At 62.6% G+C, this 112,333-nt stretch carries 107 protein-coding genes and 5 tRNA genes (2 of these 112 running past the window's edge); 50 read left to right on the plus strand and 62 right to left on the minus strand.

The window, feature by feature from the left end:
* A protein-coding gene (locus tag ACTG4K_RS06020) for a heavy metal translocating P-type ATPase (RefSeq protein WP_439113580.1) crosses the window boundary here: on the minus strand, positions 1-109 show its 5' end (the start). It extends 2,177 nt beyond the left edge of the window; only the first 109 of its 2,286 coding nucleotides appear in the window; the start codon lies at positions 107-109; the stop codon falls past the left edge of the window.
* An 84-nt stretch (positions 110-193) separates the two neighbouring features.
* Here ACTG4K_RS06020 and ACTG4K_RS06025 point away from each other — a divergent pair, with 84 nt between their 5' ends.
* The 3 genes from ACTG4K_RS06025 (at position 194) to ACTG4K_RS06035 (ending at position 1,408) form a co-directional block, all read left to right on the plus strand.
* Complete coding sequence (locus tag ACTG4K_RS06025; protein ID WP_439113291.1) at positions 194-631, plus strand: Cd(II)/Pb(II)-responsive transcriptional regulator; 438 nt, start codon at positions 194-196, stop codon at positions 629-631.
* Positions 632-637: 6 nt separating this feature from the next.
* A complete protein-coding gene (locus tag ACTG4K_RS06030; protein WP_439113292.1) occupies positions 638-955 on the plus strand; it encodes a YnfA family protein in 318 nt (105 codons plus the stop codon).
* A 168-nt stretch (positions 956-1,123) separates the two neighbouring features.
* A complete protein-coding gene (locus ACTG4K_RS06035) occupies positions 1,124-1,408 on the plus strand; it encodes a CopK family periplasmic copper-binding protein (RefSeq protein WP_439113293.1) in 285 nt (94 codons plus the stop codon).
* 47 nt (positions 1,409-1,455) lie between these two features.
* Here the strand turns inward: ACTG4K_RS06035 and ACTG4K_RS06040 are convergent, their stop codons facing one another.
* The 10 genes from ACTG4K_RS06040 to ACTG4K_RS06085 form a co-directional block, all read right to left on the minus strand.
* Positions 1,456-1,980 carry a hypothetical protein gene (locus ACTG4K_RS06040; RefSeq protein WP_439113294.1) on the minus strand — a complete coding sequence of 175 codons (525 nt, stop codon included), beginning with the start codon at positions 1,978-1,980 and terminating at the stop codon, positions 1,456-1,458.
* A 2-nt stretch (positions 1,981-1,982) separates the two neighbouring features.
* Entirely contained in the window at positions 1,983-4,151 is a 2,169-nt protein-coding gene (locus ACTG4K_RS06045; RefSeq protein ID WP_439113581.1) for a copper-transporting P-type ATPase, read from the minus strand.
* Between the two features lie 51 nt (positions 4,152-4,202).
* Complete coding sequence (locus tag ACTG4K_RS06050) at positions 4,203-4,442, minus strand: DUF2933 domain-containing protein (protein ID WP_439113295.1); 240 nt, start codon at positions 4,440-4,442, stop codon at positions 4,203-4,205.
* Positions 4,443-4,466: 24 nt separating this feature from the next.
* Complete coding sequence (locus ACTG4K_RS06055) at positions 4,467-4,703, minus strand: SHOCT domain-containing protein (RefSeq protein WP_439113296.1); 237 nt, start codon at positions 4,701-4,703, stop codon at positions 4,467-4,469.
* A gap of 16 nt (positions 4,704-4,719) precedes the next feature.
* Positions 4,720-5,208 carry a hypothetical protein gene (locus tag ACTG4K_RS06060; RefSeq protein WP_439113297.1) on the minus strand — a complete coding sequence of 163 codons (489 nt, stop codon included), beginning with the start codon at positions 5,206-5,208 and terminating at the stop codon, positions 4,720-4,722.
* Positions 5,209-5,312: 104 nt separating this feature from the next.
* The gene (locus ACTG4K_RS06065; protein ID WP_439113298.1) at positions 5,313-5,675 is read right to left on the minus strand and encodes a c-type cytochrome; all 363 of its coding nucleotides are present in this window, start codon (positions 5,673-5,675) and stop codon (positions 5,313-5,315) included.
* Between the two features lie 140 nt (positions 5,676-5,815).
* Complete coding sequence (locus tag ACTG4K_RS06070) at positions 5,816-6,154, minus strand: copper-binding protein (protein WP_439113299.1); 339 nt, start codon at positions 6,152-6,154, stop codon at positions 5,816-5,818.
* A 46-nt stretch (positions 6,155-6,200) separates the two neighbouring features.
* Positions 6,201-6,692 (minus strand): cupredoxin domain-containing protein, encoded by a 492-nt coding sequence (locus ACTG4K_RS06075; protein ID WP_439113300.1) that lies wholly within the window; start codon positions 6,690-6,692, stop codon positions 6,201-6,203.
* A 70-nt stretch (positions 6,693-6,762) separates the two neighbouring features.
* Positions 6,763-8,157, minus strand: coding sequence for a multicopper oxidase family protein (locus ACTG4K_RS06080; protein ID WP_439113301.1), 1,395 nt, complete (start codon positions 8,155-8,157; stop codon positions 6,763-6,765).
* A gap of 13 nt (positions 8,158-8,170) precedes the next feature.
* Positions 8,171-9,280, minus strand: a complete 1,110-nt coding sequence (locus ACTG4K_RS06085; protein ID WP_439113302.1) for a TolC family protein — start codon at positions 9,278-9,280, stop codon at positions 8,171-8,173.
* 146 nt (positions 9,281-9,426) lie between these two features.
* Here ACTG4K_RS06085 and ACTG4K_RS06090 point away from each other — a divergent pair, with 146 nt between their 5' ends.
* From ACTG4K_RS06090 to ACTG4K_RS06115, 6 genes are all read left to right on the plus strand, one after another.
* Entirely contained in the window at positions 9,427-10,113 is a 687-nt protein-coding gene (locus ACTG4K_RS06090; protein ID WP_439113303.1) for a heavy metal response regulator transcription factor, read from the plus strand.
* A complete protein-coding gene (locus tag ACTG4K_RS06095; protein ID WP_439113304.1) occupies positions 10,113-11,510 on the plus strand; it encodes a heavy metal sensor histidine kinase in 1,398 nt (465 codons plus the stop codon). The genes ACTG4K_RS06090 and ACTG4K_RS06095 overlap by 1 nt, the downstream gene beginning before the upstream one ends.
* A gap of 9 nt (positions 11,511-11,519) precedes the next feature.
* On the plus strand, positions 11,520-11,882 hold the full coding sequence (locus ACTG4K_RS06100; RefSeq protein ID WP_439113305.1) for a hypothetical protein: 363 nt from the start codon (positions 11,520-11,522) through the stop codon (positions 11,880-11,882).
* A gap of 108 nt (positions 11,883-11,990) precedes the next feature.
* The gene (locus ACTG4K_RS06105; protein WP_439113306.1) at positions 11,991-13,388 is read left to right on the plus strand and encodes a TolC family protein; all 1,398 of its coding nucleotides are present in this window, start codon (positions 11,991-11,993) and stop codon (positions 13,386-13,388) included.
* Between the two features lie 4 nt (positions 13,389-13,392).
* Positions 13,393-15,063 carry an efflux RND transporter periplasmic adaptor subunit gene (locus tag ACTG4K_RS06110; RefSeq protein WP_439113307.1) on the plus strand — a complete coding sequence of 557 codons (1,671 nt, stop codon included), beginning with the start codon at positions 13,393-13,395 and terminating at the stop codon, positions 15,061-15,063.
* Positions 15,060-18,179: an efflux RND transporter permease subunit gene (locus ACTG4K_RS06115; RefSeq protein WP_439113308.1), complete on the plus strand. Its 3,120-nt coding sequence runs from the start codon at positions 15,060-15,062 to the stop codon at positions 18,177-18,179. The genes ACTG4K_RS06110 and ACTG4K_RS06115 overlap by 4 nt, the downstream gene beginning before the upstream one ends.
* A gap of 275 nt (positions 18,180-18,454) precedes the next feature.
* Here ACTG4K_RS06115 and ACTG4K_RS06120 read toward each other — a convergent pair whose 3' ends face one another.
* Complete coding sequence (locus ACTG4K_RS06120; protein ID WP_439113309.1) at positions 18,455-19,360, minus strand: thermonuclease family protein; 906 nt, start codon at positions 19,358-19,360, stop codon at positions 18,455-18,457.
* A gap of 190 nt (positions 19,361-19,550) precedes the next feature.
* Positions 19,551-19,856: a hypothetical protein gene (locus ACTG4K_RS06125; RefSeq protein WP_439113310.1), complete on the minus strand. Its 306-nt coding sequence runs from the start codon at positions 19,854-19,856 to the stop codon at positions 19,551-19,553.
* A gap of 559 nt (positions 19,857-20,415) precedes the next feature.
* Here ACTG4K_RS06125 and ACTG4K_RS06130 point away from each other — a divergent pair.
* Positions 20,416-21,609 carry an HTH-type transcriptional regulator ArgP gene (locus ACTG4K_RS06130; protein ID WP_439113311.1) on the plus strand — a complete coding sequence of 398 codons (1,194 nt, stop codon included), beginning with the start codon at positions 20,416-20,418 and terminating at the stop codon, positions 21,607-21,609.
* Here ACTG4K_RS06130 and ACTG4K_RS06135 read toward each other — a convergent pair.
* Together ACTG4K_RS06135 and ACTG4K_RS06140 are read right to left on the minus strand one after the other, a co-directional pair.
* The gene (locus tag ACTG4K_RS06135; RefSeq protein WP_439113312.1) at positions 21,511-22,779 is read right to left on the minus strand and encodes a hypothetical protein; all 1,269 of its coding nucleotides are present in this window, start codon (positions 22,777-22,779) and stop codon (positions 21,511-21,513) included. The two genes, ACTG4K_RS06130 and ACTG4K_RS06135, sit on opposite strands and share 99 nt — an antisense overlap.
* Positions 22,776-23,723, minus strand: a complete 948-nt coding sequence (locus ACTG4K_RS06140; RefSeq protein ID WP_439113313.1) for a fatty acid desaturase family protein — start codon at positions 23,721-23,723, stop codon at positions 22,776-22,778. The genes ACTG4K_RS06135 and ACTG4K_RS06140 overlap by 4 nt, the downstream gene beginning before the upstream one ends.
* A 271-nt stretch (positions 23,724-23,994) precedes the next feature.
* On the opposite strand from ACTG4K_RS06140, the gene ACTG4K_RS06145 reads away from it, so the two are divergent.
* From ACTG4K_RS06145 to ACTG4K_RS06155, 3 genes are all read left to right on the plus strand, one after another.
* Positions 23,995-24,408 (plus strand): ACT domain-containing protein, encoded by a 414-nt coding sequence (locus ACTG4K_RS06145; protein ID WP_439113314.1) that lies wholly within the window; start codon positions 23,995-23,997, stop codon positions 24,406-24,408.
* Positions 24,409-24,608: 200 nt separating this feature from the next.
* On the plus strand, positions 24,609-25,046 hold the full coding sequence (locus tag ACTG4K_RS06150; protein WP_008904133.1) for a hypothetical protein: 438 nt from the start codon (positions 24,609-24,611) through the stop codon (positions 25,044-25,046).
* Complete coding sequence (locus ACTG4K_RS06155; RefSeq protein WP_439113315.1) at positions 25,021-25,803, plus strand: helix-turn-helix transcriptional regulator; 783 nt, start codon at positions 25,021-25,023, stop codon at positions 25,801-25,803. The genes ACTG4K_RS06150 and ACTG4K_RS06155 overlap by 26 nt, the downstream gene beginning before the upstream one ends.
* Positions 25,804-25,887: 84 nt before the next feature.
* On the opposite strand, the gene ACTG4K_RS06160 is transcribed toward ACTG4K_RS06155, so the two are convergent.
* The 3 genes from ACTG4K_RS06160 to ACTG4K_RS06170 form a co-directional block, all read right to left on the minus strand.
* The gene (locus ACTG4K_RS06160) at positions 25,888-26,745 is read right to left on the minus strand and encodes a macro domain-containing protein (protein WP_439113316.1); all 858 of its coding nucleotides are present in this window, start codon (positions 26,743-26,745) and stop codon (positions 25,888-25,890) included.
* 25 nt (positions 26,746-26,770) lie between these two features.
* Positions 26,771-27,340, minus strand: coding sequence for a TIR domain-containing protein (locus ACTG4K_RS06165; protein ID WP_439113317.1), 570 nt, complete (start codon positions 27,338-27,340; stop codon positions 26,771-26,773).
* 306 nt (positions 27,341-27,646) lie between these two features.
* Positions 27,647-28,300 carry an SOS response-associated peptidase gene (locus ACTG4K_RS06170; RefSeq protein WP_439113318.1) on the minus strand — a complete coding sequence of 218 codons (654 nt, stop codon included), beginning with the start codon at positions 28,298-28,300 and terminating at the stop codon, positions 27,647-27,649.
* An 80-nt stretch (positions 28,301-28,380) separates the two neighbouring features.
* On the opposite strand from ACTG4K_RS06170, the gene ACTG4K_RS06175 reads away from it, so the two are divergent.
* From ACTG4K_RS06175 to ACTG4K_RS06295, 25 genes are all read left to right on the plus strand, one after another.
* The gene (locus ACTG4K_RS06175; protein WP_439113319.1) at positions 28,381-28,866 is read left to right on the plus strand and encodes a LexA family protein; all 486 of its coding nucleotides are present in this window, start codon (positions 28,381-28,383) and stop codon (positions 28,864-28,866) included.
* 40 nt (positions 28,867-28,906) lie between these two features.
* Complete coding sequence (locus ACTG4K_RS06180; protein WP_439113582.1) at positions 28,907-30,211, plus strand: Y-family DNA polymerase; 1,305 nt, start codon at positions 28,907-28,909, stop codon at positions 30,209-30,211.
* A 611-nt stretch (positions 30,212-30,822) separates the two neighbouring features.
* Complete coding sequence (locus ACTG4K_RS06185; RefSeq protein WP_439113320.1) at positions 30,823-31,107, plus strand: hypothetical protein; 285 nt, start codon at positions 30,823-30,825, stop codon at positions 31,105-31,107.
* A 10-nt stretch (positions 31,108-31,117) separates the two neighbouring features.
* The gene (locus tag ACTG4K_RS06190) at positions 31,118-31,627 is read left to right on the plus strand and encodes a lytic transglycosylase domain-containing protein (RefSeq protein WP_439113321.1); all 510 of its coding nucleotides are present in this window, start codon (positions 31,118-31,120) and stop codon (positions 31,625-31,627) included.
* Positions 31,624-31,914, plus strand: a complete 291-nt coding sequence (locus tag ACTG4K_RS06195) for a TrbC/VirB2 family protein (protein ID WP_439113322.1) — start codon at positions 31,624-31,626, stop codon at positions 31,912-31,914. The genes ACTG4K_RS06190 and ACTG4K_RS06195 overlap by 4 nt, the downstream gene beginning before the upstream one ends.
* Positions 31,915-31,932: 18 nt before the next feature.
* A complete protein-coding gene (locus tag ACTG4K_RS06200; RefSeq protein ID WP_439113323.1) occupies positions 31,933-32,265 on the plus strand; it encodes a type IV secretion system protein VirB3 in 333 nt (110 codons plus the stop codon).
* Positions 32,249-34,759 (plus strand): VirB4 family type IV secretion/conjugal transfer ATPase, encoded by a 2,511-nt coding sequence (locus ACTG4K_RS06205; RefSeq protein WP_439113324.1) that lies wholly within the window; start codon positions 32,249-32,251, stop codon positions 34,757-34,759. The genes ACTG4K_RS06200 and ACTG4K_RS06205 overlap by 17 nt, the downstream gene beginning before the upstream one ends.
* Positions 34,756-35,163, plus strand: coding sequence for a hypothetical protein (locus ACTG4K_RS06210; protein ID WP_439113325.1), 408 nt, complete (start codon positions 34,756-34,758; stop codon positions 35,161-35,163). The genes ACTG4K_RS06205 and ACTG4K_RS06210 overlap by 4 nt, the downstream gene beginning before the upstream one ends.
* A gap of 15 nt (positions 35,164-35,178) precedes the next feature.
* Positions 35,179-36,213 carry a type IV secretion system protein gene (locus ACTG4K_RS06215; RefSeq protein WP_439113326.1) on the plus strand — a complete coding sequence of 345 codons (1,035 nt, stop codon included), beginning with the start codon at positions 35,179-35,181 and terminating at the stop codon, positions 36,211-36,213.
* 27 nt (positions 36,214-36,240) lie between these two features.
* Positions 36,241-36,936, plus strand: coding sequence for a type IV secretion system protein (locus ACTG4K_RS06220; RefSeq protein WP_439113327.1), 696 nt, complete (start codon positions 36,241-36,243; stop codon positions 36,934-36,936).
* A 44-nt stretch (positions 36,937-36,980) separates the two neighbouring features.
* Entirely contained in the window at positions 36,981-37,751 is a 771-nt protein-coding gene (locus tag ACTG4K_RS06225) for a virB8 family protein (protein ID WP_439113328.1), read from the plus strand.
* A 35-nt stretch (positions 37,752-37,786) separates the two neighbouring features.
* A complete protein-coding gene (locus ACTG4K_RS06230; protein ID WP_439113329.1) occupies positions 37,787-38,662 on the plus strand; it encodes a TrbG/VirB9 family P-type conjugative transfer protein in 876 nt (291 codons plus the stop codon).
* Positions 38,659-39,996, plus strand: a complete 1,338-nt coding sequence (virB10, locus tag ACTG4K_RS06235; RefSeq protein ID WP_439113330.1) for a type IV secretion system protein VirB10 — start codon at positions 38,659-38,661, stop codon at positions 39,994-39,996. Before ACTG4K_RS06230 ends, virB10 begins: the two co-directional genes overlap by 4 nt.
* A 5-nt stretch (positions 39,997-40,001) precedes the next feature.
* On the plus strand, positions 40,002-41,144 hold the full coding sequence (gene virB11, locus ACTG4K_RS06240) for a P-type DNA transfer ATPase VirB11 (RefSeq protein ID WP_439113331.1): 1,143 nt from the start codon (positions 40,002-40,004) through the stop codon (positions 41,142-41,144).
* Positions 41,141-43,180: a type IV secretory system conjugative DNA transfer family protein gene (locus ACTG4K_RS06245; RefSeq protein ID WP_439113332.1), complete on the plus strand. Its 2,040-nt coding sequence runs from the start codon at positions 41,141-41,143 to the stop codon at positions 43,178-43,180. Before virB11 ends, ACTG4K_RS06245 begins: the two co-directional genes overlap by 4 nt.
* Positions 43,177-43,818 carry an OmpA family protein gene (locus ACTG4K_RS06250; protein ID WP_439113333.1) on the plus strand — a complete coding sequence of 214 codons (642 nt, stop codon included), beginning with the start codon at positions 43,177-43,179 and terminating at the stop codon, positions 43,816-43,818. The genes ACTG4K_RS06245 and ACTG4K_RS06250 overlap by 4 nt, the downstream gene beginning before the upstream one ends.
* Before the next feature lie 37 nt (positions 43,819-43,855).
* On the plus strand, positions 43,856-45,025 hold the full coding sequence (locus ACTG4K_RS06255; RefSeq protein WP_439113334.1) for an LPD7 domain-containing protein: 1,170 nt from the start codon (positions 43,856-43,858) through the stop codon (positions 45,023-45,025).
* Between the two features lie 10 nt (positions 45,026-45,035).
* Positions 45,036-46,349: a DUF1173 domain-containing protein gene (locus tag ACTG4K_RS06260; protein ID WP_439113335.1), complete on the plus strand. Its 1,314-nt coding sequence runs from the start codon at positions 45,036-45,038 to the stop codon at positions 46,347-46,349.
* Positions 46,350-46,414: 65 nt separating this feature from the next.
* A complete protein-coding gene (locus tag ACTG4K_RS06265; RefSeq protein WP_439113336.1) occupies positions 46,415-49,498 on the plus strand; it encodes a BPTD_3080 family restriction endonuclease in 3,084 nt (1,027 codons plus the stop codon).
* A 41-nt stretch (positions 49,499-49,539) separates the two neighbouring features.
* Positions 49,540-50,109 carry an ORF6N domain-containing protein gene (locus tag ACTG4K_RS06270; protein WP_439113337.1) on the plus strand — a complete coding sequence of 190 codons (570 nt, stop codon included), beginning with the start codon at positions 49,540-49,542 and terminating at the stop codon, positions 50,107-50,109.
* A gap of 9 nt (positions 50,110-50,118) precedes the next feature.
* A complete protein-coding gene (locus ACTG4K_RS06275) occupies positions 50,119-53,169 on the plus strand; it encodes a site-specific DNA-methyltransferase (RefSeq protein WP_439113338.1) in 3,051 nt (1,016 codons plus the stop codon).
* A complete protein-coding gene (locus ACTG4K_RS06280; RefSeq protein ID WP_439113339.1) occupies positions 53,166-54,239 on the plus strand; it encodes an ABC-three component system protein in 1,074 nt (357 codons plus the stop codon). Before ACTG4K_RS06275 ends, ACTG4K_RS06280 begins: the two co-directional genes overlap by 4 nt.
* Positions 54,236-54,751: an ABC-three component system middle component 2 gene (locus tag ACTG4K_RS06285; protein ID WP_439113340.1), complete on the plus strand. Its 516-nt coding sequence runs from the start codon at positions 54,236-54,238 to the stop codon at positions 54,749-54,751. Before ACTG4K_RS06280 ends, ACTG4K_RS06285 begins: the two co-directional genes overlap by 4 nt.
* Positions 54,742-56,580, plus strand: coding sequence for a hypothetical protein (locus tag ACTG4K_RS06290; protein WP_439113341.1), 1,839 nt, complete (start codon positions 54,742-54,744; stop codon positions 56,578-56,580). Before ACTG4K_RS06285 ends, ACTG4K_RS06290 begins: the two co-directional genes overlap by 10 nt.
* A gap of 15 nt (positions 56,581-56,595) precedes the next feature.
* Positions 56,596-58,719 (plus strand): 3'-5' exonuclease, encoded by a 2,124-nt coding sequence (locus ACTG4K_RS06295; RefSeq protein ID WP_439113342.1) that lies wholly within the window; start codon positions 56,596-56,598, stop codon positions 58,717-58,719.
* A 13-nt stretch (positions 58,720-58,732) separates the two neighbouring features.
* On the opposite strand, the gene ACTG4K_RS06300 is transcribed toward ACTG4K_RS06295, so the two are convergent.
* A complete protein-coding gene (locus ACTG4K_RS06300; RefSeq protein WP_439113343.1) occupies positions 58,733-59,578 on the minus strand; it encodes a relaxase/mobilization nuclease domain-containing protein in 846 nt (281 codons plus the stop codon).
* Positions 59,579-59,829: 251 nt separating this feature from the next.
* Complete coding sequence (locus ACTG4K_RS06305; RefSeq protein ID WP_439113344.1) at positions 59,830-60,429, minus strand: hypothetical protein; 600 nt, start codon at positions 60,427-60,429, stop codon at positions 59,830-59,832.
* Positions 60,430-60,722: 293 nt separating this feature from the next.
* Between ACTG4K_RS06305 and ACTG4K_RS06310 the strand changes: the two genes are divergently transcribed.
* The 3 genes from ACTG4K_RS06310 to ACTG4K_RS06320 are packed head-to-tail and all read left to right on the plus strand — an operon-like array spanning position 60,723 to position 62,349.
* Entirely contained in the window at positions 60,723-61,142 is a 420-nt protein-coding gene (locus tag ACTG4K_RS06310) for a hypothetical protein (RefSeq protein ID WP_439113345.1), read from the plus strand.
* Positions 61,139-61,882, plus strand: a complete 744-nt coding sequence (stbB, locus tag ACTG4K_RS06315; protein WP_439113346.1) for a StbB family protein — start codon at positions 61,139-61,141, stop codon at positions 61,880-61,882. Before ACTG4K_RS06310 ends, stbB begins: the two co-directional genes overlap by 4 nt.
* The gene (locus tag ACTG4K_RS06320; protein WP_439113347.1) at positions 61,879-62,349 is read left to right on the plus strand and encodes a hypothetical protein; all 471 of its coding nucleotides are present in this window, start codon (positions 61,879-61,881) and stop codon (positions 62,347-62,349) included. Before stbB ends, ACTG4K_RS06320 begins: the two co-directional genes overlap by 4 nt.
* Before the next feature lie 122 nt (positions 62,350-62,471).
* On the opposite strand, the gene ACTG4K_RS06325 is transcribed toward ACTG4K_RS06320, so the two are convergent.
* The 5 genes from ACTG4K_RS06325 to ACTG4K_RS06345 form a co-directional block, all read right to left on the minus strand.
* Positions 62,472-63,332, minus strand: coding sequence for a DUF932 domain-containing protein (locus ACTG4K_RS06325; protein ID WP_439113348.1), 861 nt, complete (start codon positions 63,330-63,332; stop codon positions 62,472-62,474).
* A gap of 76 nt (positions 63,333-63,408) precedes the next feature.
* Entirely contained in the window at positions 63,409-63,861 is a 453-nt protein-coding gene (locus ACTG4K_RS06330; RefSeq protein WP_439113349.1) for a single-stranded DNA-binding protein, read from the minus strand.
* Between the two features lie 700 nt (positions 63,862-64,561).
* On the minus strand, positions 64,562-65,098 hold the full coding sequence (locus ACTG4K_RS06335; RefSeq protein ID WP_439113350.1) for a JAB domain-containing protein: 537 nt from the start codon (positions 65,096-65,098) through the stop codon (positions 64,562-64,564).
* Between the two features lie 382 nt (positions 65,099-65,480).
* Positions 65,481-67,502: a ParB/RepB/Spo0J family partition protein gene (locus tag ACTG4K_RS06340; protein WP_439113351.1), complete on the minus strand. Its 2,022-nt coding sequence runs from the start codon at positions 67,500-67,502 to the stop codon at positions 65,481-65,483.
* Positions 67,503-67,941: 439 nt separating this feature from the next.
* On the minus strand, positions 67,942-68,334 hold the full coding sequence (locus tag ACTG4K_RS06345) for an ATPase (RefSeq protein ID WP_439113352.1): 393 nt from the start codon (positions 68,332-68,334) through the stop codon (positions 67,942-67,944).
* A gap of 395 nt (positions 68,335-68,729) precedes the next feature.
* Between ACTG4K_RS06345 and ACTG4K_RS06350 the strand changes: the two genes are divergently transcribed.
* Positions 68,730-69,959 (plus strand): hypothetical protein, encoded by a 1,230-nt coding sequence (locus tag ACTG4K_RS06350; protein WP_439113353.1) that lies wholly within the window; start codon positions 68,730-68,732, stop codon positions 69,957-69,959.
* A gap of 208 nt (positions 69,960-70,167) precedes the next feature.
* Here ACTG4K_RS06350 and ACTG4K_RS06355 read toward each other — a convergent pair whose 3' ends face one another.
* The 18 genes from ACTG4K_RS06355 to ACTG4K_RS06440 form a co-directional block, all read right to left on the minus strand.
* A complete protein-coding gene (locus tag ACTG4K_RS06355; RefSeq protein ID WP_439113354.1) occupies positions 70,168-70,968 on the minus strand; it encodes a DUF3800 domain-containing protein in 801 nt (266 codons plus the stop codon).
* Positions 70,969-71,244: 276 nt separating this feature from the next.
* Positions 71,245-72,561 carry a tyrosine-type recombinase/integrase gene (locus ACTG4K_RS06360; protein WP_439113355.1) on the minus strand — a complete coding sequence of 439 codons (1,317 nt, stop codon included), beginning with the start codon at positions 72,559-72,561 and terminating at the stop codon, positions 71,245-71,247.
* A 914-nt stretch (positions 72,562-73,475) separates the two neighbouring features.
* Positions 73,476-73,552: transfer RNA gene (locus tag ACTG4K_RS06365), tRNA-Arg, on the minus strand.
* A gap of 59 nt (positions 73,553-73,611) precedes the next feature.
* Positions 73,612-73,688 (minus strand) — tRNA-Pro (locus tag ACTG4K_RS06370).
* A 1,311-nt stretch (positions 73,689-74,999) separates the two neighbouring features.
* A tRNA-Val gene (locus tag ACTG4K_RS06375) sits at positions 75,000-75,074 on the minus strand.
* A gap of 105 nt (positions 75,075-75,179) precedes the next feature.
* Positions 75,180-75,887 carry a DNA polymerase III subunit epsilon gene (gene dnaQ, locus ACTG4K_RS06380; protein ID WP_439113356.1) on the minus strand — a complete coding sequence of 236 codons (708 nt, stop codon included), beginning with the start codon at positions 75,885-75,887 and terminating at the stop codon, positions 75,180-75,182.
* A gap of 34 nt (positions 75,888-75,921) precedes the next feature.
* Positions 75,922-76,260: an ISC system 2Fe-2S type ferredoxin gene (gene fdx / locus ACTG4K_RS06385; RefSeq protein ID WP_439113357.1), complete on the minus strand. Its 339-nt coding sequence runs from the start codon at positions 76,258-76,260 to the stop codon at positions 75,922-75,924.
* A gap of 33 nt (positions 76,261-76,293) precedes the next feature.
* The gene (gene hscA, locus ACTG4K_RS06390) at positions 76,294-78,174 is read right to left on the minus strand and encodes a Fe-S protein assembly chaperone HscA (protein WP_439113358.1); all 1,881 of its coding nucleotides are present in this window, start codon (positions 78,172-78,174) and stop codon (positions 76,294-76,296) included.
* 70 nt (positions 78,175-78,244) lie between these two features.
* Positions 78,245-78,763, minus strand: a complete 519-nt coding sequence (hscB, locus tag ACTG4K_RS06395; RefSeq protein ID WP_439113359.1) for a Fe-S protein assembly co-chaperone HscB — start codon at positions 78,761-78,763, stop codon at positions 78,245-78,247.
* A gap of 121 nt (positions 78,764-78,884) precedes the next feature.
* Positions 78,885-79,208, minus strand: coding sequence for an iron-sulfur cluster assembly protein IscA (gene iscA / locus ACTG4K_RS06400; RefSeq protein ID WP_066090558.1), 324 nt, complete (start codon positions 79,206-79,208; stop codon positions 78,885-78,887).
* A gap of 115 nt (positions 79,209-79,323) precedes the next feature.
* The gene (gene iscU / locus ACTG4K_RS06405) at positions 79,324-79,710 is read right to left on the minus strand and encodes a Fe-S cluster assembly scaffold IscU (RefSeq protein WP_305717152.1); all 387 of its coding nucleotides are present in this window, start codon (positions 79,708-79,710) and stop codon (positions 79,324-79,326) included.
* 12 nt (positions 79,711-79,722) lie between these two features.
* On the minus strand, positions 79,723-80,940 hold the full coding sequence (locus ACTG4K_RS06410; RefSeq protein ID WP_439113360.1) for an IscS subfamily cysteine desulfurase: 1,218 nt from the start codon (positions 80,938-80,940) through the stop codon (positions 79,723-79,725).
* Between the two features lie 115 nt (positions 80,941-81,055).
* Positions 81,056-81,589 carry a Fe-S cluster assembly transcriptional regulator IscR gene (gene iscR / locus ACTG4K_RS06415; RefSeq protein ID WP_439113361.1) on the minus strand — a complete coding sequence of 178 codons (534 nt, stop codon included), beginning with the start codon at positions 81,587-81,589 and terminating at the stop codon, positions 81,056-81,058.
* 226 nt (positions 81,590-81,815) lie between these two features.
* The gene (locus tag ACTG4K_RS06420; RefSeq protein WP_439113362.1) at positions 81,816-83,765 is read right to left on the minus strand and encodes a sensor histidine kinase; all 1,950 of its coding nucleotides are present in this window, start codon (positions 83,763-83,765) and stop codon (positions 81,816-81,818) included.
* The gene (locus ACTG4K_RS06425; protein ID WP_439113363.1) at positions 83,762-84,463 is read right to left on the minus strand and encodes a LuxR C-terminal-related transcriptional regulator; all 702 of its coding nucleotides are present in this window, start codon (positions 84,461-84,463) and stop codon (positions 83,762-83,764) included. The genes ACTG4K_RS06420 and ACTG4K_RS06425 overlap by 4 nt, the downstream gene beginning before the upstream one ends.
* Positions 84,464-84,511: 48 nt before the next feature.
* Entirely contained in the window at positions 84,512-86,617 is a 2,106-nt protein-coding gene (uvrB, locus tag ACTG4K_RS06430; protein ID WP_439113583.1) for an excinuclease ABC subunit UvrB, read from the minus strand.
* A complete protein-coding gene (locus ACTG4K_RS06435) occupies positions 86,586-86,951 on the minus strand; it encodes a DUF6172 family protein (RefSeq protein ID WP_439113364.1) in 366 nt (121 codons plus the stop codon). Before ACTG4K_RS06435 ends, uvrB begins: the two co-directional genes overlap by 32 nt.
* Positions 86,952-87,045: 94 nt before the next feature.
* The gene (locus tag ACTG4K_RS06440) at positions 87,046-87,354 is read right to left on the minus strand and encodes a hypothetical protein (RefSeq protein WP_439113365.1); all 309 of its coding nucleotides are present in this window, start codon (positions 87,352-87,354) and stop codon (positions 87,046-87,048) included.
* Positions 87,355-87,417: 63 nt separating this feature from the next.
* Between ACTG4K_RS06440 and ACTG4K_RS06445 the strand changes: the two genes are divergently transcribed.
* Positions 87,418-88,017 carry a 3'-5' exonuclease gene (locus tag ACTG4K_RS06445; RefSeq protein ID WP_439113366.1) on the plus strand — a complete coding sequence of 200 codons (600 nt, stop codon included), beginning with the start codon at positions 87,418-87,420 and terminating at the stop codon, positions 88,015-88,017.
* 8 nt (positions 88,018-88,025) lie between these two features.
* On the opposite strand, the gene ACTG4K_RS06450 is transcribed toward ACTG4K_RS06445, so the two are convergent.
* Together ACTG4K_RS06450 and ACTG4K_RS06455 are read right to left on the minus strand one after the other, a co-directional pair.
* Positions 88,026-88,238, minus strand: coding sequence for a DUF3820 family protein (locus tag ACTG4K_RS06450; protein WP_439113367.1), 213 nt, complete (start codon positions 88,236-88,238; stop codon positions 88,026-88,028).
* Complete coding sequence (locus tag ACTG4K_RS06455; RefSeq protein WP_439113368.1) at positions 88,235-89,074, minus strand: alpha/beta fold hydrolase; 840 nt, start codon at positions 89,072-89,074, stop codon at positions 88,235-88,237. The genes ACTG4K_RS06450 and ACTG4K_RS06455 overlap by 4 nt, the downstream gene beginning before the upstream one ends.
* Positions 89,075-89,179: 105 nt before the next feature.
* Between ACTG4K_RS06455 and ACTG4K_RS06460 the strand changes: the two genes are divergently transcribed.
* On the plus strand, positions 89,180-89,776 hold the full coding sequence (locus ACTG4K_RS06460; RefSeq protein ID WP_439113369.1) for a lysophospholipid acyltransferase family protein: 597 nt from the start codon (positions 89,180-89,182) through the stop codon (positions 89,774-89,776).
* A 32-nt stretch (positions 89,777-89,808) separates the two neighbouring features.
* A complete protein-coding gene (cho, locus tag ACTG4K_RS06465; RefSeq protein ID WP_439113370.1) occupies positions 89,809-90,666 on the plus strand; it encodes an excinuclease Cho in 858 nt (285 codons plus the stop codon).
* 94 nt (positions 90,667-90,760) lie between these two features.
* Here the strand turns inward: cho and ACTG4K_RS06470 are convergent.
* The 5 genes from ACTG4K_RS06470 to ACTG4K_RS06490 all read right to left on the minus strand — a co-directional run bounded on the left by ACTG4K_RS06470 (position 90,761) and on the right by ACTG4K_RS06490 (position 94,646).
* Positions 90,761-90,836: transfer RNA gene (locus tag ACTG4K_RS06470), tRNA-His, on the minus strand.
* Positions 90,837-90,899: 63 nt separating this feature from the next.
* Positions 90,900-92,819 (minus strand): SurA N-terminal domain-containing protein, encoded by a 1,920-nt coding sequence (locus ACTG4K_RS06475; RefSeq protein ID WP_439113371.1) that lies wholly within the window; start codon positions 92,817-92,819, stop codon positions 90,900-90,902.
* Between the two features lie 92 nt (positions 92,820-92,911).
* Positions 92,912-92,987 (minus strand) — tRNA-Val (locus ACTG4K_RS06480).
* A gap of 22 nt (positions 92,988-93,009) precedes the next feature.
* Positions 93,010-93,282 (minus strand): HU family DNA-binding protein, encoded by a 273-nt coding sequence (locus ACTG4K_RS06485; protein ID WP_077330314.1) that lies wholly within the window; start codon positions 93,280-93,282, stop codon positions 93,010-93,012.
* A gap of 269 nt (positions 93,283-93,551) precedes the next feature.
* Entirely contained in the window at positions 93,552-94,646 is a 1,095-nt protein-coding gene (locus ACTG4K_RS06490; RefSeq protein ID WP_439113372.1) for a tartrate dehydrogenase, read from the minus strand.
* Positions 94,647-94,764: 118 nt separating this feature from the next.
* Between ACTG4K_RS06490 and ACTG4K_RS06495 the strand changes: the two genes are divergently transcribed.
* The gene (locus ACTG4K_RS06495) at positions 94,765-95,727 is read left to right on the plus strand and encodes a LysR substrate-binding domain-containing protein (RefSeq protein ID WP_439113373.1); all 963 of its coding nucleotides are present in this window, start codon (positions 94,765-94,767) and stop codon (positions 95,725-95,727) included.
* On the opposite strand, the gene ACTG4K_RS06500 is transcribed toward ACTG4K_RS06495, so the two are convergent.
* From ACTG4K_RS06500 to ACTG4K_RS06520, 5 genes are read right to left on the minus strand one after another with little or no spacing between them, the layout of a single operon-like run.
* The gene (locus ACTG4K_RS06500; protein ID WP_439113374.1) at positions 95,693-96,610 is read right to left on the minus strand and encodes a DMT family transporter; all 918 of its coding nucleotides are present in this window, start codon (positions 96,608-96,610) and stop codon (positions 95,693-95,695) included. The two genes, ACTG4K_RS06495 and ACTG4K_RS06500, sit on opposite strands and share 35 nt — an antisense overlap.
* Before the next feature lie 40 nt (positions 96,611-96,650).
* The gene (gene pgsA / locus ACTG4K_RS06505; protein ID WP_439113375.1) at positions 96,651-97,220 is read right to left on the minus strand and encodes a CDP-diacylglycerol--glycerol-3-phosphate 3-phosphatidyltransferase; all 570 of its coding nucleotides are present in this window, start codon (positions 97,218-97,220) and stop codon (positions 96,651-96,653) included.
* A gap of 51 nt (positions 97,221-97,271) precedes the next feature.
* Entirely contained in the window at positions 97,272-99,374 is a 2,103-nt protein-coding gene (uvrC, locus tag ACTG4K_RS06510) for an excinuclease ABC subunit UvrC (protein WP_439113376.1), read from the minus strand.
* Positions 99,375-99,381: 7 nt separating this feature from the next.
* Positions 99,382-99,777, minus strand: coding sequence for a type II toxin-antitoxin system death-on-curing family toxin (locus ACTG4K_RS06515; protein WP_439113377.1), 396 nt, complete (start codon positions 99,775-99,777; stop codon positions 99,382-99,384).
* A complete protein-coding gene (locus tag ACTG4K_RS06520; RefSeq protein ID WP_439113378.1) occupies positions 99,774-99,998 on the minus strand; it encodes an AbrB/MazE/SpoVT family DNA-binding domain-containing protein in 225 nt (74 codons plus the stop codon). Before ACTG4K_RS06520 ends, ACTG4K_RS06515 begins: the two co-directional genes overlap by 4 nt.
* 64 nt (positions 99,999-100,062) lie before the next feature.
* On the opposite strand from ACTG4K_RS06520, the gene earP reads away from it, so the two are divergent.
* From earP to ACTG4K_RS06535, 3 genes are all read left to right on the plus strand, one after another.
* Entirely contained in the window at positions 100,063-101,187 is a 1,125-nt protein-coding gene (earP, locus tag ACTG4K_RS06525; protein ID WP_439113379.1) for an elongation factor P maturation arginine rhamnosyltransferase EarP, read from the plus strand.
* 150 nt (positions 101,188-101,337) lie between these two features.
* Complete coding sequence (efp, locus tag ACTG4K_RS06530) at positions 101,338-101,892, plus strand: elongation factor P (protein ID WP_304830694.1); 555 nt, start codon at positions 101,338-101,340, stop codon at positions 101,890-101,892.
* Between the two features lie 113 nt (positions 101,893-102,005).
* Positions 102,006-102,890, plus strand: a complete 885-nt coding sequence (locus ACTG4K_RS06535) for a TIGR00730 family Rossman fold protein (RefSeq protein WP_439113380.1) — start codon at positions 102,006-102,008, stop codon at positions 102,888-102,890.
* Positions 102,891-102,914: 24 nt separating this feature from the next.
* Here ACTG4K_RS06535 and ACTG4K_RS06540 read toward each other — a convergent pair whose 3' ends face one another.
* The 3 genes from ACTG4K_RS06540 to ACTG4K_RS06550 are packed head-to-tail and all read right to left on the minus strand — an operon-like array spanning position 102,915 to position 108,735.
* Positions 102,915-104,321, minus strand: coding sequence for an efflux transporter outer membrane subunit (locus ACTG4K_RS06540; RefSeq protein ID WP_439113381.1), 1,407 nt, complete (start codon positions 104,319-104,321; stop codon positions 102,915-102,917).
* Complete coding sequence (locus ACTG4K_RS06545) at positions 104,311-107,469, minus strand: efflux RND transporter permease subunit (protein WP_439113382.1); 3,159 nt, start codon at positions 107,467-107,469, stop codon at positions 104,311-104,313. Before ACTG4K_RS06545 ends, ACTG4K_RS06540 begins: the two co-directional genes overlap by 11 nt.
* A gap of 12 nt (positions 107,470-107,481) precedes the next feature.
* Positions 107,482-108,735 (minus strand): efflux RND transporter periplasmic adaptor subunit, encoded by a 1,254-nt coding sequence (locus ACTG4K_RS06550; protein ID WP_439113383.1) that lies wholly within the window; start codon positions 108,733-108,735, stop codon positions 107,482-107,484.
* A 154-nt stretch (positions 108,736-108,889) separates the two neighbouring features.
* Between ACTG4K_RS06550 and ACTG4K_RS06555 the strand changes: the two genes are divergently transcribed.
* Positions 108,890-109,567 carry a TetR family transcriptional regulator gene (locus tag ACTG4K_RS06555; RefSeq protein WP_439113384.1) on the plus strand — a complete coding sequence of 226 codons (678 nt, stop codon included), beginning with the start codon at positions 108,890-108,892 and terminating at the stop codon, positions 109,565-109,567.
* On the opposite strand, the gene ACTG4K_RS06560 is transcribed toward ACTG4K_RS06555, so the two are convergent.
* The 4 genes in view from ACTG4K_RS06560 to ACTG4K_RS06575 are tightly spaced (at most 10 nt apart) and all read right to left on the minus strand, a layout consistent with a single transcriptional unit that may run on beyond the window.
* Positions 109,506-109,847: a Na+/H+ antiporter subunit G gene (locus tag ACTG4K_RS06560; RefSeq protein WP_439113385.1), complete on the minus strand. Its 342-nt coding sequence runs from the start codon at positions 109,845-109,847 to the stop codon at positions 109,506-109,508. The two genes, ACTG4K_RS06555 and ACTG4K_RS06560, sit on opposite strands and share 62 nt — an antisense overlap.
* A 10-nt stretch (positions 109,848-109,857) precedes the next feature.
* The gene (locus ACTG4K_RS06565; protein ID WP_439113386.1) at positions 109,858-110,133 is read right to left on the minus strand and encodes a K+/H+ antiporter subunit F; all 276 of its coding nucleotides are present in this window, start codon (positions 110,131-110,133) and stop codon (positions 109,858-109,860) included.
* Positions 110,130-110,699 carry a Na+/H+ antiporter subunit E gene (locus tag ACTG4K_RS06570; RefSeq protein ID WP_439113387.1) on the minus strand — a complete coding sequence of 190 codons (570 nt, stop codon included), beginning with the start codon at positions 110,697-110,699 and terminating at the stop codon, positions 110,130-110,132. Before ACTG4K_RS06570 ends, ACTG4K_RS06565 begins: the two co-directional genes overlap by 4 nt.
* Positions 110,696-112,333, minus strand: the 3' portion of a protein-coding gene (locus ACTG4K_RS06575; protein ID WP_439113388.1) for a monovalent cation/H+ antiporter subunit D. It continues 24 nt past the right edge of the window; 1,638 of the gene's 1,662 nt are visible here — the last part of the coding sequence; its start codon lies off the right edge, out of view — the gene reads right to left on this strand; the stop codon is at positions 110,696-110,698. Before ACTG4K_RS06575 ends, ACTG4K_RS06570 begins: the two co-directional genes overlap by 4 nt.

Genomic DNA, 112,333 nt, shown 5'->3' on the forward strand with positions numbered 1-112,333 from the left:
CGTGTGCATGCTGATGATCTTGAGCTTGCGTTGGATCATGGCGATGAGTCGCGTTCCCGCAATCGCGAGTCGATGGGGTGTGGTCGTGATCACAGCATTGGGCCGACATGAAAACTCCTTCAGAATGCCGGTATTGAAAACCCTGGAGCCGCTCCAGAGTCAAGCCCTCAATCCCATCGACCGGAGAAACCCCATGCGCATCAAGGAACTGGCCGAGGCCACGGGCGTGGACGTAGACACCATCCGTTACTACGAAAAACAAGGCCTGCTGCCGGAACCGGCCCGGCAGGACAACGGCTACCGCGACTACGCGAGCACCCACCTGGAGCGACTGGCCTTCATCCGCCACTGCCGCGCGCTGGAGATGCCGCTGGCCGACATCCGCCGCCTGCTGGGCGCGCTGGACGCACCGTGCGAGCCGCACCCGGACGTGGACCGGCTGGTGCAGGAGCAGATCGACAAGGTGCGCGCGCGGCTCAAGAGCATGCGCGCGCTGGAGAAGCAGCTGTTGCTGCTCAAGGCCAGTTGTGGCCGCTGTGACGACGAAGGCACAGACTGCGGCATTCTCAAGGAGCTGGTGGCAGCCGCGCATGGCGAAGCCTGCGCGTGCCATGCCCATCTTGCGCACTGACCGACCATGAAGACCTTTTTGCTGTACGTCGCCACCGCATTGGCCGAGATCGTGGGCTGCTACCTGCCTTGGCTTTGGCTTCGCCAGGGCGGTTCAATCTGGCTGCTGCTCCCTGCGGCGGCCAGTCTGGCGCTGTTCGCTTGGCTGTTGACCTTGCACGATGCGGCCTCGGGGCGGGTGTACGCGGCCTATGGTGGGGTGTACATCGGCACAGCCATCGCGTGGTTGTGGGCGGTGGATGGTGTCCGACCTTCAGCATGGGATGTGACCGGTGCAGCTGTCGCCTTGTTGGGCATGGGGATCATTGCGTTCCAGCCGCGCTGACCAGTTCAGCAGCCACATCAATCGCCAGGGGCGGTAGGTTCGCGGTCAAATAGCAGTCAAAACTGTCATCGGAAGGCAAGCCTGCGGTCACCCTCCCGTCACTACATTGCACCTGTACACGGTACCTCGTTGCATCACCCGATCAACGTGAAACTTTCAGGAGCAACCATGATTCGCAAATTCAACATCGTCGTCCTTTCGCTCGCCGCAGCCCTCCCGGCTTTCGCCATGGATGCAGCTCAATCCGAGGCCAAGCAGACGGTCCCACTTGTCAATGGTGAGACCCTGTACGTTTTCAAGGACGGGAACATGGCCAAAGCCAACCAATTTGGACGCACTGCATACCTCGCCAAGGGAGAAGTCGTTCAATCGGTGGACGGTCAGAAGATCAGCACGGTGGGCAACGAAGTCGCTCGCCTTGATATCTTGGCGCGCAAGGGTCACCACAACTGATCGCGACTTCTGCGCAGAAACAGCCACTCTGTCTTGGGGTGGCTTTTCTATTTGCGACGGAACATCACTGTGGCAACAGCCAACATGACCAGATAGTTGACCACCATGAACCAAGGTGTGTTCCAGGCGATGCCATCGAACCCCCAATAGGTCACCGGATAAAGAACGGGTGATGGGTAGAAATCAGCCGAATGGGTGAAGACATCGATCAGGATGTGAGTCCACCAGCCCAGCAAAGGTAGCCAGAGGCGCCTCAGCCACACCCAGCAGGCAGCAGTGACCACACCAGCCACCAAGGCGCTGTGCATCACACAATGCAGATGATGGGTCAGCTTCGAGAGGACGGGAGACATCGCGGGTTCGTAGCCAGGCAGGGCATTGGCATAGGCCTGCAGAACGGACCAGCCATCGGAAGTGACCAGTGCCAGGTATCCCAGAGGCAGCAACTGGATCAGGTCAGGCACCACCGCCATACCGACCGCCAGGGCGGCGGTGCGACGGTCCAAGCGCCGATGCCGATGCATCCACACGGCACCGAGTCCCACCCAAACCCCATGGGCAACAATGTCCATGATCAAGGGCCCGGGTGTGGAGCGCCGCGCTGAGTTGCGACGGCTCGCAGGCGCAGGGCATTGCCTATCACCGAAACCGAACTCAGGCTCATGGCCAGCGCAGCGATCATCGGCGACAGCAGCCAGCCGGTGAGCGGATAGAGCAGCCCTGCGGCCAGCGGGATGCCCAAGGCGTTGTAGACGAAGGCGAACACCAGGTTCTGTTTCATGTTGGCCACGGTGGCCACCGAGAGTTCGCGCGCGGTAGCGATGCCGCGCAAGTCGCCCTTCACCAGAGTGAGCTGCGCGCTGTTCATGGCGACATCGGTCCCGGTGCCCATGGCGATGCCGACGTCGGCACGGGCCAGTGCCGGCGCGTCGTTGATGCCATCGCCCGCCATGGCCACAACACTGCCCTCGGCCTGGAGCCGTTCAACCAGCTGGAGTTTGTCGGCGGGCTTGACTTCACCATGCACCTCGTCAATACCTAGGCGCTGACCCACAGCGTGCGCCGTTGTCAGGCCATCGCCAGTTGCCATCACCACGCGGATGTTCGCGTTTCGCAGCGACGCCAGTGCCTCGGCGGTGGTCGCCTTGATCGGGTCCGACACCGCCAGCAGTCCGGCCAGTTGCTGATCCACAGCCAAGTACATCACGCTCGCACCCTGACCGCGCATGGCCTCAGCATCGTCCGCCAGCGCCGAAGTGTCCACACCAAGCTGGTCCATCAGGGCCTTGTTGCCCAATGCCAGTGCCAGACCGCCCAACACGCCGCGCACCCCGATGCCCGAGGCCGAGTCGAATTGTTCGGGCTTTTCCAGTGCAAGTCCATGCAGTTTCGCCGCAGCAACGATAGCCGATGCCAAAGGGTGCTCGCTGCCTTGGTCCAGGCTGGCCGCCAGGCGCAGCACTTCACTGTCCAAATAGTCCGCCGTACCAATGGCCCGCTCAAACCTGGGTTTGCCTTCCGTCAGGGTGCCGGTCTTGTCAACGATCAGTGTGTCTACCTTGCACAGGTTCTCGATCGCAGCCGCGTCCCGGAATAGGACTCCACTGCCGGCACCACGGCCAGTCGCCACCATGATCGACATGGGCGTGGCCAAGCCCAGCGCACAGGGGCAGGCAATGATCAGGACAGCCACCGCATTGATCAGCGCGTAGACCCAGCTCGGCTCTGGCCCGAACAGGCCCCACCCCAAGAACGTTAGCAGCGCAATGCCCACCACACCGATCACGAAGTAGCCCGCCACCTGATCGGCCATGCGCTGCATGGGTGCTCGCGAGCGCTGCGCCATGGCTACCATCTGCACGATCTGCGCCAGTACGGTGGCCGAGCCCACGTGTTCAGAGCGCATTACCAGCGCGCCACTGGTGTTGAGCGTGGCACCAATAAGCTTGTCGCCCACCCTTTTCATCACCGGCAGCGGCTCTCCGGTGAGCATCGACTCGTCAAGCGCGCTGCTGCCCTCGACCACGGTGCCGTCCACCGGTACTTTTTCACCAGGTCGCACACGCAGCAGATCACCCACGTGCACGTGGCCCAGCGGCACGTCTTCTTCTTGGCCGTCGGCAACGATGAGCCTTGCGGTCTTGGGTGTCAGGCCCAGCAGCGAACGGATCGCTGCCGACGTCTGCGAACGGGCCTTGATCTCCAGCAACTGGCCCAACAGGGTCAGCGAGATGATCACCGCGGCCGCTTCGAAATAGACGGCCACGCGTCCCATGGAGAGAAATGAATCGGGGAAGACCTGCGGGGCCACCGTGGCCACCACGCTGTATACAAAGGCCGCACCTGTGCCCAGACCGATCAGGGTCCACATGTTGGGGTTGCGGTTCACGATCGACTGCGCGCCGCGGACGAAGAATGGCCAGCCCGCCCACAACACGATCGGCACCGAGAGCACCAGCTCGATCCAACTCTGCATCGCCATGTCGAACCAGGCCAGGCTGTGTCCGAACATGGCCAGCACGGTGACAACAATGGTGAGTGGCAGCGTCAACCAGAAGCGCCGCTGGAAGTCCTGGAGCTCGGGGTTCTCCTGTTCCCCCAGCTCGTGCAGCAAGGGCTCCAGGGTCATGCCGCACTTGGGGCAGCTGCCGGGATGCGACTGGCGCACCTCGGGGTGCATGGGACAGGTGTAGACGGGTTCTGTCGCCAAGGGCCTGGTAGCCGTCGAGTCCTCGGCTGGCATAGCCGCCGTGGTGCCCGGAACATGCACGTGGGTGTGGGAATGTTCCATGGTTCAGCGGTCGTTATTGTTGTGTGAATAGACGTGGCCGGCGCTGTGTCCTCCATGCCCATGAAACAGGTGCATCAGCGGGCAGAGCATCAAGAGCAGGTAGGGCCACCAACCCAGAACGTGGCCCCAATGCTCCCGCAACAGGTAGAACACGGCGATCACCACCGCGGTCGCCCCGGCCAGTGTCAGGGGCCGCCGCCACGGTGACGTGGGCCGGTCGTGGGTTTGCCGTGGTGGGTTCATGGCTTGCTCCTTCGTTCGTTGCGCTCAGGGTTTGCCAACATCCCGGTCCAGCAGCGCCTTCGCCTGTTCGTAGGCTTCGGGGGTGATGTCGCCTTTGGCCAAGCGTCGCTGCAGCAACTCGTGCGGTGACTCACGCTCTGATCGCCGTGCGCGCTGCCCCGGTGACCAGATCGCATAGACGGCGATGCCCAACAGGATCAACCAGAAAACCCACCAGAAGGTGTGCATGCCACCCATGTAGTACCCATGATCGAAGAACATGGCGTCACCTCCGCATTCAGTTGGGCGCTGCGGCTGGCATGCGCTGCATCATCATTTCCATCATGTTCTGCATCATGTCCATACGCATCTCCATCATTTGATGCCGCTGGGTCAGGTCTGGCGTGGCGACGCCCGGGGTCCCCGTCCCCTGCATGCCAGACATGTCGCCCATGGGCCTCATGGCTTTCATCATGTCCATGCCCTCTAGCATGGCCTTCATGTGGTCGGCCATCAGTGCCTGACGCACAGCAGGGGTTTTGGCTACCGCCATCTTGGCGCGCAGCGCCTGCATCGTGGCAATGTGCTCCTGCATGTGCTGCTGCATCTGCGGCGTCGACGACATGCTCATGGGCATACCTACCTGAGGTGTGGCCTGCTCGGTCGCGCTGCTGGTTGCCGAGTTGGACGGGTGGTGCTGGGTGTGGTCGGCTGTTTGCTGCGCTGCGGCGGAGAACGCCGAACCGGCGACAGCCACGGACAGGAGGGTTCGGATCAAGGCGGACATGTCTATTTCCTTTCGTGACGGAACGCATGGCGGGATGCCATGGGGTCACTGTAGGAATCGGCCCGGGTCGCCAAGATGACCCGAAGATGACAAAAAAGTCAGATTCAGCGTGGCAGCCGCTGCAGCGCCTGGCGGTTGATGTCGTCGTGGTGACGTCGGGTCTCTGACGTCCATTGCGACTTGATCCAGGACAGCACGGCCACGATATCGGCATCGCTGAGCGAACTGCCAAAGGCAGGCATGTTGGTGGCGTAGTCGGGCATGCCAACGGCCTTCGCCACCCCTTCCTTGGTGATGCGGATCAGCACATCGTCCGGGTGGTGCCAGGTGTGGCCGCTTCCGTCGTGGGGAGGTGCAGGCAATCGCCCATCGGCGCCTCGTTCGCGCCAGTTGGCTTGCCCCTCCAGATGGACGCCGTGGCAGCTTGCGCAGCGGGCCTGATAAATCAGCGCCCCCCGCTTGAGCATCGCAGTGTCATCCGTGCGCAGCATCCCGACAGGATCTGGCCGGAAGAGGTCCGCAGATCGCCACCAGGAAAAGGCTGCGGAAGCCCCGACGAGAGCCAGAACGACCGCAGCTGGACGGAGGAAACATGCGCGCTGAAGAATCACTTCGCTGGCTGGATGTCGGTCACCATCATCTGGCCGTTCTCGTTCGTGGCCATGAACTGAATCTTGGCCCCGACGCTGGTCTTGTCCAGCAAGGCCTTGTCCTTGGCCACGAACACCATGGTCATACCGGGCATGTCCATGTGCTTGATGTCACCGTGCTTGATGGTGATCTTGCCGGCGTCTTTGTCGATCTTGCGCACCTCGCCATCGGTCATGGCGGGCGCTGTCGCCATACCCATTTTTCCGTGGTCCATGTTCATCTGGGCGAACACGGGGTTGATGGCAAAAGCCGAGAAGGCCAGTGCGGTTGTGCTCAGTACCAGTCGCAGTTTCATCGTGAATCCTTGTCGTTGAGTTGCTTTGACGCCGATTGGAAGCGGCTTACTTTGCGGCTACCTTGACCTGCCCCTTCATGCCTGCCTCGTAGTGACCCACATGCAGACAGGCAAAATTCACCACACCAGGCTTGGTGAAGCGCCAGATCACCTCACCCTGCTTGCCGGGCTTGAGTGAGATCTTGTTGGCTTCTTCGTGCTCCATGGTCGGGAACTTCTTCATCACCTCATAGTGCTCCTTGAGTTCCTTCTCCGTGCCGAGGCTGAACTCGTGCGGCACCTTGCCGGAGTTCTTGATGACAAAACGGATGGTTTCGCCCTTCTTCACCGACACGTTCGACGGCGTGAACCGCATGCTGTCTGCGGCGTCCACCTCGATCGTGCGCGTGACGTTGGCTGCGACGCCCGGTTCGCCGATAGGCGATTCATCGTGCCCACCGCCATGGGTGCCACCAGCGAAAGCAGCCGATGCGGCCAATGCTGCGGCAGCGAAAACAAAGCCAGCGCGGGAAGTGAAGTTGAACTTGACGGATTTCATGGTTGTCCTTTGGGTTTTGGTTGGGGAAACGGTTGAAGAAAAACGGCGGTGAGGCGTTCAATGGCCCATTTCAGTGGGACATACCTTTGGCAGTGGGTTTGATCGCCGTGGCGGCGGCCGGTGTCGTGTCAGCGCTGGCCGCAGGGCGTGGTGTCGGTGGAAGTGCACCGTTCCATTCGTAGGCCACGGTTCCCTCGGGGAACTTGTACGGCCCCGGGTCCTTGTAGTCACCCGGCTTTTGGTCCTTGCGCACCTTGAAGACCGTGAACATGCCGCCCATTTCCAGCGGGCCGAACTGGCCAGTGCCGGTCATCATCGGCGCTGTGTTGTCGGGAATGGGCATCTGCATTTCGCCCATGTCGGCCATGCCGCGTTCGCCCATCAGCATGTAGTCGGGTGCGACCTTCTGGATCTTCTTGACCAGCCCGCGGTGGTCCACACCGATCATGGTGGGCACGGCATGTCCCATGGCGTTCATGGTGTGGTGGCTCTTGTGGCAGTGCATAGCCCAGTCGCCCTCTTCGTCGGCGATCAGCTCGATCTGGCGCATCTGCCCGACTGCCACGTCGGTGGTCACTTCGTACCAGCGGGTGCTGGGCGGAGTCGGCCCACCGTCCGTGCCAGTCACCAGAAACTCGTGTCCATGCAGATGGATCGGGTGGTTGGTCATGGTGAGGTTGCCCACACGGATGCGTACGCGGTCGTTCAGGCGCACGTTGAGCGTGTCGATGGCGGGGAACACCCGGCTGTTCCAGCACCAGATGTTGAAGTCGGTCATTGTGTTGACCTTGGGCGTCTTGCTGCCGGGCTCCACGTCAAAGGCGTTGAGCAGGAAACAGAAGTCGCGGTCCACCTCGCTGATGTGCGGGTGCTTGGCCTTGGGGTGGGTCACCCACATGCCCATCATGCCCATGGCCATCTGCACCATTTCGTCCGCATGCGGGTGGTACATGAAGGTGCCAGGGCGCCGTGCCTCGAACTCGTAGACATAGGTCTTGCCCACGGGAATAGCGCGTTGGTTCAAGCCACCCACGCCGTCCATGCCGCTGGGCAGCCGCTGGCCGTGCCAGTGGATGGTGGTGTGCTCGGGCAGCTTGTTGGTCACGAAGATGCGCACGCGGTCGCCCTCGACCACCTCGATGGTTGGGCCTGGGCTCTGGCCGTTGTAACCCCACATGTTGACCTTGAAGCCTGGCGAGACCTCGCGCACCACGGGTTCGGCCACCAGGTGGAATTCCTTGACGCCGTTGTTCATGCGCCAGGGCAAGGTCCAGCCGTTGAGCGTGACCACTGGGTTGTAGGGCCGGCCGGTCTGCGGAATCAGCGGCGGTGCGGTGTCGACCGACGTTTGGATGACGGGCTCCGGCAAACCCGCCAGTGCAGAACGGGCCACAGCCAGGCCGGCCACAGAGGCGGCGGCACCTGCGAAAAACTGGCGTCTGGAATTGGTGTTGGTATTGGTCATGTGGTCAATCCTTTCAATGTGCGGCTGCGGTTGGGGCATCTCCACCGGCACCACCCAGCGAGACGAAGCTGTCGGGTTCTCCGCCTTGCAGGACCCACTGAAGATCGGTCTCAGCGATCCAGAAGTCGCGCTGCGCACCGATGGCGTCCACGGTAGCCTGGGACTGGTTGCGCACCTCGTCCAGCAAGTCCCATACGCTCTTGAGCATGCCGTTGTAGTGCAGCACCGTCTCTTCGGTAATGAACTCACGGGTTTTCAGAATGTCTCCCTGGCTGTCCAGCGCAAAGGCATGGGCAGCCCAGTAGACGCTGATGGCCGACTTGGACAGCGCACGGTTGCGCAGGCCTTCCGCGTCTGGCAACTGGTTGCGAACTGCTTCACCGCGCTTTTGCAAGTCCGCTGCTGTCATGGGTTGCGCCGGGATGGCAGGCAGCTGGTCCGGTAGCACAAAACCATCCTGAAGGCCCGTTTGCCCCATCGTCTTGACCAGATTGGCCTGCGCCTGGGAGGCGGCTTGCTGCGCTCGCCTCAGATTCATGCGTGCATTGGACGCAGCCAGTTGAACGGGAGACAGTTGCAGCTTGCTCCAGTTGCCCACCGTTACCATGCGCTGACCCAGTTCATAGGCCGCCTGCGCGGCTTCCAGCATGTCACGCTGGTGCTTCAGGACCTGTTGGGCTGCCACGGTTTCGATCCAGGCTTTACGCCCCGCCGCAGCCACTTCCAGCACCTCGCCAGCATCCTCGACGCGGCGTTGCAGGCTGGGGTCGAGTTCCGTCCAGCGGCCTTCTGCGATCAGTTGTTCGTTCTTCGGACCCAGCCGAGCCAACGCACGGGCCAGATCGCGATGCACCGTCCAGGCCATGCGAACCGCCACCTCTGCGGTGGGGATGGCAACACCTACGGCGCTGCTCGGCGTAGCGTTGGCTGCGCCCGCATTGGCCTGCTCCCATTTGAGTACGTCGGCATGGCCGCGCTTGAACGCTCCCACCGCGTCATTGGCACGTCGCCAGTCGGCCTCCTGCGTTGGGCCGGCGGTCTGCGCAGCCAGCGCGAATGGGAAGGCCAACAGGCCCGCCACCAGCAGCTGGTTCGTGGCTCGATGACTGAACAAAGATTTCACTGCAATCGCTCCTTTTGATGTGGATCAAGTGGTGCGGATTCTGGCGAGGCGAGTTCGTCACTTCCCTGTCGGCCGGATTACAAAAATGTCAGCTTTCGTCACGCCCGCTCCGGTACGGGCAAACTCGCGGTCAGGAGAATGTGAACATGAAAATTCTGATCGTTGAAGACGAGCCCAAAGCGGGTGACTACCTCAGGCAAGGCCTGCGCGAGGCCGGCTTTGCCGTGGACCTCGTCACCAACGGCGTGGACGGTCTGCACCATGGCCTGGAGGGGGACCACGATCTGGTGATCCTGGATGTCATGCTGCCCGGCATGGACGGGTGGCAGGTGCTCAAGAACCTGCGCAGTCAGGGGCGACAGATGCCCGTGCTGTTCCTCACGGCACGCGATCAGGTCGAAGACCGCGTCAAGGGCCTGGAGCTGGGGGCCGACGATTACCTGGTCAAGCCGTTTTCGTTTGCCGAGTTGCTGGCCAGGGTCCGGACAATCCTCAGGCGTGGCCGCACAGGTATGGAGCCCACTTCAATGAAAGTCGCCGATCTGGAGCTCGACCTGCTCCGCCGGCGGGTGACCCGGTCCGGCAAACGCATCGATCTGACGGCCAAGGAATTCGGCCTGCTGGAGCTGCTGATGCGCCGCCATGGCGAGGTGCTGCCTCGCTCCCTGATCGCCTCGCAGGTGTGGGACGTGAACTTTGACAGCGACACCAATGTGATCGAAGTGGCCATGCGGCGCTTGCGGGCAAAGGTGGACGATGCCTTTGAAACACGCCTGATCCAGACCGTGCGCGGCATGGGCTACGTTCTCGAAGCACCCGAGGACGCCCACTGATGCTCGGCCGGCTGTCGCTGACAGCGCGCTTGACCGCGCTGTATACCCTGGTATCGGCCTGCGTTCTGGTCGGGCTGGGTCTTCTGGTGTCGATAGCCGTAGGTCGGCACTTTGTCGAACTCGATAGAGATTTCCTGAAGGACAAGATCGACCTGGTGCAAACCATCGTCGGTGATTCAAGCTCACCGGAAATTGCGGCCACCCGCCTCGATGAGTTGTTGACGAGTCACCACGGGTTGTTCATCGAGCTGCGCCGCAGCGCGGGGCAGGTGTATGGCGAAAAGGGGTCGGTGTTTTCCGTTTTGCCGTCATCCATCGGAACAGATGGGCGCACATTCGACTGGACGGCCGGTGACCAAACGCTGCGCGGCCTGAGGGCGGCCATTCGGCCTCCCTCTACATGGACGGGCCAGGCCAGTGACGGCGCATCACTTGAACTTTTGATCTCGCTGGACACAGAGCACCACACCCATTTCATGCAGTCGCTCAGGCAGACCCTTGCGCTCTACCTGATAGGCGCGATCCTGATCAGCGGTCTGCTGGGCTGGTGGGCCGCCCGCCGTGGCCTGGAACCCTTGCGCGTCATGAGAGAGCGCGCCATGACGGTCACAGCCCACAAGCTGGACCAGCGCATGCCCGTTGACGCGGTGCCGGCGGAATTCGCCGACCTGGCGCAGAGCTTGAACACCATGCTGGAACGCCTGCAATCGGACTTTGCTCGCCTGCAGGACTTCTCCAGCGACCTGGCGCACGAGTTGCGGACCCCTATCAACAACCTGCTGACTCAGACCCAGGTGTCGCTGGCGCAGAAGCGGGACGTGAGCGTGTACCAGGACATCCTGGCGTCCAATGCCGAGGAGTTGCAGCGACTGGGCCGCATGGTCTCCGACATGCTGTTCCTGGCCAAGACCGAGCACGGGATCGAGTTACCGCACCGCGAGACCGTGTCGCTGATCGACGAGGTACTGGACCTGTTCGACTTTTACGAAGCGCTGGCGGAGGAGAAGCACATTGCCCTCGAAGCGGATGGCAATGCGCACATCGTGTGCGACCGGCTGATGATCCGTCGCGCGATCAGTAACCTGCTGTCCAACGCGATACGGTACTCGCCGCTGAACGCGCCAGTACGGGTGTCGGTGACTCCTAGCGACGGTCAGATCCAGCTTTGCGTGCATAACGCCGGTCCCGCAATCCCCGCAGCCGACCTGCCGCGCCTGTTCGACCGCTTCTACCGGGCCGAGAAGTCGCGCAGCAACCCCGATTCAGAAGGTACGGGTCTGGGCCTGTCCATCACCAAAGCCATCATGCAAGCCCACGGCGGATCGGCATCGGTGGCGTCCAACGATCAGGCGACCACCTTCTGCCTGAGCTTTCCCACGCAGGACGCATCGTCCTAGAATCCGCTCATGCGCCTGCTCGTCGCCCTCCTGCTATGTCTGAGCATCTCACTCCAGGGGTGGGCTGCGGGCGCGGGTGTGCGGGCACCGTGCCCCATGGGCGAAATGATGGTCATGCAGGAAGCAATACCTGCCAACGGCGACATCGAACAGACGGCCGACCTTGGCGACTGCTGCAACGACGCGGCGACCTATGCGCTGACCGGCAAACTCTGCAAAACCGGCCAGGAATGTCAGGCCCCCACCGGCTGGATGGTGCCTTTCTCGCAGCCTGTCATCCAGACCCAGCCGTCGAGCGTCCTGCTTGTGATCGGCTCACCCACGCCCCCCGACGGCGCTCCCGCCAGCGTCTGGCGGCCTCCCACGCTCTGACTCCACTGATCCGGACTGCGCATCGCTGCTGAGGCAGTTGCCCAGTCCGTGACGTGGCTGCACGCCTTTGGCGCGCGCAGCCCATGTTCATCTTCATGGAGCACAGACATGCAAGCCTTTCCAACGGGCATGAACCGGCGTGCAAAGCCGGTGGGTTGCACCATTGCGCCCAAACACATCGTCAACACCGCAGCCCTGCTGATCGCCTTGTGGCTGGGTCTGGCTTCAACTGCCCGGGCATCGGACGACGGGCCGCTGGAGCTTTCAACGGCGGTTCAGGCTGCGCTGTCGCGCTCGCAGGCCCTGAGCGCGCAGGATGCAGCAGTCCGTTCGGCGCGCGAGGCCGCCGTGGCCGCTGGTCAACGGCCCGACCCTGTGCTGCGGCTGTCGCTGGAAAATTTGCCCATCGAAGGCGAAGACCGCTTCAGCACCACGCGGGACTTCATGACCAGCAAATCGGTATCGCTGATGCAGGCGCTGCCCAGCCACGCCAAGCGCCAAAGCCGCACGCAGCGTTTCGAAACTGAGGCCGACGTGGCACGGGCAACACGCGTCCAGCGCGCGGCCAATGTGCAGCGCGACACCGCCCTGGCTTGGCTGGAGCGGCAGGCGCAAGAAAAGCGCGTGGCGCTGTTGCGCGCACAACTGGCCGAAAGCCGCTTGCTGGCCCAGGCCGCCGAGGCCTCGGTGCGCAGCGGTCAGCCCGATGGCGCGGGGGCGCAACCCGCAGACTGGCTGAACGCGCGCGACGCGGTCGCCCAGGCCGAGCAGGCGCTGCTGGGCGCCGAAGCCGATCTGAAGAACGCTCGCCAGACGCTGTCCCGCTGGACCGGAACGCCTGCCGACCAACCCCTGGCTGCCGCGCCCGAAGGGGCTCCGCAGGAGCTGACCCACACCGACATGGCGGTTCGACAGCAACAGCACCCGGACCTGGCGGTGCTCCGCGCCAACGAGAGCGCCGCCGAGGCCGACGCCGAGCTCGCGCGGCAGGAACGCCAGCCCGACTGGAGCGTCGAACTGATGTTCAGCCAGCGCCGCCCCCGCTACGCCAACATGGTGTCGCTGGCCGTGTCGGTCCCGCTGCAGTGGGACCGGACACAACGCCAGGACCGGGAACTGGCCGCGCGCTTGGCACGTGTCGATGAATGGCGCGCCGAGCGCGAAGAGCGCGCCCGCGAAACGCTCGCTGAAACCGCGCGCTGGCAGGTCACCTGGCGCGCAGGTCTGGCCCAGCTCGCGCTGCTCGACCAGGAGCGCCTGCCGCTGGCCCGCCAACGCGTGCAACTGGCGCTGGCCGCCTACCGCGGCGGCAACGCCCGGCTGGGTGATGTGCTCGCGGCGCGGCGCATGGCCCTGGCGCTGGAGATGGAACGCATCGAGGTGCAGCTTTCGACGGCCCGTCTGTGGGCCCGACTCGAATACCTCCTGCCCAACCCCGCTGACCTGAGCCACTCCACCGCAGCAGCGGCCCCCGACACGGCCGCCGCCCCCACACAGAAGAACTGACACCATGAAAACCTCCACCTCAATTGGCCTTTCGGCCGTCGCTCTGGCCATTCTGGGCGCCGTGGGTTACGGCGCCTGGACCGCCGGCATGAACATGGGCATGGCCACACCCCAGGGCGCGTCCACCGACGCCGGCGCAGCGAGCGCCTCCACACAGGACCCCAGCACCTGGAGCATGAACCAGGGGTTCGAGGCCACCGAGCGCCACATGCGCGACGGCCTGAAGGCGGGCGACGTGGACCCGGTCACCGGCTCGAAAATCCTCAACTACCACGACCCCATGGTGCCGGGCAAGAACTTCGACGCCCCCGGCAAGTCGCCGTTCATGGACATGCTGCTGGTGCCGCGCTACGCCGGTGCTGGCGGCGCGGCAGACACCGGCGGGGTGACTGTGAGTCCGCGCGTGCAGCAAAACCTGGGGCTGCGCACGGTGGAGGTGAGCGAAGGCCGGCTGGAAAGCGCGGTGTCGGTGGTCGGCAGCGTGGCGTGGAACGAGCGCGACCAGGTGCTGGTCAGCGCCCGGTCGATGGGGTTCGTCGAGCGGCTGCACGTTCGCGCCACGCAGGACCGCGTTGCCAAGGGCGCGCCGCTGGCCGACATCTACGTGCCCAACTGGGTGGCGGCTCAGGAGGAGTACCTGGCCGTGGCGCAAATGGCCGAACAGGACCCGCAGTTGGTGCCACTGCGCGACGCGGCAGCGCAGCGCATGCGACAGGCGGGCATGAGCCCAGCGCAGATCGAGCGCGTGGTGCGTGACGGCAGCCTGCAACCCCGCTTCACGCTGAGCGCGCCGCTTGGCGGCGTGGTGACGGAACTGATGGTCAGCGAAGGGGCGACCGTGATGCCGGGCATGACCTTGATGCGGCTGCAAGGCACTGGCAGCGTCTGGGCCGAAGGCCAGGTGCCCGAGAGCCAGGCTGCCCAGCTCAAGCCCGGCGCCCAGGTCAGCGCCACCAGCCCGGCCGCCCCGGGTCAGACCTTCACCGGTCGGCTGCAGGCGCTGCTGCCGTCGGTGGACCCGGCCACGCGCACGATCAAGGCGCGGCAGGAACTCGCCAACCCCCAGGGCTGGCTGGTGCCGGGCATGTTCGTGCAGATGCGCTTGGCCAACCCCGACGCCGCGAAGGTGCTGCTGCTGCCCAGCGACGCGGTGATCCACACCGGCCAGCGCAGCGTGGTGATGCTGGCCGAAGGCGATGGCCGATTCACGCCGGTGGAGGTGCGCACCGGACGCGAGGCCGGTGACCAGACCGAGATCCTTCAAGGTCTGAAAGCCGGGCAAAAGGTGGTGCGTTCGGGCCAGTTCCTGATCGACTCCGAGGCCAGCCTCAACGGTTTGCTGGCGCGGCTGAGCCCGACGCCGGAAGCGGGAACGGACAAGCCGATGGCGATGCCAGAGAAGCCAGGCGGCATGCCTGCCACCATGCCAGCCGCAACGCATCAGACACCCGCCGAGATCAAGGCGGTGGATGGCGACACCGTCACCCTCTACCACCCGGCCATACCGGCGCTCAAGTGGCCGGACATGACTATGGACTTCGGGTTGCCACCCGCCGACCAGAGACCGAAAGGTCTGGCGGCGGGTCAATCGGTTCAGATCGAGTTTGCGATGCGCGACGGCGACATCCCTCAGATCACGCGCATCCAGCCCGCCGCATCGGGAGCAAAGCCATGATCGCGCGCCTGATCCACTGGAGCATCGCCAACCGCTTCCTGGTGCTGATGGCCACGGTGATGATCACCGCCTGGGGCGTGGTGTCGATGCTGCGCACGCCGCTGGACGCGCTGCCCGACCTGTCGGACACCCAGGTCATCATCCGCACCACCTGGCCTGGTCAGGCGCCGCAGCTGGTGGAAAACCAGGTCACCTACCCGTTGACCACCACCATGCTCTCGGTGCCCGGCGCCAAGGCGGTGCGCGGTTTCTCCATGTTTGGCGACAGCTTCGTCTATGTGCTGTTCGACGATGGCGTGGACCTGTACTGGGCGCGCTCGCGGGTGCTTGAGTACCTGAACCAGGTGCAGTCCCGGCTGCCAGCCACGGCGAAATCATCGCTCGGCCCCGACGCCACGGGCGTGGGCTGGATCTACCAGTACGCGCTGATCGACCGCAGCGGGCGGCAGGACCTGGCCCAGCTGCGCTCGCTGCAGGACTGGTTCCTGCGCTTCGAGCTCAAAACCGTGCCTGACGTGGCCGAGGTCGCCAGCATTGGCGGCATGGTGCGCCAGCACCAGATCGTGCTGGACCCGGACAAACTGGCGGCTTACGGCATCACGCAGCAGATGGTGAGCGAGGCCGTGGCACGCGGCAACCAGGAGGCCGGCGGCTCTGTGCTCGAACTCGGCGAGGCCGAATACGCGGTGCGTGCCAACGGGTACCTGAAAACCCTGGACGACTTCCGGGCGCTGCCGCTAAAGACCACCGACGCCGGGGTGTCGGTGCGGCTAGGTGATGTGGCGCGGGTGCAGATTGGGCCTGAGATGCGGCGCGGCATCGGCGAACTCAACGGCGAGGGCGAAGCGGTTGGCGGCGTGGTGGTCATGCGCTCGGGCAAGAACGCCTTGCAGACCATCGAAGCGGTCAAGGCGCGGTTGGCCCAGCTGCAGCGGGGCTTGCCCGAAGGGGTGGAGATCGTGCCGGTGTACGACCGCTCCAGTCTGATTCAGGCAGCGACCACCAACCTCGGCATCAAGCTGCTGGAGGAGTTTGGCGTGGTCGCGCTGGTGTGCGCGCTGTTCCTGTTCCACCTGCGCAGCGCGCTGGTGGCCATCGTCTCGCTGCCGCTGGGCATTCTGGCGGCCTTCATCGTGATGCACCAGCAGGGCGTGAACGCCAACATCATGTCGCTGGGCGGCATTGCCATCGCGATTGGCGCGATGGTGGACGCGGCGGTGGTGATGATCGAAAACGCCCACAAACACCTGGAGCGCTGGGCGCACGAACACCCAGGCGAGGCGCTCGAAGGCGAGACGCGCTGGCTGGTGATCGGCCACGCGGCGGCGGAGGTCGGGCCGGCCCTGTTCTTCTCACTGCTGATCATCACCCTGAGCTTCATCCCGGTGTTCACGCTGCAGGCGCAGGAGGGGCGACTGTTCGCGCCACTGGCCTACACCAAGACCTACGCCATGGCCGCGGCGGCCGGACTGGCGGTCACCCTGATTCCGGTACTGATGGGCTACTTGGTGCGCGGGCGCATTCCTGAGGAAACCGCCAACCCACTGAACCGGGGTCTGATCGCGCTGTACCGGCCGGTGCTCAATACGGTGCTCAAGGCGCCGAAGATCACCCTGCTGGTGGCGGCCTTGCTGCTGGGGGTGAGCCTCTGGCCGCTTAAGCACATTGGTGCCGAGTTCATGCCGCCGCTGGACGAGGGTGACCTGCTCTTCATGCCGACCGCGTTGCCTGGCCTCTCGGCCGCCAAGGCTGCCGAACTGCTGCAGCAGACCGATCGGCTGATCAAAACCGTGCCCGAGGTGGCCAGCGTGTACGGCAAGGCCGGCCGCGCCGACAGCGCCACCGACCCGGCGCCGCTGGAGATGTTCGAGACCACCATCCAGTTCAAGCCGCGCGACCAGTGGCGAGCGGGAATGACGCCGGAGAAACTGGTGGACGAACTCGATCGCACGGTGCGCGTGCCCGGCCTGGCCAACATCTGGGTGCCGCCGATCCGCAACCGCATCGATATGCTCGCCACCGGCGTCAAAAGCCCCGTGGGCGTGAAGGTGGCTGGTGCCGACCTGGCCACCATCGACCGCCTCACCCAACAGATTGAATCGGTGGTCAAGGGCGTGCCCGGTGTCACCAGCGCACTGGCCGAGCGCCTGAGCGGTGGCCGCTACATCGATGTGGACATCCGCCGCGACGAAGCGGCGCGCTACGGCCTGAATATCGCCGACGTGCAGGCCGTGGTCTCCGGTGCGGTGGGCGGCATGAACATCGGCGAGACCGTGGAGGGGCTGCAGCGCTATCCCATCAACCTGCGCTACCCGCGCGACGCCCGCGACTCGCTCGCTGATCTGCGCGAACTGCCCATCGTCACGCCGCGCGGTCAGCGCCTGGTGCTGGGAGATGTCGCGCGCCTGCGCATCACCGACGGCCCGCCCATGCTGCGCAGCGAAAACGCGCGGCTGGCCGGCTTCGTTTACGTGGACATCCGCGATCGCGACCTGCGCGGCGCCGTACTGGACATGCAGAAAGCCGTAGCCGATCATGTGGATCTACCTGCAGGGTATTCGGTGTCGTGGTCGGGCCAGTTCGAGTTCCTGGAGCGCGCCAGCGCCCAGCTCAAGCTGGTGGTGCCGTTCACGCTGCTGGTCATCTTCCTCTTGCTGTACCTGACCTTCCGCCGCCTTGACGAGGCCCTGCTCATCATGGCCACGCTGCCCTTCGCCCTGATCGGCGGCATCTGGTTGCTCTGGGCGCTGGGGCACAACCTGTCGGTGGCCAGCGTGGTCGGCTTCATCGCGCTGGCTGGCGTGGCGGCCGAGTTCGGCGTGATCATGCTGCTGTATCTCAAGCAGGCCTGGGCGGCACGGCTGGAGAAGGGGTTGAACACCGACGCCGATCTTCTCGACGCCATCCGCGAAGGCGCCGTCTTGCGCGTGCGCCCGAAGGCGATGACGGTCGCGGTGATCGTGGCCGGCCTGCTGCCCCTGTTCTGGGGCGTGGGCGCGGGCAGCGAAGTGATGCAGCGCATTGCCGCGCCGATGGTGGGCGGCATGCTCAGCGCGCCGCTGCTGTCCATGCTGGTGGTGCCGGTGGTCTATCGGCTGATGCGGCGTAGAAGGTAGCGGGGACGACGAAAACGTCAAGCGCTTATCAACGCCAACTGCATTGCCATTTCGGGCTCTCCTGGACCACCGTAGGTGCTAAACGTGAGGGCTGTGACCTGTGAATCCGCGATTGGCTCTCGCCATGGAAAATGTTGTCTGCAAGCGGTCGAGAACGATGAAGAACAACTGAATGACTGCGATGGGACTCACATCGCACGTTCAGGGCACCAGTTCAGCGGGCTGCTCCCAGCCTCAAGCGGCTGGCAAGCCCACCGAGCAGAATCCTATGCGTGTCAAACCCCGGAGATCGACCCAGCGGGCTCCAGGTTGAGGTCTGCGACCGCCTTGCGCACGTCTGTAGCCCAGAGGAAAAGCCGGTTCCAGGGTTTGACCAGCACGTACTCTTGCGGTCCGTAGAGCTGCGCGCTGGAGATGTCCGCGCAATACCGGTCGATCCAACCGGTCCATTCACCTGAAGAGAGCTTGGCGCCTGTGCGCACCTTCAGCATGAGCTTGATCAGCTTGGTGCACATGCGGTACTCGTAGCCCGATAGGCACCACTGATCTGCCCAGGCGCCCCTGCCCTGCTCCACCGCTGCTCGGGCTTCTTCCTGAAGCATGGGCAGGTCGAGTTCGTTGGGAATGGACGGGTAGATCACGAACGTGGCTGCCCAGCCTGCGGCGACCATGTCCAGATTGAAGGTAGCGCGATCGCGCCTAGAAAGCCCTTGCCGTTCGGTTGCCGAGTATTCCGGCGCCACGTAAGCGAGCAGACGTCCATAGCTGTCGAAGGGCTGGTCTGCGATCCGGACAAACATGGGGCGATTGGTGCCGCTGGGGCGCTTCAGGCGCGTTTGCGTCAGGGACTCAAACGCCTGCAGGGCCTGCTTGCCTTGGGCGATGTGCACCTCGAACGGGTCTTGTCCATCGGCGCGCTTGATGCGGGGGAGCAGGTGCGCAGCCAAGGCGTCACCCACAGGTGACTTGCCTGATTCGATCCAATCGGCCAGCGCTGTAAAATGACCCGCCATCTCGGCCTTCTTGAGCTGCATCGTGCTCGTCTCCGGCGTGTCGATGGACAGCATCCGCACGTTCATGCGGATGTTGGGGGTGTCGCCGTCGCTGATGTCCACCAGGCGCTTCTGACCGATCTGGTCCAGGTTGAAGGATTGCGGCTGCCAGAAAACTTTGACGGTCATGGGTTCACCCTGTGGCGTTGCTCTGAGAAAGAACCACTCTAGACCCAGTTTGTGACAGCTGGCACCCCCATTCTTGGGGAAAAGCGCTTGAAAACAGCGACGGAGAAGGTTCGCCCTGCTCCCGCCGCCCCGACCTCAGTCAGCGTCGGAACTGAGGCTACGAGGCCGGTTCTGCATCCCCCGCGATGGGTCAAACCCATGCAGCGAGCTTCAGCACCAACCCGATCACGAAGAGCGAAGCGACGATAAGACCCCAGCGCCAGGTGGTGAACCAGTAACGGTGGTTGACCCACACCGCGCGATGGATTCGCTCCGCACAGAAGAGGAGCGCAATGGCAATGACCATGGGGCCGACGATTCCGACGGGCTCATCGATCTGGCTCAAGAGGAAAACCCAGAACAGCGGCCAGGCCACTGCATCGATGGCCGCTAGCCATCGTCGACCGCTCCAGTGCGGTGCATTGGCCCGGGGTTCACGCGCAACGAGCAGCCACATACCAGCCTCCTGTCATTTCTTGCGTCACATATCCAGTCCGCTGTTCTTCTCGTCCAGTCGGACCACGGCACTGCCCAGAACGAAAGGCAACCGACAAACGTTCAAAGATTGCCAGATCGCGCCCGGTAATTGAATCCACACAGCAAACAACCGTAAAAGATGTTTCATCGGTCGCGGGCTCAAGGCCTGCCCAGTGATCCCAAGAATCGTGTCGTCTGATCCCCAAGGAACACTGCCCCAATTTCCGAGGGAGCTGGATTGGGAATCCGTCCCTCGATCATCGAGTCTTGTCAGGTGTGCACCCTGCCCCGCATTCGTCGGTCGCCGTGCGACACCCAAAGCGCTGCATCGAGGTGCGAGCGCCTGGGCACCGTGGAATAAATGGAAGGAGCCCACCAGAGTGAAACGGCGGTGGGATGGCAGCCGTTTATGCCGCGAAAGGCCTTAGCGTCTGCGCCGGCAGCGCTACGGTTCGCAAGTCGGCGAGCGGCGAATTTTCAGGGGTGGCTCCTTGTGGAGATTGTCGAAAGGCTCATCCACAAGTCGGGAACGCAACTCCATGAGTCTCGGTTCGCGAAACGCCGAGTGCCATCAATTTCCTCCAAGAAGCTCCGACGGACGGAAACGACTGGAAACCATTGAGACGCGCACGATACCCGCGCCATCTAGACAGGATTTCGCAGCTCCCCGCCAAATGGATGCAGACAGCGATCTGCCTTCGCTGGCATCGCCGGAGCCGCCCCATATGCTGGATCGTGATCAGTTGGAAACGTTTGCCACTGTGGTCGAGCAGCAAAGCTTTGACCGCGCGGCGAGCGTGCTCAGCATCACGCGGGGCGCTGTCTCCCAGCGCATCAAGGCGCTGGAGGAATCGCTGTCCACGGTGCTGGTCAAGCGCGAACGGCCGGTGGCGGCCACGCATGCCGGTGAAGTGCTGCTGCGCCATGTGAAGGCCCTTCGCATCCTTGAGGGATCGGCGCTTCAAGAACTTTCGCCAACCGCCAAGCCACACGCGCCTGTGTCGCTGGCTATTGCGGTGAATGCCGATTCTCTGGCCACTTGGTTTCCCGAAGTGCTTCGGGGTCTGCTGATGGGTCAACTGGTCGCCCTGGAGGTGATCGCAGACGATCAAGATCACACCTCTGCCCTGCTGGCTCGCGGCGATGTGATCGGATGCATATCGACATCTGCCAAACCGGCCGATGGCTTCTTGGCCGAATGCTTGGGCGCCATGGAATACCGCTGCTATGCGACGCCAGCCTTTGCCTCCACGCACTTTCCAAACGGGCTCACGGTGCCCGCTGTGCTGTCAACACCGGCTGTGTTGTTCAACCGCAAGGACTCGCTGCACGACGACTTCCTGAAAAGGCATTTTGGGTTTGCCGTTGAGCGGTACGCCAGGCACTACCTGCCCTCGCCCGTCGCCTTGCTGGAAGGGGTTGCCATGGGCGCTGGCTATGGCCTGATTCCCAGCTGGCAGGCGGCACCCTTGGTGGAAGCGGGTCAGCTCGTAGACGTCTGCCCGACTGAACGAGAGATGGTGGACCTGTTCTGGCACCACTGGGACCTTGAACCACCAATGGCCAGTGACATCACTGCCCTGATCGTCAAGGTGGCCAGAAACAGCCTGGAGCCTTCGGTCGGGTTCGAGCCATCAACGACGCAGGCCGGAGAATCGGCCAGTCCACCCTCCGGCCACAAAGCGGAGCCACAGGGCGGTACCAGCGGACAAGAAGCATCCGAGCAGCAGTGACACCACGTCGGTGTCTTCACCATGCTGCCCCAACCAGCCCGCCAGATGCACGGCGACTGAACCTGTGAAGCCAACCGCCACGATCCACCTTGCGTGCTGCGGCGGTACGACGATGCCCGAGAACATGGTGGTAAAGCAAACACCGATGCTGGCGATGTAGACCACGTTGACGGACACCATGGTGTCCACGATGCCCTGGTCACGTGAAGCCAGCAAGGCGCTCAAACCCAGGGCAATGAGCGCGAATATCGAGTGAGTCGCCGAACGACTCCCAGAAGCGGCGCACGCCAACGCTTCTGTCATGGCACGCAAGATCGCTGCGCCTGCACCCAACGCTGCCACCGACAACGCGATGAGCATCAACTTGTCTGCGCCCTGCCCCACCGATCCAGCGACCTGCCCCAGCACCCAGGGAACCACTTGTTTGGCGTCTGCCAAGTCGCCCAACATGCCACCACCCTGCATGGCGACCACCACGGCCGAGGGAAAAAAGGCGATCACGAAAAGCAAAAGGCCTGCCAGAACGCAGCCGCCCACGGCGGCCCAGGGTGAGCGCGCGGCCAATACAAACTGCTGGTAGTCGGCACCGGTACACACCAACAAGCTGACGGCCAGAGATATGGCCACCAAGCGGGATGGACTGAAGGTTGACAGGTCTTCGGTGAAAGCAGGAACAGCCTGGAGGTAGATTCCCATGCCGTTGGCTACGACCAGCGCGTAGACGAGGACAGTGGCGCTTGCAAGTAGACACATGGCGAACAGCGCCGATGCGAACCGCAGGTCCAATCGCGATGCGCCGTAGATCAGCAGCAAGATCGTCAAGTAGCCGTTTACCCGTTCAAGACCCAGCAACTCCAGCACCGCAACGCCACCTTGAATCTGGGCAGCCAGCACGCCCGACATCCAGATCAATGAAAGCAACGCCACCACCCCTTGAAGCTGCTTGCCATAGGCACGGCCAAACAGATCCCAGACCGGAAGCCCCGTCGCCCATAGCTGCCGTGCGAACACGGCCAACACCAGCATGCCAAAGGCGGTGGCCACTCCATAGATGCTGCCTGCCATGCCATGCGAGAGTGCAAGTTCGCCAGACCCGAAAAGGAAACCAATCCCGTAGCTGGCCGAGACCAGGAGTGCCGCGACCTGCAGGCTCCCCAGCGCCCTGTTCATGGAAACCGCCCTTGCGTCTGCCATGAACCAGTCACTGGATCAGCTCCAGTGAAGTAGTCTGAACAGACCTTGCCGCGATCCCGAAAGACTCCTTGCCCTTTCAGCAACTGGTGCGCCTCGGGCAGTCGGTAGTAGGGCACCGCTGGCAATAGGTGATGGGTGAGGTGGTACCCGTTGTTGCGCGGGTGGATCAACCAGCGCCAGAAACCGTGGCATGCCATGTCACGCGTGAAGGTGAACACACCGCCCGGACGAAGGCCGAAGTGATCACACATCTCACGGAAGGTGGTGATCAGATGGAAAACTGTCGCTCTGCCCAGCAGCCACAGCACCAGGAAGGTGATCGTGAAGTCAGGGCCAGCCACAACCCACATCGATGCCACCGCCCCGCCCCACCACCCAAGGATGGAGAGCTGACTGGCCGCGCGAACCTGGCGCGAAAAAAGGTGACCGGCCACCGACGACAGCCAAGCGCTCAAAGAAAAGATCTGGTCCAGGTAGTTCGAGAACCAGGTCGTCGGCCCACTTCGAGCGAAAAACAGGAGATCGGGGTCCCCCCCTTCGGTCCCGAGTTCCATGTGGTGTTTGAAGTGCGTTTCGCGGTAGCGGGTCAGACTCGCGAACAACAAGGGCGCGATGAAAAGGCGGGCCACCAGATCGTTTCGCCGTCGATCCCGCCACAGATTCCGATGCCCCGCGTCGTGGAGGATGTTGCCTAGCGCGCGTTGACGGTTGGCGATCAGCACAACAGCCAGTGGCGCGAACAGCTCGCTCCACCACACAACCAGCGCCACTGCGCTGAGAACGATGAGCCAGTCGAAGGCAATGTCCAGCACGGCGCGCCAGGGCGCCAGCCGAAACAGTTCACAGTGCGGGTCACCCTGTTGGCGCAGCTCTGATCGAAGCGCGGCCATGTCCGAAAGGACATACGAAGTCGTTGTCATGATGGACACTCCTTCTTCACAGCGTGCGGCTGCGGACGGCCTCACAGTGCACGGTAGCGTATGTCGGAGCACAAAGCCCAGGCCGCGCCAAACGGTAGCAGGAGATGCCAGCAGAGCGCGGTGGTTTAGGAACTTTGGCCACACGTCAATTCAGCTAAACAAGCCCCTTCGGCGATGCACCTGCGCACTGGTGCACACGCCGGGTCAACGCCAGCCGCCCATAATCAACGCCGAAAGCCAACACCATTTCCCTGTGCAGGAGGACATCGGAGTGAGCGGAGAAAAAGACCAAGTTCGGCTGCAGCAAATGATGGCCCCTGACCTCCGGCCAGAAACCTACGTTTACTGCACCTTCCAGGACCATCGCCTCCCTGCTGACCTCTCCCCCATCTGCACGTTCAGGGAGACCGAAGGATTGACGGCCATCGTTGAGCGCTCTCAAGCCATTCAGGCCAAGGTGCCCTTCATCTTCGAGGCGAAGCTCATCACGCTCACTGTGCACTCCTCGCTTGAGGCCATTGGCTTTCTGGCCATGATCGCCACAGCCCTGGCTAAAGCGGGCATCCCCTGCAACGCGGTCGCAGCCTTCCACCACGATCACCTGTTTATTCCGGTTGAGCGCGCCGATGACGCGTTCTCTTTGCTGAACGCCTTGAGCCACGGCAGCGCACCGGCAGTGATTTGATGTGCTGCGCATCCTGGGTCTTCGTCGTTTAGCGCGACTGAACCCGCTGCAGATTTGGGCGCCCTGCCCTGATTTCCTTTGACATCGCGCGACGCGCTTGTCTACCCTACCCTCTATCCAGTCTCTTGAGACTTGGTGCTTGGGTTACGCAGTGTCAGCACTGCGTGGCCTGTCGGTCAACCAGACCTGCAGGAGTGGGGATGAACAACCTTCAACTTCCCGAGGTGACGCCGTCAGCATCTGCGGTCGTGACACGCCCATCGGTCAAACGCCGTATCGATCCTATCGACGCACCCGCCCGCCCACTGGGCTCCAAACGTTTGGCGCTGATCGCAAAGCGCACCAACGCTGCCGCATCAATGTCAGACCGCCATTTGGAACGCATCGCTGAGGGCGATACCTTGCTGGCAAACCACGACGGCACCGTGACCTTCCTCCTGCGCGCCACCCGCTACGGTCTGCTGATGGAGCGCACCCAACGCCAAGCTTCGGGCATGCGGCTGGTGCAAACGATGGTCTTTCACGATGTGAAGAGCTTCGACCGCTGGTGTGCGGTTGAGCCGTTGCGTTTTGATGACGGCCTGCTGTTCAGCAAACTGGGACGACAGGGTCATGCTGCATTTGCAATCCACCCTTGACCGCATCGAGCCTGCTTCAGGCGGACCTGCGATAGGGGACAACGCGCGCGTTTTTCAGATCCTCCCATTGATCACAGATGCGAGGTCCCCGGGCGAAGTGATCTCACTGTTTCGCGAGGCCCTTGTGGGTCTGGGAGCTGATGCAGGCTACTTCCTGAGTTGCCTTCGAGACGATGCAACCCGAACCTCATTTCGGTCGCTTTGGGCCTGCGATCCAGCATGGCCTGCGGAGTACGCTTTTCAACGTTGGTTTGAACATGATCCCTGGCTGCGCTATGCATCCTGCGACGCGGAACCCACCCGTGCCAGCTACCTCACCTGCTCATCCCCCGAAGAAAGCACCTTCATCCGCGCAGCTGCAGAGCATGGCTTTGCATCTGCTTTGATAGCACCTGCCCCCAGCTCGGTTGGCCTCTCAAGGGTAGGGGTCCTGTGCCTGGGATCAGCTGACCCCGAGAGGTTCGAGTGCGAAAGCTACCCTAGGGTCAGGGTACTGGCGCGCGCGCTCGCCATGGAGTTGCATCACTCGATTGCAAAATCCATGCGTGAAGAACTGCTCCGGGGCACGAGCCTCACAGAAGCCGACCTAAACCTTTTACGCTGTGAGGCCGCAGGACACAGCAGTAAGGTGATCGGTGCGGCCATGAATCTTGAGGCCAAAACCATCGACAGCCGGTTTCAGCGTGTCAATGCAAAGCTGGGGGCGCCAGACAGACGCACAGCCGTGCGCATCGCCCGCCTTTACGGCCTGCTTTAGGCTGAAAGCAGGCATCCCGGTTGCCGGGATCGGCAGGCTGCTTGAAGTCTATTGGACGGACTCCGATTCGACCATCAAATATATTCAAACGCCATGCTTGACAGCCTGTATGTCAAACAGATTAATATTATTGATCTTCTCCTCGTGAATGACGATGGTTAACTTGGCTGGATACTTAAAACGCATTTCGCTGATCCTAAACGTCCAAAGCATAATCTTCAGCAAGTCCTCATCACTGATGAGCTTATGCCCTTTAATGCGGGTGATGCCAGAACCAAATATTGTAGTTGAGACGCTCCTCTGGCCATAGATTGAATTAACTCTATCCCAAAAGTTTATCAAGAACTCCAAATACTCTGGCATAGTAAGCACAGCTTTGTTGTCATCATCAAACTTACTAAACGCAGTAAGCAAGAATTCCTCGTAAACACATATTGTTCCGATCTTGTGCCGCCTTTTCTTTCCGAGGCGCCTGTTTGGATTTTCGCCGATTATCTCATCGTTTTGAAATTGATAACTCTCGATGTAACTATCCAAGTCGGCAACAGGCGTCTTTAGAACTTGCTTTACAAAGATGCCATTGACAGACATGCTGGAGATAACTCTCTCATCGACCAAGGTGTCAAAGTATTCATTGAAAGCAATCGCCTTAAGTCCTGGTTGCTGAAATATGTCCCCAACAATAACATTAACGTCACTCCCTTCGATGTTGATTGATACACTCTTGAGTCGATTGGACCAAACCCACACAACAATGTAGACAAGGAGGAATGCTGTTGCGAAAGCAGCAACCTTAAACCAAAGACCATAGCTCGGCGCCGGCAAGCAGTCTTTTGGTATGTCGACAAATGGAAAAACAAAGGAGAGGAAAACACTTACGGCAGTAGCGTACTTGTAGAAGGTAGCTAATAGCCGTCGATCAAAGAAGGCCACCTTTAACATGCTTCTTCTCCCCTTGTAAGCACAATCATGGTTTATAGAAGAAAACCCCGGAATCTCCTTTGGTTCCCACCATGAATCTTGTATTGTTAAGCGCCTTCTCTATCACGGACTTCTTGTTCGGTACATGGAGAGTCGGCACAGAACTCATTGAGTCACGAAATACTGGAAGCTTGTCCCAGAGATTCTTTACCGCTTGTTTGAGGGCCTGATTGTCAGCGGTCAGCAGGTCTGACTCAGAGGCATAATCAGGATAGATCACGATGACCGGCAAACCTTGGTCATTGATTCCGTAGTCAATTTCCTCTTTCAATGCTTTCGAGCTGGCAGTAGCGGAACTCAAGAACAGAACAATATTCTTGGAGTTTCGGAGGCGCTCCCTCAGTCTAGGCTTCAGAGTCGTTTCCCAATCACTCCCGTCACGTACGTTGTATGTTTTGTCGTGAGAGTCATTGAATGGAAAGGCTGAATCCTGCCCCTTCCACATGCGTAGCTGGTTATAGTAAACAAAATCGCGCGTGGCGTGAGCACCAAGCGCGCTCGGATTGAATGGCTCGGTAACGTAAAAAGCCGAGTAATTGCCGTTTCTATATGCCATGGTCACTCCCGTTGAAAGATTGGATTTGGAACAACTGATATCAGTCCACAAACTACTCCCGCATCACGGCAGCTAACCGGTTGTTGCCGGCTGCGTAGCAGTTCAACACCTCGGAAGGGTAGCCTACATTACCACGCTCGCCCTTCCTGCGAACCTGAACTCTGCGTCGCTAAATGACCGCTCCTGGTCTTAAAAGCTCAACAGGCTGAAGGTCCGCAACGGGTCGGGGGACAAACCTAAACGAAAGCGGTCAGCAAGTACGGCGCCCCGAATGTCCACCGCTGCGAACCTGTCTCCCACCCTCCTTCAATCTCGTTCACTCCCCACCCTCAACCCCTCGGCGGCAAACGGCACCAAGAACTGGTCACTGCGCTCAGCCGTCGCAACTAGCCACTTGTCATAGGCCGACTCCGGCAACACCACAACCATGCGTTTCTCGTCGGTCGGCTTGTGAAACTGGTTCATCAGCGGGTGGGTATCAGCGTTGGTCGTCAGCATGGTGTAGCTGTGCACCCATTCCCCCTGCGGAGACTTCCAGGCAGACCACAAACCTGCAATGCCCATGGGCCGACCGTCTGACCGTTCGATACGAGTGGGAATGGCCTTGCTGCTGCGCCAGTCCGGTTCGTAGATGGCCTGGGCCGGGATGATGCAGTGCTGCGCCCTCTTCCAAGCTTCCCGAAAACTCGGTTTGGTGGCCACAGTCTCGCTGCGGGCGTTGTAGGTACTGCGGCAGATCTTCAGGTCGGTCGCCCAGTGGGGTACCAGGCCAAACAGGCCGGGTAACGCTTCCCTATCAGGCACCGCGTCATCCCCCGAGTCCTTCTCCCTGGGGCGGCGGATCAGCAGGCCGGGGTATCCCGGCCAGAGATCGGTTTTGCCCAAGTCGGCCGGTGGCTCCACCTGGAACACCTTTCGCAAGACCTGGGCGTCCCGCACGCCTTCGTAGTGACTGCACATGGTTCCATCCTATGCGCGGATGCGCGCCGGTTTTCTGTGAAGCATTCCCAAGGGATGAGCTTGGCCTCTATACTGTTGTTATGTCCAGTATTATAGAAGATCCTCTGTTGTCACCCTTGCTGCCTGGCGCCGCATCGGGCCACTGCGGCGCGCCCGTGCCGCTAGCCGATTGCGCCGTACCCGCCTTTCAACTGGAGTCGCGGATTCGAGCGGGTTTTCCGTCTCCGGCCGAGGATTTCCAGGCCAAACGCATCGACGTGCTCGAACACCTGATCAAGCACCCCCAGGCCACCTACAGCATGACGGTGCGGGGTGAGTCCATGCGTGAGGCGGGCATCTTCGATGGGGATGTGCTGCTGGTGGACCGGGCCATCAAGCCCAGCCACGGCCAGATTGTGGTGGCGGTGGTCGATGGGGACTTCACCTGCAAGCAGCTCTGGCAACGCGGGGGGCGACTCAAGCTCAAGGCTGCCAACCCGACCTTCGCCGACATCGTGCCGACAGAAGGCCAGACGGTCGAGGTGTGGGGCGTGGTGATCGCGGCGATCAAGCAGTTCAAGCGCTGAAGCAGGCGAGTCTGGTTGAGCGTGTTTCATGGCTTCTCCGCTGTATGCACTGGTCGATGGCAACAATTTCTACGTCTCTTGCGAGCGTGTGTTCCGCCCCAGCCTAAACGGCAAACCGGTGGTGGTGCTCTCCAACAACGACGGTTGTGCGATTGCTCGCTCCAACGAGGCCAAGGCCCTGGGCATTGCCATGGGCGCTCCGTGGTTCAAGATCCGGCACCTGGCGGAATCCCAGGGGCTGGTCGCACTCTCAGCGAACTTCCCGCTGTACGGAGACCTGAGCGACCGCATGATGAGTCTGGTGGCAGGGCTCGGTCACCGGCAGGAGATCTATTCCATCGACGAGTCATTTGTGGATCTCTCGGGCATCCGGGGTGACCTGGTCAAACGCAGTCGGGTGATCCGCGAAAGGGTGTTGCATTGGGTGGGCATCCCCTGCTGCATCGGCATCGGGCAGACCAAGACCCTGGCCAAGCTGGCCAACCACATCGCCAAGACGGCCGAACGCAAACCCGGCAGTTACCCCGCCGAACTGGCTCAAATCTGCAACCTGGCTGCACTGGAACCAACAGCACGGAATGCGGTGCTGGCGGCCACGCCGGTCGAGGAGGTCTGGGGCGTGGGTCGTCGCATTGCGGGGCAACTCAAAGAGGGTGGCATCCACACGGTGCTTGATCTCGCCCGCATGGACCTGGCCACGGTACGCCAGCGCTGGTCGGTGGTGCTGGAACGCACGGTGCGTGAGCTGCAAGGGCAGTCCTGTGTGAATCTCCAACACGTGGCACCAGACAAACAGGAAATCGCTTGCACGCGGTCGTTTGGTCGCCCGGTGACCGCGCTGGAAGACCTAAGTGAGGCCGTCAGCGAGTTCGCTAGCCGGGCGGCCGAGAAGTTGCGGCGCCAAGAAGGTCTCGCCAACCAGGTGCTGACCTTTGTGCGGACCAGTCCGTTCCGGCCCGATCCTCAGTACAGCCGGTCCATCGTGGTGCCGTTACGAAGACCCACCGCCGACAGCTCGCTGATCGCCGATGCGGCCCTGACCGGCCTGCGCTGCATCTACAAGCCAGACTTCCTGTACGCCAAGGCCGGGGTGATGCTGATGGCGTTGCAACCGGCTTCGGTGCACCAGGGTGAACTGCGGCTTGACGAGGAGCCTGGTGAGAGACGGGACAAGGGCCGGTTGATGGGTGCCCTGGATGGGCTCAACCGGCGCTATGGCCGGGGTACGGTGCTGCTGGGCAGTACCGGTCTGGAGGGAGATCGCAGGCGCTGGTCGATGAAACAGGAACGGCGCACGCCGCAGTACACAACGCGATGGGAAGACATGCCTGTAGTGCGGACGTGAAGTACTCCCAATGAGGGTCACTGCTGTGCATCAGGCCAAATTTTTCGTAGACGTTTTTAGCGAGCTGAATCGATAATGCTTTCGGGTCGGCCTGAACAGTCGGCCCTCCTCCCTGAAAAGTCGTGTGACAGCGACTTTGAATTTGCCCGGCCTTCGCGCCGGGTTTCTTTTTTCAGCGCGCCCAGCAGACACCGACTGCGCACGGTGTAAATGTGCTGGAAAACAGCCCAAATCCAGCAGCAGCACAGGGGGTTTCAAGTCCTACATTGACCTCACGGTGTTCAGAGAAACGGCAAGCACTGCCACCTCACGAACAACGTCGAACCGAGGACTTGACCATGAACCATGCACCTCTCGCCAACACCCTGTGCTGGCATTCCACGAAAGCGGCAACCTTGCCGAGTAGCCTGGCGGCAACGCTGGCGAGCGCCGCCGCCAGCTTGTTGCTCACCTTGGGGCTCCTCGCACCATCGGCGGCGCGCGCCGTCGATGGCTGCCTGGTTTTACTGTGCTTTGCGGCACCGAGCTGGAAGTCGGTCCCTCAGTGTGTGCCACCGATCCGAAAGGTGCTTCGGGATCTGGCTCGGGGCAAGGCCTTTCCTACGTGCGGTATGTCTGGCGCAGGTAACTCGGCTCGGCATGTGTGGGCTCGGGCGCCGGGCAACTGCCCACCCCAGTACACCCGGGTGCATGAGTCCGAGAGCGGTCCGATCTACACCTGCGACTACACCGGGGCGATCACGGTCACGATCGACGGCAAGCCGTTCACACGCACCTGGTGGGACATGGGTGGCGACACTGTGACGGACTTCAGCCCGGTCGCGAAGTCCCAGCTGGGCACTTGGGACACCCAGTACGACAACGAACATGCCACCTGGCTTCGCTCCCGTCCGTGAGGGCTGCGCCATGGAAGCCTCTACCTTCGCGGCACTGGCCTTGGCCTGCGCGCCACAGGTCCACCTGACCACCGCACACGCGCTCGTCGCCGTCGAAAGCGCCTTCAACCCCTGGGCCATCGGCGTCGTGGGCGGTTCGCTGCAACGCCAACCCCGCCACCGCACCGAGGCACTGGCCACCGCGCTGGCTCTGCAGGCCGCCGGCCGCAACTTCAGCGTGGGCCTCGGGCAGATCAACCTGGGCAACTTCAAGCGCCTGGGCCTGTCGCTGGAATCGGCCTTCGAACCTTGCTCCAACCTGGCCGCCATGCAGACGGTATTGAGCGCGTGTTTCGAGCGGGCGCAACGCAAGTCGCCCCGCACATCGGGCGACCAAGCAGCCCTGCGCGCTGCCCTCTCTTGTTACTACAGCGGCAACTTCAGCACGGGCTTTCGCCATGGCTACGTGCGCAAGGTGGTCGCCGCAGCGCGCAACCCTTTCCCCATCAGCCAACCCAACCCCGTGAAGGAGCCGTCATGAACCGCTTTCATCTCTTCGTGTCCCTGCCCCACACCGCAACCGCCCTGCTGCTGTTGGCCGCAGCCTCCAAGGGCTGGGCACAGGGCTTCGACAAGGTCAACACCACGGTCACCAACGTCAACGCCATCCTGGTGACGATCTCGATTGCGGTGGTGACCATCGCGATCATCTGGGCTGGCTTCAAGATGATCTTTCAAGGCGCCCGCTTGGCCGACGTGGCCAATGTGCTGATTGGTGGCACGCTGGTGGGCGGGGCGGCGGCATTCGCCAGTTACATCGTCAGCTAACGGCTGAAGGTGCCGACCATGCAGGCCGAAGCCATCTACAAGGGTGCCACGCGCCCGGCCATGAAGCTGGGCATTCCGCTGGTGCCGCTGGTGATCCTGTTTGGCACCGGCATGTTGCTGATCATGTGGGGCGGCATCCTGGTGAGCTGGTGGCTTGCGCTGGGTGTGGTGCTGTCCTTTGCGCCGGTCCTGCTCTGGATGCGCTGGTTGACAGCCCGCGACGACCAGCGGTTTCGGCAGATGTTCGTGGCCCTCAAGCTGAAGTTGCACGACCGCAACCGGCGGTTCTGGCATGCGCGCAGCTACTCGCCCACGCTCTACCGGGGAGGCTCCGATGTTTGGCATGTTTGACCGATCGGGTGGAGTAGCCCATCGTCTCCCTGGGCGACCTGCTGCTGGGCAGCCACAGCCGCGCCACTGGGCACAGGCGCTGAAGGAAAACCCGCTCACACGGTTTGTGCCTTTCTCCTCACTGGTCAGTGAGCACGACGTGATCACACGTGGGGGCGATTTCATGCGAGTCTGGCGTCTCGACGGCGTGGCCTTCGAATGCGCTGATGAACACCTGATCGCCGAACGGCATGAAGCCCTGTGTAGCCTGTTGCGCAATCTGGCGGGCGGCCAATGGGCCGTGTGGACCCACCGGCTGCACCGGAAGATCCAGGATCAACTGGAAGATCCGCCCCAGGCAGGCTTTGCGCGCGACCTGTCACAGGCCTACCAAGCCAGGCTGGGCAAGCACGCCATGATGAGCAACGAGCTGTACCTGACGCTCGTCTACCGGCCCAGTACCTCGCGCATCAGCCGGGCACTGCAATCGACCCAACGCTCGAAGACCGCCATTGCCGCAGCGCACGCAGAGGCCTTGCGCGTGATGGAAGAACGAACCGCTTTCGTGCACCGGGTGCTGCGCGGCTTTGGCCCTCAACTGCTGGGGGCGCGCATGCAAGGTGCAAGGCGGTACTCCGAACTGGCCGAGTTTCTGGGCTACCTGGTCAACGGCAGCTGGAGGCCAGTTCCCCTTGCAGCGGGGCCGCTGTACCGCACCTTGCCCACCACCCGCCTGTCCTTCGGCGGCGACAAGCTGGAACTGCGCCATGGCGAACAGCGCCGTTGTGCTGCCCTGGTGGACATCAAGGAATACGCCGATGCGGTGGAGCCTGGCATCCTGAACTCGCTGCTTTATGAAGACAGCGAGTTCATCGAAACCCAGAGCTTTTCGATACTGCCCCGGCGCGAAGCCATGCGTGCGCTGGAGCTGCAACGCGACCAGTTGATCGCCAGCGACGACGTGGTGGCCAGCCAGATCGCCGACATGGACGAAGCGCTCAATGAGCTGGGCGATGGGCAGTTCTGTATGGGCGAGTACCACTACAGCCTGGTGGTGTTCGGTACACCCGGCGAAGACAGTCTGGCCGATGCCGGGCGGCGGGCTGCACAGGCGATTGGTGCGGTGGGTGAGGCGTCCAGCCTGCAGATGTCGCCGGTTGATCTGGTGGCCGATGCCGCCTGGTTAGCCCAGATGCCAGGCAACTGGCAATGGCGCCCGCGCGATGCCAAGTTGTCGTCCCGCGCTTTCGCGGCCCTGGCCAGCGGCCACAACTTTGCCCGAGGCAAGCGCGACGGCAACCCTTGGGGCGAAGCGCTGGCCTTGCTCCGCACCCCATCGGGCCAGCCCTTCTATTTGAACCTGCACAGCAGCCCAGAAGGCGAAGACTCTGCCGACAAGAAGCTGCCGGGCAACACCATCATCATCGGCTCCACTGGCGTCGGCAAGACCACGCTGGAGATGTTCCTGCTCACGCTCACCCGCAAGTGGAACCCTGCTCCAAGGTTGGTGCTGTTCGACCTGGACCGGGGTTGCGAGATTGCGATTCGGGCCTTGAACGGCCGCTATTTCACCCTCGAAGCGGGCAAGCCCACCCACCTGAACCCGCTGCAGCGCGACCCGACGCCAGCACGTATCCAGTTCTGGGAACAGCTGATCCGCATCTGCATCGCCACGCCCGCCCTGCCCTTGCTGCCGGCCGATGAGCGCGCGATTGCCGACGCCGTCAAGACGGTGGCCACCATGCCAACCGCTCTGCGCCGCTTCTCGACGGTTCGCCAGAACCTTCCGAAGTCGGGTGAAAACAGCCTGTACGAGCGTCTCGGGCGCTGGTGTGAAGGGGGTGCCCTGGGCTGGGTGTTCGACCAAGCCAACGACCAGTTGGCGGACCTGGATGCGGCATCGGTGATCGCCTTCGACACCACGGAGTTTCTGGACCTGCCCGAGGTGAGGACTCCGGTCATGCTCTACCTGCTGCAGGTGATGGAAGAGTTGGTCAACGGCGAACGCCTGATCTATGTGATCTCGGAGTTCTGGAAAGCGCTGGACCACGAGATCTTCAGCGACTTCGCCAAACAGAAGCAAAAGACCATCCGCAAACAAAACGGCCTGGGCATTTTCGACACCCAGAGTCCGTCCGATGTGCTGCGCCACCCCATCGGGCGGACCATGGTCGAACAGAGCGTGACCAAGATCTTCCTGGCCAACCCGGAAGCGGTGCGCGAGGAGTACGTCGAAGGCTTTGGGCTGAGCGAGGCCGAATTCGGCATCGTGCGCAGTCTCGGCGCGCAAGGCGGGCGTCGCTTCCTCGTCAAACAAGGCCACAGCAGCGCCATCTGCGAGCTGGACCTCAGCGGCATGGACGATTTCATCACCGTGCTTTCGGCCACCACCGACAACGTGGCCCTGCTCGACACCGTGCGTGAACGGCACGGTAACGATCCGTTTCTGTGGCTTCCCGAGCTGCTGCGCGAGGTTCAGGATCGCAAATCCCGTACGTCAAGGAGAGCCCCATGAAATCCCAAGCTCAATGGTTTGCGCTGATCGCTTTGGCGCTGGGCACCAGCGCCGCCTTGGCCCAGTTCGTCAAAGGCAACGAGGCGGTCCGTGTCATGGCCGATGGCACCCATAAGGTGGAAGTGCCGCCGCTCCCGTCGGTGGCCTTGGGTTCGCCATGCCCAGCCATCAAGCCTGGCTGCGCTGGAGGTGGCTGGAAGATGCTGGAGAGCTATTCGGGGCTGGTCGAGTGCACCGAAGTCTTTGCGCGCCCAACGACCTGCCGGCCCTCGACCTACGGGGTTGAAAAGCGATCCCGCACGTGGATCGTGAAAGTCAAGGGCCAGTGGATGCAGTGTGCGCAACCCGACATTTCGGGGAAGTGCGTCAGCCTGAAAAGCCTTCCTGTCAGCGCTGTTCAATAACCGAGGAGAAATCCCATGTTTGCCTGGGTCGGCTCACAGTTCGATGCGGTCCTGAGCACTTACGTGCTCGGCGTCGTGGGTTCGCTCATGGCCGGAATCGCACCAATCGCACTGACGGCGATGACGATCTGGGTGGCGCTGTATGGGTGGGCCGTGCTGCGCAATGAGGTTCCAGAGACCGTGCCCACCTTTCTCTGGAAGGTATTCAAGATCAGCCTGGTGTTGGCGTTTGCCCTGCAATCGGCCTTTTACATCGCGAACGTGGCCGACACCGCCAATGCGCTGGCAACGGGAGTGGCCACCACGTTTCTACCGGCAGCCGCAGACCCCACCACGATCTCATCACCCTACGCGCTGTTGGACAGTTTCAATGACGGTGCCAGCCAACTGGTGCTCGATCTGCTGAAGGACGCGGGAATCATGCGTCTGGACCTGCTCTTCGCTGCCGTGGTCTGCTCCATCGGCAACGTCGTCTTTCTTTGCATCGCTCTCTTTGTCGTCACGCTGGCCAAGCTCTTCCTGACGTTCGTCATCGCCGTGGGTCCGCTGTTTGTCTTGTGTCTGGCTTGGCGTCCCACTGCACGCTTCTTCGACAGTTGGTTGTCGATGGTGCTGAACGCTGTGGTGCTGACCTGGTTCGCCTTCTTCGCCCTGGGCATTAGCGCATTCATGGGAGACGCGATTGTTCAGACCGTCCAGGTCAACGGCGGCTTCCAGGGTTCGACGTTCAACGTCGTCGGGGAAAGCCTGAAGTACTGCGTCGTCATGGTCCTCATGGCCATCATCTGTTTCCAGGCACCCAGCCTGGCCTCAGCGCTCACCGGAGGTGCCGCCATTCAGCAAGGCATCCAGATGATCCAGAACGCCATGATGGTTTCGGGTCTGCGCTCGGCCTCGTCCGCTCGGAGTGCCAGTGCCGCCGCAAGCGCTGGCGGCGTCATCCGCGCGGGCACAGGCCTTCCACACGCCGCAGCTTCCATGGCCCGCAGGGGCTACGGCGCGGCCCGCTCTGCCGCCTACAAACTCGCCGCCCAACGCGGCCGGTCCTGACCACCCCACCCAACCCAGGAGTTCACCATGCACATCCGTTTGAAAGTTGCCGCTGCCGTCCTCATTGCTCTGGGCGGCACCCACGCCCGGGCCACCGGCATTCCCGTGATCGATGTCGCCAACCTGGTGCAGACCGTGCAGCAGGTCATCAACGACATCACCAAGATCAACAACCAGATTCAGCAGATTCGACAACTGCAAACGCAGATCGAGAGCATCAACGGCATCCGGAACCTGGGCGATGTGTTCAACAACCCGCTGCTGAGGAACTACATCCCGGCCGAGGCCTTCACCTACCTCAACGCGGTCAACACGTCGGGTTACAGCGGGCTCAACGCCACGGCCAAGGTGCTGCGCGACGTGAACATGATCTACAACTGCATGGACCTCACAGGCGACGCACGCACCCAGTGCCAGGCCGCTCTGGCTCAGCCCTATCAACAAAAAGGGCTGCTGCAAGACGCCATGCAGACCGCGGCGGGACGACTCACGCAGATCCAGTCGCTGATGACCCAGATCAACGCCACCACCGATCAGAAGTCGGTGCTGGAAATCCAGGCCCGCATCGGCGCTGAAAACGCCCTGCTCGCACACGAGGTGTCTCAAGTGCAGATGCTGCAAGGCATGGCCGATAGCGAAGAGCGCATCGCCCGATCTCGCGAGCGCGAACGGCAACTTCAGATGCTGGGCCGTACCGGCAAGGTGGCTGACTTTCTGCCGTAACCCCGCCTGAGTCCCGCAGCTACCCAGTCCCACCGGAGAACCCCATGAGTGCCATCCTCTTGTCAGGTAAAGCCGCCGCATGGCCACAACGGCCCCCTGAACCGTCGAACGAGGCCGAATCGGCGCCATTCACCGCGAACCGCGACTGGGAAATCGACCGTGCGCTGATGCTCGAACGCTCGGAGCGCCGGGCCTGGCGGGTGGCGGTGGCCGGTCTGATTCTGGGCCTGATAGGGATCGCTGCCGTGTTCGTGCAGGGGCCGTTACGCCGCGTGGTGGAGATCCCCATCGTGGTGGACCGCGTCACTGGTGAAACCACCATCCAGCAGCGGCTGAGCGAAGAAACCATCCCCGCTATGGAGGCGTTGGACAAGCACAACCTGGCGGCCTTCGTGCGAGCGCGAGAAAGCTACAGCTGGATGTTCCTGCAGCGCGATTTTGACCAGGTGGCGCGCATGGCGGTACCGGGTGTTTTCGCCGAATACAACCGCCAGTTCGAAGGCGACGGCGCGCTGCAGAAGAAGATCGGCGCCGCTGAGGAATGGCGCATCAACATCGTGGGGGTGCGCCTGCGGGCTTCCGGGCGCAGCGGCAACCTGAGCGACGCCACGGTCACCTACGACAAGGTGGTCCGCCTGACCGACCGCAACCTGCCGGACGTCACGACCCGCCACGTGGCCAGCATCGTCTACCAGTACCAGCCCAAGGTGCTCGCCAAAGAAGCCGACCGGCTGGAGAACCCGTTCGGGTTCGTGGTCACCGCCTACCGGTCCGACCCGGAAATCAACACCCAGACTCAGGGAGCACGGCCATGAAGCGCACTGTTTTGCCGCTTTTGGTTACCTGCTCCATGGCTACGAGCCTATTGGCTCAAGCGAATCCGAAGACAGCCGACCCGCGCCTGCGAGACGTGGTCTACGACCCAGCGGCGGTGGTGACCGTCCCCGTCAAACGGGGCATGGTGACCCTGGTGGTGCTTGCCCAAGACGAAGTGATCACCGAGGTGGCCGCAGGCCAGGGTGGCGATTGCAACAAGGCCGATGCCGTCTGGTGCGTGGCCGCTCAGCCTGGGGGCCGCAACCTGTTCGTCAAAGCCAAATCCGGTGCGGACGCACCCAACAACCTGGCCGTGGTCACGGACCGGCGCACGCATGCGCTGCGTTTCGTGGTCCTGCCCGATGGCGACCGGCAACAGCCCGTCTACCGCTTGACCGTGAAGGCGCCCGCACAACCCAAGCCCGCCTCGGGTCTGTCAGCAAAAGACCTCGGGGCACTCGCTGCCCTTCCACCTTTGCCATCCCATCCGACGCCCCAACAGGTGGTGGCTGAACGACTGCAGGCCAGTCCCACGGTGATGAACTCCCAGTATTCGCTGGCGGAAGGATCAGGCTCGCAAGACATCGTGCCGACCTTGGTCTACGACGACGGGCGATTCACCTACCTGCGCTTCCCCGGCAATCGCGAAGTGCCAGCGGTCTTCCATGTGCTCGGCGATGGCAGCGAAACCCTGGTCAATGCCCGGATGGAAGACGACCTTCTGGTGGTGGACCGCGTCAGCCGACAACTGATGCTGCGAGCGGGCAACGCGGTCGTGGGCATCTGGAACGAGGCCTTTGATCTGGATGGCACCCCGGCAGAAGGTGCGACCACCGTTCCGGGTGTGCAGCGGGTGCTCAAGGCTGCCAACGCCTCTCTCGACAACCGCCCCACCGGAGTCAGGCCATGAACGACCAAACCAACGCCCACAACACGTCGACCGCAGAGTCTGCGGACGGCAACACCATCACCCCGCTTCAGGGTGAACCCGGCATCCCCCAGGTGACGGCCGCACGCAGTGCCAACTGGTCGCGCAAGGGCGCGCTGGGGCTCGGCATGATGGTGCTGACCCTGGTGCTTTTCGCGGGCTTTGCCATCAACCGCTATTTCACCAGCGGACCTGCAGCGGACGAAGACGCCAAGCTGGTGCGCGACAAGCCCTCAGCCGCCAGCGCCGGGACACGCTCACTGGACATGACTGCCCCGCCCGCGCCGCGTGTGCCCGCTTTGCTGCCAACCACTGAGGTGGCGGAACCCATTGGCGTACGCAGCGGCGGAACTGCAACGCCCAAAGGCCTCTCGGCCGACGATGCACCGGTGCTGATCGTGTCTTCGCGCCCTGGCGGGCACTCCGGATCGGCGGGCATGCCCAACGGAACGGTTCCCGGTCAAGTCTCGGCCAACCCGGACGATCCGATGGCCAACACCGGCCGCAACCTGCAGGCCTACCAGAGACAACTGCAGGGCCTGCTCGACAACCTGACCCAAAGCACGGCCATGACCAGTGGCCAGGGTGGCGACTCAGTCAACCTTGGCGCCCTCGGCTCGATAGCAGGGGCCTCACCGGGCGCGGGTCTGCTTGCGCCTTCTGCGGGCCTGTTCGGCGGTCAACTGCAAGGCTCGGCCACCCCCAAGGTCGCGGCCAGCACGCTGGGCGACCGCAGCCTCACGCTGCCCAAGGGCACGGCCTTCACCTGCGCCCTCAAAACCAGGGTGATCAGCGCCACGTCAGGGCTGGTGGGCTGCCAGGTCCAGCGCAACGTGTACGGTGACAACGGGCGTGTGCTGCTGATCGAACGCGGCTCGCACCTGGACGGTGAGTACCGCATCTCGTCGGTCCGCCCCGGCATGGTTCGCATCCCGGTGTTGTGGACCCGGGTGCGAACACCCCATGGCGTGACGGTGGACATCGAGTCCCCCGGTACCGGCCAGCTCGGCGAGTCCGGCATTGATGGTTTCGTGGACAACCGCTGGGGTGAACGCATCGGTGCCGCCATGCTGCTCTCGCTGATCGACGACTCGGTCAAGCTGGTGATCCAAAACCAGACGCAGGACCAGCAGGCCGACACCATCGTCCTGCCATCCACCACCGACAACACCAGCAAGCTGGCCGAAAAGGTGCTGGACAGCACCATCAACATCCCGCCCCTGCTGTACCAGAACCAGGGCGGCATCGTCGGTATCTACGTCGCCCGCGACGTGGACTTTTCCTCAGTCTACGAACTCCAGCCGCGGGAAAGGTGAAGGCAATGAACACCCTGCCCGGCATTGAAGAAGACCCGCTCGACGGCTGGTGCGGCGACGCCACCTCGGTGGTGGAGTTCCTGCGCCCGTTGCGCGACCAGCTGGACGCCCTAGGCGTGCTGGAGGTCTGCGTGAACCGCCCCGGCGAGCTGCAGGTGGAAACGGTCCATGGTTGGCAAGCGGTCAACGCACCGGCCATGACGCAGGAGCGCTGCCTGTCCCTGGCCACGGCGCTGGCCACCTACTGCGACCAGCAGATCAACCAGGAACGCCCGCTGCTGTCGGCCACGCTGCCCACCGGCGAACGCATCCAGTTCGCCATACCGCCCGCTGTGCCACGCGGCACCGTATCCATCACCATCCGCAAGCCGTCGAATGTGGTGCTCCGGCTGAGCGACTTCGAGCAGGACGGCCTCTTTGGCCGCGTTGGCGAAAAGGCCGCCGCGCCAAACCCGGAGCACAACGACGGCCTGCAGCCCTTCGAGCGCGAACTTCTGGCATTGAAAGCCGCTGGCCGATACGCCGATTTCATGCGCCTGGCCGTGCGGCACCACCGCACCATCGTGGTCAGCGGAAAAACCGGCTCGGGCAAGACCACCTTCATGAAGGGGCTGGTCGAAGAGGTGCCGAAGCACGAGCGCCTGATCACCATTCAGGACACCGCCGAACTCACCTTGCCCAACCACCCCAACGTGGTTCACCTGTTCTACAGCAAGGACGCCCAGGGTACGGCCCGGGTCACCGCCAAGTCTTTGCTCGAAGCCTGCCTGCGCATGAAGCCCGACCGCATCTTCCTGGCCGAGCTGCGCGGTGAAGAGTGTTTCTCGTTCATCCGGCTGGCCGCCTCGGGCCACCCGGGCAGCATCACCAGCGTGCACGCCGGCAGTTGCGATCTGGCGCTGGAACAGATGTCGCTGATGATCCGCGAAAGTGGCGCGGGTGGCGGCCTGCGAATGGACGAGATCAAAGGACTGCTGCGCATCGTGATCGATGTCATCGTGCAGTTCGACCGGGACGAAAGGGGCCGCTTCATCGCCGATGTGGCCTACGAACCTCGCCGCAAGCACCACGCCGCCAGCCTCAACCCGTTGCGCGCCAGCACCCTGCAAGAGCCAGGCGTTGCAGCGAACGAGGGGTTGCGATCATGAGCCAGGCATTGGCGTTGCCCTTCACCGCCTGGTCCGTGGGCCGACGGGTTGCCGCGGGCGCCTTTGCAGCGGTCGTGGCCACTGCCCTGCTCTGTGCTGCGGTCTACGTCTCGGGAGTGCTGTTTCTGCTGCTCAGCAAGGCCGACCCCAGACAAGCCCGGTGGAGCAGCATCACCACCTACTGGCAGCTCTATTCAGACGATGCGGTTTTGCGCCAGCGCCTGTTCACCGCCATGGCCCTGTCCGGCGCTGGCTTGCTGGTCTTCCTGCCCGGCGCTCTCATCGCAGCGGCCCGGCCACGCCGGCCCTTGCATGGCGACGCGCGTTTCGCCTCGGCTGGCGAAGTGGCCCGCGCTGGGCTTGTTGATTCGGCCAACCAGCCCGACCCCCCAAGCATCCTCATCGGGCGATTCAAAGGCCGGTATCTCGCCTTGCCCGGCCAGCTATCCGTGATGTTGTCTGCTCCCACCCGTAGCGGCAAGGGTGTGGGCGTGGTGATTCCCAACCTGCTCAACTGGCCCGACTCCGTGGTCGTGCTCGACATCAAGGGCGAAAACCACGCCATCACGGCGGGCTACCGCGCCGCCCACGGCCAGGCCGTCTACGCCTTCTCCCCGTTCGACGAACAAGCCCGCAGCCACCGCTGGAACCCGCTGACGGCAGTTCGCACCAGCCCGCTGCACCGGGTGGGCGATATGCTGGGTATCGGCCAGGTCTTCTTTCCTAACGACGGCAGCGGCACCTCGTCCGAAGCCTTCTTCAACGACCAGGCCCGCAACCTGTTTCTGGGTCTGGGCCTTTTGCTGCTGGAAACGCCTGAGCTGCCACGCACCGTCGGCGAAATGCTGCGCCAGTCTTCTGGCAAAGGCCAGCCGCTGAAAGACCACCTGGGCAGTCAGATCACCCAGCGCCGCGAGCAAGGCAAACCGCTCACCGACGAATGCATCGATGCGCTGCAGCGCTTGCTGAGCAATTCCGAGAACACGCTGTCCAGCGTGGTCGCCACCTTCCACGCGCCGCTCACCATCTTTGCCGATGCGGTGGTCGATGCCGCCACCAGCGCCGACGACTTTCGGCTCGAAGACCTGCGGCGCCAGCGCATGTCGGTCTATGTGCGCATTCCGCCGCACCGCCTGGCCAATGCCCGCCCCTTGCTCAACCTGTTCTTCTCGCAGCTAGTCAGCCTCAACACCCAGCACCTGCCCGAACAAGACCCCAGCCTGCGGTTTCAGTGCCTGCTGGTCAACGACGAGTTCACCGCCATGGGCCGCGTGGGTGTCATCACCCACTCTGCTGCCTTCCTGGCTGGCTACAACCTGCGCCTGCTCACGGTGGTGCAAGCCATGTCGCAGCTGGACGCGGTCTACGGCGACAAAGAAGCCCGCACCTTCGCCACCAACCACGGCCTGCAAATTCTGTATGCCCCACGCGAACAGCGCGATGCCGACGAATACAGCGCCATGCTCGGCCACTTCACCGAGCGCGCCACCTCACGCGGGCGCAGCCGTTCTTTCAGCGGGCACGGCCACAGCACCGTCAGCCGCAACGAAAGCGAGCAACGCCGCGCCCTGCTGCTGCCGCAGGAGTTCAAGGAGTTGGGGCGTGAGCGGCTGGTGGTGATTTTCGAAAACTGCAAACCGATCCTCGGCGAAAAGATCCGCTACCACCGGGACAAGGTGTTTCAAGCCCGCCTGCGCCCTGCCCCAGCGGTGCCCCGGATGAACATGGACCGGCACCAGGCCAAGGTCCAACAGCGCTGGTGTTATGCCGAAGACGATCTTCCGCCCGAGATGCACACCCTGGACCTCGAAGCGCTGGCCCACGACATCCAGTTGGCACCCGAGGTCCTGAACGGCCCCCCCGGCAAAGCGGCAGACACCTTGCTCGACCGCTTCGAGCAGAGCAAGGCCGTTCAAGACGGTGGTGGCTCGATTGAGCCCGCCGACGAAGACGCAGCCGATGAAAGCACCACAGCCCCACCCCTACCTGCTGCGGAAGGTGGACCTCAGGTGGAGATCACAGGAGAACGCGCATGACCGCCCCATTCAATCGTTTCGCATGGACCGGCCTTCTGAGCTTGGCGCTGGTTGCATGCAGCTCGCCGCCCCAGCCACCCACAGTGGACGAATCCCAGAAGCGACCCGCCAACGCCCAAATGGCCGTCGAGTTGCAGGTCTGCAAGAACGATCTGCAAAACACCCGCATCCTGGCCACCGAATCCAGCCGCCTGGCCGAGACCACGGCCGCCACGTTGGCCCACATGGCGGCTCGTCAACATCTGCTGGCGTCGATCCAGGAGAAAGCAGTGGCCAACAGCCTGCGCATCGTCCACTTCGCTTTCAACAGCACTCAGGTGTCCATCCCAACGGCTGAGGCATCGACGCTGGTGGAGGAAGCCAAAGTCGCGCCGCTGGTGCTGTTGCGAGGGCGCACCGATGGCACGGCGGACTCATCTGCCGAAAGCCGCATCGCCCAAGCCCGTGCTAATGCGGTTCGTGACTACCTGGTCGCCTCCGGCGTAGACCCCACCCGAATCCGCACCACCCATCAACCCAGCGGCGACCACCTGGCAGACAACCGCAACCCCCAGGGCCGCAACCTCAATCGCCGGGTCGAGATCGAGGTGTACCGCACCCTGCCCGTTGCCCAACAAGCAACTCCGCAGCAGCCCTGACCCATCCGCCTGCAAGCTCCAACCACAGGAGATTTCCATGGACGACAGCAATGCCCCCACCCAACGTGTGAACCGGTCCACTCAGGACGCCCCAACATCGCAGGGCGGCACGGTGGAACCCGCCAACCGCGCCCCGGTGGCCATCCGGACGTTTCAGGCGCCCGAACCAGAACCAGGTGAGCGCTTCGAACTGCGCGATCCCTTCGCCGACCTCACCTACCGCAGTGACCGTTTTCAGGACATGGTGGCCAAAGCCGATCAGCTCGGGGCCAACCGTTTCGTGGTGCTGGATGCAAGAGACCAAAGGTCGTTCATACACAAGGTGGATGGCCAGTGGCAGCGCGAAGAACCTCGCAACCCACAACGTGTCGAGCAAGCCATCCCACGGGCAACTTCCAGCCCAGAGCCCAATACACAGCAGGCGCCCACCAACGTCATCCCCCTTCCTTCGACGCTGAAGGAGCCACTGGCTCAAGAGACCACCGATCCCCAAGCCACGGCGCGAATGGATGCTCAGGCCGAACGCGCGGCCTTGGTGGCCAAGCTCGAAGCCTCCTTGCTGGACCGCTACCTCATCAAGCGGGCACCAGTCACTGTGGGTGACGTCAAGATCGGCCTGACCGAATACCGGTTCAAAGGTGATACCTCGCGTGTCGCTTTCACCGAATCCACCTTCCGACTGGCAACGGAAACCAACAGTCCGTCTGTGGCCCGGTCCATGGTGGACGTCGCCGAGGCCCGCAACTGGCATTCCCTGCGGGTGTCGGGCAATGAAGACTTCAAACGCTTGGTGTGGCTGGAAGCCGCCGCACGCGGCGTGAAAACGCTGGGCTACGAACCCAACCCGGCCGATCTCGAACGCCTCAAGGTGGAACGCGAGATGCGCCAAGTCAACCGCATCGAACCTGGCCGGGAATCGAACGCCAGCCAGGGCAGCTCACCCGGCGACAAACCTGCAGGCCGTGGAAGCGGTGGACGCAAAGCTGTTCTGGCAGCAGTCGAAGCCATTCTGGTGGCCAATCGCGTGCCCGAGAAGCAGCGCATGGCCATCATGGCTGCCGCCACCGAAAAGCTGGCCCAACGCATTCGAGACGGCCACACGCTCAAGGTCAAGGTCTACGACAAGAACGCACCGGCCCAGCGCCCGGCCGTGGTGCCCAAGCAAGAACAACAGCGCACCCGCGAGCGGGCAGCACCAGTGCGATGAGGGTGCCACCATGCATAGCGACACGGTGCCGCCAGCGGCTTACGACATCGGCGGGCAACACTGGCTGAAAGACGAGCCCGGCTTCGCCGAAACCATCGCGCATGCTTTTGTACAACGCTTGCGCCCCCGCTGCCTGTGCCGGAAAAACTCAGAGGGCCAAGGCATCGAGATGTATGTGGCCCGCCTCATGGATGGATACATCGTCAAGCGGATGCCCTATACAGGCAGCCAACATTCCCTCAATTGCCCTTCGTACGATCCGCCGGCCGACCTTTCAGGACTTGGTCCATTGCTGGGCTCCGCCATTGTCGAAAACCCGGCCACTGGCGAAACAGCGTTGAAGCTCGACTTTCCCATGACCAAGCTGCAGGGGCGCTCCACGCAGCCCACGGCAACCACTGCCAGCAACAGCGTCGCCAGCCAGGGCCAGAGACTGACCCTCCGCAGCCTGCTGCACTACCTGTGGGATCAGGCTGAACTCACCCACTGGAAACCAGGCTTTGTCGGCCGTCGCTCCTGGACCACTGTGCGCCGACACCTGCTGCGTGCTGCCGAATACAAGGTCGCTCGGGGGCACCCACTCCTGGCAAGTCTCTACATCCCCGAAACGTTCTCGGTAGAGCAACGCGAGGCCATCAACCATCGGCGCCTCCAACGATGGGCCCCCGCTCGCCCAACACCGGGTGCACCCCAGCAGTTGATGCTCATGATTGCCGAAGTGAAAGAAGTGGTGTCTGCCCGGTTTGGCTACAAGCTGATCATCAAGCACGTGCCCGACCAAGCGTTTGGCGTTGATGAAACGCTGTACCGAAGGCTTTGCCGATGCTTCGAACGCGAGCTGGCTATTTGGAACGCTGCCGATGAACTTCACATGCTGGTGATTGCCTCCTTCAAATTGGATGAGTCGGGCATTCCAAGCATCGTCGAAATGTCGATGGTCCCGGTATCTCCGCAATGGCTTCCCATTGAAGATCAATTCGACCGACTGCTGGTCGAAGAACTGGTGAGAAATGAGCGTTCATTCATCAAATGCCAGCGCTACAACCTGCAACCGTCCATGGTGATACCAAGCGCCAGCCTCACCGATTGCGGTGAACTGCCACAGCTGCTTGTCATTGCACGACCGGCAAACGACGGTGCCGACTTCCGCAGCGCGCTACAACAAATGGCTGATTTGGACGAACCTTCCCCCTGGATATGGAATACGTCCAGCGAGGCCATGCCAGTCTTGCCCCGAGAAAGAGGTCTGCAAATCCTGGAGTTCCAGAGTTGCGAAGTGCGCAGTGCAATCGACACACCCCTGTTGAATCTACCCGTGCGTTGACAGGCTAGACTGGTGAGAGAACGTAACATGACGCGAACCACACTTTTCTGTCACGGGCCCGTCGGATGTCTTCCCTCTTCTTCGAAAAACCCATCCTCAACTCGCCCTACCAGTACCCATCCAGGCACTGGGAGCTGGACTCATCGGGTCAACCGACCCAGCAAATAGCCGAATCGAGGCGTCGCGCCGAGTTCATCACACCGATTCCACAGCCGAAGAAGCGCAAAGGCAAGGCCGAACAGGCCGAACTCGACATTGCCGACGAGGTTTCGGACGAAGAGCAGAAGTACCACTCCGCCATCATCAACGGCGTGCGTGCCGAAGTGGACAAGTGGCGCAGCCTGCCCAACCCGAACGACTGGGGCGTCACCCCTGAAACGGCCAGGCTGCTGCAGCACTGGCGCCACCACAACTTCAGTGGCGTTCGTCCGTTCTTCTGTCAGGTAGAAGCGGTCGAAACCGCCATCTGGCTCACCGAGGTCGCGCCCAAGCGCGGTCCCATGGCCAAGACGTTCCTGGAGCATCTGCAAAGCGCCAACGAAGAAGCCAACCCAGGCTTGATGCGTCTGGCCCTGAAGCTGGCCACCGGCGCTGGCAAAACCACCGTGATGGCCATGCTCATCGCGTGGCAGACCATCAACGCGGTACGGCACAACAAAGGCAACAGCGAACGGTTCGCCAGGTGCTTTCTGCTGGTGGCTCCCGGCCTGACCATCAAGGACCGGCTGCGCGTGCTCCTGCCCAACGATCCCGAGAGCTACTACAAGACCCGCGAACTTGTGCCCGCCGACCTGTTGGCCGACCTGGAGCGCTGCAAGATCGTCATTACCAACTACCACGCCTTCAAACTGCGCGAGCGGCTGGTCGTGGCCAAAGGCACCCGGCTACTGCTGCAGGGCCGCGGCAACAACGCCATGGACACCTTGGAAACCGAAGGCCAGATGGTCCAGCGCGTCATGCCCGAACTGATGGGCGCGAAGCGGATCATGGTCATCAATGACGAGGCGCACCACTGCTACCAGGAAAAGCCCGTCAAGGTTGTGGAGGAAGACCTGAAGGGTGACGACAAGAAGGAAGCCGAAGAGAACAACGAAGCCGCCCGCTTGTGGATCAACGGCATCAAGGCCGTTCAGCGCCAAGGCATCAAAACCCAGGTCATCGACCTCTCGGCTACTCCGTTTTTCCTGCGCGGTTCCGGCTACGCCGAAGGCACCCTCTTCCCCTGGACCATGAGCGACTTCTCACTCATGGACGCTATCGAATGCGGCATCGTCAAGCTACCCCGCGTGCCGGTGGCCGACAACATCCCCGGCACCGATGTCCCTATCTTCCGCAACTTGTGGGAGAACATCAGCAAGGACATGCCCAAGAAAGGCCGGGGCAAAGCCGAAGGGCTGGACCCGCTCAAGCTGCCCACCAAGCTGCAGACCGCCCTGTCCGCACTGTACGGCCACTACGAGAAGACCTATCAGATCTGGCAAGAGGCGGGCATCCATGTGCCGCCCTGCTTCATCGTGGTGTGCAACAACACCTCCACCTCCAAGCTGGTGTACGACTACATCTCCGGCTTCATGCGTCGCAACGAGGATGGCACCGAGCAGGTTGAAAACGGCCGCCTCGCCTTGTTCCGAAACTTCGACGAATATGACAGACCTCTGGCCCGCCCGCGCACCCTGCTGATTGACAGCGAACAGCTCGAAAGCGGCGATGCCCTGGATGACAACTTCCGCAGCATGGCCGGGCCGGAAATAGAGACATTCAAAAGGGAGGTCAAGGAGCGAGGCGGGCAACTCGCAGAGCAACTTCGCGGTGGTGGCGATCTGGACGACGCAGCGATCTTGCGCGAAGTCATGAACACCGTAGGCAAAGCCGGCCGCCTGGGCGAGTCCATCCGCTGCGTGGTGTCGGTTTCCATGCTCACCGAAGGCTGGGACACCAATACCGTCACCCACGTGCTGGGCGTGCGGGCCTTTGGCACCCAGCTGCTGTGCGAGCAGGTCATTGGCCGCGCACTGCGCCGCCAGTCCTACGAACTCAACGCAGATGGCCTGTTCGACGTGGAATATGCCGACGTGCTGGGCATCCCGTTCGACTTCAATGCCGAACCCGCCATCGCCAAACCGCTGAAGCCGCGCGTCACCGTCACCGTAAAAGCCATCAAGCCCGAGCGCGATGCACACGAGATTCGCTTTCCCCGAGTGCAGGGCTACCGCGTCGTCTTGCCCGAAGAAGCCATTGGCGCCGAGTTCAACGCTGACTCCAAGCTCGTGCTCACGCCGGAACTGGTCGGCCCGTCCATTACCCGGCAAGAGGGCATCATTGGCGAGGGCGTCAACCTCACCTTGGCCCACACGCGCGACATGCGCACCTCCACGCTGTTGATGCACCTGACCAAGCATCTGCTCTACAGCAAGTTCCGCGACCCGGGCGAAGAACCCAAGTTGCATTTGTTCGGCCAGCTCAAGCGCATCGTCAAACAGTGGCTGGACGACCACCTCGACTGCAAGGGCGACACCTACCCCGCACAGCTTTGCTACCTGGAACTTGCCGACCGGGCCTGCGAGCGCATCAAACAGGCCATCGACCGCGCCAGCATCGAAAAAGGCAGCAGCCAGATTCAGGCCGTGCTTGACCCATACAACCCGGTCGGCACCACCGCCCACGTGAACTTCACAACCACCAAGACCGACCGTTGGGAAGCCAGCAGCGAACACTGCCACCTCAACTGGCTGATCATGGACAGCGACTGGGAAGCCGAGTTCTGCCGCGCAGCCGAATCGCACCCACAGGTGCGCAGCTACGTAAAGAACCACAACCTGGGCTTTGAAGTGCCCTACCTTGTGGGCGCAGATACCCGCCGCTACCGGCCCGACTTCATCCTGCGCATCGACGACGGGTGCGGCCCCGACGACCTGCTCAACCTCGTGGTCGAGATCAAGGGCTACCGCGGCGAAGACGCCAAAGACAAGAAGGCCGCCATGGAAACCCGCTGGCTGCCCGGCGTCAACGCTCTGCAGACCCACGGCCGCTGGGCCTTTGCCGAGTTCACCGACGTGTACGCCATGCAGGCTGACTTTGCGGACAAGGTCGCGTCCGCCTTCAGCAGCATGGTGAACAGCCAGCCAAGCTCGTCCGCCCAACCAGCGTGACCGAGCCAGTCACCTATAAGAAGCATCAGGAGGAACAGCCCATGGCCACCCGCAAACCCGCCGCTGATCCGCCCGCACCGGCGCGCAGCGAAAGCGACAGCCCGCTCGCCGCCCTGCCCGGCCAGCAAAGGCTGGCCCAGCTCGTGCACCTGGTGCGCGGTGAAAAGGTGCTGCTCGACGCCGACCTGGCCATGCTCTACGGCGTGGAAACCGGCGCCCTGAACCGTGCAGTCAAACGCAATCTGGACCGTTTCCCCGCCGACTTCATGTTCCAGCTCAGCGCTCCCGAGTGGGAGAACTTGAGATGCCAGATTGGCATTTCAAGCGCGCACGGCGGTCGCCGCGGCACGCCCTACGCCTTCACCGAACAAGGCGTGGCCATGCTCTCCAGCGTGTTGCACTCCCTTCGCGCCGTGCAGGTCAACATCGCCATCATGCGCACCTTCGTGCAGCTGCGCCGCCTCATGGACAGCAACCGCGACCTCGCCCGCCGCATCGACGCGCTCGAATCCCGTTACGACGAACAGTTCTCCGCCGTGTTCGACGCCATCAAACAACTCATCACCGACGACAAGCAGCGCAAGAACAAGCGCCCCATCGGCTTCCTGTGATCCCCGACCATGGCCACCCGCAAAACACCCACCCCCGGCACCAAAGCACCGCTGCAGGTTGAAACCCTCAAGCACGCCGACGACAAGCGCAAAAACATCCCTACCGCTGAATTCCAGTCGGTGGTGCAGCGCGAACACCAGAAGCCGGTGCAGATCCGCTACCCGCGCGCGGGCAGCGAAGCCGACCAGGCCACACCCGCCGACGCAACCCAACCGCAAGGTGCCCCCGGCCCGCTGGCCGCCGAACGCAACGCCCGCAACCGCGACCTGGACCCACAGCTCGTCTGGCGCGGCAAAGACCAGGCCGACTGGAGCGACCTCGTCGTCAACGCGCCGCCGCTTTACATCCAGGAAAAAGTGCACCCCAAGGTGCTGATCGACGACCTCAAGCGCCAGAGCGAGAAGGCCAAGGCCGCTGCCGCGCCGGAGCAGCAAGGCTTTGTGGCCGACCTGTTTGCCGACATGGCCAAGGACTTCAACGGCGTGCCCGAAGGCGACGCCAAAACCGAGTTCTATGCCCACGACCAGCACTGGTCCAACCGCATGATCCTGGGCGACAGCCTGCAGGTCATGGCCAGCCTGGCCGAACGCGAGGGCCTGCGCGGCAAGGTTCAGTGCATCTACTTCGACCCGCCCTACGGCATCAAATTCAACAGCAACTTCCAGTGGAGCACCACCAGCCGCGACGTGAAGGACGGCAACGCCGAACACATCACGCGCGAGCCCGAAATGGTGAAGGCCTTCCGAGACACCTGGAAAGACGGCATCCATTCCTACCTGGGCTACATCCGCGACCGCCTGACTGTGGCGCGTGACCTGCTGACCGATTCCGGCTCGATGTTTGTCCAGATCGGCGATGAGAACGTACACCGAGTACGAGCGGTGATGGACGAAGTGTTTGGGGATGAGAACTGCGTGAGCTGCATCGTCTTCTCAAAGACGTCCAGCTCAACGGGTGACTTTCTCGGACCTACGTTTGACTACCTCCTTTGGTATGCAAAACGCAAGGAGGCACTGAAGTACAGAAAGGTGCTTTTAAAGAAAGCGCCAGGCCAGCGCGGAGGTACCGGCTACAAGAGCGTGCAAATGCACGATCTCAGTCGTCGCCCGTTGACCAAGGCCGAAGTCGAAGCCCCCGAAACGTTGCCAGAAGCCGCAAGAATTTACTTTCGTGACAACCTCACTAGCCAGAGCGTCGGTCGGGACAAAGGCGAAGGCGCGGCATCTTGGTTCGGTGTGACCTATGAAGGTAGGGTAATAAAGCCCTCGATGAGCGTACGTTGGAAGACAAACGAGAAAGGGTTTGAGCGGCTGCTCAAGTCACACCGAGTTGAAGCAAGTACCGGGAACAATCTCGGGTACATCAGATTTCTTGAGGACTACCCTGTCTTCGAATTGACAGATATCTGGACAGACACGCTTGGTCAAAACCAGTTTGGTGGCCCCAAGACGTACGTTGTTCAAACAGCACTTTCAGCCATAGAGCGCTGCGTCCTTATGACGACTGATCCGGGTGACCTCGTACTTGACCCCACTTGTGGCTCCGGATCGACAGCCTACGTTGCCGAGCAATGGGGCCGACGCTGGATCACCATCGACACCTCGCGCGTGGCCCTAGCCTTGGCTCGCGCCCGGATCATGGGCGCGCGCTACCCCTTCTACCTGCTAGCCGACAGCAAAGAAGGTCAGGCCAAAGAGGGGGAGGTCACGCGCACCGCTCCAAGAAGCCACCCGACTTTCGGCAACATCCGACAGGGTTTTGTGTATGAGCGGGTGCCGCACATAACACTCAAAAGCATTGCCAACAACGCAGAGATCGACGTGATCTGGGAAATGCATCAGGCGATGTTGGAGCCGTTGCGCGCGGAACTGAACCAGACCCTCAAGGTGAACTGGCAGGAATGGGAAATTCCCTGCGAACTTGAAGAATCCCATCTCACATCATTCGCGAAGAAGGTCGATGGAAAGATCAGCCGTGATGTGGGCTGGGAAGATGCCAAAAAACTGCATACAGCCTGGTGGCAGCAACGCATTGCCCGGCAGAAAGAGATCGACGCATCGATTGCCGCCAAGGCAGACTTTGAATACCTGTACGACCGCCCGTACGAAGACAAGAAGAAGGTGCGCGTGGCCGGCCCCTTCACGGTGGAAAGCCTGCTGCCCCACCGCGTGCTCGGGGTGGATGAAGACGACAACCTGATCGACATCGCCACCGACGTGGGTGACGGTCGCCTTGCGCGCGACTTCGTGCAGATCATCCTAGACAACCTGCGCACGGCGGGCGTGCAGCAGGCGGACAAGTCCGGAAAGATCGACTTCACCGCGCTCACCCCCTGGCCGGGTGAATACGTATGCGCCGAAGGCCGCTACATGGAAGGCGCCGACGCTGAAGGCAACGGCGGCACCGAAAAGCGCGCAGGCATCTTCATCGGCCCCGAGTTCGGCACCGTGAGCCGGCCCGACTTGGTGAGCGCCGGGCGAGAGGCAGCCGAAGCGGGCTTTGACGTGCTGATCGCCTGCGCCTTCAACTACGACGCGCACAGCAGCGAGTTCAGCAAGCTTGGCCGCGTGCCCGTGCTCAAGGCACGCATGAACGCCGACCTGCACATGGCCGAAGACCTGAAGAACACCGGCAAGGGCAACCTGTTCGTGATCTTCGGCGAGCCGGACATCGACATCCTCGATGCCGCCACAGGCAGCAAACTGTCCAAAGGCGAAGCGCCTACCGGCGACATCCAGGTCAAGGTCAACGGCGTGGACGTCTTCCACCCCAACACCGGCGAAGTGCGCAGCGACGGGGCCGAAGGCATCGCCTGCTGGTTCATCGACACCGACTACAACGAAGAAAGCTTCTTCGTCCGCCACGCCTACTTCCTCGGCGCCAGCGACCCCTACAAATCCCTCAAGACCACCCTCAAAGCAGAGATCAACGCCGAAGCCTGGGAATCGCTCAACAACGACACCTCACGTCCGTTCGGCAAGCCTGTTTCGGGTCGGATTGCGGTGAAGGTCATCAACCACCTTGGGGATGAGGTGATGAAGGTGTTCAAGATCACATGATTTCGTCGAATCCACTGCCTTCGCCAGCGGTCAAGACCGCTACGACCGCCGATATGGTGGCCACTGGGCTACCGATTCCACCTATTGAGCGCATACGCATCTTCAGCGCGGGTCAATGGGAAGACTTTGCTCTTGAATGGGCTGACTCGCTGCGCCTCCAATATGGCACCGTTGAGAGGTGCGGTGGCGCTGGTGATATGGGTCGAGACATCATTGCTTTTGACAAAGTCGACCCAGTGATTTGGGACAACTACCAGTGCAAGCACTACAAGTCTGGCTTGGCGCCCAGCGACATTTGGGTGGAGTTGGGAAAGTTGGTTTTCCACACCTATAACAACGAGTACACCTACCCAAGAAAGTACTTTTTTGTCGCGCCGCAAGGCGCTGGAACCAAGCTTTCCAACCTGTTGAAGAAACCTGACAAGCTCAAGGAACAGTTGATTGCCAACTGGGAACAGCATTGCAAGCTCGGCATCACATCGACGGCTGAGGTGGAACTGGATTCGGCCTTACGCGCGTACCTTGATGCGCTGGATTTCTCAATTTTTGAAGCCGTGCCGCCGCTGCGCATCATCGATCAGCATGCCAAAACGCGTTGGTATGCAACCCGCTTTGGAGGTGGACTGCCCGCCAGGCCTAAAGTCGTTGCACCTCCAGTAGCTGTTGCAGCCAATGAGGTCGCGTATGTTCGCAGTTTGTTGGATGCGTATGGCGACCATCTGAAATGCTCCCTCCCGACGGTGGCCGACTTGGGACCACACGAAGACGTCAAGGAGCACTTCAGCGACGCACGCCTTGAGTTCTACAGCGCCGAAGCCTTGCGCGCGTTTTCTCGGGACCACCTGCCTCCAGGCGCGTTCGAGGAACTGCAGGATGAGTTGCACGGCGGCATCAAAGATGAAATGCGCGGGGTTCACCCAGACGGCTACCGGCGGGTGTTGTCTGTGGTCAAGACCGCAAAGCTTCTGCCCATCACCGACCACGCGCTCAAGGAACGTTTGTCGACCCATGATCGAGGTGGGATCTGTCATCAGCTCGCGAATGACGGAAAGGTACGGTGGGTGAAATGACTGCTCCCAACGACAGCAAAGTTTTGCCTCCGTTCAACGGCCCGATTGAAATAGGGCTCCGGGCCGTGGCTCTCCTGTGCGAGGCCTTTCCCGCTCAGTACTCTCTTCAAAGGCTTGTGGTTTCAGACTACCTACTGGTCCACTCAGACGACTTGCCAAACGGTCCGCCCGGCCTACACCCTAAGACTCCCCACCGCGCCAATGAACTGCTGGTGCGCCGCATCGTGCTCGAAAAAGGACTGATGCTGTACCAGAGCCGCGGCTTGTTGGAGCGCCATTACACAGAGTCGGGTGTGATGTTTTCGGCGACAGACAGAACCGCAGGTTTTCTGGATGCACTGTCTTCCGGTTACGCCTCAGAGCTTCGCAAGCGATCTGCGTGGCTTGTGACCTTGTTCGGTGAGGTCGCTGACAGTGAACTGTTGAAGATCGCGAACGCTCACGTCGGCGAGTGGGGCGCCGAGTTCACGATGGAATCTGTACTGAAAGTGGAGGATGCCGAATGGCAATAACAGGATTTCAAATCCGCAGGCTGACATTGGTTGGACGCGGTGTTCCCAACGCCGAAGTGCAGTTCCATGAGGGGTTGAATGTTGTATCGGGTCCCTCTGACACCGGCAAGACTTTCATCGTGCAGTGCATCGACTACATGCTTGGTGGAAAGGATGTGCCGGAATCCATCCCTGAGGCGGCGCAGTATGAGACGGTGCGGCTGACCTTGAACACATCGATCGAGGACGAAGACGTTGTCTTGGAGCGTTCGATCCGAGGTGGCGATTTCAAGTTGTTCACGCCCGGCAAAGCAGATCAAAAACTCTCGTCAAAGCACAGCGCAGGCGACAAGGACTCTGCTTCTCAGTACCTTCTGAGTCTGTCGGGGTTGACTGAAAAGAAGGTTCGCAAGAACAAGCAAGGGGCTACGCGCGAGGTGAGCTTTCGCGATTTGGCCCGCTTGATCCTGGTTGACGAAGAGACCATCATCAGCAAGACGTCGCCCATTCTGACTGGGCAGTACACCACTGGCACAGCAGAGAGCGCAGTTTTCCGTCTGTTGCTGACAGGGGTAGATGATGGCTCTCTGATTTCTAGCGAAGACCCGAAGGTTGCGAAGGGAAGGCAAGCCGGCAAAGTTGAAGTGCTGGACTTGCTGCTGAATCAGACCAAGGGGCGCATCGCAGAGCTGCAGCTGCCTGGCGATGTCCCGTCGTGGCAAGAACAGCTGAGCCGCATCGAAGCACTGTATCTAGCCGCTCAAAAGGAACTGGAAGTTGAACAGCAAAGCGCCGCGCAGCTGGAAAGCAAGCGTAGATCCGAGATGGCGGGCCTGCGTCAGCTTGAATCACGAACCGGCGTCTTGCGTGAGCTGCAGCGCAGATTCACCCTGCTTGACCAGCAATACCTGTCCGACCTGCGTCGTCTTGAGAGCATTGCGGAGGCTGGTGCGCGCTTGGGTCAGATGAATGAGGAGCGCTGCCCGGTCTGCGGCGCGCCAGCGGAACATCAAGAGCATGAGCATCAGAAGGAAGACGCTGCTCCTGAAGATGTGGCGCAATCGTGTCTTGCAGAAGCAGCCAAGATCAAGATGTTGATCTCTGATTTGCATTTGACCAGGGAAGAAAACGACCGTGAAATCAAGCGGCTAGAAGACTTGATCCTCCAGGCAAAAGATCGTGTCCGCTCGGTAGGCACGCAGCTCACAGAAATGCTGAAGCCTCGTGTAGAGATCGCCCTCGCTCGTTTGCGTGAAAGCCAGGCGAACAGGGACACCTACAAGCGAGCACTTGAACTTCAAGGCCGGGTGAATGAACTGCAAGGTCTGCTGGTTGAACTTGGGCAACCGAATTCCGGAAAGGGCACGGACTTGGAATCAGCTCGCGTGCGCTCGGATGAGGCGGAGGCCTTCAGCAAGGAGGTCGAAGCATTGCTTCGTTCCTGGCATTTTCCAGGCCTGGATCGCGTCACCTTCAGTGAGGGTGACCAGGACATCGTGATCTCCGGCCGCACACGTGCGAGTCACGGGAAAGGCGTAAGGGCCATCGCTCATGCGGCATTCAATTTGGCGCTGCTGAATTCCTGCCTGAAGAGGGAAATGCCACACCCAGGTTTTGTCTTGATCGACTCTCCGCTCGTGGTCTACCGTGAGCCGGATACCGATGAAGGTGGCTTCTCTCACGATGTGAAGGATGCTTTCTACCGGTCAATTGCAGAAGAGTTTCAAGCTTCCCAGGTGATCATTTTTGAGAACGAAGACCCACCGTCAGACCTGGGTACTGACGCAAACATCATTCGGTTTACCGGTGCTTCTCATGGACGCCAGGGATTCATCCCGAAAAGTGTTTGATCACCTAGGTCCTCTATGCAGTTTCGCATCTCCGACACCTTCACCGACAGCCTTTCTCGCCTGACCGCCGACGAACAGAAGGCGATCAAGATCACGGCGTTTGACCTGCAGCAGAACCCGGCCAGCCCGGGGCTGAAGTTCCACCGCATCGACAAGTCCAAGGACAAGCATTTCTGGTCGGTGCGGGTGGGCAGCGACCTGCGCTTGATCGTCCACAAGACCGAGAGCAGCTTCCTGCTCTGCTATGCGGACCACCACGACAAGGCTTACCAGTGGGCCGAGCGGCGCCGGCTGGAGACGCACCCGAGCACGGGCGCAGCCCAGTGGGTGGAGATTCGGGAACGGGTGGTAGAGCAGGTCACCAGTGTGCCGGCGCCAGCACCGGCAGACCGCGCCAAGCGCCTGTTGTTCAAGGGTCTGACCGACGCAGACCTACTGGCCTACGGCGTGCCGGTCGAATGGCTGGCCGATGTGAAACAGGCGGACGAAGACAGCCTGTTGACTCTGGCCGAACACCTGCCCGCCGAAGCGGCTGAAGCCCTGCTGGAGCTGGCCACAGGCGGAAAGCCACAGGTGACAGCGGTTGCTCAGACGGCAGACCCGTTCAGCCACCCGGACGCGCAGCGCCGCTTCCGCGTGATGAACGACCTGGAAGAGCTGGAACAGGCGCTCAACTACCCGTGGGAGAAGTGGTCAATCTTTCTGCACCCGTCGCAACAGAAGTTTGTGGCGCGCGATTTCAATGGCGCGGCGCGCGTCTCTGGCTCGGCCGGCACGGGCAAGACCATCGTGGCGCTGCACCGCGCCGTGACGCTGGCCCGCCTGAACCCGGACGCCCGGGTGTGGTTGACCACGTTTTCTGAGCCCTTGGCAAACGCCTTGCGCAACAAGATGAACTGCCTGATCAGCCACCAGCCCCGGCTGGCCGAACGGCTGGAGGTGGTGGACATTTCTGGCATGGGGCGAAGGCTGATGGAGCGGCTGCGCAACAAGAGCCAACCCAAGCCACGCCTGGCAACTACGGGCGATGTGCGCACCGCCGTGAGCGAGGCGCTGGACTCCGTGAAAGCGCAGCAGCCTGATGCGCTGTTGACGCGCTTCACCCTGAACTTCGTACTGGGCGAGTGGAAGGACGTTGTGGACGCCTGGCAGCTGGTCAGCTGGGACGCCTACCGCGATGTGAAGCGGCTGGGTCGCAAGACGCGGCTGAGTGAAGCGCAGCGCCAGGCGCTGTGGCAGGTGTTTGAAGGGGTGCAAAGCCGTCTGGATGCGGCGGGGTTGATGACCCAGGCGCGGCTGTTTACAGTGTTGGCAAGTAAGCTGGCGCAGCTCAAGCACCCGCCATTTGAGTACGTGGTGGTGGACGAAGCGCAGGATGTGAGCGTGAGCCAGCTGCGCATGCTGGCGGCCATGGCGGGAGTGGCACCCGATGGCACCGGCGCCATACGCTCCAACAGCCTGTTTTTTGCAGGTGACTTGGGACAACGCATTTTTCAACAGCCGTTTTCTTGGAAAGCGCTGGGCGTGGATGTGCGCGGGCGATCCCGTACGCTCAATATCAACTACCGGACTTCACACCAGATTCGCCAGCAGGCCGACCGGTTGCTGGGGCCAGAGGTTTCGGACATGGACGGCAACACAGAGACGCGCAAAGGAACGGTGTCGGTGTTCAACGGACCTGCGCCTTTCATCGAGTCGTTCGTCGATGAGGAGGCTGAGAGGAACGGGGTCGCCGAATGGATTCAGGGCCTTCTGGACCATGGCTTCGCAGCCCACGAAATTGGTGTGATCGTGCGGTCCGAGGTGCAACTGGAACGTGCCAGCGCGGCACTGGACGCGGCTGGCCTGCCCCACCGTTTGCTGGACGAGCATGTAGAAACGGCCCCAGGCGAGGCCTCTTTGTGCACCATGCACTTGGCGAAGGGGCTGGAGTTCCGGGCTGTGGTCGTCATGGCTTGCGATGACGATGTCTTGCCGCTTCAGGCCCGCATCGAGAGTGTGATGGACGATGCCGACCTGGAAGAGATCTACAACACGGAACGACACCTGCTGTACGTGGCTTGCACACGGGCACGCGACCGGTTGATGGTGAGCAGCGTCGAGCCTGCGTCTGAGTTTGTCGACGACATGCTGCGCTGAGGCTCAGGCCCTCCTAACGATGGGGGCCGATGTCTCGTGGCCGGTTCTGTGGCTGCGGATTCGGTTGTGGTTCGATTTGCTGTGGCCGGTGCTGCACCACCACAGGCTCTGATCGGACCGGGGTGCGATGAGGCTCGCCTGTTTGGCTTGTCGCCATTCCTCTGACAAACCTCGCAACATGCCCGGCCAGTTGCCTGTCTGATGTCTCCCCCGATTTGGCAAGGGCCAGGCCGATTTGTACCCAGGCTTCAATTGCAGCTGCCTTGGCTGGATGATTCCGCGATCCGGCGTCGCTGGTTGAAGTGGCTCGGCGCAAGCGCCCTTCTTCTTGCGCCTTCAGGCGCCAGAGTGGGTCGGGCCGTCGGTGTTGGCCGCGCGTGGCTTGCCGTGTGGCCTCTGCCTCCACGCCATAGCCTCGCAACTTTTCAGCGAAGGTTTCTCGCCAGCGGTGCAGGTCGTTCTTGCGCGGGTTGAGGCGCTTGCCTAGCCTGGACACGGCACGCACGCTGATATGCACATGCGGGTTGGCCTGGTGGTCGTGCAGCACCATTACATATTTGTGGTCGGCCAGCTCGGCCTGCGCAAACTCCCTAGCGGCACGTTGCACGATCAGCGGATCGGTGCCGCGGGGCATCGACAGCATGATGTTGAAGGCCTCACGCCGTTGGCCCGGCTCGGCCTCGTCAGGGATGCGCGCGCCGCCCATTCGCCACTCATCGGCCAGGTGGTGCAGGCTGTCTTTGCCTTGCAGGGTCTCCCCGCGCTGGTCTTCGATCTCCAGCCGTCCGTTTTTGCTGATGTAGCGAAAGTGCGCCGCAATGGCCGCCATGCTCCGCCCTCCCCCGGTGACTTTGACCATGACCTGCGGCGCACGCCGAACGACGGTGGCTTCGATGCGCTGGCGGATGGCGTTGGCACGCTGGTGCGCGCCCGAAGCGCCCAGCTTGGGCTGGGCACGACCCTGGACAATGCGGTTGCCTGGATAGAACAAGCGGTCGCCCCAGGTGACGAGGATGCCGTCGAGCGAGGGACTGTGAGGCGTGTTGGCTCCGTACGAATGACCTTGGACTGACGCTCTCGGAGACGAGCGCCGTTGGCCAGATGGCGATTTCATGCTTGGCTCCTTCGGTTGCCGGGCCGGATGTGGCCCCTGGGTTCTGCGTTGGCGGGGCGGCGCGGCTGCAGGTCAGCGAGCGCGCTGGAAGCGAGGTCGAGGTGCTGGCGCACATCGCGTGCCAGGATGTCGAGCATCAAGCGTTGCGGCCTGGAGGACTCGTCTTCGCCTCGGCGCAGCAGCGTGCTCAGCAGGTGGAGATTGCGGCTGAGGGTGGCGAGCTCTGCGGTGGATTCACTCAACACAGCGATGTGCTCAATGCGGCTGGCACCGCCTGCCAACACCGGTACGTGGGCCACCAGACCGGCCAGGTAGGCACCGCGCGACAGGCCTGCGGCTCGGGCACCGGCAGCCAATTGAGCGGCCTCCTCGGCTGTCATGCGGATCGACAGCTTGACGCTGGCAGCGTGCCCAACGCCATGGGGCACCTCCACGCTTTGAGGCTCACCTTCGACCACCGAAAGACCCAGATCGCGCGCCACAGCGCTGCGCACCAACTCCGAGACGCTGACCCGTTGCGCCTGCGCACGGGCCACCAGCGCGGCCTTCAAGCCGCGCATTTCAACCGTGACGAAGTCGTGTGTTGGGGTGTTCATGGGCCGACGAATGGAGGGGCGCGGAGCGCTTGTGAAACCGGCGGCAGGCCGCCTATCTCTGCATTCACCATGAACCCAGTATTGGCCTGAATCGAGGCTCTGCAGCCGCTGGATTTGGGTCCGAATCCAGCAGGCAAACAGGCACCAGGCGGGTTGAAGATGAGCACGTACCGAGCAACACCGCTCAGGACGTGATCAGACAGCACGAGCAGTGATCAGCGCGCAGACAGCCACTGCACGAACTGATCAGCAATTGAAGAACAGACGACCAACGCCTGACCTGAAACCGAACGATGAAACTGGTTCCAACCGATCCCCCGGGCAGAAGCTCACGCAAGTCCAAGCGCTTCGCGCAGGAAATGCGGGAGCTGCGCGCCCAGGGCTACACCTTCGAGGCGATCCGCATGGCCTTGGCGGCGGTCGGCGTGCACGTGAGCAATGCGACCGTGCAGCGCGAAGTGGCCAGGGCCACCAAAGCAGCTTCCGTCCCACAGGTCTTGGCCTCCGGAGCGCGACCAGATGAAGTGCCATCCGCTCTCACCCAACCGCTTGCGTCCGCAACCCCTCCATCAACCACCGCGCCCCAGTCACCTCAATTCGTTTCCGTGGAAACGGACATGCGCAGCGGCAAAGAGATCGCCGAAGCGTTCGCCAGCAGCCGAATCACCAACCCCCTGGCGCTCGCCAGGCTCAACGCAAAGGACCCATCATGAAAATCGCCGTCATCAATTTTTCTGGGAATGTGGGCAAAACCACCATCGCCCGGCACCTGCTGCTGCCCCGTATCGAAGACGCGGAGCTGTTTTCCGTGGAGAGCCTGAACGCTGCCGACGGCGAAGGCCATGCGATGCGGGGCCGGCAGTTCGGCGAGTTGCAGGAACTCCTGCAGACCATGGACAACGCGGTGGTGGACATCGGGGCCAGCAACGTGGAGGAATTGCTGGACCTGATGCAGAAGTACCAAGGCAGCCATGAGGACTTCGATGCGTTCGTGGTTCCCACGGTGCCGGCCCTCAAGCAGCAGCAGGACACCATCGCCACCCTGGTCGAGCTGGCGCGGCTGGGCGTGCCCCGTTCCAGGGTGCGGCTGGTGTTCAACATGGTCAGCAGCGCCGCAGATGTCCCGGCGCACTTCGATCTGTTGCAGGCCTTCCTCAAGGCGCAGCCCATCGCCACAGAAAACGCGGCCTGCCATCTGGGCCCCAACGAGGTGTACGGGCGCATCCGGGGCAGCAACGCCGACCTCGCCACCCTGGCCGGTGATGAAACCGACTACAAGGCCTTGATCGTCAAGGCCAGCAGCACCGCAGAAAAGCTCGCCCTGGCCCAGAAGCTGGCCACACGGCGACTGGCGGTGGGGGTGTTGCCGCAGTTGGATGCCTGCTTTGCGGCGCTCGGACTGGGCGAGAGCGCCGCCAGCAACGTGGTGCCGCTGGCACGGCAGGCCCAGTGAGCGACCTGGTCACGGCCCGCGAAGAGCTGATGGCCGTGGCCATCGGCGATCTGGGCGCGTTGTTGGATCGGGTGGAGAAATTGACACCCCAACTGGACGCTAGCCGCATGGAGCTGCTGAAGACCAGCACCGACCTGGCGGAGAAAGTCGAGGCCTATTCAAAGCGCATGGATGAAATCACCGAGAACGCGAAGGTTCAGACGGTGAAGCATATTGCCCGCCGCGCGGACGAAATGGCTCGGGGGACTGTGGACACACAGTCCCGGGCCATGGAGGAAGCGGCGCGCGTGGTGTTCCGCAATGAAGTCGGCCCGGCTCTGCAGCGGGTGACGTTGCCGCTGCAGGACGTGGCAGACCTGGCCCGCAAGGGCGCACGTCCTTGGGAAGGGTGGCTGCTGCACGCCGCGACTGCGGTGCTTGCTTCGGCCATCAGCTGGGCGATGGCCGCCTGGCTGTGGCTTCGGTAAGAAGCCCTAGCCGAAATCGCGCGAGCCGGCGACTGCCGGCGAGCGCGTTTCGGAAACTCTTGGTTCGGAATTTCCGATGAACCACACCCCCCAGCTCTAGGGCGGTGTGGTGTTGGACCTGATCAGGCTTTGAGCTTGCGCATCTCTTCGGCCAGCACCCACAGCGCGCGGTTCAGACTCACGCTGCGGTCGATGCTGGCCACCGGGCGGGTGTGCAGGCGCCGGCCCTTGACGCCGCGCCCGGGTTGGCCACCGCGCAATGCGTTCTCCTGCACCCGCTGAAATGTGGTCCACAGGCTGTTGCCGAAGTCCTCCGGCCGGCGGGCTTCGATCAGCTGTTCGGCGGTCACCGGGGCGGGTGGTTCGCCCTCCCCTCGTTCACCGTAGCGCAGCGCCAGGGCGGCGGTGGCAAAGGCCTGCTGTTCCTCACGGTGCAGCGGCAGGGCCTTCATGCGGTCGGTGGAGGCGTCCACCACCTCGAAGTCCTCCAGCACCCGGAAGGCACCTTCGATCACCTCGTCCTGGATGTTGCCCTTGTGCGGGATGCGAATGTCATTGGTGACGTCGCCCACCACCAGACCATTGCAACAAACGAACCTGAAAACGCCCGCGAGCATCTGGTAACTGCTGGCGCCGTCGTGGCTGTTGATCAGGATGATCTCGTTGGCCTCCGGCCGGGTGTTCACCTGCCCGGCGTGGCGCATGCGGATCATGTGTTTGGTGAACTCGGTCTTCCCTTCGATGCGGCTTTTGCTCTGGGCCACCATGAAGGGCTCGAAGCCTTCATGCCGCAGACCGCGCAGCACGTCGATGGTGGGGATATAGGTGTAGCGCTCGGAACGGCTGCCGTGTTTGCCTTCTGCAAAGATGGACGGCGCTGCCCGGCGCATCTGGTCTTCGGCCAGCGGGGTCTCGCTGCGGATCACAAACGTGTTCTGGCCGAAACGGGCGGCCAGACGGGGGGAATGGGCGGTAGAGATCATGGTGATGCTCCTGGTTCGAGGAATGGGGGCAGAAACGGGATGAACGCCGGGCGGCCGAACCGCCCGGCTTGCGGGTTCAGGCGTGCGCCGGTTGACGGTCGTTGCGGGCCTTGCGGCTGCTGGTGGGTGCGCTGGGGGCGGCTGCGGGGGGATCACCGGCACCCTCACGCGCGCGGCGGGCTTCGCCTTCGGCCTTGCTATCGAGGTAGTCGATCTCGTCGACGGTGAACGCCAGCCCGTAGACCTCCACCCCGTCGTTGTCCTGGTAGTTGTTGTTGCGCACCCGGCCAACGATGTTCACGTGCGAGCCCTTGCCCAGGTACTCGGCCGCGTGTTCGGCCTGCTTGGCCCACAGCGTCCATTGGATTGCGGTGGCTTCCTCGGACCGCTCTTCGCCGCTGCCCCGGCGGCTGTTGCTGATGGCGGTCAGCACCGCCTTGGCGACCTTGCCTTCTCGCCCGTTGACGAATTCGAGCTTGACGGCAGATGCCAGGTGCGCGTGGCGCTGGATGACTTGAACATTGGCCATGGTGGAACTCCTTGCAAGAGCGACCAGCCGGACCCCGATCCGGGCTCCTCAAAGCTGATCCTCTCGCTCGGACTCCCTCGCTCCCGCCCACGGGCGGGCGGGGGGTGGGCATGGCCCCTTCCCTCGGGAAGGGGTGGGGGATGGGGACACCTTGCAGCACGAAACAGTGAGCCAGTCACCTGGCCCACCGCTGAAAGATCCCCCCACAAGTCCCCCTCACCTGTGGATGGGGGCGCCGTGGGGGGATGACGGTGGGCCCAATGGCGCACGCGCTGCCACAGCCTCTTCGGGCGACCAGCGCAGCGCAGGCGACCGGGTGAACCGAGCAGCGGCGTCTCTGCGGACGGCGTGACACCAAGCGCAGCGACTGGCGCGGCGTTCGAGCCGCTGCGATCACCTCAGGGGTTCGTTGTCTCCGGTATTTACAGCGGCCCGGCTTCGGGCATGGCGGGTGACCGGGGGGACGATCTGGCGGGCGGGACGGGACCAGAGCGCAGCGGCGGGAGCGGCCCGAACGTCAGTTGGTCCAGCGGGCTCGTTCCCGCGCAGCGGGAAGGAAACCAGACCGCGATCCCCGAGCACGGGAAAGGGCCGCTGCGACCTGTGCTGCCGGTGAACACCGGCCATGCTCCGCCCTCCCCTGTGTCCGCGCACAGCGCGCTGATCAACAACAAAAAATTGGGGCCGAAGGCCCCAGGGGTTACACGAGGCCTTGCTCGGCCATTGAATTGACCGCGTCGCCCGCCACGATGAAGTGATCGAGCACCCGAATGTCAACCAGCGCCGCCGCCTGCTTGAGCGTCTGCGTCAAATACTCGTCGGCACGCGATGGACGGGCAGCGCCACTGGGATGGTTGTGCACCAGGACCAGAGCGCAGCTGTTTCGAAGCAGCGCATCGCGGACCACCTCGCGCGGGTAAACCGATGTCTGGCTCACCGTGCCCCGGAACATCTCGACGTAGTCCAGCACGCGGTTCTGCGCATCCAGATGCACAACTGCAAAGACTTCATGAGGCAGGTTACCCAGCCGGGCACGCAGAAAGTCCTTCACCACAGCGGGTGAATCCATCAAGTCGCTGCCGCGCACCTTTGCGGCCAGCAACTGCTGCGCCGCCAGCAGCACCTCGTCGGCCTCGGCCGGACGGTACTGGCCCGCGACATCGCGCACCAGAAAAGAGGAAGCGGCAACCGAGAGTGCCTGGAAGGAATCGAGGGAAGAGAACAGATCGTGCTGCATGACCAACTCCGGTGATCGGGCGGGATTGCCCGAGACCGGAACCGGCACGCCGCAGCGCAGCGGTCACAGGTTCGAAGACGGCCGAAAGGCCGCAAGCGCCCACAGGGCGCGCAGACCTTGACGGCGAGAACGGTGTGCAAGGATGAAGGGAACAGCAAGCCAGCCCCACCACACAAGCAGGCGTGAAAGGCAAGCGAAGCGCGCAGGCCGGGACGGCCGGAGGCGTCAGCGATCGGCGCCCGACAGGGTCGAGACGCCAGGACACCTGTGGCCTGGTGGCTCGATGCGCAGCACCAGAGCGCGGTCCGGTTATGCCGGAGACGCACAAAAATCCCGGCCGAAGCCGGGATGAATTGGAGCGGTTCAGACGCTTGTCGCTGTTTCAAGCGGCCTGATGAACTTCTGGCTCGTGCTCGTCCAGCGCTTCATCGGTCTGCACAGGCTCGGTCAGCATCTGCGGCAACCAACCCGAGCCAGCGGCCAGCCGCTCAGCTTCGCTGGCGATCTGCGCCTTCTTGAGTTTCGCCAGCCGTTGCACCTCACCCGGCGCGAAAACTTGGACGGCCTCCAGTGCCTTCGCCTTCGATACGTGGTCGAAGTAGCCTGCCGCCGTGGGCGTCCACCAGCTGTGCATGTCCAGCCTCACCGCTTGCTCCAGCAGCGCAGCGGGGGTTTCGTTCTCGCGCTGGGCGATGGCCGACACCGTCAGCCCCACACACAGGGCCAGCAGTGACAGCAGTTCTTCGTGCTCCATCACCAGCAGTTCGGCGAACAAGGCCTTCGGGTCTTCCGGCAATCGCGATGCCCATGCCTCCCGAACAGCTCGCAGGCCCCGCGCAGCAGGTGCCTCCGCAACGTCCGGCGCATGCTGCTCCAGCCGGTCTTGCGGCGTGGCGCTGATGTTGACCGGCGACACACCGCAGCCACCCAGGATCACCCGCTGCGCCAACTGGTGCACCAGCGCCACCAGAGCGATGCGGGGATGACGGGCCACCTCGGCTTGCAGGGCTGCGGTGCGGTGCGCGCTCAAGCGCCGCACCAGCTTCTCCGTCAGCCCGCCTCGGCTGGCGAGTGATTCTGCTGGCTCCCCCTCGCCTCCTGCATTTGCGTCCGGTATCGGCTGCGCCTGCGCCCGCAGCGCCTTGACCTGTTCCTCGCGCAGCAGCCCGCGATGCACCACCACCGCCCCCAAGGGGTCCACCGACACCACCGCCCCGGCCATGGCGACGATGCCGGGGTCGTAGACCACCAGGGTCTGTTCAATGGCGTCCAGTTGATCGCCCAGCCGGTCCAGTTCCTCGTGCAGTGCCTGTGCACCGTCATCGCTCAGGTTGTCGTCCTCGTCGTCGAGCTTGTCTTGAAGCCGCGCCTGCTCCGCCTCCAGCTTCTCGATGCGTTTGGCCTCGGCTTTGGTGGGTTCCCGGCGTGAGCGCCGCGCCCGCTGGAAGGTGTGCAGTTCGGCCGACGACACGCGCGGTGTGACTTCCACCCAGCTCCAGCCCTCGGCCCGCACCGATTCGGCCGCATCGGCCAGCCGGTCGCGTGCCAGCTTCTCCAGCAAACCGGCATCGGTGAGGAACACGCCTTTCTTCTCGTCCGCGAAGAGGTCGCGCCGGATGCCACCCCCTGCCGCCTCATAGGCCTCCACGCCCACGAAGCGCGCCAGCGCATCGCTGCTGGCGTCCACCTCGTCGCGGGTCAGGTGGTCCCGCAGGGACTCCGGGCTTCGCTGCCACTGTGGCACTTCGTAGAACGCGGCTTCCTGCGCCGCATGATCGTCGGTGATCGCCAGGGCCATCAACTGCTCCAGCGACACCGCGCCTTGCTGGTAGTCGGCCAGCAAGCGGGGCGAGACGTTCGCCAGCCGCAGCCGCCGCTTGACCACCAGCGGCGTGACGCCGAAGTCGGCGGCGATGTCTTCCAGCGACCGGCCTTCGGCCACCAGCGCCTTCCAGGCGAACAGTTCATCCACCGGGGTCATGGCCTCCCGCTGCACGTTCTCGCTCAGGCTCACGGTGCGGGCCGAGGTGTCGGGCACCAGCAGACAAGGCACCGGGTGGTCCTTGGCCAGTTTGTGGCGCTTGACCAGCAGCTTCAAGGCCGCCAGCCGCCGACGCCCGGCCACCACCTCGAACCACTGTTCATCGGGCGAGGTGATGACGGTCAGGTTCTGCAGCAAACCCACGCGGGCGATGGACGCGGCAAGTTCGGGAATGGCCGTGCCGCCGCTCTGACGCACGTTTCGGCTGGAAGGCCGCAGCCGCGACAAGGGGATCAGGTGCAGCTCGTAGGGAGCCACTTCAGGCACGGTGACGGATTCACCGGTCATGGTCGCAGAGCTGACGGCTGCCGCAGCAGCCACGGCGCTCAAGGCCAGGGTTTCGGATTGGGTAGCGGTGTTCATGTGAAATCTCCTGTCCCACACGGGGACCTTGTTCAAACAATGGAAGACATCGAGAAACGGTCGGGAAGTCAGTTGGTGCTGTGCATGGGCGCTCTCCTTGGGTGTTGGGCTCCGCAGGGGCCGCGAAGCCCTTCGCGGCCATGGGCAGCAGCTGGGGCCGGCGCGGGTGCGCCGTCAAGGGAGGAAGCGAAGGCGCTGGCGCGGCCCGCAGGCGCAGCCGAGGACACGGGCGCCGCAGCGGCCCTTGACGGGGGGAGCGCCCGCAAAGGCCAGGCAAGCCGGTGAAACCGGCGCGCAGGGGATGCGAATCGCGCAGCACTGCCGGAGAGAAAGGGGTCGGCCCATTGGGTTGAGGGTCAACCCCAACAGCGCAGCACAGCAACAGAAAAGCGCCGCTCCCGCGATGTACGGGGCGGCGCCACAAGGCCTCAACGCAGCGTCAATCTGTCGCAGGCACCATCGCCTGCAGTTGTTCGATCACGCCAAACTCGACAAAGACACACGGCTGCTCGGCCGCGACCGGAACGTTGAACATTCGGGCGAAGGCATCCCGCTTCAAATGCGCCAGCCGCCCGGTGCGGTACGCCTGATCAGGCTTCATCAGGCCCGAACCCGACGGCGTTCCGCTGCGCTGCGGATCGCATTCGACCAAGGCCACGAAGCCCTCCGAAAACATCCGCTGGTGCTCGGGACACAGCCCCCAGCCCGTCGTCGTGCGGTGCTTCATGCTCGCGCGCAGGCGCCGGTCGAGCAAGATGTTGCCGCTTTCAAAAGCAGTGCCGCACACCAGACAAAGCTGCTGCTCCAGCGAAACGTGTGATTTGTCGTCCATGACCAACTCCGGTGATCGGGCGGGATTGCCCGAGACCGGAACCGGCACACCGCAGCGCAGGGGTCACAGGTTCGAAGACGGCCGAGAGGCCGCCAGCGCACACAGGGCGCGCAGACCTTGACAGCGAGAACGGTGTGCAAGGATGAAGGGATCAGCAAGCCAGCCCCACCACACAAGCAGGCATGAGGATGGCAAGCGCAGCGCGCAGGCCGGGGGCATGCCATCGGCCGGAGACGTCAGGGATCGGAGCCGAATGGCCGCGACCCACAGGGGCGCGGGGCGCAGCCCGCAGAGCCCGACAGCGGCACGCCGGGACGCCATATCAAAATCGGCACTCTTCAACTGCTGCACCAACAGCACCGAAGACAAGTCACCCAGACCTATTTGCATACCCCATGACCACCGCCGCCAGAGCCAACACCACATCTTGGACCTTCCGTACCCGGTTTCGCCGGGGCGCGTTTGGCTGGAAAGGCACTCAGTTGGCCATCGGCCGCATCAACGAAGCCCTGACCGAGATCCGCGCCGTCGCCCGCCACGACCCCGCCCGTGCGGCCGAAGGTGCCGTGCTGCTGCTGGAGAAGCTCTCCCCTGCCCTGTTCCAGATCGACAGCTCCTCAGGCACCTTGGGCAACGCCACCTTCGCCACGGTCCAGGAACTGGCACCTCTGATCAGCCAGGCGCCCGTGAGCACCCCCGTGCGGCGTCAATGGCTGGACCGCCTGTTCGAAGCCTTCCAGGAAGACGATCCTCCGTACATCGAATCCCTGGGGGACCACTGGGGCGACCTGTGCGCCACGCAAGAGCTGGCCTCCGCCTGGGCCGATCAGCTCCTACCCACCTTGAGAAACGTGCTGCGCGAACGTACGAGCGGCACCTACGCCTTCTTCTCGGGCACCACTCTTTGCTACAGCGCCCTGTTCAAGGCCGACCGCCACGATCAGATCCTGGAACTGCTGGCCATGGACCCCCGCCCGATCTGGCCCTATCTGGTCTGGGGCGCCAAAGTGTTGGCGACCCGAGGCCAGATCGATGAAGCCATCGCCTACCTGCGTGAACGCGCAGGGAGTACCACCAGCGAAACTTTCATCGCCCGCTTTGCTGAAGAAGAACTGCTCAAGGCCGGTCGCCGCGCCGAAGCGTTCAACCAGTACGCCCTGCTGGCCAACCAGGCGAATTCCAACCTCTCGACCTTCAGGGCCCTAAAGAAGAAGTATCCGGAGCTGGCACAAGAAAAGTTGCTGGGGTACCTGGTCTCATCCAGCCCGGGTGAGCCCGGCAAATGGTTCGCCACCGCCAAGACCCTGAAGCTGTTCGAGCAGGCCACCCGCCTGGCCTGGGCCTCACCGTGCGACCCCAAGACCTTGAACCGAGCCGCACGCGACCACCTCAAGACCCAGCCAGACTTCGCCATGCAATGTGCGCTGGCCTCTTTGAACTGGATGTCGATGGGCCACGGCTACGAGCTAACCGGCATGGATGTGCAGGATGCGCATCGAATGGCCATCGAGGCGGCCTCCATAACCCAGCAGAACGAACAAGTCCACGCCACCATCGGGCAAATTTTCACCCCGGACAGGCCGATGTCCGTATGGATGAAGCGCTCCTTGGGATGGGTGCCGTAGCATGCGGCTCCAGCATGGCTGTTCCGTCTGTCCAGACATGAACGGTGGCGATTAGAAGCACAGGCTCGACACGGGCTGACACCAGGTTTTCCAGGTGCAGTGGCTGCTAGTGAGCGGCCGAAGTCTGGATGGTGTATGGGGACCGAACCCGCAGGGTCTCGGCCTGTGCACCGAGGTCGTACACCTCTGCGCAAAGCCAGCGAAACGATCAGGAAAGACCGTCGCCAGCCGGTACGACGGCTGGCAGACCCGTCGGAACCGGAAACGGATACTTGTGAGGCGCGATGGCGGCAAGCGCCGCTTCGGTGGCGGGCGTCACCGAAGCCACCAAGCCGATCCGCTGACGCGCCCGACGCAGTATGGATGGCTCGATCAATCGGAAGCCTCGGTCGTCCTTTGACTGGTAGTAGCGGAAGATCCAGTACGCAATCAGATCGGCCATCTGGATGAGGCGCGAGGCCTTCGAATCCAGGAAGAGCGGAACCTCTGCAAAATTCCGCAGTCGGCCCAGCGCATGGCCTTGGTGCTTGAACAATGACGAAAGCGCCTGCAGCTTCTGCTCGTACGAAGCCTTGTCGCAAACCACTAGGCCTCGCTGTGCGTCGCGTCGCCGGGTCCACATGTCCGCCAGGTACTGATCGAACTGATGCGCAACAGCCTCGAACGAACGTTCGAGGATCTGATCGTGCGGCACCATGGATTTCTCGATGACGGAAGCGAAAACCCGAAGTTGCAGTTGTGGGTTGCTGAGCAAGGACAGCACGTCCACCAGGGCCTGGACACGTTCCACCGGTGCCACACCGGCCCAGTCGTCCTTGGCGGTGTACATCGGCGATCCATGGAACTCGATGGACGAGGGGTCTTGCGGCCTGAACCGCTCAGCGATGGGATTGATCCTGGATTCCAGCCAGTGTGTCGAACGTTCGAACACAGCAAAACCAGCCAGGACGAAGAACTGGGTGCCTGGATCTTGCGGATGGCCCGACTCGTCAAGGTACAAGAGATGCACCAGCTGCCTCGGAAATGAAAACGGGTCGCAATGTGCGACCCGTCGGAATAGGAAAGCCAGGTGGAACAATCGTCCAACGCACCGTTATCGACAGCGCTCCCGGCTCAAGCAGATTGTACTGCCCACACCCGAGCGGCGCAACCTCAGACCGTTCGCTCGGGCAAGACAACAATGACCGGTTCACATGGGTCGGTGGTTTCCCCTCAACGATCTTCGTGATGGCAAGGTTGAGCCCATGATCGGCACCTGGGCCGAGGACAACCGAAAGTACTTCGATCATTCTGGAGTCGCCACAGAAGCGCTGTCACCCAGCAATGCAAGCAACAACACAAGTGCCTGCCGCTTTTCAGGAATGTAGTCGTGCCCGTCGTAGTGTCTGGCCTGAACGCCTGTCAGGCCATGCGATTGCAGATGCCCGCGCACCTCACGACTGATGCCTTCCCTGGCCAGTAAGGTCTCTACACCCGAGCGGATGCGCTTGAGCTGAAAACCTGTGATCTCCGCGCCGACAATCGCGTGCGCCCACCCCGTCAGCGTGCGCGCACCGATGGGCTTTTTCCCCTTTGTGGTCGAGAAAACGTATTCCCCTTCACGCCCCAATCGCTTCAGTTCGGTGGCAGCGAGGGATACCAAGGGCACCTGATGCGGGCGCGCTCCCTGGCTGGGCCGGCCTTTTCCGTCGAAGAGTGTGATGGCGTCGTTGCCAACATCCGCCCATTTCAGTCGGATGAACTGCTCAATTCGCTGCCCTCCGGTCAGCAGGTGCAATCTCAGCGCTGCCGACTCGATGCCTGGACGGTCAACGATCAGCTTCCAGTACGCCTTCATTTCCGCCAGAGACAAAGGGCGCTTGTCGGCACGGTCGAACTGCGGGGAACGCCGTGTCTGAGCTGCAGGGTTGAACGTTACCGCGAATGTCTTGAAGGCCACCGGAATGGCGGCCAGTGTCCGCACATCCAGCGCACATTGATAGGCAGCTCGCAAGTAGGACCGCAACTTGTTCGCTGTACGCCCCTTGCCACTTTCAATGAGCCGTCGCAGCATGTCGAGCACCTGGTCGGGCGTGAGGTCCACCGCAGGCGCCTTGGCCACCGCAGGCCACGCGTCCTTGATGTGCTTCGTAAAAATCCCCTGTGCATCCACATGGCTGCGACGACCCTGAGCTTTCAGGTACTCCACATAGGTATCGAGCAGCTTCTCAAGGGTGCGCGTGGATTTCTCGGCCTCTTCCGATTTCTTGGCGAGAAAGGCTTTTCGTGTCTCGGCCTTCGCCTCCTGCAGCCCACCCGTGTCGGCACGTTCAACATGCACCTCGGCCAGTGCCCTGCACTTCTCCAGCGCGGCAACGATGCCGTAGCCGCGCACAGTTGGCTGCAGCTTCTTGGGCGGTGCCGTCGGGTCGTAGACCCCGATGGGTTCGCGGCTGGTTTTGCCTGCATACGAATACCGCCAATAAAGCTGTACAGCGCCGTTGGCCAGCTTGCGCGCCTGCAGCGCACCGCCGCGATCCAGGCGGCTGTGCAAGGTCACGAAGGCGCTACCATCGAGCGATTGGATGGCCGCCGCCGCTGCCGAAAGTTGATCTTTTGCCATAGTCCGCGGTTGCTCTGGTGCCAGTCTGGTGCCAGTTTGGGCTGGGATGGCCTGGGACGGCCTGAAACCACTTTGGACGCAAGTTGTTGATTTGTAAAGGCTTTAGGAATGGCAAGTTGTATCAGAAAGTCCCGTAGAATCCCATCCCGAAGGACTGTTAATCCGCAGGTCCCTGGTTCGAGTCCAGGTCGGGGAGCCAAGTAAATCAAGAGTCAGCAGGTTAGCGCCTGCTGACTTTTTTTTTGGAATCGGCGTATCCGATACGCGTCCGAAATTCTTCGTGAAGACACTGAAGTTGTTGCGAGCCCTGGCTTCGCGTACTCGCATACGCTACCTACCCACAACAAAGCCCAGCCAAGCTTGGGTAGCGGACCATTTTTGCGTCATCGTGTCGGCCAGACGCTGCTTGTTGTTGTTTACGGAGAGCACGGCTAGGCCCCGCTGGAGCACAACACCTGGCAGAGCATGCAAATAGCGAAAAACCCAGCCTCAGCCTGTTTAAACCGCCTCACCGCGCTGCCAGCGTACATCGCCGCAAAGTGCCCGAGGATCACCAGGCAAGTTGGTGACGATGAAACAGGGGTTCCAAGCTTGCGCCCATTCAAATCTTGTGAACTAGCTACCGTTTATGGGGCCAGCTGTGCGCGACACAGTCGAACTTGTCGACGGTGCACTGTTTGAGTTCCGTGCGCTCGCGGCCATCCGCCATTGAGAGTTCGGCTATTGCGCCATGGGACCAGCGGGATGCCAAAAACATGGGTGCAGATACATGCGGACCGCTACCAGCGGCAAACAGAGGGCAACACCTGCAAATCCATGCACACTGCCGGGACAGTGCAAGCGGAAACTCGCGGAAATAAGACGATGAAGGTTGGTTGACCTTCATCTAAGGGTAGTTAATTTTTTGGGTACTTTGGCCTGCCCGGAGGGACTCGAACCCCCGACCTGCTGCTTAGAAGGCAGCTGCTCTATCCGGTTGAGCTACGGGCAGACACGATCGCGAAAAGACAATGAAAAAAGGCCCACAGAGTGGGCCTTTTTCTTTTTTGATGGTCGGAGCGGCGGGATTCGAACTCGCGACCCTCTGCTCCCAAAGCAGATGCGCTACCAGGCTGCGCTACGCTCCGACTAAGCTTTGAATTATAGATGCTTTTAAAGGGTATTTTGAGCTGCCCCCTGTTTTCTTCAACGTTTTTTGTATCGGGCCGTTCCGAGCAGGGTGTCGCGGGACCGTGCTCCGTCTGCTGCCGGCGTGCGCGAGCCAGCAACGCCGCGCTGCACGGAGGGGCATGGGGCTATCTTGTCTAACTGGGGCTTCAGGTCGAGAGGCTCTACTCCATCGATGCCCTGCTTTTTCCAGCTGCGCGGCCAAGGATAGATCGCAATATCGGCTGCGGTGTGTTGGCTGCGCGAAATGAATTTCGTAAGCCCAGCAGGCAGTCCATCGCGGCACAGGGCCACTCGGCCCCCATGGTGTAGCCGTTCACAGCACACGCGCTTTATTTCGGACGCGCAAATGCAAAAGTATCGAGCTTGCCCGAACAGAGCCCCAAGCCGGCGACCAGAAATACCGGCTGTTCCAGCGGTCTTATTGATTCCGCTGTACGAAGTTTGAACTTCAGTGTGCCGATGCACAGTGGGCAGTAGCCGAGAAATTAAAGACTTCACCGGGCTGGATCAATAATTTCGCAGGCGCAGATGAGGGCAGCAGCTTGCCCGTTTTGGACGCGAGAACAAGATGGATCAAGCCAAACTCAAACAGGATGATTGTTTTGTCGTCCGACTCATAAGAACCCACCCAGGCCGGGATGTGATACCTACATCGGTTTGGCAACTACCGGTTGGTGAAAAGAGGCGGTTGACGCGACGGGTTCTGTGCGGTTCGGCAGGTTAACTGCAAAAGCACGGTAGCGCACAGCATCCATCCGTATGGTCGCAGCACGAGGTGCTGAGCCACAGCTTGGTGTCCATGGGCATCAAGCGGCCGTTCAACAGCCCGGATGGGCCCGTTTCATTGGAGATGGGGCCGGGGATCTGGATCCAGCAATGGCGGCGGATGGCAACACATGCGTCGCCTCGGATTTGCGCGGCACGGGGACCCACCTGCAACCCAACTTTCTGGTCGCATGCGAACTGGCACTCGGGCATCAGCTCTTCTGATCATCTGATCATCTGATCATCTGATCATCTGATAAAGGACGATACCGATGGATCAACCCGACGCGACAAAGGCCCTTCAAATAGCTTCACTTGCAGCAGCCACCTGGTCCCGTCGAAAAGCTGGTGGGCGCTCTGGCAGCAGCTGCCGTTGAAAAACCCAAGGAGGCTTTGTCATGGTGCGCAGCCCGCTACGCGGGAATCTTTCCCCACGTCTCCCTAGCACAAACGACTACGCCACCCTAAGGTGGCGCAGCGCGTTGTCATGTATGACAATTTTTTGGTGGGCGGTGCAGGGTTCGAACCTGCGACCCCTGCCGTGTGAAGGCAGTGCTCTACCACTGAGCTAACCGCCCGAATGATGAATATGATCTCTCAGAAGCCTCAAATTATAGCGTGGTTTTTTGCTGATTCTGGCGGACTGAAAACTTTTTCCCAAAAGTGCGTTCTTCTTGAATACGTCAGGCGGCTTGCACCTGCCGCCATACCGTTTTCCCCTTGCAGGCCTTGTCTAGGTCGAGCAAAACGGCTTCATGTGCCAGTGCTTCCTGCTCATTGGCGTAAGTCACGGGCAACTCGATACGGCTCAAGTCAATCAGCACGATCTCTACACCCTCTGCATCCGACGTCTCCAGATCCATCAAAAGGGCGTCTTGCCCGCGGGTCATGTTGATATACACATCGGCCAGAAGCTCGGCATCGAGCAAGGCGCCGTGCAAGGTGCGACCGGAGTTGTCCACACCGAGCCTGTCACACAAGGCATCCAGGCCATTGCGTTTGCCCGGGAACATTTCCTTAGCCATCACCAGACTGTCGGTGACCTGACCAATGATGGTTTTCAACGGTGGCCGTCCCAGGCGCTCCAGCTCTTTGTTCAGAAAGCTGATGTCAAACGGGGCGTTGTGGATGATTAGTTCCGCATCGCGCAGATATTCCAGCAGCTCGTTGGCAATTTGTCCAAACTTGGGCTTGTCGCGCAAAAACTCGTTGCTGATCCCGTGCACCTTGAGCGCATCTTCGTGGCTGTCGCGCTCGGGGTTGACGTAGAAGTGCAAGTTGTTGCCGGTGAGCTTGCGGTTGAACAGCTCCACGCAACCAATTTCAATGATCCGGTCGCCATTTTCGGCAGACAGACCCGTGGTTTCGGTGTCCAGAACGATTTGACGCATGTGCTTGTTTCGTGTGAATCTGCTCAAGAGCTGGTCAGTGGCCTTCTTTGGCGTGGTTGATCGAGTACTTGGGAATCTCAATCGTCACGTCTTGCTGCGCGAGAATGGCCTGACAAGACAGGCGAGACTGGGGCTCCAGGCCCCAGGCGCGGTCGAGCAGGTCTTCCTCGTTTTCATCCAGCTCATTGAGGCTGTTGAATCCCTCACGCACGATGACGTGGCAGGTGGTGCAGGCGCACACCATGTCACAGGCGTGTTCGATATTGATGTGGTTGTCCAGCAGTGCTTCGCAAATGGAGGTGCCCGCCGGGGCGCTGACTTGCGTGCCCTGGGGACAATATTCGGGGTGGGGCAGTATTTTGATGATCGGCATGGGGTTTCCTGTGCATCGGTGCTCGGGCGCGGTTCAGACTTCTTCGAGCTTTTTGCCAGCCAGGGCTTGTTGAATGCCCCGGTTCATGCGCATGGCAGCAAAGGCCTCGGTGCCTTTGGCCAGCGCGTTGGTGCCCGCTTCAATCACGGCAGCCTCGGTGCTGGCAAGGCTCTGGGCAAGTTGGTCCATGAGTGTATCGATGGCCCGGCGTTCGGCGGGCTCCAGCAGGTCGGCATCGGCCGCCAACGCACTGCGTGTGGCGGCGATCATGCGGTCTGCGTCCACACGGGCCTCCACCAAGGCGCGGGCGGCAATATCTTGCTGGGCGGTGGCAAAGCTGTCTTGCAGCATGGCGGCGATCTGTTCGTCGGACAAGCCGTAAGCGGGCTTCACGTCGACCCGCGCCTCCACGCCGCTGCCCTGCTCTTTCGCGGCCACCGACAGCAAGCCGTCGGCGTCAACCGTGAAGCTGACGCGGATGCGCGCCGCGCCGGCGGCCATGGGGGGGATGCCGCGCAAAACAAAGCGCGCCAGGCTGCGGCAGTCGGCCACCAGATCGCGCTCGCCCTGCACCACGTGCAGCGCCAGTGCGGTCTGGCCGTCCTGGTAGGTGGTGAAATCTTGCGCCAGCGCGGTCGGAATGGGGCTGTTGCGCGGCACGATGCGCTCCACCAAACCGCCCATGGTCTCGATGCCCAATGAAAGTGGAATGACGTCCAGCAAGAGCAGGTCGCCGTCGCGGCTGTTCCCTGCGAGGGCATTGGCCTGAATCGCTGCGCCGAGCGCCACCACTTCGTCGGGGTTGAGGTTGGTCAGCGGCTCCTGGCCAAAGAACGCACCTACGGCGCTGCGAATCACGGGCATGCGTGTGGAGCCGCCCACCATCACCACGCCCTTGACGTCGTCTTTGGTGATAGCGGCGTCGCGCAGCACCTTGCGCACCGCCGTCATGGTGCGTGCCGTGAGCGATGCCGTGCAAGCGTCAAACTGCGCCCGGGTCACAGACTGGTTCAGCGTTTGCGCAGCAATGTGCGCGCTGAAGACAACGCTGCCATCGGCCTGCACCGAGGAGAGCGCTTCCTTGCAGCGGCGGGCCTCCGTGTGCAGTGCAGCGCGCTCAGACGGTGTCAGCGCAACCGCCACCCCTTGCTGCGCCAGCACCCAGGCAGCCAGCGCCTGGTCGTAGTCATCGCCACCCAGGGCCGAGTCGCCCCCGGTGGCCATGACTTCGAACACACCCTGGGTAAGCCGCAGGATGGAAATGTCGAAGGTGCCGCCGCCAAGATCGTAAATGGCATAAACGCCCTCGGACGCGTTGTCGAGCCCGTAGGCAATGGCAGCGGCTGTGGGTTCGTTGATCAGACGCAGCACGTTGATGCCGGCCAACTGCGCGGCGTCTTTGGTGGCCTGGCGCTGGGCATCGTCAAAGTAGGCTGGCACCGTGATGACGGCGCCGTACAGCTCGTCGTCAAAGCTGTCTTCGGCACGAAAGCGCAGCTTGGCCAAAATTTCGGCACTGACTTCCATTGGCGTTTTGAGGCCAGCGATGGTCTGCACCACCGCCATACCCTGATTGTCCAACACGGTATAGGGCAGTTTGTCGGCGTCCACCAGCTGCGCGCGGGTGCGTCCCATCAGCCGCTTGACCGAACTGATGGTGTTGGCTGGGTCAGCCACCTGCGCGGCCAGGGCCTCAAAACCAATTTGTCGGCCCGAGCCGCCTTGCGCAGGGTCGAGGTAACGAACCACGCTGGGCAAAATGACCTGGCCCTGGGTGTCTGGCAGGCACTCGGACACGCCGTGGCGCACAGCAGCCACCAGCGAATGCGTGGTGCCCAAGTCAATGCCCACCGCCACACGGCGCTGGTGCGGGTCGAGGGACTGACCTGGTTCGGAAATCTGCAAAAGCGCCATGGGGTCGTGTTCTTGTGGGTACTGAAAATTAGAAGAGAAACGCCGGTCAAAGCGTGGGCATCGAAGACCCCTATTGTCCCAGTTGATCGATTCGGTTCTCGACGTCGCACGCAAATCGCTCAACAAACATAAGGGCTCTGACCTGCTGCACCAATGCCGGGAAGTTGCGCTCCTCGTCGGCCGTGCGCTGCAAACCCAGCAGCATGTCGCGGCGCGTCTGTGCCACATCATCGGCCATACGCTCCAGGTCTTCGGCGCCACACGCCTCTTCAAGGTCTTCACGCCACTGCATTTGCTGCATCAAAAAAGCCGCCGGCATGGACGTGTTGTTTTCTGCTTGGATGGGCGCTCCATTCAACTCGCACAAATAGGCCGCACGCTTGAGCGGATCTTTGAGGCGCTGGTAGGCCTCGTTGATGCGCACCGACCACTGCATGGCCTGGCGTTGGGTCAGCGCGTCGGCCGTGGTGAAACGGTCTGGGTGGGCTTCGCGCTGCAAATTTTTCCAGCGCTCGTCCAGGGCGGTACGGTCCAATGCGAACTGGGCGGGGACGTCAAAAATCTCAAAGTCGTTCGACAGCAGGTTCATGGCAAGAGGAGAAACGGGGTGGCACCGCAGCAGCCCCAGCCCGCGCACGCTGCGCGGGAAGCAAAACGAAAAGCCGCCGGCACAGGCTGCGCAGGCGGCTTGAGGAAAAGCGCAAAGCGGATCAAATCCGGAAGCTCTCGCCGCAGCCGCAGCGGTCTCGCTCGTTGGGGTTGTTGAAGCGGAAACCTTCGTTCAGACCTTCACGCACAAAGTCGAGCTGGGTGCCGTCGATGTAGGCCAGGCTTTTCGGGTCGACCAACACCTTCACGCCGTTGTCTTCAAACACCACGTCTTCCGGCGCGATTTCGTCGGCATATTCCAGCTTGTACGCCAGCCCCGAACAGCCGGTGGTTTTGACACCCAGGCGCACGCCAACGCCTTTGCCGCGCTTGGTGATGTAGCGGGTAACGTGCCGTGCAGCAGCTTCAGAAATCGAGATGGACATGTGGGTTGCGCCTTGGGTGGGCGTTCAGCGTTGTGCGTGACGGGAACGGTGGCGGTAGCGCTCAGTTGGCTTTGGCCTGCATGAACATGCAGCACACCCATCCGAGCGCCAGACCTCATGCGAGGTGTTTCTTGCGGTAGTCGTCCACTGCCGCCTTGATGGCGTCTTCAGCCAATATGGAGCAGTGAATTTTCACCGGTGGCAGCGCCAGCTCTTCGGCGATTTCGCTGTTTTTCAGCGCAGCGGCCTGGTCAAGCGTTTTGCCTTTGACCCACTCGGTGACCAGCGACGACGAAGCAATGGCTGAACCGCAACCGTATGTTTTAAACCGGGCGTCTTCAATGACACCGGTGGTGGGGTTCACCTTGATCTGCAGCTTCATCACGTCGCCACAGGCCGGCGCACCGACCATGCCGGTGCCCACCGATTCGTCGCCCTTGTCGAACGAGCCGACGTTGCGTGGGTTTTCGTAGTGGTCAACCACTTTTTCAGAATAAGCCATGGTATTTCTCCTTCAATGTGCCGCCCACTGGATGGTGGACAGGTCAATTCCGTCTTTGAACATTTCCCACAAAGGGGACAACTCGCGCAGCTTGGCCACGTTTTCTTTGATGGTGGCAATCGCGTAGTCAATTTCTTCTTCGGTCGTCCAGCGACCAATGGTCATGCGCAGGCTGCTGTGGGCCAGCTCGTCGCTGCGGCCCAGGGCGCGCAACACGTAGCTGGGTTCCAGGCTGGCCGAGGTACAGGCCGAACCGCTGGACACCGCCAAACCTTTGATGCCCATGATCAGCGACTCGCCTTCGACGTAGTTGAAGCTCATGTTCAGGTTGTGCGGCACGCGCTGGGTCTCGTGGCCGTTGATGAACACCTCTTCAATGTCCTTGAGGCCGGTCACCATGCGGTCGTGCAAGGCACGGATGCGCTGGTTTTCGGCGTGCATTTCTGCTTTGGCGATGCGGTAGGCCTCACCCATGCCCACACATTGGTGGGTAGGCAACGTGCCCGAGCGCATGCCACGCTCGTGGCCACCACCGTGCATTTGCGCTTCGATGCGCACGCGGGGCTTGCGGCGCACAAACAAAGCGCCGATGCCCTTGGGCCCGTAGGTTTTGTGGCTGGTCAGGCTCATCAAATCCACCGGCAGGTTTTTGATGTCTATGTCCACGCGACCGGTGGCCTGTGCAGCGTCGGTGTGAAAGATCACGCCCTTTTCGCGGCATGCAGCGCCCAGCGCGGCAATGTCTTGAATGACGCCAATTTCGTTGTTCACGAACATGACAGAGGCCAGGATGGTGTCGGGACGGATCGCGGCTTTGAACGCGTCCAGGTTTACCAGACCGTCGGCTTGCACGTCGAGATAAGTGACCTCAAAACCCTGACGCTCTAACTCACGGCAAGTGTCGAGCACCGCCTTGTGCTCGGTCTTCACTGTGATGATGTGCTTGCCCTTGGTCTTGTAGAAGTGCGCTGCACCCTTCAAAGCCAAGTTGTTGGACTCGGTGGCGCCGCTGGTCCAGACGATTTCGCGCGGATCGGCACCGATCAAGTCGGCCACCTGGTCACGGGCGGTTTCTACCGCTTTTTCAGCTTCCCAGCCCCAGGCATGGCTGCGCGAAGCCGGGTTGCCGAAATGCTCGCGCAACCAGGGAATCATGGCGTCCACCACCCGCGGGTCGCAAGGGTTGGTCGCGCTGTAGTCCATGTAGATGGGAAAGTGTGGCGTGGTCATGGCTGGCTCTGTGAAATGGCTGGCGTGGTGGATAAATACGGCACTTGGCTTTGTCGATGCCCGGCACACGGCTGACTGACCGCTGGGGTCGTCCGCCTGCTGGCGAACCTGGCACTTATTTGGAAAACGCGGCGCCCAGGGCAAACACCGAGTTAGGTGCGTTGACCCGGATCGGCTTGACCACCGACGGGCTGGAAATAGCGCGCTTGATCAGGGGGACGTTTTCAACCACCAGCCCCTTGGCCAGCTGGTCGTCCACCAGGGATTGCAGCGACACCGAGTCGAGAAAGTCGACCATCTTGGCGTTCAAGGCGGCCCACAACTCGTGCGTCATGCAGCGGTTGCCTTCGCCGAGGCAGTTTTCCTTGCCGCCGCACTGGGTGGCGTCAATCGGCTCATCCACCGACACGATGATGTCGGCCACGGTGATTTCAGCCGCCTTTCGACCCAACGTATAACCACCGCCGGGGCCGCGGGTCGACTCGACCAGTTCGTGGCGGCGCAGTTTGCCAAACAGCTGCTCCAGGTAGGACAGCGAGATTTGCTGGCGCTGGCTGATGGCTGCCAGGGTGACAGGACCGTTGTTCTGGCGCAGGGCCAGGTCAATCATCGCAGTGACCGCAAAGCGGCCTTTTGTCGTGAGGCGCATTTTCAAGCTCCTTAAATGTTGGCTTGACCGTCGTTGGTTGGTTCACGGGAAGAACGCCCCGTGAACCTCTGCTCCGCCCACCCTGCCCATGCTTTGGGCCGATACATCGAAGGCTTTCCCGACTGTTTTCGTCGAGTATACAGTAAAGCCTAGTGATTTGATCGACATTGTAACCCACCAACGGTTTTTGTCCAGGACAAACACGGTTTGTCCAGCCTGTCTTGCCTCAACAGGAGCCGCACGCAAGGTCAGAGCATCGGGGCATGAGCACCTGGTCTGGCGCTGGACCGGCTACAAAGCTGAAAGCCACGCAGGTGCCTGGCCAGGTCACTGAAAACACCACCTCGGCGCCGATCTCGGCGGCACGCAGCCGAACGTTGCTGATGCCGCGCCCACCAGACGAAAAAGCCAGGTCGGGCGTGTCACCCAGCCCCACACCGTTGTCGGTCACGCTCAGGTGCACGCGACCACTGGCCGCCCAGGTGCGCACGGTCACGCGGCTGGCATGGGCGTGCTTCACCACGTTGGCAAACACCTCTTGCAGGCAGCGAAACAGGTGCATCACGCCACGCGCCTCCAGCCCCGGCACGGCGGGCACTTCCTCCACCTGCCAGACAAGCTCTATTTGAGCGGCCTGCAGCGCGGGGCCAATGCGCTGGCGCAGCGTGCCGAGAATGGTGGGCAAATCGCCGTCCATGGGCTCCAGGGAATCGAGCGTCATACGCAGCTCTTCCAGCGCATGGTTGAGCATGGCCGCCACCGATGCGCTGTCGATGCTTCCGCTGCTGCTGCGCACCAAATTGAGCGTTTGCACCAGCTGGCTGCCCAGGCCGTCGTGCATGTCGCGCGTGAGTCGCCGGCGCTCGGCCTCCAGCACCCGCTGGTTTTCTACCAAGCGCAAGCGCTCATACACCGCGTGAAACTCCTGCTCGCGCTCGCCCACCTGCCGGGCCAACTCGGCGTTCTGCCGCCCGACGTTTTCCATCGACAGCGCGGTGCGCTGCAGCAAGACGCTGCCCATCGCAAACATCATGACCAGACTGCCGGGTGTCATCCAGCGGATGTCCACGTCACCCGGCAGCCCCATTTGCACGACCAAAAAGTCGCGCAAACCGGTGACCATGGTGGCCAGCCCCACCACCACCATCAGGCGCTGCTGCACATCCATTCCCCAGCGCGCGCGGTGTATCACCATCAGCAAGGACAACACGCACACCAGCACAATCACACCCGTCCAGAGGCGGTAGAGCTGGTAGTTCAGCGTCCAGGCCAGCAAGCCCAGCCAGAAAGGGGCCAGCAACATCATCAGCAGCACCAACTTGCGCACCATGCTCTGACGAAAATTGAACAGTTCCGACATGAACAGGTAGGTGAAACCGCAGTAAAGCGTGAAGGAGAGCTTGTGTACATAGTCCCACCACAAGAACGGACCGGGCAAAAATACCGGCGTGGACAACCAAAGCCGAACCGCCAGCACCAGCAGCCCCCCCGCCAACAAGCCAAACAGGCGCTCTGCCGACTTGGCCCAGATCAGCAGCGACAGCAAGCCCAGCATGAGCGCCGAAGCCGCCACCATCCAGGTCAGGGTCACCTGCCACCAGTTGAGCCAATGGTGGCGCTGCCACAACGCATCACGCGGCCCCACCCACACCGGCGACAAGCCACTGAAGCGCAAGGCCTGCCCTTTCAATTGGATTTCCAGGCGGTTGTCTGCCCATTGGGTGGCCAACATGCTGGGCCGCAGGGCGATGAAATGCGCGTGGGTACCCGTGTCGGCATAGCCTATGCCGCGAGCCCACGCTTGGGCATCCACCTCTTCCCCGTTGAACAGCACCCGAAACCGCACGCTCACGCGCGGCAGCAGCAGGCCAATGCCTGGCCCATCGGGGCCAGCCATATCTTTAAGGCTTGCGGGCAGCACCATCCGGTAGTGCGCCTCGCCGGCCCATCGGCGCTGCGCGTCGTCCCACACGTGGGGCAGCTCCACGGTTGTTGCGGTCTCCCAGGGCTGCCCGGCCAGCACCACCTGCGCCTGGTCCACGGCTTGCGCGCCGGGTACCCCGCTCACGCGCGTCACCAGGGCCAGGCCCAGCAGCAAAATGATCAGCCACACCGCCGCCCACCAGTAAAGCGGGATGCCCAGCACCACCTGCGCAAGCCAGCGCGGGGGCCTCAAAGCAGGCCCCGCTCCTGCGCAATGCGCACCACTTGTACGCGGCTGTGGGCCGCCAGCTTGCGGTACAGGTTTTTTACATGGGTCCCCACCGTGGCCGGTGCAATGGCCAATTTCGATGCAATTTCCTTGTTGACGTACCCCTGCGCCAGCAATCTGAGCACACCGTTCTCGCGTTCGGACAGCACCACCTCGTCGCCCTGCAGTGGTGAACGCACCTCAGGCAACACCGCCTGCACCGAGCGAAATCGCTTCAGCAGCATGCGTGCCAGCAGTGGTGAAATGGGTGCCCCACCTTCCCGGATCTGTTCAATCGCCAGCACCAGCTCTTCGGGCGTACAACCCTTGAGCACGTAGCCTGTGGCGCCGGCCTCCAGCGCACCCACCAAACGGGATTCCTCGCCAAACACAGTGAACACCAGCAACTCGGCGTCGGGCTTGTAGCGGGCCAGAATCCGCAGCACATCCTCGCCACGGCCATCGGGCAAGCCCAGGTCCACCAAAAACACGTTGGCACTGGAAGACAGCGTGTGCGCACAGGCATGGGCCATGCTGGCCGAATGCCCCAGCAGCTGCCACGAAGGCCGCTGCAGCAGCGTCTGGCGCACGAAGTGCAAAACTGTCGGATCGTCTTCAATGAGATAGATGCGCGTGTCGTCTACCTGGCTTGTGCGCTGCGGCTGGGAAGCGTCGATGTCCATAAATAGCCTTTGAGAGCTGGCGGGAGCGACATTCGGCCTATGGACCGCTCAAGCCACGTTGTCCATGCCGGCGGCGCCAAACAACTGCGTTTTCAGGCGGCTGAGCTGGTCGCGCACAGTCGCAGCCTTCTCGAACTCAAGGTTGCGCGCGTGCTCCAGCATGAGCTTTTCAAGCCGCTTGATTTCCCGCGCCACATCCTTCTCGCTCATGTCTTCGATGCTGGCGCGGTGCGCGCTCTCAGCCGCCAAGCGGTCGGCTTCTTTGCCGGCCTTTTCGCTGTACACACCGTCAATCAGGTCTTTGATGCGTTTGTTCAGCGCCTTGGGTGTGATGCCCATGGCCAGGTTGTGCGCGATCTGTTTGGCGCGGCGGCGGTTGGTTTCGTCCATCGCCTTTCGCATCGACTCGGTCACGCGGTCAGCGTAGAGAATGGCGCGCCCGTTGAGGTTGCGCGCGGCGCGTCCAATGGTCTGGATCAGGCTGCGCTCAGAGCGCAGAAAGCCCTCCTTGTCAGCGTCCAAAATGGCCACCAGCGACACCTCGGGAATGTCAATACCCTCACGCAGCAGGTTGATGCCCACCAGCACGTCGAAGGCACCCAGGCGCAAGTCGCGCAAAATTTCCACCCGTTCCACCGTGTCCACATCGCTGTGCACGTAGCGCACCTTGACGCCGTTCTCGGTCAGGTAGTCGGTCAGCTGCTCAGCCATGCGCTTGGTCAGTGTGGTGATGAGCACCCGCTCGTTTTTTTCCACGCGGATGCGGATTTCTTGCAACACATCGTCCACCTGGTGGGTGGCTGGTCGCACTTCCAGTTCGGGGTCTACCAGGCCGGTAGGGCGCACCAGCTGTTCAACCACCTGGCCGGCGTGGGTCTTTTCGTAGTCGGCAGGCGTGGCTGATACAAACACCACCTGGCGCATGCGCTGCTCAAACTCGTCGAACTTCAGCGGGCGGTTGTCCAGCGCGCTGGGCAAGCGAAAGCCGTATTCCACCAACGTGGTCTTGCGGGCGCGATCGCCGTTGTACATGCCACCAAACTGGCCGATCAGCACGTGGCTCTCGTCCAGAAACATCATGGCGTCTTTGGGCAGGTAATCGGTAAGCGTGGACGGTGGCTCACCCGGCGCACTGCCCGATAGGTGGCGCGAGTAGTTTTCAATACCTTTGCAGTGGCCCACCTCGGCCAGCATTTCCAGGTCAAACCGGGTGCGCTGCTCCAGCCGCTGAGCCTCCACCAGCTTGCCCATGCCCACCAGTTCTTTCACCCGGTCGCGCAGCTCTTCCTTAATCGCCTCCACCGCGCTCAGCACCTGTTCACGCGGGGTCACGTAGTGGCTGCTGGGGTAGACCGTGAAACGCGGAATTTTCTGCCGCACCTTGCCCGTGAGCGGGTCAAACAGCTGCAGGGTTTCGATCTCATCGTCAAACAACTCGATGCGGATCGCCATCTCACTGTGTTCGGCCGGGAACACGTCAATCGTGTCGCCACGCACGCGGAACTTGCCGCGCGAAAAATCGGCATCGTTGCGCGCGTACTGCATGCGCACCAATTGCGCAATCAGGTCGCGCTGGCCCATTTTGTCGCCTACGCGCAGCAGCATCACCATCTGGTGGTAGCTCTCGGGCTTGCCGATGCCGTAGATCGCCGAGACGGTGGCCACGATCACCACATCGCGACGCTCAAGGATGCTCTTGGTGCAACTCAGCCGCATCTGCTCGATGTGCTCGTTGATCGCGCTATCCTTTTCAATGAACAGGTCGCGCTGTGGCACGTAGGCTTCGGGCTGGTAGTAGTCGTAGTAACTGACAAAGTACTCGACGGCGTTTTTTGGGAAGAACTCCCGGAACTCGCTGTAGAGTTGCGCGGCCAGCGTCTTGTTGGGTGCAAACACGATGGCCGGGCGCCCCAGGCGGGCGATCACGTTGGCCATGGTGAAGGTCTTGCCCGAGCCGGTCACGCCCAGCAGGGTCTGGAACACCTCGCCGTCGTTCACGCCTTCCACCAGTTGGCGAATGGCCTCGGGCTGGTCGCCTGCGGGCGGGTATGGCGAAAACAGCTCGAAAGGCGAGCCAGGGAACCGCTGGAACTCGCCCTCCAGCGGGGCTTCGGTCACAACCTCAAGCAGCGGCGCGGTCGGCGGCAGGGGCATCGGTGTCAGGGGCATCGGCGGATTGTGCAGCAGCGGCAGGCCGGCCGGCGGGGCGGCGTACCCACACGGCGGGCTTGGCCAGCAGCTCCACGTAGCACTGCTCGCCACCAGCTTGTGCCAAAGCGTCCAGGACGGCAGTCAGATCGGACGGAGCAACGGCGGCGGCGGCTTCCTTGTCGGCACCAAACTGACAATCGAAGTCCCAAAAATCAGCGCCTTCGGGCAAGTCGCGGCGGCGCTCGCGCTTGATGTATTTGCGAATTTCGTGCTTGACGGCTTCAAGCACGCGGTCCGGGTGTTTGCCCTCGGCGCGCAGGGGGAATGTTTTTCTCATGGAAAGGTCCTTCAAAGGGAATGAGCGCCCTGGGAGGACGAAATCACAGCCCTCGATTATCGGTGAATCAAGACGCTGCCCGCTTGCCTGCGGTTCAGCCGGGCAGCACGATCTCGTAACTGCCTTCGTCCAGGCTGCGGTAAGGGCCCCAGACTGCTGCCAGCGCAGCGGCCTCGGCCAACTGCCAGTGCTCAAACAGCATGCGCTCGTCCACTGTGAGCGCCTCCACGTCGGGGGTTTCGCCGTACAGGGCTGCAATGCGCTGGTAGGCCGCATACACCGGCGCCACCAAGGCCGCGTCGCCCAGCGTGGTTTCCAGCGCTTGGCGAAACAGCCGCTCGGCGGCGTGCCGTTGCGCGGGCGAGGTGTCGTCGGACACGAAGAGTTTGAGGGTGTAGGTCATGAAGCCCGGGGGTGCCCGGCGGGCACGTTGCACAATGACCGATTATCGATCCCGCCCCTGCCCATGAACACCACCCGCCCCACGCCCAGCAAAGACGAGATTGCCCTGCTACCCGAATTCGACCGCCTGAGGCTGGACCGCATCACCCTGGTCGAGACGACCCGGCAGGCCACCGAGGCAGTGGCCGCGCTGCGTGACCACCCGGTCTGGGGTTTTGACACCGAGTCCAAACCAACTTTTGTGAAAGAACAGGTGTCTGACGGGCCGCACATCGTGCAGCTGTCCACCCTGCACCACGCCTGGGTGTTTCAGCTGACGGACCCCGGCTGTCGCGAGCAAGTAGCCGAATTGCTGGCCCACGCAGCCCACACCAAGGCCGGCTTTGGGTTGGGTGATGACACCAAGCGCATCGTGGCCAAACTGGCGGTGGCGCCCGCAGCGGTGCTGGAGCTCAACCAAGTGTTCCGCGAACGCGGCTACCGCAAAGACATGGGCGTGAAAGGCGCGGTGGCGGTGCTATTCAACCAGCGCTTCATCAAATCAAAAAAAGCCGCCACGTCCAACTGGGCCAATCCGCAACTGAGCGAAGGCCAGTTGATCTATGCCGCCAACGACGCCTACGCGGCCGCTCGGGTGTTTCATGCGCTGGGTCTGCCGGGCTGAACGGGCGTTCAGCGCCGCCGCAGTGGGGTGAGCAGGTCGCTCAAGCCGTTGTGGTCAATCTCGTGCATCAGTTGCAGCAGTCGGCCCACTTCGCTTTTCGGAAAGCCCTCGCGCGCAAACCAGTTCAGGTAGTTGCCGGGCAGGTCGGCAATGGGCGTACCCTTGTGTTTACCAAACGGCATTTCCACGGTCAGCAGCCGTTCCAGGTCTTCGGGTTTCATGGCGCTTCTGGGGCCTTGGGCGCCGTGGCCTGGTCCAGCCAACGGCGCACACTGGCGTTGAACAGCGCCGGCTTCTGGCGCATCAACCAGTGGCCTGCGTCAAAACCCTGAACGCCACACCCGGGCGTGGTGCCCAGGGCCGCCAGCCAGCGCGGTGAGTGAAACATGAACGGTTTGCGCTTGCCAAAGAAAAACAGCGTGGGCACTTGCGGCCCCAGCACCTGGCCCACCCGTGCCACGCCGCGCAGCCCGCCAAAAGAGCCAAACCACTGCATGGCATAGGGATAGTTCATCTGCCAACCCATGTGCTCGGGCGCCGTGCGGCAACCGATGGTGCGCGCCATGAAGCGCGTCATGCGGTTGGCCACCCCCGGCAACAGGCCGCCGAGCTTCCAGGCCAGCGCCAGCCACAGCTGGTAACCCGCAATCATGAGTTTTTCTTTGAACTTGAGCGACTTCAAATAGGTGCCCGAATTGGTGTCCCCGATGTCCACACCCACCACCCGCGCCACCCGGCTGGTGTGGCGCGCCGCGTATTCGTAGCCAAAGAAACAACCCCAGTCGTGCAGCAGCAGCGTCACCGGCTCGGTGGGGCTCACGGCGTCTAACACGGCACCCACCAGCGCGCACATCTCGTCCACCGACACCGGGCGCGGCGGCTGGCTCAGGTCAAACCCAGGCAAGGCAAAGCGCACACAGCGGTAACCGTCACGCAAGCTGGCCACCGTGTCGTCCCACAGCGCCGGCGTGTCGGGCCAGCCGTGCAGCATCACCACGGTGGGCCCTGTGCCCTCCATGGTCACATTCAGGCCTTGTATCGTGAGGCGGTCTTGCATGGTGGCGGCTCCTGAAGTGCGGGGGTGCCCACGATGGTAGCGCGCATGCCTGTGCGGGCAATGCCTTGGCAGTCACCTCGGGCGCTTCAGCGATACTCGCTAGCCATGCACCGAACCATCTTCACCACCCCGGTTGTCAACGCCCTGCTGCGCGGCTTTTCCATGGCGTTTCTCAAACTCACAGGCTGGAAAGTGGAAGGCTCCCTGCCCCCTGAAGCCGCCAAAAGCGTGTTCATTGCGGCGCCGCACACCAGCAACTGGGACCTGCCCTACACGCTCATGGTGGCCTTTGCGCTGCGGCTCAACCCGTATTGGATGGGCAAGCACAGCATCTTCAAGGCGCCCTTCGGCGGCATCATGCAGTGGTTGGGCGGCATCCCGGTCAACCGGGAACAGTCCAACAACTTGGTGGCCGCCTCAGCCGAAGCCATCCGCACAGCAGACGGACCGCTGCAACTCATCGTGCCGCCCGAAGGCACACGCAGCAAAACCCGCTATTGGAAGACAGGCTTCTACTACATAGCCCTGGGCGCCCAGGTGCCCATCGTCATGGCTTACATGGACTACAGCACCAAGCGCAGCGGCCTGGGGCCACTCTTCAAACCCACCGGCGACGTGGAAGCCGACATGACCGCCATCAAAGCCTTTTATGCGCCCTTCAAAGGCAAAAACGCGGCCCAGTTCGCGGCTGGCTCCGACTGAGCCATTGCCCCACACCGCGCCCTGACCGCTTGATGCACCTGCCCGCACGCCGCCGCCCTGAATTCGAGCAAGCGCGAAGCTACGAATACCCCACCCACCTGCGCGCCACCATCGACGACCTGCCCGTAGCCCCGGGGGTGTATGTGTTTCACGGCCAGGACGGTGACCTGCCACTCTACATCGGCAAAAGCGTCAACCTGCGCCAGCGCGTCCTGTCCCATTTGCGCAACCCCGACGAAGCCCGCCTGCTGCGCCAGACCCAGCGCATCAGCCACACACGCACAGCAGGCGAGATTGGCGCCCTGCTGCTGGAAGCCAGCCTCATCAAACAGCAGCAACCGCTGTTGAACCAGAAACTGCGCCGAAACCGCCAGCTGTGCTCCCTGCGTATCGGGGATGGCAAACCCGAAGTGGTCTATTCAAAAGACCTGAATTTCGCGATTGAGCCCCAACTGTATGGTTTGTACGCCAGCCGCCACGCCGCGCTGGACAACCTGCGCAGCCTGGCCGACCAGCACAAGCTCTGCTACGGCGCACTGGGGCTGGAAAAGCTCCCACCTGGCAAGGCCTGCTTCCGCGCCATGCTCAAGCAATGTGGCGGTGTATGCAGAGGGGACGAAAGCCTAGAAGCTCACAGCAGACGGCTGTTTACCAGCCTCGAAGGCCTGCGCGTGGCCTGCTGGCCCTACCCCGGCGCCATTGGCCTGGTGGAACGCCACGGCGATCTGGTTCAGATCCATGTGGTGCGCAACTGGTGCTACCTGGGCAGCGTGGCCCACGTTTCACAAGCCGCAGCGCTGGACCGCCTGGCCACCGCCTTCGACGCCGACGGCTACAAAATCCTGTGCAAGCCCCTGCTGGGTGGAAAAGCCGAGATCGTGCGGCTGTAAGCGCCGCCGCGCCGGAGCGAACCGCAGTTTCACTGCAAAACACCCAGAAACAAAAAAGCCCGGTCAAGAACCGGGCTTTTTTGTTTGAATTATTTGGGGTGGCTGATGGGGCTCGAACCCACGACAACAGGAATCACAATCCTGGACTCTACCAACTGAGCTACAGCCACCGCAAGTCTTGCATTATAGCGCGAAGAAAACCAGATTTCTGGCTCTCCTCGCAGATTCCTTGCTCAGCGTACGGGCGCTACCGTTGGCTTGGGCGCGGGCACCTTGATCTGCACCTTGAAGCGCTCTTTCAATGTATCGTAATAAGCTAGGCTTTCGGCGGACGACCACCATTGGCTGTACTGGTCGGCCTCTTGCACCTGGGCCTGCGCGTCGCGGGGCTGGCGTGGCAGCACTTGGTCCACTTTAACCACGGCGTAGCCCTGTTCTTCCAGACTAACGCCGACCCAAGCGGGGAGCTGCTTGGGGTCAGCGCTGAGCGCTGCGTTAAGGACCGGGGCGGTGATGCCCTGGGCGTTGTCTCGCGACACGACCAACGCGGCAGAAAGGCCCGGCGCATCAGCACCTGTTTTCCAGGCTTCCAGTTGTTTCGCGCCGGTTTCGCGGGCCAGCTCGGCTGCGCGCTGGGCGAGCAAGCGCTGGCGTACCACCTCGCGAACCTCAGCCAGTGGCTGGGTACGGGCGGGCGTGTAGCTGACGATGCGGGCTGATACCAGCTGACCGGATGCGGTCTCGATGGCCTCTGTGTTGCGTTTTTTCTCGATCGAGTCGGCTGCGAAAACAGCGTTGAGCAAACGCTCGTTGGCCCACACGCCAGCGCCTGGCTGAGGCTGACGGGTCAGGCCCTTGGCGGTTTGCAGGTCAAGCTTGAAGCGCTCGGCTGTGGCAGCCAGGTTGTCGCCTTGTTCGTAAACGTAGTTGCTGAAGGCTTCGGCGCTATCGGCAAACAGCTTTTGCGCTTGCTGCTTTTTCAGATCCAGCTCAATTTCCGCCCGCATGCCTTCAAAGCTGCGCTGGGGTGGCGCCTTGATGTCGGTCAGCTGAATGATATGAAAGCCGAACTCGGTTTCCACCAGGTCCGAGATGGCGCCTTTTTGCAATGCAAAGGCAGCATCTTCAAACGCCTTGACCATGGCGCCACGGGCAAAGAAATCGAGATCACCACCATTGACGGCAGAGCCCGGGTCTTGCGAGTTGGCCTTGGCCGCCTCGGCAAAGGTTTGAGGCGCGGCCTTGACCTGTGCCAACAAGGCGGCCGCTTTGTCACGCACGGCGGCCTTATCTGCTGCTGAGGCGCCGGGCGCGAGGGTCAGCAATATGTGGCTGGCACGGCGCTCTTCATTGCCGGACAGCCGTGCGGCGTTTTGGTCGTAGTAGGTCCGCATGTCCGCCTCGGCAAGGGTGATGCCTTTTTGCAGCGTAGCGGTATCCAGAACCAGGTATTCCACATCGGCCTGCTCTTGAGACTGGAACAAGGCAGGGTTGTTGTTGTAAAAAGTCTCGATGTCGGCATCGGACAATGCCACCTGTGCAGCAAAGTCGCTAGGGGAAAAGCGGGCTACACGCACCTCGCGCTGCTCAAAAAAGGCGTCCAGTGCCACTTTGGCCAAGCCTTGGGGGGCGAAGCCCGAGCCCTGAATACCTTGGGCGACTTGCCGCTGGGAGAGGTCGGCACGCACCTGGGCTTCGAACATCTCGGGTGTCATGCCCTGGCGACCCACCAACTGGCGGTAGGCTTCAACGTCGAGCGAGCCGTCGGGACGGCGCAAAGACGCGATGACTTCGTTGCTCTGCAGGTCGCGGGCCAGGCGCTGGTCGCTGGTGTACAGATTGAGTTTTTGCGCGGCCACAGCCAAAACGCGCTGGCGCACCAAGCGCTCCAGCGTGGCGTAGCGGGCTTCCTCGCTATCCAGCAATTTGGCGTCCAGCGTGGGCATGGCTTCGCGCAGCCGCTGCGACTCGGCCTGGTGTGCCTGGTCCCATTCCAATTGGGTGATCTCTTGACCGTCCACTGCGGCCACCACGGCACCGCGTTGATCCGATTCGTTGAAGCCCTGAACACCGAACAGGATGAACGAAGGGATGATCAGAATCAACAAAAAGCCCATGAGGTACTTTTTGTGGTTGCGGATGGTATCGAACATGCCTTGAAACCCTGAAACAACAAACAGACGGCGGCCTTGGTGCGCTGAGCCGCAAAAAAAAAGGCGAACCCGGGTTCGCCTTTTCGATGGTGTGGTGGGTGCTGACGGGGTCGAACCGCCGACCTACTCCGTGTAAAGGAGCCGCTCTGCCAACTGAGCTAAGCACCCCACCGAAAACGGGGGACGCGCTTCAGTTCAACGCGTCCTTCAATGCCTTGCCCGGACGAAACTTCGGGACTTTGGCAGCCTTGATTTTAATCTCTTCGCCGGTGCGAGGATTGCGACCCTTGCGCGCGGGACGTTTTGTGACGGCAAAAGAACCAAAACCCACCAGGGAAACCGTACCGCCTTTTTTCAGCGTGGTACGAATCGCGGTGATGGTGGAGTCCAGTGCACGCGTGGCAGCAGCCTTGGAAATATCGGCATGCTTGGCGATGTGCTCGACGAGTTCTGTTTTGTTCACAAAAAGCCCCTCTTGAAATAAATGGAAAATCCGTGTGGACAGTTGGCTGGCGACAACCCGCTCTGTGACCGCAAGCGCTAACCAGGTTGTTCTTTCCGCGATGCAACGGCACCCAGGTGAGAAAAAACGCTCTGTGATTAGACCCACGGGCCATGAGCCCTGTCAACAAGCCTTGGGCAATGCAAACCCATGTCAGCACGAAAGGCGAGATTCTAGACGTATTTGAACCGCAGACCTGATGGTCGGCGAGAAATTGGCCACAAGCACCGTCACACCACCAAGGCTTGAGCGATGGCGCGGCCCACCTCGGTCGTGCTGGCGGTGCCCCCCAAATCGGGCGTCCGTGGCCCGCCCAAACCGGGCTGCAACACCGATTCAATCGCCAGCATCACCGCATCGTGCGCACTGCGGTAGCCCAGGTAATCGAGCATCATGGCGCCGCACCAGATCTGGCCGATCGGGTTGGCAATGCCTTTGCCGGCTATGTCGGGCGCCGAGCCGTGCACCGGCTCAAACAGCGACGGGAACTTGCGCGTCGGGTTCAGGTTCGCGCTGGGCGCGATGCCAATGGTGCCGGTGCAGGCGGGGCCCAGGTCCGACAGGATGTCGCCAAACAGGTTGCTGCCCACCACGACGTCGAAGAAGTCGGGGCGCTGAACAAAGTGGGCGGTCAGGATGTCGATGTGGAACTTGTCGACCGTCACGTCCGGGTATTCTTTGGCCATCTCAACCACGCGCTCGTCCCAATAGGGCATGGTGATGGCGATACCGTTGCTTTTGGTGGCGCTGGTCAGGTGCTTTTTGGGCCGCGAGCGCGCCACCTCAAACGCATAGCGCAACACGCGGTCCACACCAATGCGCGACATCACCGTTTCCTGCACCACAATCTCGCGTTCGGTGCCGGGGAACATGCGCCCGCCGATGCTGGAGTATTCGCCCTCGGTGTTCTCGCGCACGATCACCATGTCGATTTCACCCGGCTGGCGCGGGCTGCCATCGCGGCGCACCACCGGCGCGGTCACGCCGGGCATGAGCTTGGCGGGGCGGATGTTGACGTACTGGTCGAATTCGCGCCGAAACAGCAGCAGCGAGCCCCAGAGCGAGATGTGGTCAGGCACCTTGTCGGGCCAGCCTACGGCGCCGAAGTAGATGGCGTCGTGTCCGCCGATCTTTGCCTTCCAGTCGTCGGGCAACATCTTTCCGTGCTTCTCATAGTAGTCGCAGCTCGAAAAATCAAAATGATCGAACTGCAGCGGAATATTGAATTTTGACGCGGCGGCTTCCAGCACGCGAAGGCCTTCGGGCATGACTTCGGTGCCAATACCGTCGCCGGCGATGACTGCAATGCGGTGCGGAGTGTTCATGGTGGTGTCCTCACGGTCAAGGTGTGAAGCCAGCAAGAAGCTGGCGGCGCGGTGTGACTGAGCTTAATCCGCCCCCGAGCAATAATATGGGAATTGATTCGTTCTAATGGGGAAACAATTGGACCGCCCTGACCTCGAATTGGTGATCGCCGTGCGCCGACAAGGCAGCCTGGCCGCTGCGGCCAAGGTGTTGCAAGTGGCCCCCTCGGCCGTGACCAAACGCCTAGCCGCGCTGGAAGCGCAACTTGGCGTGCGCCTGTTCCAGCGCACCACACGCCGCGTCAGCCCCACGGCCGAAGGAGAAACGCTGTGCGAGCGCGCAGCCGAGTTGCTGCACCGCTTCGAGGCGGTGGCAGCCGAGTTGCGTGAGCGACAAACCGAACCGGCCGGCCCGATTCGGCTCGCCGCCACGTTTGGCTTTGGGCGCTTGTGGCTGGGTCCTGCCCTGGCAGATTTCCAGTCCAGGTATCCCGCGGTGGACATCCAGCTGCAGCTGACCGAGCACTTGCCCGATCTCGCGGTTGACGGGTTTGACGGCGCCATCTGGCTGTGGAGCGCGCCCGGTGAACGAGCGGCCGAATGGGTGTCACGTCGGCTTGCGGCCAACCAGCGTGTGCTGGTGGCCGCACCCCGCTACCTGAACGCCCGCGGGACACCCCATGCGCTGCGCGACCTGACGGGCCACGCCTGCCTGGTGGTGCGCGAAAATGGTGACGGGCCGGGGCAGCGCTTTGACCACTGGCGGCTGCAATGCGAGGGCGAGGGCGAGGCCGTGGTACAGCACACGCTGGTGCGCGGACCGTTGTCGAGCAATTCGGGTGAAATGGTACGCGACTGGTGCCTGGCAGGCCACGGCATCATGCTGCGCAGCCTGTGGGACATTGCGCCGCAGTTGCAAAGTGGGGCGCTGGTCCGGGTGTTACCCGCCTACGCCATGCCCGGCGCCGACATTCATTGGCTCGCACCTTACCGCGCACAGGTGCCGCGGCGCATCAGACTGCTGGTGGAATTTTTGGCCGAAAGCTTCAGCCACGAGCCATGGAAGCTCAAGCCGGTTTGGCCGGCCGCACCACCAGGCTGACACCAAAAGCCGTGAGGGCAATGCCCGCGACCGTGACGGCGGTGATGGGCTCGTCAAACAGGCCCCAAGCAATCATTGCGGTGCAAGGAGGCACCAGATACATCAGGCTCGTCACCGAGGCTGCCGCACCGCGCTGGATCAGCATGTAAAGCAAAGAGCTGCCACCCAGCGTCAACCCCAGCACCGACCAGGCCATGGCGCCGGTCAATTCCCAGTTCAGGCCAGCGGAGGTGTCCACCCAGCGCATGGCCTCCAGTTCCAGCAGCGCCAGCGGCAGGGTCACGAGCAGCGCCGCGAGCAACTGCACGGCATTGGCGGTGCGCACGTCGCAGGAGGTCACAAAGCGTTTTTGGTACAGCGTGCCCACGGTGATGGCAAACAAAGCCATGACAGCGAACGACAGGTTGAGCCAGTTGGCCTGGTCACCCGGACCGCCTGCGCCAAACTTGCGCGATACCACCAGCACCAGGCCCGCAAAGCCCAGCAGCAAACCCAGCCACTGGCGACGCGACACCTTGGAACCGGTGCCAGACAGCCAAATGGCGGTGAGCACCGGCTGGATGCCGACGATGAGGGCCGACAGCCCCGAACCCATGCCCGCCTTGACCGCCGCCCAGACACCACCCAAGTAGCCGGCGTGCATGAGCACGCCGGTCACGGCCAGGTGCAACCACTGCGTGCGGTTCGCAGGCCACTTCACACCCGAGAACCAGATCCAGGGCAAGAAACACAGGATGGACAGCGCATAGCGCACCGCCAGAAATTTCATGGGTGGCGCATGTGGCATGCCGTAGCGAGCGACGATGAAGCCGGTGCTCCAGATCAGCACGAACACCCAGGGCATGGCGCGCAGCCACGCGTTGTCTTTAACGGGAACAGTCATGTTTGGAGCGGTGAAGCGCAGCCAAGCCGGGGGCGGCGCATCAGCGCGACCGGGCACGGATCTCAGGCAAGGCTTTTTGCAGGTAATACACCATGGACCAGACGGTCAACACGGCCGAAATCCAGATCAGCCAGGTGCCCCACACATGGGTGTTGATCAGGCCGAGCAGGAAGCCGTCAAACAGCAGGAACGGAATGGCGGTCATCTGCACCGCCGTCTTGAGCTTGCCCACCATGTGCACCGCCACGCTCTTGGTGGCGCCGATGATGGCCATCCACTCGCGCAGCGACGAAATGGCGATTTCACGGCCAATGATGATGAGGGCCACGAACACGTCGGCGCGGTCCAAGTGCACCAGCACCAACAGGCTGGCGCACACCAGAAATTTGTCGGCCACAGGGTCCAGAAAAGCGCCAAAGGCCGAGGTCTGGTTGAGCTTGCGGGCCAGGTAGCCGTCGGCCCAGTCGGTGGCGGCAAACACCACAAACAAGACGGTGGCGATCAGGTTTTGCTGTGCCGTGCTCACCCCTTCCAGGTAGAACACCCCGACGATGAGCGGTATGGCGACGATGCGCGCCCAGGTCAGCAGGGTGGGAAGGTTGAAAAACATGGCGTGATTATGGGGGAGCTTTGAGCGCGCAAGCCTTGCATCCTCGGCCCCTCAGTGCAGTGCACGGTAAATGGTGTCGGCCAGTTCATTGGAAATCCCTTCGACCGTGCACAAGTCTTCCACGCTGGCGGACGCCACGCCGCGCACACCACCAAAGCGCTGCAGCAGGCGGGCACGCTTCTTGGGGCCCACGCCGGGAATGTCTTCGAGCTTGCTGCCGCCGGTGCGCACCTTGGCGCGCTGGGCGCGCATGCCGGTGATGGCAAACCGGTGTGCTTCGTCGCGAATTTGGGCCACCAGCATGAGCGCGGCAGAATCAAAGCCTAGGTACACCTTCTCGCGACCGTCGGCAAACACCAGTTCTTCCAGCCCCACCTTGCGGCCCTCGCCTTTTTCCACGCCGACGATGAGCGACACGTCCAGGCCCAGTTGCTGGAACACCTCGCGCGCCATGCTCACTTGGCCTTTGCCGCCGTCGATCAGCACCAAGTCGGGCATGCGCGGGCCGGCGGGCAGGCCGGTTTGCGCATCGGGTGGCGCTGCAGGTTCATCCTTGTCAGCCAGGGCTTCGGTGTGCACGGGCGCGCTGATAGGCCCCTCGGCAGTAGCAGCCTCTTCACGCAGGGCCTCGGCGATCTTGCCGTAGCGGCGCAGCAGCACCTGGCGCATAGCGGCGTAGTCGTCACCGCCGGTGATGCCTTCGATCTTGTAGCGCCGGTACTGGCTGTTTTGCATCTTGTGGTCTTCAAACACGACACAAGATGCCTGAGTGGACTCGCCCGCCGTGTGCGAAATATCAAAACACTCAATGCGCAGCGCGCCCAGGTCGTCGTCGGGCAGGCCCAGCGCTTCGGCCAGCGCGCGGGTGCGGGCTTGCTGGGAGCCCTCTTCGGCCAGCAAACGGGCCAGGGCAATGTCGGCGTTGGTTTGCGCCATGTCGAGCCAGATGCGGCGGTGTTCGCGCGGCTGGTGCACGGCGTTGATCTTGGCGCCGGTTTGTTCGGTCAGCGCGTCCAGCAATGGCTTGCCCACCGGGTGGCTGGTCACCAGAATGTGCGGCATGGCCGTGCCCAGGTAGTGCTGGGCAATGAAGGCTTCCAGCACCTGCACGGCGACGCGCTCGGGGGTGTCCATGGCGCTGTCGGTGTCCGATGCGTCGTCCGACATGAGGCGCTGAATGTGCGTCGCGTCTTCCACATGGGTCGGGAAATACGGCCGGTCGCCAAGGTGGCGCCCGCCGCGGATCATGGCCAGGTTCACACAGGCGCGCCCGCCCTGCACCCTCACGGCGAGCACGTCCACGTCCTTGTCCGACACGTTGTCCACCGCCTGCTGGTGCAACACGCGCGACAAGGCCGCCATCTGGTTGCGAATCTCGGCCGCCTGCTCAAATTCCAGCTTCTCGGCGTGCGCCATCATGCGTTGCTCCAGCGCGTCCAGCACGGCCTGGGTTTCGCCCCGCAAAAAGCGTTCAGCGTCGCTCACGTCGCGGCCATAGGCTTCCATGTCGATCAGGTCCACACACGGGCCGGTGCAGCGCTTGATCTGGTACAGCAAACACGGGCGCGTTCGGTTGGCAAACACCGTGTCTTCGCAGGTGCGCAGACGAAACACCTTTTGCAGCAGCGTGATGGACTCCTTCACCGCCCAGGCGCTGGGGTACGGCCCGTAATAGCTGTGGCGCTTGTCCACCACGCCGCGGTAGTACGCCATGCGCGGGAACGCCAGCGAGGGCACCGGCAACCGCCCGGCGGTACGAAAAGTTTCGCGGGTTCCGGTGATCTTCAAATAGGGGTAGCTCTTGTCGTCCCGAAACAGGATGTTGAACTTCGGCGCCAGCGTCTTGATGAGGTTGTTTTCCAGCAGCAGCGCTTCGGCCTCGGAGCGCACCACGGTGGTTTCCATGCGCACGATCTTGCCCACCATGTGGCCAATGCGCGTGCCGTCGTGGTTTTTCTGAAAGTAGCTGCTGACGCGCTTTTTCAGGTTGCGCGCCTTGCCCACATAGAGCAGCTGGCCATGCGCGTCGAAATAGCGGTAAACGCCGGGCAAGCCCGGCAAGGCAGCCACTTCGGCCAACAGTGCGTCGCTGTGCGGCGATGGGGCGTGGCCCGGGGCCGCGTCGGGTGCGGCGGGCGTTGTATCTTCTGTCATGCGGTGTTCAGTTAGGGCGTGGCTGCAGGCGTTCGCGCAGCCATTGGGCAAAGTCGTCTTCGGACAAGTCACCGGAGGCGAGGCCGAACATGGTCAGCGTGGCGTCGGCCTGGCCTGTGACCAGGCGTTGCCCATTGAGCGCAACAAACAAACCGGTGACCAGAAAGGCTACCCGCTTGTTGCCATTCACAAAGGCATGGTTGCGAACCAGGCCGAATCCGTAAGCCGCCGCCAGCGCTGCCAGGTCCGGATCGCCGTCAGCAATCAGCTGGTGGGGTCGGGCCAATGTGACCTCCAACAGACCCTCGTCTCGCAAACCAGGACGACCACCGTGCTCGGCAAGACTTTCGTCGTGCAACAACTCCAGCGCCTTGCGGCTGACGAACCGCCAGTGTCCGATCATTTGGCCAGTTGATGAAAGGTGTCGCGGTAGTCGTGCATGAACTCACGCCCCAACGCCAGCTCCTCCTCGAGCGACGGGTTGTACGGCGACAGGTTGACCCCATGGGCCGCTTCGGTCACAAACACCGTGTCGCCCTTCTCGAGCTTGAGCCGCGCCAGCAATTCCTTGGGCAAGATCAGGCCCACGGAATTGCCGATTTGTGTCAGTTTGAGTGTCGTCATGGTGGCGCCTCGGTGCGTTGTAACGGTTGTTATATTAGCGGCATCCACCCTGCTCCGCAACGCCATGCCCGCCCCCACCGCCTCACACCTTGCGCGCCCTCTCACCTGGGACGTTTTTTGCCATGTTGTGGACAACCTGGGCGACATCGGCGTGAGCTGGCGCCTGTGCGCCGACCTGGCCGCGCGCGGGCAGACCGTGCGGTTGTGGATCGATGCGCCAGACGCCCTGCACTGGATGGCCCCGGGTGCACTGGAAGGCCGCATCGACGGCGTTCGGGTGTTGCACTGGACCGAGCCACTGGCGCCCGACTTGCTGACTCACCTCGTGCCGGCCGACGTCTGGTTGGAAACCTTCGGCTGCCGCCCGCCGCCCGAAGCCCAGGCGCACCGGGCTGGCGCCATCGCGGCAGGCGGCTCGGCGCCGGTGTGGATCAACCTTGAATACCTGAGCGCCGAAGCGTATGTGGAGCGCTCGCACCGCCTGCCCTCGCTGGTATCGAGCGGGCCCATGCGCGGCGTGGGCCAATGGTTTTTCTACCCGGGCTTCACCCAGGCCACCGGCGGCCTGCTGCGTGAGGCCGACCTGGCAGCGCGCCAGACCCGCTTCAACGCGGCCGCCTGGCTGGCGGCGCAGGGCCTGGTTCGCACCGAGCGGCCACGCGCCAGCCTGTTTTGCTACGAACCCACCAGCCTGCCAACAATGCTGCAACAGGCCGGGCAAGACCACCCCAGCGACTGGCTGGTCACCACAGGGCGCGCCGCAGAAGCCGTGGGCGCGGCCCAGGCCCAAGGCCTGGACACCGGGCGCATTGCCGTGCACCACCTGCCGCGCCTGACCCAACGCGACTACGACCACCTGCTCTGGGCATGCGACCTGAATTTCGTGCGCGGCGAAGACTCGCTGGTGCGCGCCCTCTGGGCCGGCAAACCGCTGGTGTGGCACATTTATCCGCAACACGACGACGCCCACCACGCCAAGCTCGAAGCATTTTTGGACTGGCTGCAAGCGCCCGATTCGCTGCGCGCGTTTCACCGCATCTGGAACGGCATCACCCCGGCGCACAGTGTGTGGCCGGGCTGGAACATGGTGGGCAGCTGGCGCCCCTGCGTGCTGGCTGCGCGCGCTCGGCTGCTGGCGCAGCCCGACCTCACCAGCCAGCTGCTCGAATTCGTGGCCGAAAAGCGATAAAATTCAAGGCTTTGCAGAAAAATGGAGCGCCATACCCCGGCGCCCGCTTTCTCACTGCCATCTGCTTAGCCGCACAGATCGCCCCCTATCAGCACAGTTCCCGGGTTTTTGCCCACGCAAGGAACACGCGGCCCAACTGTTGGAAACCTTATGAAAATCGCTCAAGAACTCCGCGCCGGCAACGTCATCATGCACGGCAAGGACCCGATGATCGTGCTGAAAACCGAATACGCCCGCGGCGGCCGCGGTGCAGCCACCGTGCGCCTGAAGCTCAAGGCTTTGTTGAACAACATGGCCACCGAAGTGGTGTGCCGCGCCGACGACAAGATGGACCAGATCATTCTGGACAAGAAGGAGTGCACCTACTCCTATTTCGCCGACCCCATGTACGTGTGCATGGACGCTGACTACAACCAGTACGAAGTCGAAGCCGAGAACATGGGTGACGCACTGAACTACCTGGAAGACGGCATGACCGTGGAAGTGGTGTTCTACGACGGCAAGGCCATCTCGGTCGAACTGCCCACCAGCGTCGAGCGCGTGGTGACCTGGACCGAACCCGCCGTCAAAGGCGACACGTCCGGCAAGGTGCTCAAGCCCGCCAAGATCGCCACCGGTTTTGAAGTGGCCGTGCCCCTGTTTGTGGCACAAGACGACAAGATTGAGATCGACACCCGCACGGGCGAATACCGCAAACGCGTCTGATCCGGTCGCAGTTTTGCTGCCGTCGGTTAAAAAGGCTCCCTTGGGAGCCTTTTTGCATTTTTTCGCCACCGATTCAGCAGGTACAGCTGCCTAGAACCCACAAGGACCCATCCATGGAAAACACCCAACACCTGACCGAACGCCGCTTGGCCGATGCCTGGGCCGAACTGCAAGCGCAGGCCAACAACGGCACGCAGTTGCAGCCCGACGCCTACCGCCTGGCCTTCGCCGACCCTGAGTTTTTGCTGCGCCGCGAAACACGCGGTCTGCGCTTTCAGCTGGAAATGCTCAAGCCCGACCTGGCTCAGCAAGACCTGGGCATTGAGAACACGATTGTGGTGTTTGGCAGCGCCCGATTTCGAGAAACCAGCGAAGCACAAGCCTTGCTGGACCAGGCGGAGGCTTCGGGCGATGTCCTGGCCATTGACCGTGCAAAGAAGCTGTTGCGCAATGCGCCTTACTACGACCAGGCGCGGGAATTTGCCCGCACCGTGGCGCGCTACAGCGCCCGTTGCGAGCAAGCGGGCGTGCCCGAAGACCGGCTGTTCATCTGCACGGGCGGTGGCCCAGGCATCATGGAAGCAGCCAACCGCGGCGCGCACGACGAGGGAGCGCTGAATGTGGGCCTGAACATCGCCCTGCCCCACGAGCAGTCGGCAAACCCGTACATCTCACCCGAGCTGAGCTTCAAGTTTCACTACTTTGCGCTGCGCAAAATGCATTTCATGATGCGGGCGAAGGCGCTGGTGGCCTTCCCCGGCGGCTTCGGCACGCTGGACGAACTGTTTGAGGTGATCACCCTGGTGCAGTGCAAGAAAGCCAAGCCAGTGCCCATCGTGCTGTTTGGCACCGACTACTGGAGGCGCTTGATCAACCTGGACCTGCTGGTTGAAGAAGGCACGATTTCGGAGGAAGACCTGAAGCTGTTTGTGTTTCTGGACGACCCGCATCTGGCCTGGGAACACATCATGAAGTTCTACGATCTGCCCCAGGTCTGACACCGCAACCCTGCGCCAGATCTCTCAGTCGCTCCAGCCACCGCCCAGCGCCTTGTACAACGCCACCTGGTTTTGCTGCTGGGCGAGGCGCGTCTGGGTCAGGCCCTGTTGGGTGGCAAACAAAGACCGCTGCGCATCCAGCACATCGAGAAAACTCGAAACACCGTTGCGGTAACGCAGCTCGGCCAGCCGAAAACGCTCGGCTTCGGCGTGGGCCTGGGCTTGCTGGGCGCGCAGTTGCTCGCCCAGGGTGGCTCGGCCAGCCAGCGCGTCGGCCACTTCGCGGAACGCGCTCTGAATGGCTTTTTCATACTGCGCCACCGCCACGGCACGGGCAGCTTGCGCGCCTTCCAGGCCCGCCTGGTTGCGCCCGGCATCAAAGATTGGCAGCAACGCCTGCGGCGACAAGGTGAAACCCCAAGAGCCGTCTTTGAACAGGCCTGAGAGATCGCCACTGACCGTGCCCACGCTGGCGGTGAGCGCGATGCGCGGGAAAAACGCCGCGCGGGCCGCGCCAATGCTGGCATTGGCTGCCACCAGTTGCTGCTCGGCCTGGCGAATGTCGGCCCGGCGGGTGAGCAGATCGGACGGTAGGCCTGCCGGCACGCTGCGAAACAGCGGCTGGGTGGTCACGTCACCTGCGGCGGCTGCCACCAGCGCTACGGGCAGCGCTTGCCCCGCCAACAACGTCAACGCGTTCAGGTCGAGCGCGCGCTGGCGGGTCTGCTGGGCCAGCGCCGCTTCGGCGGCGGCGGTGAGCGACTCGGCTTGGCGCAGGTCCAGCGCTGACGCGGCGCCGTTGTCAAAGCGCAGGCGGGTCAGCCGCAACGAGTCGCGGCGGGTGGCCAGCGTGCGTTGGGTCAGGCCCAGCAGTTCGTCGTTGGCCTGCAGGCTGAGCCAGGTGCTGGCCACCGCGGCCACCAGGCTGGTTTGGGCCGCATCGCGAGCGGCTTCGCTGGCGAGGTACTGCGCCAGCGCCGCTTCTTTCAGGCTGGCGATGCGGCCAAAAAAGTCGATCTCCCAGCTGCTCATGGCCAGGCCCACCTGGTAGCTGCTGTTGATGCCGCCACCGCTGGCCGGCTGGCGGTTGCCACTGGCGGCCAGGTTGAGGTTGGGCAGCTGGTCGGCCTGGCGAATCTGGTACTGGGCGCGCACCTGCTCGATGTTGAGCGTGGCCACGCGCAGGTCGCGGTTGTTTTGCAGTGCCAGCGCCACCAGCTCGCGCAGGCGGACATCGGCCACGAAGTCGGCCCACGCCAGCGGGCTTGCAGGTGCTGCGCCATCGGCGGCACCGGGCCAGTCGGCGGGTAACGGCGCGGCCGGCCGCTCGTAGACCGGCATCATGGAGCAACCTGCCAGCACGGCCGCGGCCACCAGCATCGCCCATGCGCCCAACGGGCGGGGGAGGTTCAGATTTTTGTTATCGGTCATCGCTATGCACTCCCATGTGGGCAGCTTGTTCAGCGTGCACGCGGTGCTGCCGCTCGCTGTCTTTGAAGAGGGTTCGCACCACCACGAAAAAGATGGGCACAAACACCACGGCCAGCACGGTGCCGGTCAGCATGCCGCCGATCACCCCGGTGCCAATGGCGCGCTGGCTGGCCGAACCCGCGCCACTGGCCAGCGCCAGCGGCAACACGCCCAGCGTGAACGCCATCGAGGTCATGACGATCGGGCGAAAGCGCAAGTGGGCCGCAGCCAGCGCCGCTTCCACTACGCCCTTGCCCTGGGCTTGCAGGTCTTTGGCGAACTCGATGATCAGAATCGCGTTTTTGGCCGACAACCCGATGATGGTGATCAGCCCGACCCGGAAATACACGTCGTTCGAATAACCGCGCAGCAGCGTGGCCAGCAGCACACCCAGCACGCCCAGCGGCACCACCAGAATGACCGCGAGCGGTATCGTCCAGCTCTCGTACAGCGCTGCGAGGCACAGGAACACCGCCAGAATCGCGAACGCATACAGGACGATGGCCTGCGAACCCGCCAGCTTTTCTTCGCGCGACTGACCGGTCCATTCGTAGCCAAAACCCTGCGGCAACTGGGCCGCCAGCTTTTCCATTTCGGCAATGGCTGCACCGGTGCTGAACCCGGGGGCGGCGCTACCGCTGATGCGCATGGACGGGTAGCCGTTGTAGCGCACGGTCTGCATGGGGCCCGTCACCCAGCGGGTGGTGGCAAAGGCCGACAGGGGAACGGCCTGGCCCCGGTTGTTCAGCACCGTCAGGCGCAGCAGGTCGTCGGGTTGCATGCGGGCAGGCGCGTCGGCTTGCACCACCACGCGCTGCAGGCGCCCGGCGTTGGGAAAGTCATTCACATAACTCGACCCGAGCGACGTACCGATGGCGCCGCTGATGGCGTCAAAACCCACACCGAGTGCATTGGCCTTGTCGCGGTCAATGTCCAGCTGCAACTGCGGCGCGTCTTCCAGGCCTTCGGGGCGCACCTGGGCCAGCACCTTGCTTTGCGACGCCAAGCCCAGCAACTGGCCGCGCGCAGCCACCAGCGCTTCGCGCCCCAGGCCGGCGCGGTCTTGCAGCCGGAAGCTGAAACCCGACGACGAACCCAGCTCGGGGATGGGCGGCGGACTGAGCGGGAAGATGAACGCGTCGCGGATACCGGCCAGGCCACCAAAGGCGCGGCCTGCCAGCGCCTGCGCCGAACTGCCCGGGCCGGTGCGCTCGGACCAGTCTTTCAGCGTGACGAAAGCCAGCGCAGCGTTTTGGCCCTGGCCCGAGAAGCTGAAGCCCAGCACGCTGACCATGCTCTGCACCTCGGGCTGCTTGAGCATGAAGCCTTCCACCTGCTGCATCACGTCCAGCGTACGCTCGCGGGTGGCACCCGGTGGCAGCTGCACGTTCACCAGCATCGTGCCCTGGTCTTCACCCGGCAGAAACGAGGTGGGCAGGCGCATGTAGACCACCACGGCGGCGGCCACGATGGCCAGATAAATGACCAGGGTGCGGCCCGCGCGGGGCAGCAGCTTGGCCACGCCACCTTCATAGCCTTTGGCGGTGCGCGCGAAGGCGCGGTTGAACCAGCCAAAAAAACCCTTTTTCTCGTGGTGGTGGCCGGCTTGCACCGGCTTCAGCAAGGTGGCGCACAGGGCCGGCGTGAGCGACAGTGCCATGAAGGCCGAGAACGCAATGGACACGCCCATGACGGTGGCGAACTGGCGGTAGATGTTGCCCACCGAGCCACTGAAAAACGCCAGCGGTACAAACACCGAAATCAGCACCACGGTGACGCCAATGATGGCGCCCGAGATCTGACCCATGGCTTTGCGCGTGGCCTGCACCGGTGGCAAGCCCTCCTCGCTCATGATGCGCTCGACGTTTTCCACCACCACAATGGCGTCGTCCACCACAATGCCGATCACCAGCACCATGCCAAACATGGTCAGCACGTTGATGGAAAAACCCAGCGCGAGCAGCACCGCGAACGTGCCCAACAAGGCCACCGGTACCACGATGGTGGGAATGATGGTGTACCGGAAGTTCTGCAAGAAAAGGAACATCACCAGGAACACCAGCAGCACGGCTTCGGCCAGCGTGACCACCACCTTTTCGATGGAAATCTTCACAAACCGCGAACTGTCGTACGGAATCGCCCAGCTCATGCCCTGAGGAAAGAAGCGCTCCAGCTCGGTCATCTTGGCGCGCACCGCATCGGCCGTGGCCAGCGCGTTGCCGCTGGGAGACAGCTGCACGCCGATACCGGTGGACGGTTTGCCATTGAGGCGGGCCGAGGTAGCGTAAGCCTGCGCACCCAGTTCGATACGGGCCACGTCTTTCAGCCGCACCTGTGAACCGTCGGCGTTGGCGCGCAGCACCACGTTGCCAAACTGCTCCACCGTGCCCAGCTGACCGTTGACCACCACGGTGGCCGCAATGCCCTGCCCCGCGACGTTGGGCAGTGCCCCGATTTCACCCGCCGACACCTGCGCGTTTTGCGCACGGATGGCGTTGGTCACGTCGGCCGCGCTCAGGTTGAAACCGAGCAGCTTGGTGGGGTCGATCCAGATGCGCATGGCGCGCTCGGTGCCAAACAGCTGGGCCTGGCCCACGCCGGGCAGGCGCTGCAGCTCGGGCAGCACGCTGCGCGAGGCGTAATCGCCCAGGGCCACGGGGTCCCAGGCCGGGTCGTCACTGGACAAAATAGCGAACAGCAAGAAGTTGCTGCGCGCCTTGTCCACCCGCACGCCCTGCTGCGTCACCGCCGAAGGCAGGCGCGGTGTGGCGCGTGACAGGCGGTTTTGCACATCCACCTGCGCCAGGTCGGCATTGGTGCCAGGCTCAAAACTCAGCGTGATCGCACCGGTGCCGTTGGCCTGGGCCACGGCTTCCATGTAGATCAGGCCCGGCGAGCCATTCATTTCCTGCTCGATCACGGACAACACGCTGTCTTCCAGCGTTTTGGCCGAAGCGCCTGGGTAGGACGCGTTGATAACGATGGCGGGCGGTGCCACCGGCGGGTATTGCGCAATGGGCAGCTGCGTGATGGACACCGCGCCCAGCACCATGATGAAGAGTGCGATCACCCATGCAAAGATGGGTCGGTCAATAAAGAATTTGGCCATACCGGGCGCTCCTTATGGGGCTGGCTTGGCCACAGGCGCTGCCGCACTGCCGGGTGCCACCCAAGGAACGGCTTTCACCGGAGCGCCACCACGCAGCTTCTGGAAGCCGTCCACCATCACCTGCTCGCCGGCTTGAAGACCGTCCAGAACGACCCACTGGCCGCCCTGCTGGCCACCCACCTTTACCGAGCGCGGGCTGACCTGGCCATCAGCACCCACCACCATCACCGAGTCGCCCTGGGCCGACCGCGTGACCGTCTGCTGCGGCAGGGTGAGCGCATTGCCGGCCGTGGCCTGCTCCAGGCGCACGCGCACATACAAGCCAGGCAACAGCGTGCCCGTGGGGTTGGGCACCTCGGCGCGCAACGTCACCTGGCCAGTGGTGGCGTCCACGGTCAGGTCGGAAAACAGCAAGCGGCCCGGGCGAGCGTATTCGCTGCCGTCGTCCAGCACCACCTTGACACGGGCTGCACCGGCGCCTGCGCCTTTGAGCTGACCACTTTCCAGCGCGCGCTTGAACTTCATGGCCTCGGCCGCCGACTGGGTGAAGTTGACGTACATCGGGTCCACCTGCTGGATCACGGCGAGTTGCGTGGCTTCGCCCTGCCCCACCAGTGCGCCTTCGGTCACCAGCGCCCGGCCAATGCGCCCCGAAATGGGCGCAGTTACGTTGGCGTAGTTCACGTTGATGCTGGCCGTCTGCACGGCAGCTTTGGCCACCGCCACATCGGCTTCAGCCGCTTTTTGGGCCGCCACTGCGTTGGCATATTCCTGCTGGCTGATGGCGTTTTCAGCCACCAACGGCTTGTAGCGCTCGGCCAGGGCTGTGGCCTGGGCCAGGTTGGCCTGTGCCCGCGCCTGGCTGGCCTGGGCGCTTTGCAGCGTGGCCTGGTAAGGAGCAGCGTCGATGCGAAACAGCGACTGACCCGCCTTCACGTCGCTGCCTTCACGGAACAGCCGCTGCTGCAAAATGCCCGCCGCCCGTGCACGCACCTGCGCCACGCGCGAGGCCTCCAGTCGGCCGGGCAGCTCGGTCACCAGTCCCACGTCGCCGGGGGACACGGTCACCACACCCACCTCGGCCGTCGGCATACCGCCCCCGGGTGCGCCCGGACCCGCCGGCGGTGCGCTTTTGCCGCATGCAGCCAGCAGTGTTAACGCCACCACCGCAACCGCAGAAAGACGCCACAGGGAATGTGCGCCTGCGCGCACGGTTGAAACGGAAGGCGCGTCGGCGGCCGACGCAATGGGGCTCAAGGCGGACATGGGATTCCTTGGACGGACAAAATGGGGGGGTGCACGCTGTGGGCAACGAGGGGAAACCATGTTTCACAAAACGCGAAGCTGCGCAGTATACATACATCCTTGAATGTATGTATAGTTCACGCTGTTCACCCGATGCCCACACAGGAGATAGACCATGGTTCGCCGCACCAAAGCCGACGCGCAGGCCACGCGCAGCAGCCTGCTGGATGCCGCCGAGCACCTGTTTCAGGCTCAGGGGGTCTCGCGCACGTCGCTCAACGACATCGCCACCGCCGCAGGCACCACGCGGGGCGCCATCTACTGGCACTTCAAGGACAAGGCCGATCTGTTCAACGCCATGATGGAACGCGTGTCGCTGCCGATCGAAGAAACCCTGGCCTGCAGCGCACGGTCCCACCAGGCGCAGCCCAACTCGCTGGGCGCTCTGCGCAATTCGCTGGTGAACGCACTCGAAAAAACCGCCCACGACGAGCAAACACGGCGGGTCTTTGAGGTCGCCACGCACAAAGTGGAATACGTGGCGGAGATGCAAGCGGTGCGCAACCGCCACCTGCTGGTGCGCAACACCTGCATGGCCATGACCCAGCAAGCCCTGGAACAGGCCTGCCTTCAAGCCCGTCTGGTGCTGCCCGTGCCGCTGCACAGCGCAGCGCTGGGGCTGCATGTGCTGGTGGATGGACTGATCCAGAACTGGCTGCTGGACCCGCAGGCCTTTGACTTGGTGGCCTGTGGTCAGCAGGCTATCGACACCTACCTGCGGGGGCTGGGTTTCAGCCTGGACGGCGCTCAGGCACAGCGCCTTCCGGCACCTGCGCTCGCGACGCCAGCTTAAGGTGCAGCGCCGCCTGGGCCATGAGGTTGGCCGACACCGGCGCCGTAACGAACACAAACAGCGTGATCAACAGCTCGGCAATGCCGGGACGACCCTGGCTGAAGGCCATGATCATGGAGGCGATCAGCACACCCCCCACACCCAGCGTGGATGCTTTGGTAGGCGCATGCAAACGCATGAAAAAGTCGGGCAATCGGGCCAGGCCAATGGCGCCGACCAGCAGGAAAAACGCGGAGACAACAATCAGCGCGGCAGCGGACCATTCGATCAGGGGATGCATGTTCACTCCTTCATTCCACCACGTCACCGCGGCTCAGGTAGCGCGCCAGCGCCACGGTGGAGGCAAAGCCCAACATGGCCACCAGCAAAGCGGCTTCGAACAGCAGCGCGGTGTTCCAGCGAATGCCCAGCAGCACGATCAGCGCCACGGCGTTCATGTAAAGCGTGTCCAGCGCGAGCAGGCGATCGGTCATTTCGGGCCCGCGCAGCAGGCGCCAGGCACACAACAACACGGCCACCGTGACAGCGCCAACGCCAATGTTCAGGGCAATATCCAGCACGTTCATGCGACTCTCCCGGAGGTGGCGCCCTGCCCTGCGTCTCGGGGCGTTTGACCAAATATGCGAAGCAACGGCGCTTCGTAACGCGTCTTCATGTCATCGATCATGGCCTGGGCATCGTCACAGGTCAGTGCGTGCACCAGGATTTCCCGACGCTGCTCATCCACCACGCAGGACACCGTGCCCGGCGTGGTGGTGATGATGGTGGCAAACAGCGCATTCACGCGCGGGTGGTCGCAGGCCAGCGGCACCGGCAGCCAGGCGGGCTGCATGCGGGGCAATGGGCCGAGCACCAACTTGGCCACCGTGATGTTGGACATGACGATGTCCTTGAGCACGACGGCGATCAACCGCGCCGCAGACCACCAGTCAATCCGGGCGTGTTCACCCAGGAAAGGGTGCAACAGGCGTGGCACGATCAGGGCAATCAACAAGGCCGACAGCAGGTGCACCACCGCCAGGCTGTGCGAGAGCGCGAGCCAGCTGGCGCCAAGCAGCAGCGATAGCAAGGGATGGCTCAACCAGCCAGGCTTGCGCCGGGGTGCTTGGGATGGCGAGGGGTTCGGGTTCATCGGGTCTCCTCGGTGCCTGGGGTGGTTTCAGCGGGCACGGCGGCGGGCGCGCGGGTGCCGTCGTAAGGCCGGGTGGTGGACGCGGGCGCGCCGTCGGTCACACCCAGCACAGCGCGGGCGTAGGCGGCCTGGTCGGCCAGCTGGCTGGCGGCTGCGTCGGTGTAGCGCTTCACGGGTGAAGCCAGCACCGCCATGGCCAGCGTGAGCGCCATGAAGGCCCACACGGCAGACAGCAGCTTCAGGCTGGAGCCCGAGCTGGGGTTGCCAGAGCCTTCGTCGGGCTGCACATGCCAGAACACAATGACGCCGGCTCGCGCCAAACCCACAATGGTGAAAAACCCCACCGTGAGCACCACCGTCCAGACCCAGGCCTGCGCGGGCAGGCCCGACGTGCTCTCCAGAATCATCAGCTTGCCCAGGAAGCCCGGCAACGGTGGCAGGCCAGCAGCCGACGCCGCACCAAAAATCATCATCAGCCCCAGCAACACCGGCTCTCGCACAGCCGCGGCGGGCCGCAACTTGTCCAGAGCGTCACCGCGCTGGGCGGCCATGAGCTCGACCAGCAGGAACAGGGCAGCGATCACCGCCGTGCTGTGCAGCGTGTAGTAAAGCGAAGCCGACAGGGTTTCGGTCGAATACAAACCCACACCCGCCAGGATGGTGCCCACCGAAGAAACGGTGAGGTACGCCACCAGCCGCCCCATGCTGTGCGCGGCCAGCGCGCCAAGGACCCCGAGCACGCTGGTGGTCAGGGCCAGCGGCAGCAGCCAGGCTTCGGCGGCAAAGGCAGCCTCACCGGCATCGGCACCAAAAATGCCCCAGTGCACGCGGATGATGCTATACACCCCCACTTTGGTCATGATCGCAAACAACGCCGCCACCGGCGCACTGGCCGACGCATAGGTGCCGGGCAGCCAGAAATACAGCGGTACCAGCGCCGCTTTAAGGCCAAACACCACCAGCAGAATCAACGCTGCGGCCCGCGCCAGCACCGCGTTTTCGCCCGTGAGCTGGCCCACGCGCAAGGCAACGTCGGTCATGTTGAGCGTGCCGGTCACGGCGTACACCAAGGCCAGCCCGATCAGAAACAACCCCGAAGCCGCGAGGTTGAGCACCACATAGTGCACACCCATGCGGAACCGCTCTCGCCCCTGGCCGTGCACCAGCAGCACATAGGAGGCGATCAGCAGCACCTCGAAAAACACAAACAGGTTGAACAAGTCACCCGTCAGGAAGGCGCCACACAGCCCCATCAGCTGGAACTGGAACAGTGCATGGAAGTGACGGCCCCGCGTGTCCCACCCGCCTGTGGCGTACCAGAGCACCGGAACGGCCACCAGGTAGGTCAGCAGCACCATGAGCGCCGAAAGACGGTCCAGCACCAGCACGATGCCAAACGGCGCGGGCCATTCGCCCAGCTGGTACACCAGCAGTTCGCCGCCGCTGGCATGGCGCACCAGGTTGATCGCCATGAACAGACCCAACAACATGGACGCCATGGCCAGCCTGCGGCCCCAGCGCTGGCGGCTGTTCGCCTCGCTGCCGCCGGTGCCAGCCGGATCGCCAAGCAACAACAAGGCCACGGCGGTGAACACCGGCAACAACACCGACAGCACGGGGGCGTGCTGCAGCCA

It is taken from the genome of Hydrogenophaga sp., from assembly GCF_965657535.1.
Lineage (GTDB): Bacteria > Pseudomonadota > Gammaproteobacteria > Burkholderiales > Burkholderiaceae_C > Hydrogenophaga.

Coding starts and splice junctions, on each gene's coding strand:
- ACTG4K_RS06025 (WP_439113291.1), top strand. CDS start 194: ATGCGCATCAAGGAACTGGCCGAGGCCACGGGCGTGGACGTAGACACC.
- ACTG4K_RS06030 (WP_439113292.1), top strand. CDS start 638: ATGAAGACCTTTTTGCTGTACGTCGCCACCGCATTGGCCGAGATCGTG.
- ACTG4K_RS06035 (WP_439113293.1), top strand. CDS start 1,124: ATGATTCGCAAATTCAACATCGTCGTCCTTTCGCTCGCCGCAGCCCTC.
- ACTG4K_RS06040 (WP_439113294.1), bottom strand. CDS start 1,980: ATGGACATTGTTGCCCATGGGGTTTGGGTGGGACTCGGTGCCGTGTGG.
- ACTG4K_RS06045 (WP_439113581.1), bottom strand. CDS start 4,151: ATGCCAGCCGAGGACTCGACGGCTACCAGGCCCTTGGCGACAGAACCC.
- ACTG4K_RS06050 (WP_439113295.1), bottom strand. CDS start 4,442: ATGAACCCACCACGGCAAACCCACGACCGGCCCACGTCACCGTGGCGG.
- ACTG4K_RS06055 (WP_439113296.1), bottom strand. CDS start 4,703: ATGTTCTTCGATCATGGGTACTACATGGGTGGCATGCACACCTTCTGG.
- ACTG4K_RS06060 (WP_439113297.1), bottom strand. CDS start 5,208: ATGTCCGCCTTGATCCGAACCCTCCTGTCCGTGGCTGTCGCCGGTTCG.
- ACTG4K_RS06065 (WP_439113298.1), bottom strand. CDS start 5,675: ATGCTCAAGCGGGGGGCGCTGATTTATCAGGCCCGCTGCGCAAGCTGC.
- ACTG4K_RS06070 (WP_439113299.1), bottom strand. CDS start 6,154: ATGAAACTGCGACTGGTACTGAGCACAACCGCACTGGCCTTCTCGGCT.
- ACTG4K_RS06075 (WP_439113300.1), bottom strand. CDS start 6,692: ATGAAATCCGTCAAGTTCAACTTCACTTCCCGCGCTGGCTTTGTTTTC.
- ACTG4K_RS06080 (WP_439113301.1), bottom strand. CDS start 8,157: ATGACCAATACCAACACCAATTCCAGACGCCAGTTTTTCGCAGGTGCC.
- ACTG4K_RS06090 (WP_439113303.1), top strand. CDS start 9,427: ATGAAAATTCTGATCGTTGAAGACGAGCCCAAAGCGGGTGACTACCTC.
- ACTG4K_RS06095 (WP_439113304.1), top strand. CDS start 10,113: ATGCTCGGCCGGCTGTCGCTGACAGCGCGCTTGACCGCGCTGTATACC.
- ACTG4K_RS06100 (WP_439113305.1), top strand. CDS start 11,520: ATGCGCCTGCTCGTCGCCCTCCTGCTATGTCTGAGCATCTCACTCCAG.
- ACTG4K_RS06105 (WP_439113306.1), top strand. CDS start 11,991: ATGCAAGCCTTTCCAACGGGCATGAACCGGCGTGCAAAGCCGGTGGGT.
- ACTG4K_RS06110 (WP_439113307.1), top strand. CDS start 13,393: ATGAAAACCTCCACCTCAATTGGCCTTTCGGCCGTCGCTCTGGCCATT.
- ACTG4K_RS06115 (WP_439113308.1), top strand. CDS start 15,060: ATGATCGCGCGCCTGATCCACTGGAGCATCGCCAACCGCTTCCTGGTG.
- ACTG4K_RS06120 (WP_439113309.1), bottom strand. CDS start 19,360: ATGACCGTCAAAGTTTTCTGGCAGCCGCAATCCTTCAACCTGGACCAG.
- ACTG4K_RS06125 (WP_439113310.1), bottom strand. CDS start 19,856: ATGTGGCTGCTCGTTGCGCGTGAACCCCGGGCCAATGCACCGCACTGG.
- ACTG4K_RS06130 (WP_439113311.1), top strand. CDS start 20,416: ATGAGTCTCGGTTCGCGAAACGCCGAGTGCCATCAATTTCCTCCAAGA.
- ACTG4K_RS06135 (WP_439113312.1), bottom strand. CDS start 22,779: ATGAACAGGGCGCTGGGGAGCCTGCAGGTCGCGGCACTCCTGGTCTCG.
- ACTG4K_RS06140 (WP_439113313.1), bottom strand. CDS start 23,723: ATGACAACGACTTCGTATGTCCTTTCGGACATGGCCGCGCTTCGATCA.
- ACTG4K_RS06150 (WP_008904133.1), top strand. CDS start 24,609: ATGAACAACCTTCAACTTCCCGAGGTGACGCCGTCAGCATCTGCGGTC.
- ACTG4K_RS06155 (WP_439113315.1), top strand. CDS start 25,021: ATGCTGCATTTGCAATCCACCCTTGACCGCATCGAGCCTGCTTCAGGC.
- ACTG4K_RS06160 (WP_439113316.1), bottom strand. CDS start 26,745: ATGTTAAAGGTGGCCTTCTTTGATCGACGGCTATTAGCTACCTTCTAC.
- ACTG4K_RS06165 (WP_439113317.1), bottom strand. CDS start 27,340: ATGGCATATAGAAACGGCAATTACTCGGCTTTTTACGTTACCGAGCCA.
- ACTG4K_RS06170 (WP_439113318.1), bottom strand. CDS start 28,300: ATGTGCAGTCACTACGAAGGCGTGCGGGACGCCCAGGTCTTGCGAAAG.
- ACTG4K_RS06175 (WP_439113319.1), top strand. CDS start 28,381: ATGTCCAGTATTATAGAAGATCCTCTGTTGTCACCCTTGCTGCCTGGC.
- ACTG4K_RS06185 (WP_439113320.1), top strand. CDS start 30,823: ATGTCTGGCGCAGGTAACTCGGCTCGGCATGTGTGGGCTCGGGCGCCG.
- ACTG4K_RS06190 (WP_439113321.1), top strand. CDS start 31,118: ATGGAAGCCTCTACCTTCGCGGCACTGGCCTTGGCCTGCGCGCCACAG.
- ACTG4K_RS06195 (WP_439113322.1), top strand. CDS start 31,624: ATGAACCGCTTTCATCTCTTCGTGTCCCTGCCCCACACCGCAACCGCC.
- ACTG4K_RS06200 (WP_439113323.1), top strand. CDS start 31,933: ATGCAGGCCGAAGCCATCTACAAGGGTGCCACGCGCCCGGCCATGAAG.
- ACTG4K_RS06205 (WP_439113324.1), top strand. CDS start 32,249: ATGTTTGGCATGTTTGACCGATCGGGTGGAGTAGCCCATCGTCTCCCT.
- ACTG4K_RS06210 (WP_439113325.1), top strand. CDS start 34,756: ATGAAATCCCAAGCTCAATGGTTTGCGCTGATCGCTTTGGCGCTGGGC.
- ACTG4K_RS06215 (WP_439113326.1), top strand. CDS start 35,179: ATGTTTGCCTGGGTCGGCTCACAGTTCGATGCGGTCCTGAGCACTTAC.
- ACTG4K_RS06220 (WP_439113327.1), top strand. CDS start 36,241: ATGCACATCCGTTTGAAAGTTGCCGCTGCCGTCCTCATTGCTCTGGGC.
- ACTG4K_RS06225 (WP_439113328.1), top strand. CDS start 36,981: ATGAGTGCCATCCTCTTGTCAGGTAAAGCCGCCGCATGGCCACAACGG.
- ACTG4K_RS06230 (WP_439113329.1), top strand. CDS start 37,787: ATGGCTACGAGCCTATTGGCTCAAGCGAATCCGAAGACAGCCGACCCG.
- virB10 (WP_439113330.1), top strand. CDS start 38,659: ATGAACGACCAAACCAACGCCCACAACACGTCGACCGCAGAGTCTGCG.
- virB11 (WP_439113331.1), top strand. CDS start 40,002: ATGAACACCCTGCCCGGCATTGAAGAAGACCCGCTCGACGGCTGGTGC.
- ACTG4K_RS06245 (WP_439113332.1), top strand. CDS start 41,141: ATGAGCCAGGCATTGGCGTTGCCCTTCACCGCCTGGTCCGTGGGCCGA.
- ACTG4K_RS06250 (WP_439113333.1), top strand. CDS start 43,177: ATGACCGCCCCATTCAATCGTTTCGCATGGACCGGCCTTCTGAGCTTG.
- ACTG4K_RS06255 (WP_439113334.1), top strand. CDS start 43,856: ATGGACGACAGCAATGCCCCCACCCAACGTGTGAACCGGTCCACTCAG.
- ACTG4K_RS06260 (WP_439113335.1), top strand. CDS start 45,036: ATGCATAGCGACACGGTGCCGCCAGCGGCTTACGACATCGGCGGGCAA.
- ACTG4K_RS06265 (WP_439113336.1), top strand. CDS start 46,415: ATGTCTTCCCTCTTCTTCGAAAAACCCATCCTCAACTCGCCCTACCAG.
- ACTG4K_RS06270 (WP_439113337.1), top strand. CDS start 49,540: ATGGCCACCCGCAAACCCGCCGCTGATCCGCCCGCACCGGCGCGCAGC.
- ACTG4K_RS06275 (WP_439113338.1), top strand. CDS start 50,119: ATGGCCACCCGCAAAACACCCACCCCCGGCACCAAAGCACCGCTGCAG.
- ACTG4K_RS06280 (WP_439113339.1), top strand. CDS start 53,166: ATGATTTCGTCGAATCCACTGCCTTCGCCAGCGGTCAAGACCGCTACG.
- ACTG4K_RS06285 (WP_439113340.1), top strand. CDS start 54,236: ATGACTGCTCCCAACGACAGCAAAGTTTTGCCTCCGTTCAACGGCCCG.
- ACTG4K_RS06290 (WP_439113341.1), top strand. CDS start 54,742: ATGGCAATAACAGGATTTCAAATCCGCAGGCTGACATTGGTTGGACGC.
- ACTG4K_RS06295 (WP_439113342.1), top strand. CDS start 56,596: ATGCAGTTTCGCATCTCCGACACCTTCACCGACAGCCTTTCTCGCCTG.
- ACTG4K_RS06300 (WP_439113343.1), bottom strand. CDS start 59,578: ATGGTCAAAGTCACCGGGGGAGGGCGGAGCATGGCGGCCATTGCGGCG.
- ACTG4K_RS06305 (WP_439113344.1), bottom strand. CDS start 60,429: ATGAACACCCCAACACACGACTTCGTCACGGTTGAAATGCGCGGCTTG.
- ACTG4K_RS06310 (WP_439113345.1), top strand. CDS start 60,723: ATGAAACTGGTTCCAACCGATCCCCCGGGCAGAAGCTCACGCAAGTCC.
- stbB (WP_439113346.1), top strand. CDS start 61,139: ATGAAAATCGCCGTCATCAATTTTTCTGGGAATGTGGGCAAAACCACC.
- ACTG4K_RS06325 (WP_439113348.1), bottom strand. CDS start 63,332: ATGATCTCTACCGCCCATTCCCCCCGTCTGGCCGCCCGTTTCGGCCAG.
- ACTG4K_RS06330 (WP_439113349.1), bottom strand. CDS start 63,861: ATGGCCAATGTTCAAGTCATCCAGCGCCACGCGCACCTGGCATCTGCC.
- ACTG4K_RS06335 (WP_439113350.1), bottom strand. CDS start 65,098: ATGCAGCACGATCTGTTCTCTTCCCTCGATTCCTTCCAGGCACTCTCG.
- ACTG4K_RS06340 (WP_439113351.1), bottom strand. CDS start 67,502: ATGAACACCGCTACCCAATCCGAAACCCTGGCCTTGAGCGCCGTGGCT.
- ACTG4K_RS06345 (WP_439113352.1), bottom strand. CDS start 68,334: ATGGACGACAAATCACACGTTTCGCTGGAGCAGCAGCTTTGTCTGGTG.
- ACTG4K_RS06350 (WP_439113353.1), top strand. CDS start 68,730: ATGACCACCGCCGCCAGAGCCAACACCACATCTTGGACCTTCCGTACC.
- ACTG4K_RS06360 (WP_439113355.1), bottom strand. CDS start 72,561: ATGGCAAAAGATCAACTTTCGGCAGCGGCGGCGGCCATCCAATCGCTC.
- dnaQ (WP_439113356.1), bottom strand. CDS start 75,887: ATGCGTCAAATCGTTCTGGACACCGAAACCACGGGTCTGTCTGCCGAA.
- fdx (WP_439113357.1), bottom strand. CDS start 76,260: ATGCCGATCATCAAAATACTGCCCCACCCCGAATATTGTCCCCAGGGC.
- hscA (WP_439113358.1), bottom strand. CDS start 78,174: ATGGCGCTTTTGCAGATTTCCGAACCAGGTCAGTCCCTCGACCCGCAC.
- hscB (WP_439113359.1), bottom strand. CDS start 78,763: ATGAACCTGCTGTCGAACGACTTTGAGATTTTTGACGTCCCCGCCCAG.
- iscA (WP_066090558.1), bottom strand. CDS start 79,208: ATGTCCATCTCGATTTCTGAAGCTGCTGCACGGCACGTTACCCGCTAC.
- iscU (WP_305717152.1), bottom strand. CDS start 79,710: ATGGCTTATTCTGAAAAAGTGGTTGACCACTACGAAAACCCACGCAAC.
- ACTG4K_RS06410 (WP_439113360.1), bottom strand. CDS start 80,940: ATGACCACGCCACACTTTCCCATCTACATGGACTACAGCGCGACCAAC.
- iscR (WP_439113361.1), bottom strand. CDS start 81,589: ATGCGCCTCACGACAAAAGGCCGCTTTGCGGTCACTGCGATGATTGAC.
- ACTG4K_RS06425 (WP_439113363.1), bottom strand. CDS start 84,463: ATGGACATCGACGCTTCCCAGCCGCAGCGCACAAGCCAGGTAGACGAC.
- uvrB (WP_439113583.1), bottom strand. CDS start 86,617: ATGCCCCTGCCGCCGACCGCGCCGCTGCTTGAGGTTGTGACCGAAGCC.
- ACTG4K_RS06435 (WP_439113364.1), bottom strand. CDS start 86,951: ATGAGAAAAACATTCCCCCTGCGCGCCGAGGGCAAACACCCGGACCGC.
- ACTG4K_RS06440 (WP_439113365.1), bottom strand. CDS start 87,354: ATGACCTACACCCTCAAACTCTTCGTGTCCGACGACACCTCGCCCGCG.
- ACTG4K_RS06445 (WP_439113366.1), top strand. CDS start 87,418: ATGAACACCACCCGCCCCACGCCCAGCAAAGACGAGATTGCCCTGCTA.
- ACTG4K_RS06450 (WP_439113367.1), bottom strand. CDS start 88,238: ATGAAACCCGAAGACCTGGAACGGCTGCTGACCGTGGAAATGCCGTTT.
- ACTG4K_RS06455 (WP_439113368.1), bottom strand. CDS start 89,074: ATGCAAGACCGCCTCACGATACAAGGCCTGAATGTGACCATGGAGGGC.
- ACTG4K_RS06460 (WP_439113369.1), top strand. CDS start 89,180: ATGCACCGAACCATCTTCACCACCCCGGTTGTCAACGCCCTGCTGCGC.
- cho (WP_439113370.1), top strand. CDS start 89,809: ATGCACCTGCCCGCACGCCGCCGCCCTGAATTCGAGCAAGCGCGAAGC.
- ACTG4K_RS06475 (WP_439113371.1), bottom strand. CDS start 92,819: ATGTTCGATACCATCCGCAACCACAAAAAGTACCTCATGGGCTTTTTG.
- ACTG4K_RS06490 (WP_439113372.1), bottom strand. CDS start 94,646: ATGAACACTCCGCACCGCATTGCAGTCATCGCCGGCGACGGTATTGGC.
- ACTG4K_RS06500 (WP_439113374.1), bottom strand. CDS start 96,610: ATGACTGTTCCCGTTAAAGACAACGCGTGGCTGCGCGCCATGCCCTGG.
- pgsA (WP_439113375.1), bottom strand. CDS start 97,220: ATGTTTTTCAACCTTCCCACCCTGCTGACCTGGGCGCGCATCGTCGCC.
- uvrC (WP_439113376.1), bottom strand. CDS start 99,374: ATGACAGAAGATACAACGCCCGCCGCACCCGACGCGGCCCCGGGCCAC.
- ACTG4K_RS06515 (WP_439113377.1), bottom strand. CDS start 99,777: ATGATCGGACACTGGCGGTTCGTCAGCCGCAAGGCGCTGGAGTTGTTG.
- ACTG4K_RS06520 (WP_439113378.1), bottom strand. CDS start 99,998: ATGACGACACTCAAACTGACACAAATCGGCAATTCCGTGGGCCTGATC.
- earP (WP_439113379.1), top strand. CDS start 100,063: ATGCCCGCCCCCACCGCCTCACACCTTGCGCGCCCTCTCACCTGGGAC.
- efp (WP_304830694.1), top strand. CDS start 101,338: ATGAAAATCGCTCAAGAACTCCGCGCCGGCAACGTCATCATGCACGGC.
- ACTG4K_RS06535 (WP_439113380.1), top strand. CDS start 102,006: ATGGAAAACACCCAACACCTGACCGAACGCCGCTTGGCCGATGCCTGG.
- ACTG4K_RS06540 (WP_439113381.1), bottom strand. CDS start 104,321: ATGACCGATAACAAAAATCTGAACCTCCCCCGCCCGTTGGGCGCATGG.
- ACTG4K_RS06545 (WP_439113382.1), bottom strand. CDS start 107,469: ATGGCCAAATTCTTTATTGACCGACCCATCTTTGCATGGGTGATCGCA.
- ACTG4K_RS06550 (WP_439113383.1), bottom strand. CDS start 108,735: ATGTCCGCCTTGAGCCCCATTGCGTCGGCCGCCGACGCGCCTTCCGTT.
- ACTG4K_RS06555 (WP_439113384.1), top strand. CDS start 108,890: ATGGTTCGCCGCACCAAAGCCGACGCGCAGGCCACGCGCAGCAGCCTG.
- ACTG4K_RS06560 (WP_439113385.1), bottom strand. CDS start 109,847: ATGCATCCCCTGATCGAATGGTCCGCTGCCGCGCTGATTGTTGTCTCC.
- ACTG4K_RS06565 (WP_439113386.1), bottom strand. CDS start 110,133: ATGAACGTGCTGGATATTGCCCTGAACATTGGCGTTGGCGCTGTCACG.
- ACTG4K_RS06570 (WP_439113387.1), bottom strand. CDS start 110,699: ATGAACCCGAACCCCTCGCCATCCCAAGCACCCCGGCGCAAGCCTGGC.